This window comes from Spongiibacter sp. IMCC21906 (genome assembly GCF_001010805.1).
GTDB lineage: Bacteria > Pseudomonadota > Gammaproteobacteria > Pseudomonadales > Spongiibacteraceae > Spongiibacter.
Genome location: NZ_CP011477.1, coordinates 2,149,521 through 2,264,863 on the forward strand (window position 1 = coordinate 2,149,521; position 115,343 = coordinate 2,264,863).

The window sequence follows — 115,343 nt, forward strand, 5'->3', positions numbered from 1 at the left end:
GTAAAAGCAGGCATAACGGCTAGGGGACACATTGTCACAAAGAAATTGCTCAAACTGTTCCCGAGATGGCGGATACATATCGCCGTCTTTATGACGAACATTAATATAGCGTTCGTACAGGGCGTAGGCATCATCTGGCATTGCGGTTCTGACACTGACTGTTAAATCATTGTTGCGGTTTTGGCAGCGACGCTGGTTTCGACTGGGCTTAAAAAGACTGGCGGGGATTCGGCTGGCGACGCACGCTTGGCAATTTTCGCAATCTGGCCGATAAACATGGCTGCCACTACGACGAAAACCGCGCTTGGATAATTCGGTATACAGCCGATTGTTAAAAGGCAAGTGGGGATCGACAAACAGCGTGCGAGCTTCTCTATCCTTGAAGTAGCTGCAAGGGTGGGGGTGAGTAGCATAGAGCTTGATGGATTTCTCTTCACTCATACTGCCATTTTCGCAACCTTGTCTTGAGACTGCCAGTGGTAGTTCCAACTACCTGCCTTAGCATAATTCACAGTGGCACACTGAGAGAGAAGCTGCTGAAATTGCTGCCGGGAAATCTCCTCCGCGCCCATCTCGAAGAGATAGGGATTGCCAACCTGACAGTCGATTAACTTAAATTGCTTTTCAATCAGCCAGTCACAAAGGGCACAGAGTGCAATCTTTGATCCGCTAGGCCCTAAACTGAACATAGATTCGCCAAAAAATACCTCGCCCAAGGCAATACCGTATAAGCCGCCGACTAAACTCGAACCTTGCCAAACTTCTACCGAATGAGCCCAGCCAGCAATATTAAGCTGGGAGTACGCCTCACGCATCTCATCGGTTATCCAGGTACCGGGGCGTTTGCTGCTGGTTTTTGCACATTCATTAATAACACGCTGAAAAGATCGATCACTGCTACAGCGATAATCTTCTTTACGCATTTGTTTACGCAGACTGCGGCTAATATGTAGCTTTTCGGGAAAGAGCACTGCACGCGGGCTGGGTGACCACCAAAGAATCGGCTGGCCATCTTCAAACCAAGGAAATATGCCGTGTTGATACGCTTCTAAAAGACGCGGTGTAGACAAGTCACCTCCTGCCGCGAGCAGACCTTGAGGATCGTCCAAGGCTGTCTCAACGGCAGGGAAGGCGAGGTCGGCTGGATCAAGCCAAGGAATTTGCGGCATTAACCGACCTCCGTCATTCAGGATAAATCGTCTAAATAACGCTCAGCGTCCAGTGCCGCCATGCAACCAAAACCTGCAGACGTCACTGCTTGACGATAAATATGGTCGGCCACATCACCCGCGGCAAAAACCCCTTCGATGCTAGTGGCTGTAGCATTACCCTCAATACCGCTGTTGATTTGAATGTAACCATCTTTCATATCCAGCTGATCAGCAAAAATATCGGTATTGGGCTTATGGCCAATGGCGATAAACACCCCGGCAAGCTCAATATCTTGTTTGCTGTCGTCTTTGGTGCTGGCAATACGGATACCGGTAACACCGCTGTCGTCACCTAGCACTTCTTCCAGAGTGTGGTTCCAGCAGAGTGTGACGTTGCCGTTTTTGGCACGGTCAAACAGTTTGTCTTGCAGAATTTTCTCGGCGCGCAATTCATCTCTGCGATGTACTAAAACCACCTCAGAGGCGATATTAGACAAATACAGCGCTTCTTCTACCGCCGTATTGCCGCCACCGATAACGGCAACTTTTTTGCCTTTATAGAAAAAACCATCACAGGTAGCACAGGCCGAAACGCCTTTACCCATAAAGGCTTCTTCAGACTCAAGGCCAAGGTATTGGGCCGATGCGCCAGTTGCAATAATGAGGGAATCACAAGTATAGGTTTTGCTGCCGACCAAGGTAAAAGGGCGCTGCTTCAGATCCACTGAGTCAATATGATCAAACAGAACCTCGGTTTCGAAGCGTTCGGCATGGGCCTGCATCCGCATCATTAGCTCAGGGCCTTGTACGCCGTCTTGATCGCCGGGCCAATTATCGACATCGGTAGTCGTGGTGAGCTGACCACCTTGCTGCATGCCCGTAATGACAACCGGTTTTAAATTAGCCCGTGCTGCGTAAACTGCCGCTGTATAACCGGCAGGGCCGGAGCCTAAAATAATCAGGGGGTGGTGTTGGCTATCGCTCATAATTGTGCAGAATTCCCAGTTGAAGGGATCGAACCTTACTCGATCCTAAGTGACTGAATAACGACGCTGCAATTGGTAATTGACGTCAGTAAGGGGCTTGTATTCAAAGGCGGTTATCATAGGCTAAAAGCCTTGGCGCAGCAAAAAACTCAGCGGCGACAAGCCGCCCGTCATGATGCTAACATTGCGGGGTTTTAACTCAACCTCATTCTTATTTACGGATCTTTAAGGGAGCCGGTTTTTTCTTGGCAAAACAAACGATTGCATCTAAGCCGGAACGCCACGAAACCCTGCAGCTAAGGCTGCGGGAAGGTTTGCTTATCGCCTTGTCGGCGGTGTGTATTCTCATTGTTATGGCGCTGGCCACCTATAGCAGTGGTGATCCAGGCTGGTCTCGAACCGGTAATGGCGAAGCCGTCGCCAATGCGGTGGGGCCGGTTGGCGCATGGCTGGCTGACATTTTCTTTGCCCTGTTTGGCTATATGGCCTATTTATTTCCCTGTATGTTCGCCTTTAGAGCATGGCGCTTATTTAAAGACAGGCTTGCGCCTCCGGCTTTTGATTCTCTGATTTTATTTCTACGAGTCATTGGTTTTGTGCTGGTAATGATCGCCAGTACCGGCTTGGCCAGCGGTCAAGATAGTGGTCAAAGCGGCTTACCTTTTGGTCCCGGCGGGGTATTAGGCGATGCCATTTCTCACGCAACAGTAGAATCCTTTAGCGAATTTGGCAGTCGCCTGATGTTAGTTGCCATTTTGCTATTTGGTATCACCATTTTTACCGATTTGTCCTGGATAAGACTCATGGATTATCTGGGCGCTAGAGCCTTGCGCTTCTTTCAGATAGCCGCAGATCGTTATTATCAATTCCGGATTACCCAGGCCGAACGTAAAACGGCAAAAGCGGCCAGCCAAAAACGTCACGAATCTGTTGCCAAAAAAACCGAGGCACAAAAAACCCGAATTACGCCCCAAATAGCGCCGCCTCCTGCACCTGTTGCAAAATCTCAACGGGTTGAAAAAGAGCGGCAGAAGGGATTGTTTGATGGGCCAATAACGGGGACCTTGCCGTCGTTAACGCTGCTGGACGAGGCAGAGCATCACAGCCGAGGCTATTCTCCCGACACGCTCGAGGCCATGTCACGACTACTGGAAATCAAACTTCTTGATTTTGGGGTGTCTGCCAAAGTGGTTGCGGTATTCCCTGGGCCGGTCATTACCCGTTTTGAGCTTGAACCTGACGCAGGCGTAAAAGTAAGTAAGATCAGCAACTTAGTCAAAGACCTTGCCAGATCACTTGCAGTAATAAGCGTCAGGGTTGTCGAAGTTATTCCGGGTAAGCCTTACGTTGGTATTGAAATTCCCAATGAAGACAGAGAAATCGTTAACTTTCGAGAAGTCTTATCTTCTGAAGCCTTTGATGCCGCCAAGTCCCACCTCACTCTGGCGCTAGGGCATGATATATCTGGCGAACCGGTATGCGCCGATTTGGCAAAAATGCCACATTTGCTGGTAGCCGGTACCACCGGCTCCGGTAAGTCAGTTGGCGTTAATGCAATGTTGATTAGTCTCTTGTACAAGGCAACCCCAGAGGATGTGCGCTTGTTACTTGTAGACCCCAAAATGCTAGAGCTGTCAGTATACGATGGCATTCCTCATTTGCTGACGCCGGTTATTACCGATATGAAGGATGCAGCCAACGGTCTGCGCTGGTGCGTTGCCGAAATGGAGCGTCGCTACAAGCTGATGTCGGCCATGGGTGTGCGAAATGTGGCGGGCTATAACCGCAAATTGAGGGAGGCAATCCAGGCAGGCGAGCCCATTAAAGACCCGCTTTGGGTACCCGACGAAAACTTTGAAGCCGGTGCTGAAGAGGCTGAAGCTCCCGATTTGGAAATACTGCCTGCCATTGTTGTCGTGATTGACGAATTTGCCGACATGATGATGATTGTGGGTAAAAAGGTAGAAGAGCTTATTGCCCGGATAGCTCAAAAAGCCCGGGCCGCCGGCATCCACCTGATTTTGGCCACCCAGCGACCTTCAGTAGACGTGATTACCGGTTTGATAAAAGCCAACGTTCCCACCCGAATTGGTTTTCAGGTGTCTTCAAAAATAGATTCTAGAACCATTTTGGATCAGGGCGGGGCAGAGCAGCTGCTGGGCCACGGTGATATGCTTTATTTACCACCCGGCTCAGGTTTACCAGTGCGGGTTCACGGCGCCTTTGTCTCAGACGAAGAGGTTCACCGAGTGGTGGCTGACTGGAAGCGTCGGGGCGAGCCTCGCTACATCGATTCTTTACTAGAAGAGGGCAGCACCACGGATGCCATGCCGGGTATGGCCCCCGGTGGTGATAGCGGCAACGATGAGTCTGATGCGCTATACGATGAGGCGGTGTATTTTGTTACCCAGTCCCGTCGCGCATCTATTTCGTCTGTTCAACGCAAACTCCGTATCGGCTATAACCGGGCGGCCCGCCTCATTGAAACCATGGAAGCGGCTGGCGTGGTATCTGAAATGGCCAGCAATGGCAGTAGAGAGGTGTTAGCACCTCCCCCAGCAGAGTGATCATTATGCGTCGTTTACTATGTGCTTTTTTCTTAATATTGGCTGCATCTCATAGCTTTGCTAATGGTGATGTTGCCCAGCTGCACTTAATGTTATCTAGCGCCAACAGTCTCAAGGCGGGATTCAGCCAAACCGTTTACGACAGCGATGGTGCCGTATTGCAAAAAAGCAGCGGCGATATTGCCCTGCAACGTCCCAACAAAGTCAGGTGGCACAGCAAAGAACCGTTTCAGTATCTGTTGGTGAGCGACGGTAAAACCCTGTGGCGCTACGATGCCGATTTAGAGCAACTTAATGTTGAGCCCTTCGACCCCAATTTGGCCCAGGCACCAACCATGATTTTGGGAGCCTCGATAGAACAGCTACAAAAAAACTTTGCCGTCGAGCTGAATAAACAGGGGATTGAACGCAGTTTTATACTCACCCCCAAAAATGATGCGAGCAACTTCTCTGAGCTGGTTTTGCATTTTAAGCAAGGTAAGCTTATTGGAATGGCATTAACCGATGCCCTTGAGCAACGCACCGAAATTCAGTTTATCAACGCCAATTACAAACCCACCTTTTCGCCGGACGAATTTGTCTTTAAAGAAGGCGCACCGAGCCGGTTTTGATGTCTTCACCCATAAATGCACCACTGGCAGCTCGAATGCGCCCCCAGGCTATTGGCGACTACCTGGGCCAAGAGGCTTTGTTGTCTCCGGGAATGCCCTTGCGCGAGTCGCTGGACTCGGGGCAACTGCATTCAATGATTTTTTGGGGACCGCCGGGGGTAGGTAAAACGACCCTGGCGCAACTGGTAGCCAATTGCTGCGAGGCGCGATTTATTAGCATTTCGGCAGTATTGGCCGGGGTCAAAGATATTCGCTTGGCGGTGGAAGAAGCCAAAACCGAGCAACGTTATGGTCGCCAAACAGTATTGTTTATTGACGAAGTGCATCGCTTTAATAAAGCCCAGCAAGATGCATTTTTACCTTATGTGGAAGATGGCACCTTAATTTTTATTGGCGCGACTACCGAAAACCCTTCTTTTGAACTTAACAATGCGTTGTTATCACGAGCACGCGTGTATCGACTCGCCGCGCTGGGCAACGATGCCTTGCTGGAAATTCTGCAACGGGCACTGGCAGCAGAACAGTGGTCAGCCAATATAGATCAACTGCAACGCTTAGTTGGCTTTGCCGACGGGGATGCGAGAAGGGCGTTAAACTTACTGGAAATCGCCATTGATACCGCTCCACCAGCGACCCAAGACAGCAAACAACTTAGCGATGACGTTTTAGACAAGGTACTTCAAGGACAAACTCGACGCTTTGATAAAGGCGGCGATCTATTTTACGAACAAATTTCTGCTCTCCACAAATCTGTGCGGGGCAGTTCTCCTGACGGTGCCCTGTATTGGTTTGCTCGCATGTTGGATGGCGGTTGTGAGCCTCAATATATTGCCCGGCGCTTACTGCGTATGGCCTCAGAGGACATTGGCAATGCTGACCCTAGAGCACTGCGAATTTGCTTGGATGCATGGGATGTACAAGATCGCTTGGGCAGTCCTGAAGGGGAGTTAGCCCTGGCCCAAGCTGTTTGTTATCTGGCCGCTGCGCCTAAAAGCAATGCAGTCTACAGCGCATATAATCAAGTGCGGCGAGAAGTCGCCACCGGTGGTTCTCACGATGTGCCTATGCATTTGCGCAACGCTCCTACCAAAATGATGAAGGGCCAAGGATTTGGTGATGAATACCGTTATGCCCATGATGAGCCCGATGCGTATGCGGCAGGAGAAAACTATTTACCAGAACCACTTAAAGATCAGGTCTTTTACCAACCTGTAAATCGTGGATTGGAAAAAAAGATCTCTGAAAAACTCACTTACCTTAAAAACCAGGACAAACGCAGCCCTCGTCAGCGTTATCCCTGAGCCAGATACTGGTAGAATACTTTCACTAGAATGGGGGCACGGATGTTACTGCAATATATTCTCGTAGCACTGGGTGGCGCTACTGGCGCATTGGGACGCTTTGGCGTGTCTCGCTTAGTGGCGCATTTTGCGCCAGCCCATAGCTGGCCAACGGCAACCTTTGCCGTCAACCTCATTGGTTCTACGTTGATCGGCATTCTTTACGTGGTGATTACCGAAAAGTCGTCACTGCATGCTGATTCCCGCCAAATTTTAATGGTGGGTTTTTTGGGTGCGTTTACGACCTTTGCCACATTTTCTCTAGAAACAGTAGCAATGCTTGAGGCTGGCAAAGCCTTATTAGCACTCAGCTATATATTAATAACCTTGGCCAGCTGCATTCTCGGTTGCTGGTTGGGGATACAGCTAGCCCGCTAGGGCACGATGGTTACGGAGTTGTTTTAGATGTTGGATATCAAACTGGTTCGGCAAAATCCTCAAGCGATAGCCGAAGCACTGAAAAAAAAGCGTTTTGAGTTTAATGCCGAGCAATTTTTAACACTGGACGAAACGCGTAAATCTGCTGATGTTGCCAGCCAGCAACTCTTGGCCGAACGCAAGCAAGCGTCTAAAAAAGTCGGCGTGCTGATTAAAGAGGGCCTGAGTGTTGATGAGGCCAAAGCCCAGGTCAACGACACGCTGGCGAAAATTGAAGCCCAGTTAGAGGCGCTTAAAGAGCGCGCAAAGTCAGCCAATGACGCCTTGGAATCAATGTTGCTGGGCGTACCCAATCTGCCAGCTGAAGACGTTCCAGAAGGAAATGACGAAGACGCTAACGTTGAAGTATTAAAATGGGGCGAACCCGGCAGTTTTAACTTTGATGTGAAGGATCATGTCGACGTTGGTAACAACATTGGCGGCTTGGATTTTGACACTGCGTCAAAAATTACCGGTAGCCGCTTTGCGGTTATGCGTGGCGGCATCGCTCGAATGCATCGGGCGCTGATTCAGCTAATGCTGAATACCCACTGTAACGAGCACGGCTATGAAGAAGTCTATGTTCCTTTCATCGTCAATGCGGATTCACTGAGAGGTACCGGCCAATTACCCAAATTTGAAGAAGACCTCTTTAAGCTGGAAGGTGAACAGGGTTTTTACCTGATTCCCACCGCCGAGGTGCCGGTCACCAATATGTTAAGAGATAGCATTATTGAAGATGCAGCCTTGGGTGACGGCTTGCACTTTGTTTGCCATACCCCCTGTTTTCGCAGTGAAGCCGGGAGCTACGGCCGCGACACCCGGGGCATGATCCGCCAGCATCAATTTGAGAAAGTCGAACTGGTTAAATTTGTTCGCCCCAATCAATCTGCACAGGCCTTAGAAACCCTCACCGGTCATGCTGAAGCCATTCTGCAAAAACTAGAACTGCCTTATCGCAAGGTGATTCTTTGTGGCGGCGATTTAGGTTTCTCCGCCTTAAAAACCTATGACCTTGAAGTTTGGCTGCCCGGCCAAAGTGCCTACCGGGAAATTTCCTCTTGCAGTAACTTTGGTGATTTTCAGGCTCGGCGAATGATGGCACGCTGGCGCAACCCCGAAACCAACAAACCCGAATTGCTGCATACCATTAACGGCTCAGGGCTGGCAGTAGGGCGTACCTTGGTGGCTATTTTAGAAAACTACCAACAAGCCGATGGCAGTGTGGTGGTGCCAGAAGCCTTAAAACCCTATATGGGCGGCCTCGAACGACTCCCAGCGGGAGACTAAGCATGGAATTTTTGCCACTGTTTACCCAGCTTCATGGCAAGCCCTGCTTGCTATTGGGTGGCGGCCAGGTCGCACTTCGCAAGGCGCGCTTGCTAAGCCGAGCCGGAGCGGTTATTCAGCTAGTCGCCAAAGAGATTCTTCCGGAATTGGCCGCGCTGGTGAAAGAAAATGGCGGCAATAGTCAGTTGGGGGAGTTTGATGAATCACAGCTTGAGCATGTCTTTTTAGTCATTGCTGCAACCGATGATGAGCCCCTTAATAAACGTGTTTCCGAGGCTTGTCATCAACGCTTGATTCCAGTCAATGTGGTTGATAGCCCGGACTTATGCAGTGTGATTTTACCTGCTATTGTCGACCGCTCGCCGCTGATTATCGCGATTAGTAGCGGTGGCAGAAGTCCGGTATTGGCAAGAATGATGCGCTCGCGGCTGGAGTCGAGCATTCCTGCGTCGTTTGGCCGGCTCGGTAATTTAGCCAGTAAATTTCGAGACGCGGTAAAGGCCAAGTTTGCCGACATTGAAGACCGTCGTCATTTTTGGGAGCGCACCTTGCAAGGTCCCATTGCTGAGATGGTCTTTGCGGGTAAAGACACGGTGGCAGAGCAAATGCTGAGCAAGGAGATTGCTGAGGCAAGCCCCGAGACTGGTGGTGAAGTCTATCTTATCGGTGCGGGTCCCGGTGACCCAGATCTGATGACCTTTAAAGCGCTGCGTTTACTGCAGAAAGCCGATATTGTGTTATATGACCGATTGGTCGCGCCAGAAATCGTGGAAATGTGTCGCAAAGACGCCGAACGGGTCTTTGTCGGTAAACAGCGATCTAATCATGCGGTCCCTCAAGAAGGAATCAATCAGTTACTTATCGACTACGCCAAGCAGGGTAAAAAAGTCGCACGCTTAAAAGGCGGTGACCCCTTTATTTTTGGCCGTGGCGGCGAAGAAATAGAACAGCTGGCCCAAGAACATATTCCGTTCCAGGTTGTACCGGGTATTACCGCGGCAGCAGGCTGTGCCAGCTACGCGGGTATTCCTTTAACCCACCGCGATTACGCCCAGTCGGTGCGCTTTGTCACCGGCCACCTAAAAGACAACAGCATCAACCTGCCTTGGTCAGAGTTGATTCACGACCATCAAACCACCGTATTTTATATGGGTTTGGTAGGCTTGCCCGTAATCTGCGAGCAATTAATTGCCCATGGTCGCAGCCCCGACACCCCCATTGCGCTTATTCAACAAGGCACCACGGTTAACCAAAAGGTGGTGGTGGGTACATTGGCAACCATGGTGGAGCGTATTGCTAATGATCCTGTCCAAGCACCTACGCTAATTATTGTGGGCGATGTGGTAAAACTACGCGAAACCCTCGCTTGGTACGAAGTCAGAGATCTGGCAGAGCCAGACCTCTAAATTGGCCACCCACACTGCCTTATCAGAAGGAAATTCCATGTCTGAAAATGTATACGATTTATTTGTGATTGGCGCGGGTTCTGGCGGTGTTCGCGCTGGCCGTATGGCTGCCGGTTTTGGCGCCAAAGTGGCAGTGGCCGAGTCACGTTATTTGGGTGGCACCTGCGTGAATGTCGGCTGCGTGCCTAAAAAGTTGTTTAGTTATGCAGCCCACTATGGCGAAGGCTTTCACGATGCCCAAGGTTTTGGTTGGCGCAGCGAGGCGCCACACTTCGATTGGCCAACGCTGCGAGACAACAAGACCAAAGAAATTGAACGACTCAACGGCATTTATCAACGCTTGTTAGAAAACGCCGGCGCCGAGATTATTCACGGGCATGCCTCCATTAAAGGCCCTGGCGAGGTACAGGTTGGCGAGACAACATACCGTGCCAAAAAAATCCTACTCGCGGTAGGTGGCTGGCCGTTTGTGCCGGATATTCCTGGCAAGGAACACGCTATTACCTCCAATGAGGTTTTTTATCTGGATACATTACCAAGCCATATGACCATTGTCGGTGGCGGCTATATTGCCACTGAATTTGCCAGCATCCTGCAGGGCTTGGGCGTGAAGATCACCCAAATATATCGCCGAGATTTATTCTTGCGAGGGTTTGATAGCGAACTTCGTCAGCAATTGGCAGACGAAATGACACAACGGGGTATTGAGTTACTGTTCAACGAAAACGTCACCGCCATCGAACCTTCAGATGACGGTTATCGCTTAACATTAGAGAACGGCGGCAGCATGGAAACCGGCCTGGTGCTTTATGCAACTGGCCGTAAACCCGCCATAGATGGACTCGGCCTTAACAACACCAAGGTGAAGGTTGATAAAGGCGGATATATCGTCGCTGACCGTTTATTCCAAACTGACGAACCCAATGTCTACGCTCTTGGCGATGCGACCGGTGGGGCAGAATTAACGCCAGTGGCCTTAGCCGAGGGCATGAGCCTGGCTCGGCGGCTGTTTGATAATGACAACCGGCCCCTGGATTATCATCTGATTCCCACGGCTATATTTTCCCAGCCGAATCTTGCCACTGTCGGTTTATCCGAAGATGCCTCAAAAGAGCAGGGGATAGATATCGCCGTTTATACGTCAAAATTCTCTCACCTGAAACACACTTTGAGTGGCAACCCCAGCAAAACCCTGCTGAAACTCATTGTGGACAAACAGAGCGATAAAGTGATTGGCGCCCATATGCTGGGAGACGAGGCCGGAGAAATTATTCAGGGCTTGGCCGTTGCTATTAAGGCGGGTGCAACGAAAGCGGATTTTGACAGCACCATTGGCATTCATCCCACGGTGGCAGAAGAATTTGTCACTATGCGTGAACCTAGCCGCTAAACCCTATCCCGGCAGAAACGCATAATACGGAAACCAAAAAGGCCTCGATGTTTTCGACATCGAGGCCTTTTTGGTTAACAACAGAGTTCTTTTTAACTTCCTTTAGCTAAGCGCTCGGGCTTAAAAAAGGGAATGGCATCAACCAAGATATGGCTGGCTTCTACCGCCATGGGGTCAGGGTCTTTGTCCTCTTTATCTTCATCGGCAGTTTCGTCGTTGTTGACTTCTTGCTCGACACCATCTTCTGCCATTGCCAACTCGTCAGATTTCTCCTCGTCTTCTTCAAGCTTTTCCAAGGGCTCTTCACCCTTGGCAATGCGGCGACGGTTTTCCATTGCCAAGCGTAAAGCTTTTTGCTCTTCCCGTTCTGTCTTACGGGTTTCCATATTCAAAGATAAGGTTTTGCGATTACGCAGCTCTTCAATCAAGGATATCTGCTCTTGCAAGAAGATAAACTCTGGGTCTTTGGCAATGCGCTTATCGTGCTTAGATTGCAGTTTTGGCAACGCGCTTTTTAAGTCAAAGTAATAGTTATGCCGGGCCGAGGCAATTCTGTCCCACGTCATAGCGTTATCTAAAATGCTTTCGCCAATTTCGTCTTTGTCATAAATAGGCGGAAAGGCAATATCTGGGATAACGCCGCGATTTTGAGTGCTGTCACCAGAAACCCGATAGAACTTTGATTCGGTCAGCTTAAGTTGACCATGGCTCAAGGGGTTTACTGACTGTACCGTTCCCTTACCAAAAGATTGGGTGCCCAGTACGATACCGCGCTGATAGTCTTGAATTGCACCGGCAAAAATTTCAGAAGCAGAGGCGCTCATTCGGTTAATCAACACCCCTAACGGCCCTGAATAATATGGCGAACTACGGCGTTTTCCTTCACGGATAACCCGCGCACTGGAGTGACGGATTTGTACCGTTGGACCTGATTCGATAAACAAACCTACTAATGCGTTAGCTTCAGCCAGAGACCCGCCACCATTATTGCGCAGATCAATGACGATGCCTTCAGCACCTTTATTCAGCAAATCCTCAAGAATTTCGCTGACGTCACGAGTCGTGCTGCGGTAGTTAAGATCACCCATGCGAAAAGCTTCAAAGTCTAAGTAAAACGCGGGGACATCAATGACACCGATCTTCCGGGTTTCTTTATTTTCATCCGTAAGCTCAATAATCTCGCCTTTGGCGCTTTGCTCTTCGAGTTTGACCTCATTGCGCTCAATAACGATCTCAGTGCGCTCTTCTTCACTTTGGGCAACAGCCGGAATCACTTCCAATCTGACAATAGAGCCCGCAGGGCCGCGGATCAGATCGACAACGTCATCTAGACGCCAACCAATAACATCCTGCATTTCACCTTTTTCACCCTCGGCGACACCTACAATGCGATCAGAGGGGTGCAATTCGCCCTGCTTATCGGCGGGGCCTGCGGCAACCAGACGAACGATTTTGGTATAGTCGTCCTCCATTTGCAGCACAGCGCCGATGCCTTCGAGCTTAAGGCTCATATTGATTTGAAAGTTTTCAGACCCGCGAGGAGAGAAGTAGTCTGTGTGCGGGTCATAAAGCGAACCAACCGCATTGGCATAGCTTTGGAAGACGTCTTCGGCTTCAATTTGATTTAAACGCTTAAGCTGGTTTTTAAAACGCTTAGTCAAAAGCTCAATGATTTCATCGTCATCTTTATCAGCCAGTTTTAAACTTAAAACGCGATTCTTTACCTGTTTGTGCCAAATTTCATCGGCGGCTTTCCTGGATTTGGGCCAGGGGCTTTCTGACCGTTCCAGTACGATGACTTCGTCCTTTTTAAAATCGAAGCCTTTCACTAACTTGGGCATTTCAGCGATCGTTTTTTCTAACTGCGTGGTAATCCGCTCTAAATAGCGATCAAAAATGATAAAACCAGCGCTCAATTTGCCGTCTTTTAACTGATTATCCAGCTGGTCCCGGTATTTTTGAAAGTCATCAATATCGCTTTGCAAAAAATGCTGACGATTGGGGTCAAGGTCCGTCAGGTAGGCATCCAGTAGTTTTTCAGAAAAGTCATCATTTACATCTAATTTGACGTAGTGACGGCTTTCTAGCTGCTTAATGATCTCAGAAATGGCTTTTTCGTGGGAAGACTCAGCAGTGAGCGCCTGTACATTGATGGCAACACAGGCACTTGCAAAAATCAGTGCTAAGGTCGCAAAGCGGAGAGGCAATTTAGACAAAAGAAGACAAAACACAGAGTGATGATCCTATAATTTTAATTTAACAGGCTAATACTACACTGCAGCCCTAACAAGTACACTGACCACAAAGGCAATTATGCGGTTCCCTAACGGTGTGAATAAAGCAACATTTTCACAGAATAGGGTAGAGCGTTACACTGACCTATATTACACCTCACTTCAGGAAGCCGAATATGAGTAAAAACCCCAAAATTCAGCTTGTTGAGCAATTTATACAAGCGCTATGCGACCACAATCTGGACGCTATAGATGAGTTATACGCAGAAAACGCCACGTTGTGCGATCCCACTGCACAATCAACGATTGAAGGCAAAGCAGATATTCTCAAATTTTATAAAACGGGCTTTGATGCAGGCTTATCAGCACGTTTAACAGGCCCTGTACGGGTTAGTGGCGATAGTGCTGCGTTTCCGGCTACCATTGAGTTAAACCCCGGCAACGGTGAGATGCGCATTGAACTGATTGATGTCCTTCGTTTTGATGAAAAGCAAAAAATCAACTCACTGATCGCGTATTGGGGCCCAGAAAACACCAGTACGCCCTAAGATCGCTTCATAGCATATTATTGCCCGTTTATCTCACGGTTTATTGATGGTTCGGTAAAATTGGATAAACGCCGTGTGAAATACGGTTCAGTTATCGCTTGGCAACTGGACCTGTACAGCAGTGCCTCCACTAATTTACTTTTCGCGTTTTACCACTTTCGGCCCGAATACGATTCTCTGTTTGCACATAAATCGTGTCGGTTGTTGCCATGCTGGAGTGACCCAAGTCTTCCGACAAGTCCTTTAATGCCCGGCCGCGTTCGATTTCCATGCTGGCGCCGGTGTGGCGCAACCAATGTGTTGATGCCTCTTTGAGCTTACGCGCTTTGTCTTCGCCTTCTGCGTCGCGCATTTTTTCGTAAGCTCTATCAAATACCTCTTGCACAATGCGAGTTAATTGCCGGGCTGTCATGCCGCCTTGACCACGAATTTTTTCGACAATAGGAGCGTTTTCGCCAGGCGAGGGGAGAGGACTTAAACCCCGATAACTGCGATAACGTTTGAGATAAGGAATAAAACTGTTGGGAACGGTAATATCCCGCAATTTGCGGCCTTTCCCATATATCTTTAACCACCAGTTACTGTCTGAATCTTCCCAAAAATGCCCCATAACCGGCGACCAATTGCTGCGCTCAGACAATTCAGATATGCGTAAAAACAGCGTTTTTAAAGCACAAATAATAAATAAACTACGCTCAAAAAGATGATCTTCTTCGGTCAAGGCAACAGTCACGTTATAGACATACTGCCACTGGGATTCGGTCAGACGACGAACTTCCTTAACCTGAGAATCTTTAATAAAGTGTCGGCAATCTGTTTTTGCGATCTGGGCTGGATTGCCATACAGATATTCTTCATTCATCAAATACTTATAAAAAGCGATAAGTGCGGTGAACGTGGCGGTTAATGTTTGCTGAGACGGTTTGTATTTTTTCTTATCGGGTGGCGTGTCGCTTTTGACTGTATTTTTGGCTAGTTTCAGCTTGAATGGCGCCCAATCTTTATTTTGCACATAGCTGCCATTGATGTACTGAAATTTTTCATGGTTTGCCAAGCAAATCCACGTTACCGGTGGCTGCCAGCAGAAATCCGCATAATCCAAAATATCCGACTTGCGAAGTTGATCCATAGGTTTTTGCTTAAAAAGATAAAGCCACAATAGAAAACGCTCGGTTTCGTTACGAAAACGCGAGAAAGTATGTACCGACTTATTGCGACCAATGTAATGCAGAAACTCCTGACCCCAGTGCCAATGCTGTAGCCACCACGTTTCGCCGGACGTCAGAAACGAATGTAATTCTGAATAAGCATCAAAGCGAAAATCTTTAAGCTGGGTGATTGACTGTATTGGGGTGAATCGACCGATGCTTCTAAGTTAAGGTATTGATTATATTGGTAATTCATGAAACTTTTGTATAAGTATGAGGTGCAAGTTGCACAAAACTTGGTTGTAGAAATATAGGTTATCTTTTTTATAAGCTTGGGTTGCTGATGATTGAAGAGTGAAACTCTTGATAGATTGGATAACTAACTGAAATTAAAAAACAAATAATTTCGTTTTGTACATGTGATAACTCCAAGCGGTAGTAAGAGCGGTACCTTAGGGTCACCCTCCAGCAGGCCCATAGAGGAGCTCACTGTAGTTATGTAACGTGGCAATAAACATATTCTTCCAAAGCGCTGCTCATGGCAATCACTGCCAACGCTCAATTATTTCCAGGTTGGGACTAAGTAGGGCACTAAGGACTCGGCCGCAACTAAGAGATGGACTGCGATATTCAACTTGTTTTCACATTAATTAAAAGAGCCGGATTTGCACCATTAATACCTATTTCGGTGCACCTGACTGCAGCGCGTTTTTCCTCGACTATTGCGGCTTGCAACGCCCAAAACCTGAGCGTATAAAGGTAACTAATATGCACCAGGGATTTAGGTGAAATGGTACGGATTCAGGACAGCAGCGGGGCATTTCCCGCATCCCGGCCAAAACGACTCTTCTACCCGAACGAGCCGCGACTCGATACGTTCCCAATTCAGCATGTGCAAATCGACTGGCAGCGGCTCATGGCCAAGCGCGAACTCGTGTTGGATACCGTCGACGCGATCCGCCTACTTGCTTAAGCCCGAAGTCCTAGGCCTGCTCGACGCCGAAAAGCACCCAACTTACCGCCTGATCCTTGGCCTCATGTGGACAACCGGCGCTCGGATCTCAGAGGTCCTAGCGATCACTCCCAGTCACTTCATCGATGACGGCTACGATTTTATGGTGGTGCTGCGCACACTTAAACAGCGGTCGGGGAGACCGACTAATGTACAACTCGCCCGTAGCCCAAAGCGGGCCGTGCCCATCATTGACCCGATGCTTCAAGATCGCATACAAAGCTACCTGTACGCGGGACATTTTAGGAAGGACGAGTGGATCTTCACCATGGCGCGCCAGACGGTGAACCGGCATATCCACAATTTGGTGGAAAGAGTAGGGGGCGCGCCGACCCCTATTAGCTGCCATACCTTTCGGCACAGCTTCGCGATTCACCTGCTGCTACACGGACGGCCGCTGAAGATCGTCAGCCAGCTCCTCGGGCACAAATCGATCGAAAGCACGGAAATCTTCACCAATGTGCTCACCGCCGATGGAGGGCATTTTTTGGACGGGATAGATTTTCATTGATGGACGACTTTCGCCCCGTTGCTGACCTCCAAGGGTGGGGCGATAAACGTCTGCTATTGAGCGAACGGCAGAAAGGTCGCGAAAGCGGACTTTTCTATAGGAAAAAAGCAAGACTTGATATTGGAGGCTGATATATTTTCGTAAATGTATTTGCCTCACTATGTTACCGAAAAAGCGGGGCGTACAGTATCGAGCTTGGCCACGAACTGAATCAAATGGAATGAATCGCCAGTAATGCTAGATCAAATGTTCACAGCAGAGAACTTTCGTCACATCTATGATGCCGAGAATCGTAAAGGGCTCGATTTGGCGAGCCGTTACTTTCCGTCGCTTAAATCGCACACTCTCGCGGTTCGCGATAAGATGAAGGACATTCGCGAACACCGCGCGGCCGAACCGACCATGGCGGCCGAGGTGTTCGAGGCGAGACTACTTGAGCTGAAGGCTGAACTTACCGAGTTGAAGGCGGCCAAATCTGCCGCTGTCGATGACCTCATGGATGACATCAGTCAAAAGGTTCTTAAACCGAACTTCAAGATCGATCTTTCCCAAAAAACCGGACCAAAGGGGAAGCCTGTTTTCTGCATAGATGCAGAGCCTGAAACCTTCTTCGTTATCAAGCAGCTCCAGCGTAATATCCATCGCATTTACGGTGTCAAACAGGCTAACCGTCACGACTTGGTCTGCCAGCTTCGCGACATACTCGGCAGCAAGTTTCCTTTCGAACTTGTTCGCACCGATATATCGTCATTTTATGAGAGTATCGACCGCAAGCGCTTGATCGAAAAGCTGGATCGTGACCAGTTGTTGAGCCCCGCTTCAAAAAAATACATCAAGCAGGTGCTGGATTCATATGGTGTTATCTCCGGCACCACGACTGGCATTCCTCGGGGTGTTGGTATAAGCGCATATCTGGCGGAGCTGTATCTAAGAGCTGTAGACAAAAAAATCCGGGCGATCCCCGGCTTGGTCCTATATTGCCGGTTTGTCGATGATATCGTAGCTGTATTTGCTCGACCACCAATAGGCAAAGACCTTGGCTCGTTCAAGGACATGATCATTGCGATCTTCGGCGATAGTGGGCTTACGCATAACGCCGTCAAAACCCTGGAGTTCAAGTTAGACGACACCGATACGAAGAAGTTTGAATATCTGGGATATCGCTTCCTCCTCAGCCCGGGGAAATTTGAAATCAGCCCCAGTGCAGCCAAGGTGGCTAAATACCGTGCACGGATGGATGCCGCGTTCGTGGACTATTGGCGAGAGAGGCCGGTTAACCCAAAGAAGGCATTCAGAAAGCTAATAGGCCGTATAAAGTTTCTGACGGGCAACACCCGTCTTTCTAACAGCAAGTCATGCGCGGTTACTGGAATCTACTTCAACAATTCGATCGTGACAAACTTGTCTAGCTTGGAACTGCTCGATAAGCGGCTCAAGACCCGTATCAATGAACTGAAGCGGCCCAGCCTGCAAAAGCAGTTGAAAAAACTCAAGTTCACCACGGGCTTTGAGCAACGCCGGTATCATAATTTCAGTACGAGAGAGTTGCAGGTGATCGTGAGGGTCTGGAAACATGTCTAAGCGGCGAGCCTCTCTCACCCACAGGAAACAGCGGTCCATCCTCACGGATATGCTACCGTTCGAGGTACCTCCGACCTTTTCCAATAGGGGCTATTATCGCTTCCTGAGAAACAACAATATCGAGATAGAACAAGGAAATTTACGCTGGATTTGCGAAAGTGACGATCTTGATCGAACAATGAGGTTGCTATTTGGAATCGCCCCCGAAGTACCGATCACTACTGAGAAGCTTATCGAATGGGGCGTGAAGGAAAGAACACGTCGCTCCGTGCCTTTAAAAAAATGCCAGATGACGACCATTCCGTTTAATTTCCGCGTTGCGCACAATCTTGACGGGCGCACGCTGAGCGTCGTTCATCCGCGCAATCAAGTTGCCGTGGCTAGCTTCTACGCAAAGCACAGCGCTTTGATCATATACCACACTTCTGTCAGCGAGATTTCGATTCGCCGTCCGGTTTCAGTCTCGCGCTACGCTTACTTCAAGGACAAGCTCCATGAAGAGCGCAAAGACACAGTTGCAGGGGTGGAGGAGGATGATAGGGAGTACGAACAGCTTGGCTCCTACTTTGTGTACCAAAAATACCGGAACATCCATCGCTTTTTTGAATCGTACCAATACCACCGCAGCGAAAAGAAATACAACGCGATGGTACAGCTCGATGTGAGCAAATGCTTTGATCGCATCTATACTCACTCATTGCCCTGGGCCGTACTGGGTAAAGATCAGACAAAGTTTAGTCTACGGGAATCGAAGGTCACCTTTGGGGGGCGGTTCGATAGCCTTATGCAGAACCTCAATCATAACGAGACCAATGGGATCGTAATAGGTCCGGAGTTCTCTCGGATTTTCGCTGAGATCATTTTGCAGTCGATTGACGTTGAATTGATCCAGCAATTGGACGAAGTAAATCTGACTCACAAGGTCGATTATGAAATTTTCAGGTATGTTGATGACTTCTTCGTTTTTTACAATGAGGAGTCCACGCAGTTAAAGATATTCGAGACGCTTCAGGAGGTTCTTAAGTCCAAAAAGCTAAGTCTCAACACTGCGAAGATCAAGTCTTATCAAAAACCGATCATCACCGAAATTACTATGGCAAAAGAGCGCATCTCGACACTTCTGAACAACGAGGTCGACCCGATGTGTGAGGAGAAGTCGTTGGACGATCCCTCAAAGCCACCAAAGCAGAACCTAGTCTGTGCCATAAACGCGAACCGTCTGATCATCCGATACAAATCCGCCATTAAGGAGACAGGAGTCACCTATGGTGAACTACTCAATTACACTTTCGCCATAGCCGAGAATAAGATCGAGAAGCTCTTCAAAGCCTATATTGAGAGTGACAAATCAGATCGCGACCGTAAGCGCCTCTCCAAGGCCCTGCTCGGGATTATGGAGTTTGTGTTTTTCGCGTACTCGGCAAGCCCGAAGGTCAATCATACAATCCGCCTCTGCCGGATGATTGCGACCTCCGTGAATTTCTTGCATGTGCAGGGCCTGCCGTACGAGCTGAAACACCTGCTATTTAAGTACGTCCACGATAACGTGATGCAGCAACTCGAAAAGAATACAATGAGCGTTCATCGCGAGGTTGAGGGCCTTTATCTACTAATTTCCCTATTGCAGATCGGCCGGGAATATTGGCTACCTGTTTCCGTCCTTCTTCGTCATTTTTTGATTGAGGAGGACAAGGACACAGGTGATTATATTCGCCTTGCGGGCTTCATGAGCCACTTTTCGATTACGATTCTTCTGTCCTATATAAAAGACAAGGTTCGCTATACGAAATTAAAGGCCTTCGTGGAAGCACACATCATCGAAAAACTCGAATATATGAAGTCCCACTGTCCCAATGACGCCGAAACACTGATCTTGTTTCTCGATCTTGTGGTTTGTCCTTACATCAGCTCCGCCACAAAGGACAGCATAGGGGAGGTTTTTGGTCTGGATGCAGCTGGCCTCTCGTCTGTTCAGTCTTCCAACGATCAGTGGTTTACTGCGTGGGGCGATAAATTTGATCTCTGGAAAGAGCTAGATGCGAAGCGCAGTCGTGAGGTATATTAACCTTGGCGCTCCGCTTTACCCTTAATGGCTGTTGGCAGCCCACACACAAGCGCCTTCTCTTCCTCTATATCAATTGGGGGTTGGGTAACCAGACGGTAGGAGCGGGCCGTCTTTTCACTCTTTTTTGTAGTGGTCTAACGTAAACGTACGTCTAGAGAGTGCGTTCCATTTCGAAGAAGCTTGCAATTCCCCCTTTGTCTATTTGGCTGTCTTCTACCCCCCCCCCCGGGACAAAAGGGGATCCAAAGTATGGTAGATTCAAACACTTAAAGTTAAAGCGGACATTGGAAGGCTTTGCCGAAACCTTTCGCTCCTGGCCGAAAGAAGACTAATTAAGGTTATTCAACGCATCCTCAATAATTTCTTCCGGAGGCTCCTCGTAGATCAATGTCGTAGAAGGATTAACATGTCCCGCGATTTTTTGCGCAACCTTTACTGATTTTTTCTGCTTATGAATGACGTTCGTTATCAGCGATCGTCGACCGCTATGAGAACTCGCTTTTTCGACGCCGGTCCAGTTTCGGAGGATTACAGCCATATGTTCCTGCAAAGTATTCGGTGAATAGGCTCCGCCTTTCTGAGTGATAAAAAGAGGGGAGGAGGGCTTCAATGTCCCAGCTTTTTCAATCCGGAGGCGCAAATAGTCCGTGAGAGCGGCACGAAGCGCCGCATCTACCATGGGGAGATCACGTGATTTGCCACGATGCTTCCTAACAGGTGGGTAGAAATCTTCAGGATTTAGCTCAGCACCAGCTTTGGCTAGCGCTTCAACCTGGCGAACCACCTGGTCAAAACTCGCTACATCGAAACTGACCGTTCTGCGCCGATACTGGCTTTGGGAGCGGCCCATGGCATCTGCACCTTTGGTGTAGGCTGCTGGCAGACTCATGACTTCGAGCAACTTGAAGTCGGTGCCTGACGGGCTGAGCTTCGCAACCTCCTTGATCTGAAGCAGGGCGATTTCCTGGGCCCGCAGTCCGAGTTTGAAACTGATCTGCATGATGGCCGTATTCTTTTCAGGATGCCGGTGATGCTGGATCACGTCGAAGACAGGGTGATTGACTGTATTGGGGTGAATCGACCGATGCTTCTAAGTTAAATGGTTTTAGGTTCATTAGTATTTACGAGTTCTTTATATCCGATACCGTTACGTATTGGACATAAGAGATTGGGGCGACTATAGTATCTGAACATCGATATTCTCTGTGAGATCCTAGCACATGGCCATTTCGCGTCCTGTCGCGCTGTACCCGACATATCCAGAACTGAAAGACTTCCAAGCTCGCTGTTACCCTGAGATAAGCGACTTCCTCGATTCGGGAGAATCTTGGTGGCACGTTCACTGGCGCTGGGGCCAGGAATTTCTCTTGTACACTGGTCGCAATAAGTCAGAACATACATACACACGGTTTCGGAATGAAACCGAGCGTTTCCTGCTGTGGATTTTTCTATTTAAGGAAAAGCCCATGGAGCAACTTCGTAAGTCTGACATCTTGGACTACGCCGATTTTTGTTGGCAGCCACCAGTGTCGTGGATTTGCTTCGCGAACCGCGAAAAATTTCTCTATATCAACGGTTGCCATACACAGAACCCGGAATGGGCGCCATTTAAACTCAAAGTGCCAAAGAACGTGGAAAGTAACAGAACCCCAGATAAAAAGAAGTACAAACCCTCTCAGGAAACCTTAGCAGCTACCTTCACAGGAATAATCGCATTTTATAAATACCTGATGAATGAGGAATATCTGTACGGCAATCCCGCCCAAATCGCTAAAGGCGACTGCCGACATTTCATCAAAGATGCCCAAGTTAAGGAAGTCCGTCGTTTGACCGAATCGCAATGGCAATATGTGGTTGATGTGACACATGAGCTGGCTGAAGAAGACCATATCTTTGAACGCAGTCTATTTGTGATATGTGCCCTAAAAACCCTGTTTTTGCGTATATCGGAGCTTTCTGAACGGCCTAACTGGTCGCCGGAAATGCGTCATTTCTGGCAGGACTCTGACGGAAATTGGTGGCTTAAAATATATGGCAAGGGCCGAAAATTGCGGGATATCACCGTTCCTAACAGCTTTATCCCTTTCCTGAAGCGATACAGGGCCTTTCGCGGTTTAAGTCCACTGCCAGGGCCTGGTGAAAGCTATCCCATCGTGGAAAAAATACGTGGGCAAGGTGGTATGAGGTCCCGGCAGCTCACTCGGATCGTGCAAGAGGTGTTTGATAAGGCCTACGAGAGAATGCGCGACGAAAAAGGCGAAGACAATGCACGAAAATTGAAGGAAGCGTCATCTCACTGGTTAAGGCACACCGGGGCCAGTATGGAAATCGAGCGTGGTCGCGCTCTAAAAGACCTATCTGAAGATCTCGGTCATGCCAGTATGGCTACTACAGACACAGTGTATGTGCATACTGAGAACCGGTTGCGGGCAGAAAGCGGTAAAAACCGCAAAGTTAATTAATACACTGGTCGCAATAAGTCAGAACACACATTCACGCGATTTTACTCTGAAATAGAGAAATTTTGCTCTGGGCATTTCTCACCAAGGATAAGCCAGTGCCCAATACCGAAAAGCCGATATTTTGGAATATGCAGATTTCTGCTGGCGACCGCCATTAACGTGGATATGTTTATCGAATGTTGAGAAATTTCTTATTCAAGGCGGCCTGTACATAGGTAACACTGAATTGGCACTATTACTGCTGAAAGAACGCTTTTTCTACACATTTTTGAGTATTCAGATCGCGCTGAATGGTCACCCACTATGAGTCATTTTTGGAAGGATAATGACAATAAATTGGTGGCTGAAGATCTATGGTAAGGGCAGAAAAGTCCTAGATATTACGGTTCCACCGAGCTTTCTAAGCTACTTAACGCACTACCGGCTCTACCGAGGCTTAAATAAGCTACCTGTACCTGGTGCCCCCCCCTATTATTGAAAAACTTCGAGGTCGTGGCGGGATGACGCGGCACGGCAGTTATCAAATTTAGTGCAGGAATTATTTGATCAAGCTTACGAGCAAATGAAAACACGCTACGGTGAAGATAATGCAAGTAATTTCAAAGAAGCAACTTCACATTGGTTACGGCATACCGGTGCAAGTTTAGAAGTTTAGAGATCGAACGCGGCCGCTCACTTAAAGATATATCTGGGGATTTGGGGCCTGCAAGCATGTCTACCACTGATACTGTCTAGCTGGTACATGGCTATTGGACAACGCAAGAGCTACCTGGCAATACTTTATTGATCTACAGCGTAGAAAGAACGGCTACAATCGTCACAACTAATGTTCAACTTCGTCTTTCCATAAACCTTGGTGCCACAACCCTCGCAAATATATTTTATTCGAGTCGGCTTCTTTGGCGCTTCGCGGATGACAAACGCATCTGGCGCCATTCCTGCGAGAGTCTCTCGGTCTTGACAGCCTTCATAGTAGTTGGCCAAAGTTCGAACCTCGCCATTATCGATCAACCCTTGGGGTAGATCTGAGGGAAGCGTACTTTCAGGTTTCAATTCACCTGCCACAGGTTGATGTTCATCTTTGCGGGGAAAGGCAGCTATAACGGGGTTATATAACCTCGGTAAAGCCTTTCTATCAAACCAAGGGAAGTCGAACTTTATACTCCCAGTCAACGTTTCAAAGGCTTTAATGAATTGCCCATCTTCAATAATGTAGTCACCCATCGACTGTCCTAGAATTTCGCCCCCAGGCTCACCCGTTGACGATGGCATTAGACCAATGCTTATCATTTTCTTTGCCCACTCAAGGTTGTGATAGCCCTTTCGACTGGGTTTTCCATATTGATGTTGCCAGCAATGAGCCATTTCATGGACTAGCGTTTGACAGATTTCAATGAGGCGAGAGCTGGCCAAAAACGAGGGGTTAATAGCGATTTCATTACGTGTATCACCGGTTGCATTTCCCCACCGCTCAGGTGAAAAGTACCCCATTATTCCGCTTTTACGTTGAAACGTGAAAATCACTTCGGGTAGAGCCCTATCGAACAATTCGCTATTGAAATGTCCGTAAGCTTTTCCTAAGGCTTGATAAAGGTCTGTTGTTGGATTCATTGACTGTGCATTTAATAGAAATGACACACATTACATCTTTCAATTAGCTGAAGAAAGGAAAAAGCTTGTAAAACCCATTTTTAGTTATAACGGATCTTGTTTTTATAACCAAAAACGAATTAATTTGTTTTGTACAAAACATTTTTGAGGTTTGGTTATATAAAAAAGCGGTAATATAAAATTTAATAACTAGGGAAAGGAAACAATCTTGTCAGATTTAATCATATTAAGCCGACATCGTCGAAGAATATTCGATAGTATCCCAAGACTAACTGTCGATGAGCGCATGGTTTACATTAATCTTGATGAGGTTACCCGCAAATATCTACGTAATAAGAAATCTCACCGTAAAGTTGGCTACTTACTACATAAAGCTTATTTTCAGGCAAAAGGCAGGTTCTTCGATTTATCAACCGCACATAAACGAGATATAAATTCCGCTGGAAAACGGTTGAACTTGGGCTCTAGCTACTCTTTTGAGCCTAGTGAGTACTCTACGACGCTACAAAATGAAGACAAACAACACATTCTGCAGGCACATGGTTGGCATGCTTATAAACCGTCTTTCGCAATTGAACTGATGGGGGTAGCTCGGTTACTTGTTGCACGGCGGTATGAGACCGAAAGAATCTTATTTTCGTTGTTGGATCACTGCTGGGCTAAGCGAGTAAGTATTCCTTCGTATGCAACGTTAACAAAGATTGTTACCGAGAGTATGCGGGAATATGAGTCATCCGTGCTGGATAAATGGCATCAGCACAGCACTAGCTCCGTTCGGACATTGCTTTTAAACCAAGTTCATTCAAACAAAACGACATTCTCGCTAAGTGATCTGAAAACAATCGATCAGGATGACTCCCTGCAAGCAATGAGTAGGAATGCAAACATACTCTCATACTGTCGCGATATGTTTTTTGCTGCTGAATCGAGCTTGACGTCTGTTGATCTAATGCCAGAAGGCATTCGTCATTTTTCAGACCAAATCAGTAAGAATGATATTGCTCAATTACGTCGCCAAAAGAACGAAGCAAATTTAAGTCTTAATCTAGCCTGCTTTATCCAAGACCAATTCTATCAACGGCAAGACGCCACCTTCATCGCATTCAAGAAGGTGATTCGAAGTGCCGTCAATATGGCAAAGAAGCAAGATCAGGCTGTTAAAGCGCAACGTGAGGAGGAACATTTAGAAACGAATCGGCAAGTTGTAGATACAGCCAAGCAATCGCGCGCCGTGATTCGGGAAATTTACACCATTTCAAAAGACGGAAAAAAGCCACTGTCGCAACGAAATGAGCAAGTGATTCATTTGATCGAAGCTTTCTTTGGAGAAGGTGATGAGGACGACATCAGCCGCGTGTTCGACACCTTCGAAAATGACTTGATCAATTTGCAAAAACGTAAAGGGTATTACCATTATCTGTTTGATCAACATACAAGCCTAATACGCAAGCTTTCTCCTGCACTTCGAGCATTAACCTTTGATAGTGAGAGTTCTAACCCTGATCTCATTGAGGCTATCGAATATTTTCGTTCTAAAGACAGCGAGTTCAATGAAAAAGCTCCCACCGAGTTTTTGAATGAATCAGAAAAAGAACTCGTCATGGAGGAGTCTAATTTACCCGCCATTTCACGCTGGAAAATACTTCTATTTTGCGCGGTTATTATAGGGATTCGAGACAAGAAATTAATTTTAAAATATTCGTATAAATACAGAGAGGACCAAAGCTACTTAATCCCACTGCAGGAATGGCTGGCAGATCGGGACACATTGATTCGCCGAGCAAATCTTGAGTCGTTTGTCGACGGACCACAGGTCTTAGAGAAAATCGGCCGTCACCTGAATCAACAGTACTACCGCGTGAACGACATGATTGATCGGAATGAGATCGAGGGATTTCAAAAGAGGCCATCCGGTTGGATGCTGAAGAAATTAGACGCCGATTACGATAATTCGAAATTCATACCATCACTGCTGAGTAACCATAAAGCGGTGACACTTTATGAGCTGTTGGCCGAGATAGATAAATACGCGGAGTTTTCTAAGGTATTGCAAACTGATAAATCGGGAAAAGAATTGTCTAGCATCAAACTAAAACAAGTTTATGCCACTATCATGAGTTTGGGCACTAACCTTGGACACCACAATATGGCCAGAGCCGCTCGGAATATATCTGAAAAGCAACTGCGTGACACTGAGAAACAGTGGTTATCCCCCTCTTCGCTCTCGAAAGCCAATGAAGCTATGGTGTCGTTTATTCAGTCACTGTCTCTGCCAAAGGTGTTTCACAACAATGAAGGTGAATTACATACTAGTAGCGACGGCAAAAAAATTACAGTTGCTGTTAATTCACTTCTAGCAAATTTCTCTTATAAATATTATGGCAAAGAGCAAGGTATCACTGCGAACTCTTATACAGATGAATTCCAAGCGTTCTTTAACATCAATGTCCATACTTCATCTGATCGTGAAGCCGCATCAATGCTCGACGGTATGGTTGAATCAACGCGGGCGCTTTATCCAGAGGGCGAAATGATACACTGGCATTCGACAGACCAGCACGGCTTTACCGAAGCAGTGTTTGCAGGAATGCATTTTATAAATGTGTCATTTGCACCCCGATTTGCCAAAATCCATAAACAAGCCTTGTGTACCTATGACGATAAAACTAAACAGGCCATGAAAGGACGGGTATTGAAGCCAGGGAGCACCATTAATAGAAAAAGCATCTTAAGCCAATGGGATAAAGCTCTACATCTCATGGCATCAATCAAACTTGGTTATTGCTCTGCAGCTCATATATTCCGGATGATGTCAGCTCAATCACCAAAATCAGACGTTTATAAAGCCCTTCAGGGCTTTGGGCAATTACTGAAGTCATCGTACATTCTAAGTTATTTAGAGCACCCAGAAATACGCCGTAATGTTCAAAAACAATTAAACCGGGTCGAGCATGGCCAGAAACTTTCTGAAGCGGTTTTTTTTGCACGTCAAGGAAAGCTAAGGGTGGGTACTGAAAGTGATATACAGAAAGCGATGTTGTGTAAGACTCTACTAAAGAACGCCATTATTATCTGGAATTACCTGTTCCTGTCTGACTATTGTTGTCAGCTAGACGATAGTCAGCGCCAAGAGGTAATTAATTCAATTTCTAATGGCTCAGTCATAGCATGGGCACACGTCAATATGCACGGAGTATACGACTTTGACAGATTGCCGAGTAAATCGTTTAAATCAACGATTACTCAAATGAGAGCTTTGAAAGTAGCATGAACTTTGCTGGCATATTAATTCTATCAAAACAATGAGTTAACGGGAGGTTACCGGTCAACCTCCCTGAAAACAGTCAAACACCCTAAGCTCTATGTGTGTTGGATACAATGGAGTTGGCTTGGGTATAGCCATGATTCGTGGCCTCACAATTAAGTAATACCTGAGACTGCTATAATAACCTCTCTGAAATCCTATGTCGAATACTAAACAGTATACGACATAAAAGAAGACCTAGAATAACTTAGACAATTTGGATGTGCTGTTCATCCCTCTGCTCCACTCAAAATCAAAGTTACGGCTTTACAGTGGCTTTGTGCTGGATAGCGTTAAATCCTCATTAGATTCACTCAAGGAGCAGTTACTGCTTTTAAATTTTATTCCGGGCTGCGGCCCCGGTCGTCCTAGGGTAAAAAAGTTTGATCTCTTTCTTTCAAACCGAGCTTCGCAATCATTACCAAAAAAGATGGTAAGGGAGATTAAATCGATGCTCTTCAATTTCTGCGCTACAAGCGGATGCGTATGTATAAATTGAACCATTGCCTCTAAGTCCCGAACATTTACTGCAGAAGGCGACATAGCGGCCTGAACACCTGCCCCCCAGCTTATTAACGTCATTAGAAAAATATGTCTTATAATTTTCATGTTTATACATACCGTTTAAAATTTGGCTTTCTAGCGTGAAATTTCTAAGCGAATAGACTCAGGCAGCCATTACGGCTCGCTCACAACTAGCTTTATTTTCTTACCCTGCGAATCCGCACCATTCATATTGATGGTGTGTACATTCCCATATTCTAACCATGTTTCTCCGACACTATTGGCGGTTAAATAACACACTTCACCACCCAGTATGACTCCTGGTGACCGAAATGGAGTTAAGCTGCGTTCTTGATTGCACGTCACATTCGCGATTTCAGGCGAGTGCGAGACTATGGCTGGATAAAATCCCCACCAGCCAGGAAAACCATTACTTATGGACAATATCTCTTTGGTTTCGCCTACAGTTAAGTAAACAGCAGAACTGCCCCCTTTATCTTCGATTAAGGACTCATAACTGTTTTTGGTGCCAGCGCAAGCTTGCAGCATTACAAGCACGAACGCAGAAACGACAATGTTACATTTCATTCTATTAAGCCTATCTTCTTGATGAAATCCCATCGACTAACATCCATTTTAAATTACTAGAATATTCTGCATTAAAATAGCGCCGATAGGTGTAAGCCATCGGCATAGTGGGTTTGATTCGAACATTAACTTAGTACCAGGCTCTGACCCCCACCACGATTTGGGCGTCTTCGGTATCTTCATTATTTGATTTGGCGAAAGCTGCTGTCGCGCCGTATTTCTTCTGCCAATTTAAACCAATGTACGGCGCGAATTCACGTCGTATCTCGTAACGCAGGCGCAGTCCTAGTTCAATATCGCCTAAGCCAGAGCCCACGCCGGTAGCTTGGTCGTTGTGACCATAAACGTTGGCTTCAATTTCGGGAGTCAAGATGAGTCGCTGGGTGAAAAGAAATTCATATTCAGCCTCTAGCCGCACAGCACTGCGTCCGGAGCCACCAATAAATAACGACGTTTCGACTTCAAAGTTATAGGGTGCCAGGCCTTGTAGGGCGATAACGCCCCACTCTCGATTTGGAGTGGGGTTGATATCTTTTCGTGCTCCAAGCTGAATATCCCAAAATGCAGATACGGCTTGGCTGTAGAGTGCCTGCAGTTCTAGTTTTTCGGTGTTATTGGCAACGTTTTCTAGTTCTGCTTTTAGCCACAGTTTTTTAAGATCGTAGCCTGCCCATAATTGTCCATCCATGACCAAAGGATCACTCCCGTCTGTGTCCCGCACTTCAAACTGGTCGAGTTTGGCCATTGTTAACAATGGGTTGTCGTTGCCGCCAGCATTGACTGTCGTTATAACGGTAGCATAGAGAAAAATGAGGCTGATCAGCTGTTTTGGATAAGTATCCATTAGCCCCGCCCTCCTTTCTCGACACGAACTTCTCGCATCATGCCGGGCATGTGATACATCAAATGACAATGATAAGCCCAGCGACCAATTGCATCTGCACTGACCAAATAGCTTATTTGCGATCCCGGTTGAACAAGAATGGTGTGTTTGCGAGGGATATAGTCGGGGTCGCCGGTTTCCAATTCACTCCATAGCCCGTGAAGATGAATCGGGTGGGTCATCATCGTGTCGTTAACGAGAGTAATACGCACTCTTTCGCCATACGTCAGCTCCAAGGGCTCGGCGTCGGCAAACTTAATACCGTTCATCGACCACATATAACGGCTCATATTGCCGGTTAAATGCAGCTGAATTTCTCGGCTGGGATCACGCTTATCTTGCGTGGAGGTGAGATTGCGAAGATCCGCATAGCGTAAAACCTTTCGGTTATAGCGTTGCCGGTGCTCTCGCAAGCCTAAGCCCGGGTCGTGCAATCCGTTTTGTGGTGCCTCTGCCAACATGTCGGTATGAGGGCCAAATTCGGTTGTGTGATGATTGGCAGTCACACTTTTACGGTTGCCATACCCCGCGGCGACAATAGTCGGGGGCGTTCCATGCTGACGGTGATTCATAGCAGACATGCCATTCATTTTGTGACCAGAATGGTCCATGCCCGCCCTATTCATTGCCATGCCCATGTCACCATGACCCAGCGTGGGACGGTGATCCATTTTGGGTGTATCGGCGCGCCATGCTACATCGGGCGTTAAGTTACCCAAGGCATAGCCGCTGCGATCAATGGTCTGGGCAAAAATGGCGTAGGCGCTGTCGGCGTTCGGTTCAACAACCACGTCATAAGTTTCCGCTGTACCGATACGAAATTCGTCGATGGTCACTGGCTCAATATTCTGGCCGTCGGCGGCAACCACGGTCATGGTTAAACCGGGTATCCTGATATCAAAAATGCTCATTGCTGAGCCGTTAATAAATCGAAGGCGGACTTTCTCTCCCTGTTTAAACAGACCTGTCCAGCGAGTATCTGGGGTGGCGCCGTTCATTAAATAGGTATAGGCGTAGCCGGTTACATCAGAAATGTCTGTCTGTTTCATCCGCATGGTGTTCCACATCTCACGCTCTTTCCACGTCTGCACAACACCTTTGTTTTTAATGTCTTTCCATAAGTCTCCGGCGGTACGCTCTTGGAAATTATAGTAATGGCTCATTTTTTTCAGATTTGCATAAATCCTATCCGGCGACTCATCGGACCAATCCGAAAGTAAGACAACATAATCCCGGTCATAGGCCACGGGATCAGGGTCTTTTGGATCGATAACAATCGCGCCATACAGGCCAGTTTGTTCTTGCCAGCCAGAATGACTGTGATACCAATACGTGCCGCTTTGATTAATCTCAAACTGATACTCAAAGGTTTCGCCAGGTTTGATACCGTCAAAGCTCAAGCCCGGCACGCCATCCATTCCAGTGGGCAGAATCATGCCATGCCAGTGAATTGAACTGTCGTGGGCAAGATGATTGGTGACACGGAGAGTGACGGTTTCGCCCTCTTGCCAGCGCAAAGTTGGCGCAGGCACGGATCCATTTATCGCGGTAGCGGTTCGCTGAGCACCGGTGAAGTTAACCGGCTGATACCCCATTGCCAAATTGAAGCTATTACCACGCAATGTTTGAACTTGAGGGTTCTTGGCCGGGCTGCTTCCCACGGCGTAGCTGTCTAGCCCGAGTCCCAGTAAGATCCCACCCGCAGTGGCGCCAGTCACAAACTGACGCCGAGATAGATTTAATCGTGTTATATCACTCACAAAATTGTCCTTTTGCCTAATACCTATACCACCCCTCTGATAGATCAAGGATAAAAGAGGGAACATGCTCAGGTGTGCCGGTGTAATGCACCTTTGTTTTGCCATAACACGCAAAACCCAGACGCACTAATCCTGTGTCAGGCAAAGATGGGAGGACGTAGTAAGTTTTGAGGAAGGAAATGAGGCACCGAGGTGGCGTGCAAAAGTGGGAGACGGTACCGAGCAGCAAACACCGACATCGAAACGATGTTTGCAATGCCAGCTTGGCAATGACCTACACAACACTCGCAATTTAAATTACAGCAATCGTCTGTTTGTTGGTGATGTTGGTTAACTACCGATTTATTGTTGTCGCAATGCTCAGCTAAGTCACTACACCCGGTACTGATATGCATGCTTTTGTTATGAACCGCGCTATGATCGCCGTGAAGCACCGCCGCCATTAATACACCCGCCTGCTGGCACAGCAGGAGTAATAGCGTGGTCATGGCAATACGGCGAATATTCATTACGAATAATTGTAAGACATACAGGTCACGAATTGGCAGTTTTTTATGCGTCAGTCTATTGGAGTCTGAATATGCTTATGTTTTGAGCAAATAGTGAGCTAAAAAGCTAACCAGACTGTTCGCAAGCTGATAAAAATCATTCATTTTGGCATTTACCCCTCAAGCGCTATTTGGCGCGGCTTTCTGACTGTATTATTATTGCCGGATATTAATTCGCGTAGACGAAAGATGCTGCTCGCTTCCCACTAAAAGGATAATTAAGCATGGAACAATCCACGATGTCGCGGGCGTTTGCCGGGAATTTTCTCGGTAATGCCCCGCTCTGGTATAAAAAAACAATTATCGGCTTCCTGATCCTCAACCCGATTCTTTTACTCACAGTTGGCCCCTTTGTCACTGGCTGGGCGCTTATTGCTGAATTTATTTTCACACTCGCAATGGCCCTGAAATGCTACCCATTGCAACCAGGCGGCTTGTTAGCAATCGAAGCCATTGCGATTGGGATGGCCTCGGCAGAGACGGTGTACTTAGAAGCAAAAAACAATTTTGAAGTAATACTGCTATTGGTGTTTATGGTGGCGGGCATTTACTTCATGAAGAATCTGCTGTTGTTTATTTTCACCAAGCTCCTCTTAAATATCCGCTCTAAAATATGGCTGTCATTGGTCTTTTCGGCAATGGCCGCCTTTTTGAGTGCGTTTTTGGATGCGTTAACCGTAACCGCGGTACTTATCGCAGTGGGCGTGGGGTTTTATGCGGTGTATCACCGGGTAGCCTCGGGCGGGAGTCACTCTCATACCGACCACGATCACGGTGATGACAACAAGGTAGTTGAGCAATCTCGAGAAGACTTGGACCAGTTCCGTGCTTTTTTGCGTAGCTTGTTAATGCACGGCGCCGTCGGCACCGCGCTGGGTGGTGTTTGTACCTTGGTAGGCGAGCCTCAAAATCTGCTCATTGCAGAAAAAATGGGCTGGGACTTTATGCATTTTATTCAAATCATGTCCCCTGTCACCATGCCTACCTTAGTCGTCGGGCTGATGACCTGTGTTTTACTTGAGGTAACAGGCAAGTTTGGATACGGCGCAAAATTGCCGGATTCTGTGCGTAGCGTTTTGGAAGAATACGCTGCAGCTCAGGACCAAAGTCGTACGAAAGAAGATGTTGCCACCCTGTTTGTTCAAGGCATTGTCGCAATCTTTTTGGTCGTGGCGTTAGCGACGCACATTGCTCCAGTTGGCTTAATTGGCTTGACCATTATCGTACTGCAAACCGCGTTTAACGGTATTGTTGACGAGCACCGCATTGGCCACGCATTTGAAGAGGCCCTGCCCTTCACTGCGCTATTGGTCGTCTTTTTTGCCATTGTCGGCGTAATTCACGAGCAACACCTGTTTAAACCTATTATTGAGCATGTGCTATCATTGGAAGGTCAGTTCCGCACACTGATGTTTTTTATTGCCAATGGCTTACTCAGTGTTATCAGTGATAATGTTTTCGTCGCAACGGTATACATCAACGAAGTAAAAGCAGCCTACGATGCGGGTAATCTCACTCGTGAAGAGCTTGAGCATCTTGCTGTCGCAATCAACACAGGTACTAACATCCCCAGTGTTGCTACACCAAACGGCCAAGCGGCATTTCTGTTCTTGCTGACATCCGCTCTGGCACCGCTTATCCGCTTGTCTTACGGCCAAATGGTGTTAATGGCTCTGCCTTACACCATTACCATGAGCAGCGTTGCAATGATTGCGGTATGGTTCTTTGATTGACCCATGCTCGCGATAATACATAAGGGGCCAATTGGCCCCTTTTTTATGTCTGTTTGTTTTAATTTACCCATAGATTTACAGCCAGCATTTTTCTGCTGACGCTTTATTTGAGGCTTTCTAGGCGAGCGAGCTGATTGGCCCATTGTGGAAATGATGGAGATGAGGAGTTATTAATAGAATTTGATAAGCGCTATGCCCCGTTTATGGGGAGAGGCTTGAACTATAAGAAAATAATGGAGGCGCGGGTCGGAATCGAACCGGCGTACACGGAGTTGCAGTCCGCTGCATGACCACTCTGCCACCGCGCCTTTGATCGTTTTTGTTTTACACCGCGGGGTGTACGCCGGTTCGATATAACCGGCCCTTTTTTACCGCTGCAGGCGCTGAAGTTGCAGTTCTCTTCGTGACCACTCTGCCACCGCGCCTTTGATCGTTTTTGTTTTACACCGCGGGGTGTACGCCGGTTCGATATAACCGGCCCTTTTTTACCGCTGCAGGCGCTGAAGTTGCAGTTCTCTTCGTGACCACTCTGCCACCGCGCCTTTGATCGTTTTTGTTTTACACCGCGGGGTGTACGCCGGTTCGATATAACCGGCCCTTTTTTACCGCTGCAGGCGCTGAAGTTGCAGTTCTCTGCATGATCACTCTGCCACCGCGCCTTTGATCGTTTTTGTTTTACACCGCGAGGTGTACGCCGGTTCGATATAACCGGCTCTTTTATACCAGCTCATAACAATCGAGATTGTTATGCGGCAATAAAAGATATTGGAGCGGGATATCGGGCTCGAACCGACGACCTGTACCTTGGCAAGGTACCGCTCTACCAACTGAGCTAATCCCGCAAAAACGTCTCTTTAAAACAACGCGTGATCACGCTGCTCAAAGAAGGCGCCTATTCTAGTCAGTCGGCGCCGCCTGTCAAGGAAAGTCTATGATTTAAGGCAAGTTATTTAACTTTTGGCGCTGCTACGCAGGTCTGGCCAGGCTGCATGCAGATAGATCAACATCGACCACAGCGTTAAAACCGCTGCGCTATATAGGCACACCAGATTCACGAAATAGAAAGGGCCATCATGTTCCGGCGAGATCAGTAATAAACCAATAATGGCGACAATCTGCGCCGTCGTTTTTATTTTGCCAAGGTAAGACACAGCAACACTGGTGCGTTTGCCCAGCTCAGCCATCCATTCTCTCAGAGCAGAAATAACAATTTCCCTGCCAATAATAACGATGGCCGGAATAGTGAACCACCACGCATCGTAGCGCTCAATGAGCAAGGCTAAGGCCACAGCCACCATGAGTTTATCTGCCACCGGATCTAGAAAGGCACCCAGTGGGGTACTTTGTTCTAATTTGCGGGCCAAATAGCCATCTAGCCAATCGGTGATGCCTGCCAAACCAAATATTGCCGCAGTGGCCACGTAGCTCAGCGAAAACGGAAGATAAAATACGACGACGAAGACCGGTATCAGCATAATACGAAACAGCGTCAGGGCATTGGGGATATTCATACAGGTCTCATTAACTCACAATCGGATTATTTTACGTGCTTTATACTGGCTGTGTTAATACTAATTTCCGCTGTTTGTGGGTCAGAAAGAAGGTGTTTTTAAACAGCTAGCCGCAAATTTCAATAAAGCGGTCAGGCGCTGCGTAAGCCTTCGTAGATTTCTTTGGCAATGTTGTGACTAATCCCCGGCACACGCTGTAAGTCTCCCACACTGGCATTACGAACACCTTGCAGGCCACCAAAATACTTCAGTAATTCACGGCGGCGTTTGGTCCCTACTCCAGGAATCGCTTCAAGCGTCGATTGGCGCCGGGTTTTATCCCGCCGCGCTTTGTGGCCGGTAATCGCAAAGCGGTGGGACTCATCGCGAATATGCTGAATAAGATGCAATGCAGGGCTGTTATCCGGCAGGCTGATCTCTTTGCCATTATCACTGCGAATCAGTACTTCTAGCCCCGCGCGCCGATCGCTGCCCTTGGCGACGCCAACCATTAGTAAATTTTCAACCCCCAATTCTGCCATCACCTCTTTGGCTTGGCTTAACTGGCCTTTACCACCGTCGATAAACAGCAAGTCAGGCAACGCCACGTCGCCAGACTTAATGCGCTTGTAACGCCGAGTCAGCGCCTGACGCATCGCGGCGTAGTCATCACCGGGTTCAATGCCATCGATATTCATTTTTCGGTAATCTGATTTTAGCGGCCCGTCTTTATCAAATACCACGCAAGACGCGACCGTGGCCTCTCCGCTGCTATGGCTGATATCAAAGCATTCCATCCGTTCTGGCACGGCATCTAGCTCCAGCACGCTTTGCAGTGCCGCAAAACGTTTTGCCGTGCCGCTGGATGATGCCAAGCGATTACGTAGATTTTGCTCCGCCGCGGTCACCGCCAACGATTGCCATTTGGCCCGATTGCCCCTGACTTTGTAACTAATCAGCACCTGCCGCCCCGCCTCTTCGCTCAGGCTATCGGCCAGTAGCTGGGCGTCTGTCGGGGGGATGTTGCAGATGATTTCTTTCGGGATATCCATGGTCGATAGTTGAGTAAGATAGTGCTGGGCCAAAAATGCCTCGATATGCTCTGCCAAGCCTTCGCCCAAATGGCTTTTGGGAAAATAACTACGGCTGCCCAACACGCGGCCGCCTCTCACATACAGCAGCTGCAAACACACGGTGCCCGCCTCTTCTACTGCGGCGATAATATCTAAATCGCCCCGCTCGCCTTCAATATACTGGCTAGCCTGTACTTGCTGTAAATAACCAATTCGGTCTCGTAGTTCGGCGGCTTTTTCAAATTCTAGCTGCTGGGCCTGATAATCCATTTCGTCACCCAGTTCGGTGAGTAGCACATCGCTTTTACCCGTCAGAAACAGCTCGGTTTGATGGACATCTTTGCTGTACTCGTTCTCGCTAATTTTTTCTACGCAGGGGCCAGAGCAGCGGCCAATTTGATATTGAAGACAGGGGCGGCTTCTCGCCCGGTAATAACTGTCTTCACACTGGCGAACCTTAAACACTTTTTGTAACCAGCTCAGGCTCTCTTTTACCGCTGCAGCACTGGGATAGGGGCCAAAGTATTGGCCTTTTTTGCGTTTGCTACCCCGATGCAGGCTCAAACGAGGATGACGATGATCGCTGAGAAAAATATACGGGTAAGACTTATCGTCCCTCAGCAGGATGTTATAGGGGGGCTTGTACTGCTTGATCAGGTTTTGTTCCAGCAGCAACGCTTCCCGCTCGGTGCCGGTAACCGTAACCTCTATTTGGTCAATTTTGCTGACCAACGCCATGGTTTTGGTGGTGAGCCCACTCGCGCGAAAATAACTGCCAAGTCGATTGCGGAGGTTTTTGGCTTTGCCCACGTACAGCACTTTGGCGGCAGCATCGAGCATAACGTACACCCCGGGTTTGCGGGTGACGTTTTTTAAAAATCGAGAGGAATCAAATCCGCTGCCACTATCTTTATCGCTCATAAACTCGATTATCTAGCGACCCGGTGCATCAATCAAACCATGGCGAATGGCCATATGGGTTAATTCGACATCGCCATTGATATTGAGTTTTTCAAACATGCGGTAACGATAGCTGTTGACCGTTTTGGAGGAGATGTGCAAATTATCTGCGATTTCTGACACCTTGTGACAGTTGGCGATCATCAGGCAAATTTGCATTTCTCGATCCGATAAACAATCAAAAGGCGTTGCGCCATCGGCGTCAAAACCCTTTAAGGCCATCGCTTGGGCAACAACCGGGCTGAGATAACGTCGGCCATTGGCAACTTGGCGAATCGCCGCCAGTATTTCGTCTTCAGATGCTTCTTTACTCACATAAGCCGAAGCGCCCGCTTTCATTAAACGGCTGGGCATGGGTTCTTGATCGTAGGCGCTTACCGCGACGATGCGAGAGTTTGGTGCAACCTGACAAAGTTTTCGTGTCGCTTCAAGACCGCCAATACCGGGCATACGCACGTCCATTAACACCACTGTTGGTTGGAGTTTACGGCATAGCTGGATGGCCTCTTCGCCATTGCAGGCTTGACCCAGTACGGAAATATCAGCTGCATCGTCTAGCATTCTCACAATGCCAGTGCGGACCATAGCGTGATCATCTGCAACAACAACGGTGATCATGTTAACGGGGGACCTCAATTATCCAGCGAGCCTTCGCTGAAGTGATGATGAAGCGACTGCAACAATAACATTCGCAGCAAGCCTCAGCCAATAGTCGTCAATATTTGCCGGAATGTAAGATTGATCCTGGGGCGATCCTGGCGTTTACGCTTGGGTAATGCGTGTTGCCAAAATCGCTGTGTGGGCGGCAACATCAACAATAAAGAGCCGCTCTCCAGCATTATTTTTTGGGGATCACGTTGCTCAGTATTTTTGCTGCGCAGCAGAAAATCCCTTGCGCCACCCAAACTAATCGACGCAACAACAGGGGCCGAGCCTAACTCGGCTTCATCGTCGCTATGATAGCCCATACTATCGTCACCATTGCGATAGTAATTCAGCAAGGCACAATTAAACTCAAAACCATAATCTCGCCCTAACTGATCGCGTAAGTTGTCTAGCGACTTAGGCCAAGGCGCTGCGGTGTGTAAATGCCCGGTGTATTGGTAAGCTACGCCGCTGTCTCCAACAAAAGCCACCAATCGTGGCGTTTTATGACGACGCCCAAACAACTGTAACTCAGGCTGTTGCCAATTCAGCTGGGACTGAAGTTGCTGAAAAAGGTGTTCATCATCAGAAACGTAATTGGGTCGGTAGATTAACTCGCCACCGTTTAGCTTAATGCGCTGCTCGGCAAACATGTGAGCCTCTAATAAATTCGCGGTTCAATCTCTAGCGCGACGCCAAACCGTTGGCTAACAGCTTCTTGAATCGCCGCCGCAAGGGCAAGCACATTGCCGCCGCTGCAATGTTCATAGTTAACCAGCACAATCGCCTGTCGAGGATGAACGCCCACGCCATCAACTCGTTGCCCCTTCCAGCCGCACTGATCTACCAGCCATGCCGCAGCCAGCTTTACTCGACCGTCAGGCATAGGCCATGAAACCAGTTGCGGATGCTCAGCCTGTAGCTCTGCCGCATTACTCGCCTCTATAATGGGGTTTTTAAAGAAGCTGCCCGCATTTGGCTCCAACCTAAAGTCTGGGAGCTTACTGGCGCGCAATCTTGCAACCGTTTCAGCCACCAGTTCAGGGGTGACATCCACCCCGCTTGGCAGTGCGTCGGCCAAGGCTTGGTAGCGAATATTCGGGCTTGGCGAATGGCTCAGTTTCAGCTCAACTTCGGTGACAATAAACTGATCCAATAGATGGGTTTTAAAGATGCTTGAACGATAGCTCAGTTCGCAGTCGCTGGCGCTTAAACGCCGCAGGCAATTTTCTCGCAGATCCCAGCCAGAAACCGCAACCAGCACATCAGACAGCTCGACACCGTAGGCACCGATATTTTGGATTGGCGCCGCGCCAACAGAGCCGGGGATGGAGATTAAGTTTTCAAGGCCATACCAGCCTTGTTGCAAACAGCTCTTTACCAATGCGTCCCAATTTTCGCCAGCCGCTACCCGCAGCAACCGGGACTCACCCAGCGCTTCGCACTGCACGCCGCGCAATGCGATTTTAACCACCAATCCAGCAAAATCTTGTTGGAGAACAATATTGCTACCGCCGCCTAAAACCAAGCGCGGAAGACTGGCTAGTTTGGTGTCAGCGAGCAAGGTCGCTAAGGCATCCAGACTGGTAACTTCAGCAAAGTAGCTTGCCTTGGCGGCAATCCCCAGCGTGTTCAGATTGGTAAGAGCCATGTTGCGCTGCACGATCACAAGCTTATCCCGCCGTCGTTGATTGCAATGCCGCCAACAGCCCTCTGGAACCGTCTTCAACCAGGTCCAGCACGTCCTCAAAGCCCTCTGGGCCACCGTAGTAAGGGTCTGGAACTTCCTCTACTGCCGCGTCGGCATAGTCTAAAAACAAGGCCAGTGACGCTTTGCCATCGCTGGGCTGCATAGCGAGTAAGTCGCTCAGATTACTATTATCCATGGCCAGGATCAGGTCGAATTCGTAAAAATCAGCAACCGACACCTGCCGGGCCCGCAAGCTTGATAAATTATAGCCCCGCTCTTTCGCTGATGTCGTCATTCTGCGATCGGGTGGATGACCGATATGCCAATCGCCGGTACCCGCCGAATCCACCGTGATACACGTCGTCAAGCTCGCTTGCTCAACTAAACCCTGAAAAACGCCGTGGGCAGTTGGCGATCGACAAATATTACCCAGACAAACAAATAAAACCTTTACCGGTTTTTGTTTAACACTCAAGCTGCGCCTCCTTGGATAGCATTGCGCACCCGGCTTAAATCCGCCTCGGTATCAACCCCGGCGGGCATGTCCACAGCAGCCACATCCACATGAATTCGCACACCGTTCTCCATGGCTCGAAGTTGCTCCAGTTTTTCCAATTGCTCCAACTGTCCCATCGACCAATTAACAAACTGGTGTAAAAATCCCACCCGATACGCGTAAATGCCAATATGGCGCAAGAAAGGTGCCTGCTGAACCATCACTTGGGCGTTTTGAGTCCATTCGTCTCGGCACCAAGGCATCGGCGCCCGGCTAAAATACAAGGCATAGCCCTGACGGTCTCTGACCACTTTTACCGCATTGGGATTAAACACGGTTTCGGCGTCTTTAATCGGTTCGGCAAGGGTCGCAATGCCGGCATCAGGGTGGGCGGCCAAGTTGGCAGCCACCTGTTCAATTAACGCGGGCGGAATAAGCGGCTCATCGCCTTGCACATTGACCACAATCGCCTCATCGGTCAGTCCCAGCTTGGCGACCACTTCTTGCAGCCGGTCGGTGCCAGACTCATGGTCGGCCCGGGTCATACAAACATTGGCACCCATCTGCTGACAGGCCGCTTCGACGCCGGTGTGGTCAGTAGCAACCACCACGCCCGAGGCAGTGCTCTGGCCCGCTTGCTCCCACACCCGTTGTATCATCGGCTTGCCGACGATATCTAACAATGGCTTACCCGGCAGTCGAGTTGAGGCAAAACGGGCTGGGATAATGACGGTGTAGCTCATAGAAAATTCCAGTTTTTATAGCGAGGCTAATGTCGCAGAGAGTTGTTGATAAAACAGTGGTGGAAGAATGCCATCAACGGGAAGATACCACGCGTCTTGTAATGCCAGCCCCCGGCATTTAACGGCATCTTTTTCGGTCATGACAATGGGCAACGGCTCCTTAAAGGCAAAATCGCCCGTTTGAAAGCGATGATGATCGTCAAAGCTGTGTTCAACCGGCTCAAAACCCAAGGATCTCAGGGTAGTAAAAAAACGCGCAGGATGACCTATTCCCGCAACAGCATGTACCCGGCGCCGATGTTGCGGCCAGTCTTTGTACTCAAGGCTGGGCTGTTGATTTAAGCTGATCAGTTGTGACGGCGCCAGCTGCATAACATGGCCGGAATTTTCCGTTGATTGGTCGCCATTCATAACGACGCTATCGACACCCTTCAGACGGGCTTTGCTTTCGCGTAACGGGCCGACAGGCAAGCAATGACCATTGCCTAAGCCTCTTACGGCATCCACAACGACTATTTCTATATCACGGGCCATGCGGTAATGCTGGAGACCATCATCACTAATCAGCAAATTGCAATGCTTGTGGTCAACCAGATATTGCGCAGCAGCAGGACGATTTGGATCAACCACCACCGGCAAGCCACTGCGCCGGGCCATTAACAGTGGTTCATCGCCGCTTTGCGCGGGGTCAGTTTGGGGGCCCACTTCAAAGGGATAATGCGGCGCTTTGCCGCCGTAACCTCTGCTGACAATACCGACCCGATAACCCTGCTCGCTATAAAATTTAGCCAGGGCTAATACCAATGGGGTTTTACCGCTGCCACCTACCGCGAGGTTGCCGACCACAATGACCGGAACGCCACAGTGTTTAGCCTTGCTCACCTTTCGGCGGGCCTTCGCCACTAAGCGAAACACGCCCTCCAGTGGCAACAGCAAATACAAACACCCTGGCGAGTTGCTATACCAGCGTTTTTCGATTGCCTGTGTTAGTCCCACCCGGCGTTATTCCTCAAAGTTTTTGTTGTACAGCTGGGCATAGTTTTGGTTCAACGCGAGCAATTCTGAATGGCTGCCCTGCTCTACAATCTCGCCGCCTTTCATTACCGCGATACAGTCGGCATTTTCAATTGTCGACAGCCGGTGGGCAATAACAATGGTGGTGCGGCCCTTCATGATTTCTTCCATGGCCTGCTGAATATGGGTTTCTGCCCGGTTATCCAATGCGGAGGTGGCCTCGTCCAAAATCAAAATCGGCGCATTTTTCAAAAAAGCCCGCGCAATTGCCAAACGCTGACGCTGACCGCCAGACAACATCACCCCGTCTTCGCCAATCATGGTATTTAAACCATCGGGTAGGTCATTAATAAAATCAATCGCGTGGGCGGCTGTAGCAGCGGCCACCACCGCGTCTTTGCTAGCTCCCGCCATGCCGCCGTAGGCAATATTATTAAACACCGTATCGTTAAACAGTGTGACTTGCTGGGTGACTAAGGCCATATTGTTTCGCAACCCTGCCAAGTCGTAATCCCGCACATCAACACCATCAAGCAACAAGTCGCCAGTGTCGTGTTGATAAAAGCGCGAAATCAAACTCACCAGTGTTGATTTACCTGAGCCAGACAGCCCCACCAAGGCCATTGAGGTACCCGCTGGAATGCGCAAATTGATATTTTTTAGCACCTCGGCGCCGTCATCGGTATAGGCAAAGCTTAGATTTTTAAACTCAATATCACCTGCCACCGTATCGGGTTTATGACTGCCTTTGTCGTGCTCAACGTCACTATCTACAAATTCAAAAATATCTTGCGCGGCTGCCAAGCCTTTCTGAATCGTCGAACTCACATCCGCCAGCTGGCGGATGGGCTTGGGCAAAAACAAAGCCGCAGATAAATAAGCTACAAATTCGCCAGCCGACATTTCGCCACTCAGCCCCAAGGCAATCCATACCAAACCGCCGGTGGCCAAGATCACCGGAAATTGAATCACCGATGGACTGATAGCGCTGTAAAAAGCCATCTTGAGGTTTTGACTACGATTGCGGTCACTGGCCTCATGAAATCGTTGGGTTTCGTATTCGGTGCCGTCGTACAGACGAATTTCCCGGTAAGCACTGATGGTTTCGTTGGTTACTTGGTTGACATCGCCCATCGCATTTTGAATTGAGCGGCTCAGCTTGCGAAAGCGCTTGCCCACCCAATAAACCGTGACGCCAATAAGGGGCAGCGCCAGAAAAAAGATCATGGTCAGCTTCCAATTGGTGTACAACAAAAAGCCAATTAAGCCGATGGCAAACGTACCTTCTCGCAACACCACTTTCATGGCATTAACGGCGGCGCCGGTGACCTGCTCCACATTAAAGGTAATTTTGGAAATCAGTGAGCCGGTGGTGTTGTGGTCGTAATACGCGCTGGGCATATACAAAAGGTGGTTATACAGCTGGCAGCGCAGAGTATGAACCAAACGATGGGAGACGTTTGCCAGAAAATAATTACCGGCAAAAAAACCAAAGCCCCGAATTATACCCAGCACAATCATCACTATCACAATTGCCGTGCGCGCATTACTCAGGTCAAAATTGTCACCGCCTACTGCCCACATGAGCTTGGCAATCATGCCGCCCTCGCCTTTAACGAGATTACCGCCAATAAAATCAACGATAAGCTGCATCAAATCCGCGAGGAGTACCTGGCTGGCGGAGTACAATGAAAAGCCCAATACACTGAATAAAAAGAAGTGCCAAGAGGGGATAATGTACTTTAAGAGGCGACCGTAAATTAATAAATCTGATTGATTTTTTTTCATAAGAAGTGCTCCCAGAAAAGGGAGGTTACTGCGCTCCTTCCGCCCCTTGGGGCTTCTGTGTGGTAAGACTTAGTCGAGCAAATCCCAGTCGTCCTGCCGCATCCATGGCGGTAACAACGGCTTGATGAGGACTGGTGGCATCTGCGGTGATGATCACCGGTAAATCGTCACCGCCCTCAGCAAGCCGGGTCATGGCCGCCATCAAGGCATCAACACTGGTGCCGCTCACGGCTCTTTCATTAATTCGGTACTGCCCTTTGCCATCAACAACAATTTCTAGGGCTGCCCGCTCATCAGATGGCGGCTCCCCGGTAGCCGTTGGCAACTCAATCTGTAAGCGGCTTTCTTTGGTAAAGCTGGTTGATACCATAAAAAATATCAGCAACAGAAAAACCACATCAATTAAAGGGGTCAGGTTGATACCACCCTCATCAATGCGTTGTCGTCTAAACTTCACGAGGCCTTGCTCACCGCAGCCGTGCCAGCCTCTTTAATGGGGGCATCGCCATACATAGCATTGAGCAATTTGATAGATTCTTGCTCTAGCGTCACCACCAAGGCATCGATACGGCGCAGAAAATAGCGGTGCATAATCATTGCCGGAATCGCAACACAAAGACCTGAGGCCGTCGTGATTAGCGCTTCAGAAATCCCCCCCGCCAACACGGCGGTATTACCGGAGCCCTGGATCATAATATCGGTAAAGACCCGGATCATCCCCAGCACCGTGCCGAGCAAACCCAACAGCGGTGCCACGGCGGCAATGGTTCCCAATGCATTTAGATAGCGCTCCAGGCCATGAATAACATGTGAAGCCGCGTCTTCAATGCTCTCTTTCATCACCTCACGGCCATACTTGGCATTACTTAAGCCCGCAGCCAGAATTTGCCCCAGTGCCGAACCCCGGCGCAATTCTCGCATTTTTTCGGCATCAAGCTTTTTGTTGGACAGCCACTTCCAAACCTGATTCAAGAGGTTTTTTGGCGCTACTTTCTCTGGATTCAATTCGAGAAACCGTTCAACGCAGATCGCAACCGCAATGATTGAGGAGAGAATGATTGGCAACATTAGCCATCCCCCCGCTTTCACCAACTCCAGCACGGATATACCCCGGTGTTATTATCAAAGCGAGCATTATACGTAGTGACGCCCCCACTAAGAAGCGAAAAGCCCTCAAGGTTCTAAATTACACAAACAGCTAGCTAATTTTTGCATTTGGCTTGCTCTTCGGGCTGCTCCCAAAAGTAACTTCCCCGCCGCCAAGGCTGCAGCAAAACAATGCCTTGTGGCGCCAACTCAACCGCGATACTGCCCTCTGAGCCAGTATGCCAACAGCTTGCGGCGCCGGCACGTCGATAGCGCTCCATCACTGCCGCCGCCGGGTGGCCATAAGCATGCTTATACCCAGAAGAATAAACCACTAGGGACGGTGACACGGCAGCAATAAATACCTGACTGGAAGAGGTTTTGCTACCGTGGTGAGGCGCAACAATCACTGCACTTTTCAGTTCCTGCTGCCACATTTGACCCAATACCGCCTCTTCCAGAGACGAGATATCGCCGGGAATAAGACTGCGGCCACTGCCCTGCCCGACCGACAATACACACGAGGCAGCATTGCCAGTTTTGGAGGTGCTGGCAGGCGGAGACAGAAAACGAAAATCGACCCCATCCCACTGCCACGACTGTTGTAAATGACAGTGGCTACTGTCAGCACTACTGAAAGGCAGCGCGGTCTCCGCTGCCTCGCCTCTATAGACCTTAGCCACCGTGATGTGCCTCAATAAAGGCGTCACCGCACCAGCATGATCCCGATCATTGTGACTGATCACCAGTGCGTCTATCTCGGTGACGCCAAGTTGCCGAAGTGCCGGTATTACAACCGCATCGGCAGTGTTAAAGCCGCCATCGAAATCAGGCCCCGCATCAAACAACAAATGATGATTGCGAGTGCTGATCAACACCGCAAGACCTTGACCGACATCCAACACTCTCAGCACGTAATGGCCAGCAGGCGGAGTGTTAACGGGACGCAGAAACAAGACTGACATCAACACCAGTGCCACGCCTTTTCCGGGCAGCCCCCGCCTCAGCAAAATCACCGCGCCGATCAACGCCGCCAATACTGCAACCGACGATGTGGCAATGGTGACCGGGGCCACCGTGCGTTGTAATAAGTCCAGGCAAAGAAACAAGCCCTGCAATACATAATCGGCAAGCTGCCAGCCATATTCAGCTGCAGTAAATTGGAACACACTTAATACATAACTCAGCAATAACAGCGGTAACACCAACAAGGCAATAATCGGGATTGCAATTAAATTAGCGGGCATGGATAACGGGGCAACGGGAAACTGCCACGCCAGCAGCAATGGCAATAAGCCCAGCCCCAACAACCATTGGGCCTCAAAAAGGCCAGCGGAAAAACGAAGGTAGGAATTCTCTCGTCGGTATGAATAAAAACCCTGAAACCGCCAAAACAGAAAACATACCGCCGCAAAAGACAGGTAAAACCCCGGCTTATGCGCCGCCAATGGATCAATAATAGCCACCGCCAACAGCGCAAGACTTAAACCATGCCAGGGGGTAATTTTTCTAAGGCTTAACTGCGCCAGACAAATGACTGCAAGCATCATCAGGGCCCGCTGGGTCGGCAATGCAAACCCAGCCATAGCACCATAAATCAGAGCGAAGCACATGGCCGTAATTGTCGGCAAGCGAATCGCCACCGCACTGTTAATACTGATTCCAGCAAATAGTCTGCCGAGTAAATATCCCCAAAAAGCCACCAGCCCGATATGCATACCCGAAATGGCCAATAAATGACTGGTGCCAGTAGCGCTTAATTGCTGCCAACGCTCAGAAGACATGCTACTGCGATCACCAAAGGTTAACGCCAGCATCACATCGCCGTTTTGATAGTCGCTCAGCCTCTCTTTTAAGCTGCCGATCTCTAAATCGCGCCACGACAATGTGGAGCCCCCGCCCGATTTTATGTGCTGATTTATTTGCCGAACATATCCCGATGCAGAATAACCGCTCACAAACAACCAGCGGCCATAATCAAAGGCCCCTTTTGATAGATAGCCTTTTGGACGCTTTAAGCGAACTATGGCATCAACCGTATCGCCATTGTTCAGGGCTTGTTCGCCGTAATAATTCAGCCGCAATTTACCGAGATAAGATGGGCAAGGCGTAGCCTCACAATCGAACAAACTGACAACACGGGCATCAAAACGGTATGCTGGTCGCCCACCAGCCCGCTGTTGAGGTTGGCTGGTGATGTCGATTTTTACCTGTAGATCCTGCCCTTCTAGATTGTAGGGCAGCAGATGGAGGAGACGGTATTCGGCATAAAAGCTGGCATAGGTCAATCCCATTAAGGCCGCCAACAACAGGCCAACAAGCTGGCTGCGGCCCCGGATAACGCGGTACAGTAACAATAGGCAGCAAGCCGCCAAACACAGCGGTAGAGGCAAAGGTCGGGCAAGATATCCGCTGATCAGGATAGCCGCCGCTGTCGTCATCCATGACAACATGCTGGAGTCCCTTGAAGGATATGTGCATAATAGCGCCGCCTTTTACTGGCGCAGGCAGTTTGCCATTACTTCTCTCACCATGTAGCGAGTACCTCAGGGCACATGGCTCGTAAATTCTTAAAACGCATGTTACCCGCGCCAGAAAAAATGCGCGAGCATCCCTCTCTGCGAGTCTTTGGTAGCCTCCTGCACGACCCCAACTTGTGGCATTTAAATCGTCGTTCAGTAACCATGGCGGTTTTTATTGGCCTGTTTGTCGCTTTTATTCCGTTTCCGTCGCAAATGCTGCTGGCGGGTCTCGCCGCCATTATTTTTAGAGCCAATTTGCCGTTATCGGTTATGTTGGTGTGGATTACCAACCCGGTAACCATTCCCGCCATTTTCTACTTTACCTACAAAATTGGCGCACTGGTGCTTGGCATCGACACCCACCCCGTTCAGTTTGAACTGTCCTTTCAGTGGTTTGAAGAAGAATTAGTACAGCTGTGGAAACCTTTGCTGCTGGGCTCTGTGGTCACTGGCCTGTTCTTTGGTCTACTGGGCGCCGCTATCGTCCATACCTTGTGGCGGGTGCATGTAATTCATCGTTGGCGCAAGCGCCGCCAACTTCGCAGTCGGCAGCGGCGTTAATTATTATTTGAATTTATAAGACCTTATCCATGCCGTAAAGCTTCTGCGGGAGGCATTCGTGAGGCTCGCCAAGCGGGATACAAGGTTGCTACCAAACTCATTACATAGGCTGTGCCACAGACACTGGCAATATCACCCCAACGGAGCGCTGAGGGCAAATAATTAATCGGATACACATCGCTTTGTAGCAATTTCATATCCAGCGCATTCTCAATGGCGGCAACAATATCGCCTATCCCCAGCGCTAAAAGCACCCCGAGCACGCCCCCCGCCAACGCGCCGACGCCAGCGATCACAGCACCGTACACCAGGAAAATGCGCAAAATATCCCCTTGGCTCGCCCCCTGACTGCGCAAAATAGCAATGTCAGCTGACTTGTCATTCACCACCATTACCAGGGTTGAGACGACATTGAAGATAGCGACGGCCACCACCGCTAGGAGCATAATCACCACCAGCTTTCGAGACATTTGAATGGCGTGATACATATTGCCAAACTGCTGACTCCAATCACGGATGATATAATCTTGGCCATGCACCGAGGCCAATTCCCACGCTACCCGGGGCGCATTAAACACATCATCGATACTGACCCGCAGCGATAAGGTTTGACCGCTGGGCAGCAAACGAGCAGCCGTTTCAAGACTGGATAACAGTAATTGCTGATCTAGCTCGGTGCCCGTGGCCACCGTCGCTAATACTGGCAGTTTGGCAAAGCGAACATCGTTGCTGTCACTGGATTGAGGGATCCCCAAGCTGATATTTTCACCCACCTCCACGCCCAGCTTTTTCGCCAGCGCATCACCTAATACCAGCCCTTCTCTATTGCCTTCTAGCAAGCCCAGGTCGACAAAATCGCCAACCCGAGACACCTTGCGCTCGGCAGCAGCATCAATACCCAATAACAATGACGGTTCAACGGCATTGCCTTTTATCAGCATTACGTTGCCTTGTAAAAACGGCGCTGCAGCCGTCACGCTGGGGTGCTGTTCAACCTCCGCTTTTAAAGTCTGCCAATCCCCCCTGTCTTGCTGCCAAGGTTGAAAGGTAATATGCGGCACCAACGACAGAATGCGACTGCGCATTTCCTGATCAAAGCCATTCATGACCGACAACACCACAACCAATAGTGCCACGCCTAAAATCAAACCCAGCATCGACAACCGGGATAGAAACGACACCAGTTGATTGCCACTGCGATCCATGGAATAACGCAGACCAATTTGCCAGGACAAGCCCCGCATTAGCTGGCGTCCTCTTCACTCAAATGACCATCGCGCAGGTGCAAAATCCTATCCATGCGCCCGGCAAGATCCATGTCGTGGGTGACAATCACCAAGCTAATTGCCAGCTCTCGGTTTAATTCTAGCAACAGCTCCTGAACTGACATGGCGGTATCACCATCTAAGTTACCTGTGGGTTCATCCAGCAGCACACAGGACGGCGTATTCACCAGTGCCCGCGCAATCGCGACCCGTTGACGTTCACCACCCGAAAGTGCAGAGGGCCGATGGCTGAGGCGATGGCCTAAACCAACTCGTTTCAACAGATCCCCTGCTTGTAGCAGTGCCTGTTTACGAGACATGCCACCAATTAACAGTGGCATTGCCGCGTTTTCGACCGCAGAAAACTCGGCCAGCAAATGATGAAACTGATAGACAAAGCCCAGCTCTTTATTGCGCAACAGACTGCGGCTGCGATCATCCATCGTCGCCATATTCTGGTTTGCCACCTCCACTCGCCCTTCTGAGGGGGTATCCAAGCCACCCAGCATATGCAGCAGTGTTGTTTTACCCGCGCCAGAGGGGCCGACAATAGCCAAACGCTCGCCCCGGCAGATTTCCAAATGAATATGATCAAGAATCTGGAGTTTTTCCGGGCCTTGTTGATAGTGCTTACACAGCGCCTCGCAACGCAACACTAAAGTGCTAGGGTCAGTAATCATCTCACTCATATCGTAAGGCCTCAGCCGGTTGCACTTTTGACGCCTGCCATGCCGGGTAAAGCGTCGCTAAAAAGCTTAATGACAAGCCAGCGATGCTCACACCCAGGGCATCTTGCCAGTGCAACTCTGACGGCAAATGGGTAATAAAATAAACTTGGGGGTCGAAGACCTGGAGGCCAGAAACCTGCTCTAACCACGCCACTATATCGCCAACATTGGCAGCCACCGGCAAGCCAATGAGCAAGCCTAGCAATACGCCAATACAGCCGCTGGCCATGCCGTACACCATAAACACCTGCAGGATAGTTATCGGGGTCGCCCCCATGGTTCGCAGCACCGCTATCGCACCACGCTTATCCGACACGGCCATGGTTAAAATAGAAATAATATTGAACGCGGCGATAAGAATAATAAAAAGTAGCAGCAGCCGAACCATGGTTTTTTCCATTTTGACCGCTTGAAAAAGACTGCCCTGGCTTTGGCTCCAATCCTGACTGCGGCTACCCGCTGGAAAACCCGCAGCCAATTCTGGCAAACGCAGGGGGGCGGCAAACATATCCGTCAGTTCCAGCCGCAAGCCCTCAACATCATTGCCATACTGATACAACTTTTGAGCATCGCCAATATGAATAAACGCCGTGGTGGCATCCAGCTGTGCCCCCGCACTAAACACCCCTAAGACATGGAAATCTCGCTGCCGGGGGAACAATCCCATAATCGTGACCGTTACCTTTGGCAAGGTCACCGTAATTTTATCGCCAATACTCACGCCGAGTTGTCGGGCGAGAATATCCCCCATTACGATGCCATAATCACCGGCCTCAGCAGGCAAACCTCTACCTGCCAGAATACGATCAAACACCGCCGACACATCTTTCTCAAGCTGAGGATCAACACCGTAGAGTGCCACGCCTCGCAATCCCGCGGGACCGGTGAGCAAGGCTTTGCCCCCGATATAGGGCGCCACGCCAACGACATCGTCTTCTTGAGCCAACGCTGACTGATATTGCTGCCAGTTCTCGAGTCTGCCCCTTGGACCTTCGATGTAGCCATGGGGCACCACCGACAACACCCTCTCCCGCAGTTCGCCTTCAAAGCCATTCATCACCGAGATAACAATAATCAGGGCGCAAACCCCCAAGGTCATCCCCAGCAGTGAAAACCAGGAGATCAGGGAAAAAAAACGGTCGTTACTGGAAGCGCGCCGAAAATAACGAATGCCGATGGCAAGGGGAAGAGGTAAAGACATGATTCTGAGTTTTAGGCATCCGGGTAGTTATTCTGGCACTATACTATCACTGTAAAGATACGCACTGTAGAGATAAGAGTTTGTCGTTATTTATCGATTGCCTGTTTGTTATGACCGCTGACGTTATATCGATAGTAACGTACCTACACCACCGCAAAAACATTAGGGAATTTTATGTTACTGATACTTCGTCCCGACATTTCCCCCGGCGATGCCGCTTACCAAGAAACCCTTAAATATCTGGACGCATTGCCAAACGTAGAAGTGCGCCAACATGAGGTTCAGGGCCAACTCCAGGCGTTAACTGAAATCTATCTATTAGGCGACACACTGGCACTGGACAAAGACGACATCGAAAGCCTGCCGGCGGTTGAACGCGTTATCCGTATCTCAGAAGAATATCGCATTCTTGGCCGCCACAGCGATCAGGAACGCGTTACCGGCTTTCAATATCAGGGGCTTAATTTTGACCAAAAAACCTTGCACGTTTTTGCCGGCCTGTGCGCCGTCGACAATAAAAAACATGTAGAGGAAATGATGCGTGCCCTGCAAGCCAACGGCCAGCAAACCACTCGTATGGGGGCTTATAAGCCCCGCACCAACCCCTACGCGTTTCAGGGCCACGGTAAAGAATGTCTTCCATGGGTATTTGAGCTTGCGGGCAAATACGGCATTAAAGTCATCGCCATGGAAGTCACCAAAGAACAACATGTCGACGAAATTAACGAAGCCCTGGATGCCACCGGCAATCCCTGTGGCGTCATTCTGCAAATTGGGACCCGTAACACCCAAAACTTTGAGCTATTGAAAACCATTGGCAAGCAGCAACGCCACCCAGCCCTGTTAAAACGCGGCTTTGGCATTACCCTGAACGAATCCCTGAACGCCGCAGAATATCTAGCCAGTGAAGGTAACTCTCAAGTCATCTTCTGCCTGCGCGGCATGAAAAGCGACTTCGGCGCGCCCCATCGTAACTTAGTGGACTTTGCCCAAGTTCCCACCATTAAACGCCTAACCCGGATGCCAGTTTGTATCGACCCCTCCCACTCAGTCGGCAGCCGCGAACGCGCCCCCGATGGCGTGCTTGAACTCTGTCACGCCACGTCACAGGGCATTGCTGCCGGGGCTAATATGGTATTGGTAGATTTTCATCCTGCGCCGGAGAAAGCATTGGTAGATGGCCCTCAAGCCATGCTGATGAGTGAACTGGAGCCTTTTCTCAAAGATGTTGAGATTGCCCGAGAAGCGTATTTAAAACGCTGCGCAGTGTGGCAGTAAGGCGCGTTGCGCCTTAGCAAACTAAGCGAGATTAGCTAATGCCTGATTTCTTCAGGTGGGAGCTTGTGTCTTATTCTCGGTCGTTGGCTTTTTTATTTGTGTTGTGGGTAGAGATAGCTGGTTTCGCCCAGCTGGGCGAGTAACGTTTCTTTGAATGGCCAAAGAAACGTTAGCAAAAGAAAGGCCACCCCATTTCGCGGTCTGCGGCGATAAAGCTGCCATAGATTCCCTGCGCGCCTCCGTTATCACGGCGCGGAAAAAACGTGCCTGCGGCTCAAACCGTTTTCCGCTTATACCCGCGATAACTTGCGGTGCTCGGCAGCTTCATAAGGAGACGAGCCCCCCTTTGAACTCGGCGAGCATCACAGAAACACTGTGGGAGTTTTTTAGCGAGGACTGCTTGAGCCGCAGGCGAGTTCCACAGCGATCCCATTGTGTTTTGAGAAGCACAGTGAAGCCGTAGGCCGAGTGATCGGGGTGTGCTTTTCTTACTTACTTCTTTTTCACATAAAAAGAAGTAAGTCGCCCACTTGGGCGAAACCCCGCTAATAACTCATACGTCGCGATTAAAACAAAACGTCAAAAATACAAAAACCCGGCATTGCCGGGTTCAAAGCCTGTAATTAGCTTAATCAGCGGCATGCCAAGCACGCCAAAAACTTACTTACTCGCGTCGTAAAACGACGCTCCCCCCTGTTTGGCAGAAACAGCGGCATCGCTACTCTGCTCTTCACACTTGTTGGGATCATTACCACAAAGATCACACACATACTCAGGGTCGGCCAACGCCGCGCCGACGCCCCCACAGGAACCGGCAATGGGTTTGCGCCCCATGAGGACACCAATGGACATCGCGCCCACCACCAGCATCATAAAAATCATTGCCGCAATTATGGTAGCCATATTACTGCTCCTTCAAATAAGGTTCGAATGCCTTGCTGTGACGACTGGCAAAACCCTCGTCGGTTTTCTCGATGATATACACCGGAATGCCCTGACGATTCGCCACTTCTAAAGTGTGCTCTACACCCATAACTGAAAACGCCGTCGCCATGGCATCTGCATAGGCACATGATGGATCCAGAACGGTAACAGATGCAAGTCGGTGTGTTATCGGGCGACCTGTACGCGGGTCGATGGTGTGAGAATAGCGCACGCCATCTTCTTCAAAATAGTTGCGGTAATCGCCCGAGGTGGCAACTGCTATTTCGGCTAAACGAATAGGCAAGGTCTCGGTAGCGTTGGGATCTGGGTTTTCTACCCCTACCCGCCAGGCATCACCGCGAGGGCTTTTGCCCGCCACACGCATCTCACCACCGATTTCCACCAAATAGTTTGTCACGCCGAGGGATTCCAGCCAAACGGCTGCAGCATCGACCCCATAGCCCTTGGCAACGGCCGATAAATCCAGTTGCACAGCTGCGCGACGAAGAACCTTTGGCTCCAGCATATCCATTTCTAGCTGGGTATAGCCCACATTTTTCAACGCTGCCGCAATCGCATCGTCAGCCGGGACGCCATGCGCTTTATCCGGGCCAAAGCCCCACAAATTCACCAGCGGACCCACGGTAATATCAAAGGCGCCACCGCTAAGCCAACTCACTTCTGTCGCGATATTGAGCATGGCATAAAGGGGCGGACTGACCTTTTGCCACTCCCCCACCTTGCTACGATTAAGCTTGTTCAGCTCAGAATCTTCGATATAGGTTGAGGCAATGCTATTAAAGTGTTCGAGCTGAAAATCCAGATCTTTTTTAAGCTCATCACTACGCAATTCACCGGGGTTCACCAAGGTAATGTGGTAAGTCGTACCCATGGTATTCCCACTGAGCAGAATCACCGCTTCAGGGTCGGGATTACAGCCCACCAGAAACAACAAAAGCAGCACCAAGGCTGCTTTTGGGATGCGAAGCATCAGCTTATCCACCGAAATCATCCAGCATGATATTCTCGGGCTCAACGCCCAAGTCTTCCAGCATTTTGATCACTGCAGCATTCATCATTGGCGGCCCACACATATAGTACTCACAATCTTCTGGAGCTTCGTGATCCTTCAGATATTGCTCATACAACACAGTGTGGATAAAACCGGTCAACCCCTCCCAGTTATCTTCTGGTTGTGGGTCTGAAAGGGCCAAATGCCATTCAAAATTATCGTTCTCTTCGGCAAGTTTGTCGTACTCATCCATATAGAAGGCCTCGCGCAGAGAACGCGCGCCGTACCAGAATGAGATTTTACGCTTGCTACCGAGGCGCTTGAGCTGATCAAAGATGTGAGAACGCATAGGCGCCATACCGGCACCACCACCGATAAACACCATCTCGGCATCCGTTTCTTTGGCAAAAAATTCACCAAAGGGACCGGAAACCTTCACTTTGTCACCCTCTTTGAGATTAAACACCCAAGAAGACATTTTGCCGGCCGTTAAGGACAGGTTATTCGGCGGCGGCGTAGCGGCACGAATATTAAACTTAACAATGCCCCGCTCTTCTGGGTAGTTGGCCATGGAATAGGCACGAATTACCGTTTCTTCCACTTTAGACTCTACATTGAAGAAACCAAAGCGCTCCCAATCACCCCGAAATTCCTCAGGAATATCAAAGTCTGAGTATTTTAAATGGTGCGGAGGACATTCCAGCTGCACATAACCGCCAGCACGGAAATCCACGTTTTCGCCTTCGGGCAGTTTTAGCGTTAGCTCCTTAATAAAGGTAGCAACATTGGGGTTGGACTGAACCGTACATTCCCATTGTTTAACGCCAAACACATCTTCAGGCACTTCAATCTTCATATCCTGCTTAACCGGGGTCTGGCAGGACAAACGCCAGCCTTCTTTGGCTTCGCGAGGACTAAAGTGGGCTTCTTCCGTGGCCAGCATTGAGCCGCCACCCTCTTCCACAATGCACTTACACTGGGCGCAACTACCGCCGCCGCCACAGGCAGATGCGAGAAAAACACCCTGGTTGGATAATGTTCCCAACAGCTTATCGCCAGATGGGACTGTAATGGTTTTCTCGCCATTGATTTCAATGGTTACATTGCCACTGCTCACCATACGCGAGCGGGCAACCAAAATAATGAACACCAACGACAATACAATCGCGGTAAACATTACGACACCGAGAACAACTACCGTATTCATTCAAACGCCTCCAGTATCTTCTCGGTTATAGGTCAATGCCGCCGAAGGACATAAAGCCCAACGACATCAAACCAACGGTGATAAAAGTAATGCCAAGGCCACGCAGCCCTTCTGGCACATCGCTGTACTTGAGTTTTTCGCGGATACCAGCCAAGGCCATAATCGCCAATGCCCAACCGGTACCAGCGCCAGCACCGTAGACGACTGAATCAGCAAAGCCATAGTCCCGCTCAACCATAAACAAGGAGCCGCCCATGATGGCGCAGTTAACCGTGATCAGTGGTAGAAACACGCCCAAGGCGCTGTAGAGTGCAGGTACAAATTTATCCAGAAACATTTCCATGATCTGAACGATTGCCGCAATAACACCGATATAACTCAACAGGCCCAAGAAACTCAGATCAACATCTGGGTAACCTGCCCATGCCAATGCGCCTTCACGCAGCAAATAGTTATAGATCAGATTGTTTACTGGAACGGTGATGGTCAGCACCACGATAACCGCAATACCCAAACCGATAGCGGCTTGAATTTTTTTAGAAATCGCCAGGAACGTACACATACCCAGGAAAAACGCCAGGGCCATGTTTTCGATAAAGACCGACCTCACGAAGAGGCTAATATAATATTCCATCAGAAAGCCTCCTTCACGCTGCGGGTATTTTTGGTGATTTTAAATTCTTCTTTTTCTACTTGCTCAGACTTCCAGGACCGCAATGCCCAAATGAACATGCCGATCAGGAAGAACGCGCTCGGTGGCAACAATAACAAGCCGTTGGGTACATACCAGCCGCCATCAGTTACCAATGGAAGAATTTCAATACCAAAAAGCTTGCCGGAACCAAACAGCTCACGAATCACAGCAACTGACAGCAGTACAACGCTATAACCCAAGCCGTTACCAATACCATCGACAAAGCTGGCAATGGGTGGATTCTTCATCGCAAAGCCTTCAGCGCGGCCCATAACGATACAGTTGGTGATAATCAAACCCACAAACACCGACAGCTGCTTGCTGATGGCAAACGCGTAGGCTTTCAATAGCTGATCTACCACGATTACCAGCGAGGCAATAATCACCATTTGCACGATGATCCGTATTGCACCGGGAATATGATTACGAATCAATGACACGGTGAAACTGGAAAAGGCCGTGACTAAAATGACCGAAATACACATTACCACGGTAACTTTAAGACTTGAGGTCACCGCCAATGCCGAACAAATACCCAATATCTGTAGGGCAATCGGGTTATTTTTAAAAACGGGACTGGTAAGGGCTTCTTTCAACGTCGCCATAGCTTAGGCCTCCCCTGACCGAAGATTTTCAAGAAAAGTTTTATAACCCATTTCGCCCATCCAGAAGCGAAGCAGGTTGGCAACACCACGGCTGGTCAAGGTTGCCCCCGAAAGCGCATCCACCTTGTTTTCAGCATTAGGCGTACTGCTACTAACATTGCCTTTTACCAAGTCGATGGCTACTTCTCCATCGTCATATATTTCTTTACCGGGCCATAGGCCTTTCCATTTGGGATTATCGACTTCACCACCCAAGCCTGGCGTTTCACCGTGTTCGTAAAAACCCAGACCGGCAACCGTATTGAAGTCACCTTCCAATGCCAAAAAGCCGTAAAGCGTCGACCAGAGACCATAGCCACGAACGGGCAAAATCAAGCGTTCATAATTGCCTGGCTCACCAACGAGGTACACCTCGGCAAAATTTTCGCGACGCTTAATTTTTGCCAGATCTTCACTACCGCTAAGATTGATCGAGGTGTCAGGATTTTTCGCGACTTTCATCTGCTCAAACTTTTCCCCTGACATTTCCTCGGTGAACTTACCAGTGCGCAAGTCCACAATGCGGGTCGTGATCTGCTTGAATTGCTCATCAATACTGCTGCCCGCTTCCAACATGCCCGCCGCTGCGAGGATATTGGCCTTACGGTCCTGTGCCTTATTGGCAACTTGTGCCGGTTTTAACAGTACCGCCGCACTGGCTACTACCAAAGAGCAGACAATACAGAGGGTAAACGCAACCAGTAGCGTTTTTTTAATGCTGTCGTTACTAGCCACGTGCCAACCTCCGCTTAATATTCGCTTGAACTACAAAGTGGTCAATAAGAGGAGCAAACAGGTTAGCAAACAGAATCGCTAACATAATACCCTCTGGAAATGCCGGGTTAACCACCCGAATTAATACTGTCATTACCCCAATCAGCGCGCCGAATATCCACTTACCGGTATTAGTCATCGACGAAGAAACGGGGTCAGTCGCCATAAACATCATCCCGAACGCAAAACCACCTATCACCATATGCCAATACCATGGTGTGGCCATCATCGGGTTACTGCTTTCGAGGCTATTAAACAGCATGCTCAGGCCAACCATACCGATCATGACACCGGCCACAATTCGCCATGAGGCAATACCTGTCCACAACAGCACTGCACCACCGATGAAAATGGCTAATGTAGAGGTTTCACCCATAGAACCGTGGATATTGCCCAAGAAGGCATCCATCCAAGTGATTTTTTCTTGCACCATGGCAATGCCATCACTGGCGGCTACTGACAATGCCGTCGCGCCGGTATAGCCATCCACTGCCGTCCATACTGCGTCGCCAGATAATTGCGCAGGGTAAGCAAAGTACAAAAACGCGCGGCCGGTCAAGGCAGGGTTCAGGAAGTTTTTACCGGTACCGCCGAACACTTCTTTGCCAATTACCACACCAAAACTGATACCCAGCGCTACCTGCCAAAGCGGAATGCTTGGCGGGCAGATCAGTGCAAACAGAATAGATGTTACGAAAAAGCCTTCGTTGACCTCGTGACCACGTTTCATGGCAAACAGCACTTCCCAGAAACCGCCAACAAGAAAGGTGACCGCATAAACTGGAATAAAGTACCAAAAGCCGTGCCAGATATTGTCCCAAATGCTACTGGGATCATAGCCGGCAAACATGGAGATCATCACATGGCGCCAGCCCTCACCCGCAGCCAAACCGCCGTCGAGCATAATGCTGTTGGCCTGAAAACCAATATTCCACATGCCGTAGAACATGGCCGGAAAGGTACAAAACCACACCGTGATCATAATCCGCTTCAGGTCCACACCATCGCGAACATGCGCCGTGGTTTTGGTCACCGAAGAAGGTGAATAAAAAATAGTGTCTACCGCTTCATAGAGGGCATACCATTTTTCATAGCGACCGCCTTTTTCAAAATGCGGCTCAATATCGTCTAAATATTTTCTCAGTCCCATGGCTTAACCCTCTTTCTCAATACGAGTCAGATTGTCCCGAAGGATCGGGCCGTACTCGTATTTGCCCGGACAGACGTAGGTACACAATGCCAAATCTTCTTCATCTAGCTCCAAACAACCCAGCTGTTGAGCAACAGCGGTGTCACCCACAATCAAAGACCGTAATAACTGCGTAGGTAGAATATCCAGCGGCATCACTTTTTCGTAGGCACCCACCGGCACCATGGCGCGTTCACTACCATTTGTGTTGGTGTTGTAAGCCAGTTTTGGCGAGAAAAACTGACTTAAGTAGATACGCAATGAGGAGTGCTTTTTCGCGCCGGGCGATAGCCAGCCCATAAAATCTCGCTGATGGCCTTCGGCAAGTACGCTCAGTTGGTTGTGATAACGCCCCAGATAGCACAGCGCGCCTCTGGCCGTACGCCCACCTAACACCGAGCCAGAAATCAGTCGATTGTCACCCGCTTTTAGTTCACCAGCACTCAGCTCTTCCAGGTTTGCACCGAGACGGGTGCGCAGAAGTCGTGGCGACTCAACCTGCGGACCTGCCAAAGAGACAACCCGCTCTGGATTCAATTTACCAGTGGTAAACAAGCGACCTACAGCAATGACGTCTTGGTAGGAAATATGCCACATCACTCGACTGAGGCTAGCGCCTTCTAAGTGATGAATATGGGTGCCCGGCAAGCCTGCAGGATGCACACCGCCAAACTCCGCAACATGAAGCTGATCATTGTCCAGGCTGGGAATGTCTTTACCCGGTGCAGTACATAAATACACCTTGCCCTTGGTCAACCTGCATAGAACTTCTAAGCCATTGCTAAAATCTTCAGCGGCTTCAGCAATCACTAAAGCGGGATCAGCCGCTAAAGGATGGGTATCAATCGCAGTGACAAAAATAGCGGTGGGATCAGATGTTGGCGATGGCACTTTGCTAAAAGGCCGAGTACGAAACGCCGTCCACAAACCAGAATTTACAAGATTTTCTTTTACTAATTCGTTACTTAGCGTCGGTATCTCAGATGCTTTATAACTTGAAAAGGTCTCAAATTCGTCTTCTTCAACATCGATAACCACCGACTGAAGAACCCGCTTCTCGCCGCGATTAATGGCAGACACCACCCCGGTTGCAGGCGCGGTATAGCCCACACCCTCGGTTTTCTTGTCTGTAAAAAGCAGTTGTCCGGTCTTAACCCGGTCCCCCACTTTCACCGCCATCGTTGGCTTCATACCAACATAATCAAAGCCGAGTACGGCGACGGATCGCACTTTGGGACCTGCCTCGATGCGCTGTTCTGGCGCACCGGCGATAGGCAGGTCTAGCCCCCTGGTAATTTTGGTCATAAGGTTGCCTAACACTCTTACGGTTAAACGCGACATTGCAATTTTGCACGATCTTGAGCACCGAAAGATGCTCGGGGAGGGTCTGTATCTCTGCCGCAGTACACTGCTTATTAAAAACAGCGCGCAAATGAGTCTCCGCTGCGCGCCGTTAATAACAGATGACCATGCGGTCTTAAAAAATATTGCCTTGTGAGACCCGCTGCCCCCTCCAGTTCAGCGGGGCCTCGGCTTACTCTTCTGGGTATATTGAGTAGGTAACGCCTGCCATTTGTTCCAGTACACGGTGTACCTGGCAGCTATAGCCAAACTCATTGTCATACCAACAATACAAAATAGCTGACTTGCCATTAACAATAGTGGCTTCACTATCGAATACGCAAGCGTGTCGAGACCCCACAAAATCACTGGACACCACTTCTGGCGAGTTGGAGTAATCGATTTGTTTACGTAAGGGCGAATGCAGCGCCACTTTGCGCATAAATTCGTTTAGCTCATCCTTATTGGTCTCAGTTTTGAGATTCAATTTTAAAATGGCCAAGGACACATTAGGCGTCGGCACCCGAATCGCATTTCCGCTCAACTTGCCAAGCAACTGTGGCAATACCTTACCGACTGCTTTCGCAGCGCCCGTTTCGGAAATAACCATATTCAATGGTGCACTACGACCCCGACGATCACCTTTGTGGTAGTTGTCAATCAGGTTTTGGTCGTTGGTATAGGAGTGAACGGTCTCAACGTGACCGCCTTCAACACCAAAGCGATCATCCAAAACTTTAAGCGGTGGCGCAATGGCATTAGTCGTACAGCTGGCAGCGGAGATAATGGTGTCATCATCGCTGATCAAGTCACTGTTAACACCGTGGACGATATTCTTCATATCGCCTTTGCCTGGTGCGGTTAAAATAACTTTAGAAACACCGGGGCAGGTCAAATGTACCGCTAGACCTTCTGCATCCCGCCATTTACCCGTGTTATCAACCACAATAGCGTCATTGATACCGTATTGGGTATAGTCAACTTCGGTAGGTGACGCCGCATAAATCACTTTGACTTCAACGCCATTGGCGACAAAAGACTGTCTTTCTTCATCGACACGGATAGTGCCTTGGAAAGGACCGTGTACCGAGTCGCGGCGCAACAAGCTGGCACGTTTAACCAGATCGTTCTCTGCACCACCAGGGCGAACGACCACGGCGCGCAAGCGTAGATTTTCACCACCGCCCGACTTCTCTATAAGGAGGCGCGCCATTAATCGACCAATACGACCAAAACCGTATAACACCACATCTCGAGGTGGACGCACGGGTTCCACAGTACCGCCAATTAAATCGGAAACCTGGCTACGCACAAACTCTTCAACTGACTTACCCGCCGGCTTCCCTTGCTCTTCATAAGCAACAGCAATACGACCCGCGTCAATATGCGCTGTACCTAGTTCTAAAGTGGCAAGTGCTTGAATAACGGGGAAGGTTTCAAATTCAGAAAGCTCGTTTTGCTCAACTTGGCGAACAAAGCGATGAGCTTGCATGATGTCAAGAACTGAAAGGTTTACCAGGTTCTTTCCGTAGATGTAGGTTTTTACATTGTTGTTGCGGTAGAGCTTACCAATAAGAGGGATCATACCCTCTGCGAGGGCTTCGCGTTCTTTCCAATCGGCGAAGTAATCATCAGGACGCTCACGTCTTCTTTCAGTCACGACTTAACCCTTGTACTTAATTAGCGGCAGAAATTGTGCGCGTATTATCTTTGTTACCGGCCTTTAGTTCAACTGCCACTCAACAGCAATCCTGCACTTGAGGGCACAGAGGGGGAAAATTTCCCTAAAAAACACCGCTTTGACACCACAATCAGGCTTGAGTGGCGTGCAACAACGACGTGGAAGCACCTTTAAAAAAAAGCTCACACCGGCTCGGTGTTACAGCGGACTGGCAGTCGGGTTACAATGCCCGCCGATTTAGGCAGCCAAAGACAAAACCCCATTGTGATCAAACTTCCAGACATGCCCACGCCTTGGCAAAGTAAACACCAGCACTGGGGGCGCCTTCCCGCCGCCGCCAGGGGCTTGATTATTGCCGAGCTTGTTGAGCACTCCTCAGACCCGGTTCTCGTCATCTGCCGCGACACGTCGTCGGCGTATCAACTTGAACAAGCCTTGGCTTTTTTTACCAAAGCCGATGTGCACTTGTTACCTGACTGGGAAACCCTGCCCTACGACACCTTTTCGCCCCACGAAGATATTATCTCGGATCGGCTCAGAACCTTAAGCAAGTTACCGGAGCTGAAACAAGGGGTGCTGATTGTACCCATCACTACCTTAATGCAGCGATTGGCGCCCCCCGCCTATGTTCAACAGCGGGCATTGCGGTTTAAAGTCGGCCATATTCTCGACTTGGCCGAAATTCGGCTACAGCTAGAGCGCAGTGGTTACCGCCACACAGCCACGGTCTATCAACACGGTGAGTACGCGTTTCGCGGTGCCATTCTCGATATATTCCCTATGGGTTGCGAGCAGCCACTGCGTATTGAATTACTAGATGACGAAATAGACAGCATTCGTGAGTTCGACCCAGAAACCCAGCGCGGCACTGAAAAAGTCGACGACATTGATCTACTCCCCGCCAAGGAATTCCCCCTTGATGAAGACGGCATTGCCCTTTTTCGCCGCCAATGGCATCACCGTTTCGACGTTGATCATCGCAAATGTAATCTTTACCAGGATGTCAGCGATGGTATCGCCCCCCCTGGAGTTGAATATTATTTAAGCCTGTTCTTTGAAGAAACCGCCTCGCTGTTTGATTACCTGCCCAGCAGCATTCACCTGATTACCGAAGCCGGTATTGAAGACGCCGCCCAGCATTATTGGCAAGATATTCAGCAACGCTACGAACAGCGCCAAGGTGATGTACAAAGGCCGATATTGCCACCGAATGCGATCTTCCAGGCGGTGCCCGAGCTGTTTGCGACCCTCAAACACTACCCGCGCATCAGTCTTTCTGCCAGCAGCCAGGCGGATCAAGCTGGTGGCCATGACTTTCCTATTCACGATGGCCCAGAGCTTAATGTTGAGCCCAAGTCAGACGATCCGCTGGCAAAATTACGTGCTTACGCCCTCAATCGGCAGGTTTTATTGTGCGCGGAATCGGCGGGTCGCCGCGAAGCCTTACAGGATTTATTAAAACGGCATAAGCTTGAAGCCCGTGAATTTTCCAGCTGGGAAGCCTTTCACGACAGCCAAAGCCCATTGGGCATTACCGTCGCCCCGCTGGAAGGCGGTTTTAGCAGCGACCACGCCAAGGCGTTTGCCCTCGTCTCTGAATCCCAGCTGTTTGGCCGCCGGGTAGCACAAAATCGACGCCGCAAAAAATCCACCAGCAACCCCGATCTCGTGGTACGCAATTTAGCCGAACTCAGACCGGGCGCGCCGGTAGTGCACGCCGATCACGGTGTCGGTCGTTATCTGGGCCTGCAAACTTTAGATGTCGATGATGATGCCAACGAATTTCTCACCCTGGAATATGCCGAAGGCTCATTGCTCTATGTCCCCGTTAGCGCCTTATTTTTAATCAGCCGCTACACCGGCAGCGATGAAGACAATGCCCCGCTACACCGGCTGGGCTCAGACCAATGGTCTAAGGCCAAGCGTAAAGCCGCAGAAAAAATTCGTGATGTCGCCGCCGAGCTGCTGGATATCTACGCCCGCCGAAGCGCCCGCAGCGGCCGCGCCTTTGATCTGGATGAAGCGGACTATCAAATGTTTGCCGAGGGTTTTCCCTTTGAGGAAACCCCCGACCAACAAACTGCCATCGACGCCGTCATCGGCGACATGAAAGCCACCCAGCCGATGGACAGGCTGGTTTGCGGTGACGTGGGCTTTGGTAAAACCGAAGTGGCCGTTCGAGCGGCCTTTATCGCCGTACAAAATAGCAGCCAAGTCGTCGTTTTGGTGCCTACCACCCTGCTCGCCCAGCAACATTTTGAGTCATTCAGAGATCGCTTTGCCGACTGGCCTGTTACCGTAGAAGTGCTATCGCGCTTCCGCAGTGCCAGTGAACAAAAAGCGATTCTGGAAAACATGGCCGATGGTAAAGTGGATATTTTAATCGGCACCCACAAGCTGCTTAATGGCGGCATTAAATATCGGGAGCTCGGCCTAGTCATTATCGACGAAGAACACCGCTTTGGTGTGCGCCAAAAAGAAGCCCTGAAAAATCTCCGTGCGGAAGTGGATATTCTGACCCTGACGGCTACGCCGATTCCACGCACCCTGAACATGTCTATGTCGGGGATCAGGGATCTATCTATTATCGCAACGCCCCCCGCGCGTCGACTGTCGGTAAAAACCTTTGTTCGCGAGCGTGACGATGCGCTGATAAAAGAAGCTATTCTCCGAGAAGTGCTGCGGGGTGGTCAGGTTTATTACCTCCACAATGAGGTAAAAACGATAGAAAAAGCCGCCCGCGATTTGCAAGAAGTCTTACCCGACATTCGTATCGGCATCGGTCATGGTCAAATGCGGGAGCGGGAGCTGGAGCAGGTGATGAGTGATTTCTATCACCGCCGTCACAATGTATTGCTGTGCTCCACCATTATTGAAACCGGTATCGACGTACCCAATGCCAACACCATTATTATTGAGCGGGCCGATAAATTTGGCCTGGCTCAGTTGCATCAACTGCGGGGCCGGGTGGGTCGCTCCCATCACCAAGCCTATGCCTACTTACTCACCCCGCCAATTAAACAGCTTACCGGAGATGCCCAAAAACGCTTAACCGCCATCAGTGAAGCCGATGACTTGGGCGCAGGCTTTACCCTCGCGACACACGATATGGAGATTCGCGGCGCAGGTGAGCTGCTGGGCGATGAACAAAGCGGACAGATTCATTCCATTGGCTTTACCATGTATATGGATATGCTGGATCGGGCGGTTAACGCCATTAAGTCCGGCAAAACCATCGATCTTGAAAACAGCAGCGAAGACAATGTCGACATTAATTTGCGGCTACCCGCACTGATCCCCGACGACTACCTGCCCGACGTACAAAGCCGCTTAATGATGTATAAACGTATTGCCAGCGCCGCCAACGCTGACGAGCTTAGAGAGTTGCAGATAGAAATGATTGATCGCTTTGGCCTGCTGCCCGATCAAATCAAAAATCTGTTCCGGGCTTCCGAACTCCGCCAACGAGCTGGCGCACTGGGGATCAGTAAACTGGAGTTTTCTGCTCGCGGCGGGCGAATCGAGTTTTCGGCTCATACCGAGGTGGACCCGCTAAAACTGGTACAGCTGGTTCAATCGGCGCCCGGCGCCTATCAATTTGATGGTGCCACGGCATTAAAATGCAAAGCTGAGCTTGAAGAAGCAGCGCAACGCTTTGAATACATAGAACAATTATTGGAGATGCTGGAACCGTAGGGTGATACCTGCGATAGTAATGCCAGCCAAAATGCCGGGGTTCCGATCACTATGCGCAAACCATCTTTAAAATACCTGCTGGGTGCCCTGCTGCTCTCAAGCATTTCGCTATCAAGCTTGGCGGCGGATCGAGAATTCCAGATAGACCTGATCGTGTTTGCCAACAACAACTCAAACGCCGCCTTTTCTGAAAGCTGGCCTGATAACCTGCGCCTGCGCTATCCCAATAACTGGGTGCAACTGCCTGGCAGTGGTGGCAAAAATAACACATTGACCCGAGTTGACGCGCCCTCACCAGAGTTTGCCGACGTCCTCAAGTCCATGCGTTTGTCATCCCGTTATCGCACCCTGTTTCAAGGTAGCTGGCGGCAAACACTGAAGAATCGACGTAGTGCCCCTGCTATTTTAATTGAAGGCGGTGACCGTCAAGGCGAGCACTACGAGCTGGAAGGTTACGTCAAAGTGGCGGTAGAACGTTATTTATACCTGGACACCAATCTCTGGTTTAGCCGTTTTGGCGATGGTAAAGGCGACTTCTACCTGCCCAGACAACCCTACCGTTTCAGCGGCCAAGAAGAGACCGAGCCAGATTTTGATACCCTAACCGCTCGCCCCGAAGACAGCAGCGAGTATCAAGACGATTACCAGCAGTTTGTAGAACAAAATCCGCAACTTCAGGAAAAGCAGCGTTACGGCGCCAGTAATACGCCCATCGCCCGAATTGTGGTAATGGATCAGCTTCGCCGGCTCCGCAGCAATGAAGTGCATTTTCTGGATCACCCACTGTTTGGCGTATTGGTTATGATCACCAACGTCGATGACCTCCCCCCAGTGGATGCGCAAACCCAAATCAGTCCGTAAACCTTAAAATAAACGTATTAATCAATCCATTTTGGCCAGTGCACAGATCGCACCGGCCAAAATCGTTTTCACTTTTTCCATACCCGTATTCAGCACCAAAGTAATATCGTCCATGGTAATCAGCTCGTCGCTCTCACCTGCCGCGGGATTCACCACCAAACACAAAGATGCGTAATCCATCGCCAGCTCTCTAGCCAACGCTGCTTCTGGCATGCCAGTCATGCCTACCAGGTCATTACCGTCTTTAGCGAGCCGCCTAATCTCCGCTGCAGTTTCTAAACGCGGGCCCTGGGTCGCCGCATACACGCCACCATCAACCATGGGTATCTCAGCTGTTAGCCCTGCCGCCAGCAAACGCTCTCGCAAAGGCTGCGAATAGGGATAGCTGAAATCGATATGTTCAACCTGACCATCCTCACCATCAAAATAGGTATGCTCCCTGCCCCAGGTGTAGTCATTGATCTGATCGGGAACGGCAATCACCTCTGCCCCATAACGCGTGCCTATTCCGCCCACTGCATTGACTGCCAACACCTGTTTGACGCCCAGTGAATGAAGGGCATACAGGTTGGCGCGATAATTTATTTTGTGGGGCGGAATAGAATGCTTGCCGCCATGACGAGGCAGAAATAAAAACTCCACCCCTTGATACCTCAGCGCTTGCAGTTCAGCACTGGGAGAACCATAAGGGGTGTTAATCTTACGGGCCTTGCCAAACTCTAGCCCCGGCCAATCACATAAGCCTGTACCACCAACAACTGCCACTTTATGCCGCATTACTTTTCCTCATTATCTAACTGACTGACTAGCTGTCTCATTGTCCAGTCGTCGGCTGCGTTGCAGTCTCGGCCATGTCTCGCTCAATTTGCACCGGGTCGAGTTTCACCGTCGTTGTTGGGAACGCGACGTCCGCACCCTGTTCATGAATAATATCCATTATCCTCAGTAGAATTTCTTGCTTGATCGCGTGATATTCCACCCAATCCCGGGTCTTGGTAAAGGTATAGATAAAAAAGTCCAAGGATGAGGCGTTGTATTTATTAAAATTCACGATCAGGGTTCGGCCTAAATCAATTTCACTATGATTTTCTAACATAGACCTGACCCGAGAAATAATATCAGGCATCAATGCGGCATCTTGATAGCGAAGGCCAATGGTTTCATAGATCCGCCGGTTTAACATTCGCGAAGGGTTTTCTACTGCAATTTGCGCAAATATGGCGTTGGGCACATACAAAGGCCGCATATCAAAGGTTCTTATCCGGGTCAGGCGCCAACCAATATTTTCTACGGTCCCTTCAATTTCCTTATCGGGCGAACGCACCCATTCCCCCACGGAAAAAGGCCGGTCCAGATAAATCATCAAGCCACCAAAGAAGTTAGATAACAAATCTTTGGCGGCAAACCCCACCGCTATACCGCCAATACCGCCAAAAGCCAGCACCCCAGAAATGCTGTAACCCAGGTTTTGCAGCACCATTAATCCCGCAACAATAATCACCGCAGTACGCACCAATTTGCCAAGCGCCATCACCGTCGTCTGATCTACAGGTTCATCGGATTTACGATAATCCTCAGACAACAATCGCTTTTCTATTTGCCGTACTAGTGACACCAAAAACCAGGAGAGAATGAGCACCACGCCAACGCCGCGAACCGAACCAAAGATCGAAAAAATCTCCGCCTCGCTGGAACGCTCAAGCAACGCCAATACATAGCTTGCACCCACTGCCCAGATCATCAATATGATTGGACGCCGACTTGCCTCAAGCAAGGCATCGTCCCAAAGGTTGTGGGTTGCCTCAAACTTCACCGCCAACCGGCGTAAAAGAATCGTCACCAACAAATTAATAGTGAGTACTGCCAACACCGCTAAAATTGCCTCGCCCAACCACGGGTACTCCTCGGGCTGGGACTCTGACCACCACTGCAAAAGCATGTCGACTTACCTCTTTATCTCGCTGGGAAGCATAGAATAGCGCCCCCGAATAGACGGAATCATTTCTAAAGCCCGCCAATATATAAAAAACTGGCCTAAAAAACCTCATTCAATTGAGCAAGCAAGCTATAACTTCTATTTTTATAACATGCACTTAGCTAAACAAAACCAAAACTCTCTTGGCAAGCAAGATAGCGGCGGCTCCACAGCTCGGAAAAATACATACTAGACAGGGGAGCTTGAAATGTTAGCTTTGTGGAAGGCTTATCGGAGGTGACAGCATGGCAACAATAAGACCCCAAGTCGGTAATTGGTATAAAGAATTGGATATGGGACAGACGTTCGAAGTCGTTGCTATCGACGACGATTCCGCAACAATAGAAGCCCAGCTTATTGATGGCGAACTCTGCGAATACGATTTAGACAGTTGGCGCCAACTCAACCTGGAAAATATCGAAGAGCCTGAAGATTGGCGGAACGCCTTTGAACTCAGTGACGACGATTATCGGCACCTTGATGACACGATCATCCCCGAGAGTTGGAACAGCCCCATAAACGAAATTGAAACAGACGTGATAAACGGCATTCTCGACGATTATTAAATTGCGTCGGCTCCGCGTCGTCCATGCTGCCCGCGCAACTGGCGGGCAGCAGCTTGCATAATCGATGTTTCAAGCCTTTGACAGGCATAGAACATTCCTTTTTTACCAGTCGGTTGTCCCCGCCTTAACGCCCTTTTGTTGATCTGCATTGACCATGATCGCTAAGACATCAGCAAATGCAGCTGTTGTCGTTATATTCACAACATCACTTCATATATTCCCAAGCCTTTATCCCATCCCTGTGAGCTATTTCGCTTAGATTATCTTTTAACTCACAAAACTTGCACAGCACAAAATACTGTATATACTCACAGTTACTGTATAGATAACCAGACATGGAAAATATGGAAAAGTTAACTGCAAGACAAGCTCAAGTATTGCAACTGATCCGGGACCATATTGATGAAACCGGCTACCCCCCTACTCGGGCCGATATCGCCAAGGAGCTGGGATTTCGCTCACCCAATGCAGCGGAAGAACATTTAAAAGCCCTCGCCAGAAAAGGCGCAATTGAAATTATTGCGGGCGCCTCCAGAGGCATACGGCTACCAGAATCACAGGGTATCCCGGTGGTTGGCCGGGTCGCGGCGGGCAACCCGATATTAGCCGAGCAAAACATTGAAGATTACTGCGATATGCCTGCCTCGATATTTTCGCCAAGCGCTGACTACTTTCTTCGGGTTCAGGGCGACAGCATGATCAATGTCGGTATATTCGATAATGATCTTCTTGCAGTACATAGCTGCAATACCGCATTAAACGGTCAAATTGTTGTGGCACGTATTGACGATGAAGTGACCGTTAAACGTTTCAAACAGCACAAGAGCAAATATCAAATCAGTCTCTTTGCCGAAAACGACGATTATGCGCCCATTGAAGTTGATTTGCGGGAACAGGATTTTGCCATCGAAGGTTTAAGTGTTGGCGTATTGCGCCGGGGGAATTAAGCATGCAACAAGTCGAGCAATTATCGCTTTATCAAGATATCCAACCTGCCAACACCATAGCAACCGAGAATGGCAGCCTTAACGAAATTCGTTTATCAGGTAACGGCCACTTAGCCCGATCACTCCTTGCCGGCATGCTGTTGGAGCTCAGTGGACGTTCCAATGATCGCTGGCTGTGCTGGGTAGCTCAACGCCCCCTCAAGCCGCTTTTAGATGCGGGTGCCAGTCTTCGCGGCCAACGAATTTTGCAGGTTACGGCCAATACGGACACGCTTTGCAAGATCACCTGCAGAGCCCTAGAAAGCGGACGTAGCCACACTGTCGCCGTGTTAATCGAGAATGAGTTAAGTGATGAGCAGCGTCAGAAATTAAGTGCAGCAGCCAAAGCGGGCAGCGCCGAGTGCTTAATAATCAGGATGCAGAAATGACGCTAAGATTTTGATTAATGAAGGGTTTTTGACTCGGAATCCAAACTTGCCAGCTCTTCCTCTTCGTCATTATCTTCCAGCGCAGTTTCATCATCCATCACTGCGGCAGCCTCTAAACCAGCCTGAACCATTGCCCTAGCGACTTCTAAACAAGAACCAGGAATATTGCGACGCGTTTCATCAGAAAATTGGATAACCAACAAAGGTTTATCATCACCCTCTGCCTTTTGCAGAACGATGTCGCCGTTTGCTAATTCCACCAATTCTAAATATGAAAGCACAAAAAAATTCCTTGCTCGCAGAGGCCCCTCAATCAGGCGCGGTAATGGCTAGTGTAACAAATGCAGGGCCGGGGCTGCCAACGTCAATTAAAATCGTATGCCGTTTTTTATAACGACAGCCTGTTAGCAACTGGCAGACGACGAAAAACAATGGTCTTGCTAAAAGCCAGCATCCTCCATATCAGTATTCCATTAGTGTCGCCCGGTGGCGGGCAATCAAGCTGTTGAGTTCTTCTAGCCATTCCTCTAACTCCCCTGCGCCCTGCGAATGGGTTGCCAGAGAGTCTTTCGCAATCAACCCAGATACTTCGACGGTCACTGCGGCGCCAGGATGATTTATAAATCGTTCGCTGACCATAGCCCGAAGCCACGGCGTGTGACGCTCTCTGTCAGCAAGCTCAAGTAATTCCGGTGGTAGCTCACTGGCCTTAAAGTCACAAGCAAAATAATCCCCTTTGGGCAGCTGCTGAGGAAATTTAGGTTGCTGCGTTAGCATATCAGCAAGGTGGGCGCGGTAACTTAGTTGTAACTGCCACACCACGGCATCGGCCATCGCTCTCGCATAATGGCCGCCCCAGCGTGCTTCTGGCTCTTGATCCAGAGACGTGAGAAATTGCTTGGCAAAATGTAGGTGCAGATTACACTGCCCCCGATAAGACTCTCTCATTGACGTTTCCCAGCCATTTTTAGCGCAATGATTTTGGTTAGCACCAGGTGATTTGGGTAAGCGCTATGATTTCGCTGACTTCTTAGCTTTGGCTTTTGTCGCCTTTTCTTTCACCACCCATTTGCCACCAGTATAAAATGCCGACCAGCCAGATGGCTTGCCATCTACCTCAGACTGAACATATTGCTCTTTGGTCTTGCGGCTGTAGCGGATCACCGTATCGCGGCCTTCATTGTCTTGAGCCGGAGCAGAAAACAAAAAAGTATACTTTGGATCGATTTCGTTTTTGTGGGGCAGAATTTCTTTCACCCTTGGCGCGCGGGTTTCCCGATTACGCGGAAAGCCACTGGCGGCAAGAAACAATCCAGACGCCCCATCTCTCAGCACATAATGATCGTCTACCTTGTCACATTGCAGCTCGGGCATATCCACCGGATCCATCTTTGGTGGTGCTGCTTCGCCACTTCTCAACAGTTTTCGCGTATTTTTACAGCTTTCGCTGGTACAACCAAAATACTTGCCAAACCGGCCTGTCTTAAGCTGCATTTCTGCACCACATTTGTCGCATTCAAGGGTTGGCCCCTCATAACCCTTGATTTTGAAACTGCCTTTTTCTATTTCGTAGCCCGAACAATCCGGGTTGTTGCCACAAATATGCAGTTTGCGACTTTCATCAATTAAATAGCTTTCCATTGCCGTGTTACAGATCTTACAGCGCTGCTTGCTCCGTAATACCTTGGACTCCGCTTCTTCGTCTTCACTATCAATGCTGACAAAGTCGTCGCCAGTTACCAGGTTGATCGTTTTTTTACAGCGCTCTTTGGGCGGCAGCGCGTAACCCGAACAGCCAAGAAAAACGCCCGTGCTTGCGGTACGAATCTGCATGGGCCGACCACAGGTAGGACACTCAATATCCGTGCCGGTAGGCTGATTATTGCGCATGCCTTCGCTATCATCTTGCTCGGCTTTTTCTAGCGCTTTTTGAAACTCGCTGTAAAACTCATCCAAGAGCTTTTTCCAGTCTTTGCCGCCCGAGGCGACAATATCCAGCGACTCTTCCATACGGGCAGTAAAGCTGAAGTCCAGCAGATTACTGAAGCTCTCTACGAGGCGATCGGTGACAATATCGCCCATTTTTTCTGCATAAAACCGGCGGTTTTCAACTTTGACGTAACCCCGGTCCTGGATCGTGGAGATAATGGAGGCGTAAGTAGACGGCCGACCAATACCGCGTTTCTCAAGTTCTTTAACCAATGCCGCTTCAGAGTAGCGCGGTGCAGGCTTGGTGAAATGCTGGCTGGGGTCAAGCTTGACCAGAGCCAGCTGGTCGCCAATTTTTACATCGGGTAGCACTTGGTCTTCGTCTTTCTTGCTTTGCATAGGCGGCTGTACCGCCATAAAGCCATCAAAACGCACTACCCGGCCCCGGGTCCGCAATTCAAAGTCACCCGCGGTTACCACAATAGAGGTGCTGGTAAATTCAGCTTGCGCCATCTGGCAGGCTACAAACTGCCGCCAGATTAAGGTGTACAAACGCTCAGCATCTCGCTCCATTCCCGAAAGCTGGGTTGGCTCCACATTCACATCAGAAGGACGAATAGCTTCGTGAGCTTCCTGAGCCCCCTCTTTACTACTGTAAGACAGTGGCGATTCAGGCAAATAAGGTTTGCTAAAGTGCTCCGAAATATAATCTCGGCACGCCGCGACAGCGTCCTGACTCAAGTTTGTCGAGTCGGTACGCATATAAGTAATGTAACCCGCCTCATAAAGCCGCTGAGCCATCATCATGGTCTTTTTGACACCAAAGCCCAGCCTGGTGCTGGCGGCCTGCTGTAGCGTCGAGGTGATGTACGGCGCAGAAGGTTTGGATTTGGTTGGTTTATCTTCTCGACCCGATACAACAAAGTCATTGGCTTGCAGCGCACTCACTGCAGCCATGGTGTCAGCTTCATTACTGGGGCGGAAGTTGTCTTTACCCTGCTTTTTAACTTCTAAGCGCAATTCGCCAGCACTGGCTTTTGTATCAGCAAAGACCTGCCAATACTCATCGGGGACAAAGGCGCGGATTTCTTTTTCCCGCTCAACAATCAACCGCACCGCAACGGATTGGACCCGCCCTGCGGATAAACCCCGGGCAATTTTTGCCCATAGTAGCGGTGACACCATATAACCCACTACCCGGTCTAAAAAGCGGCGTGCTTGCTGGGCGTTAACGCGATCTATATCAAGTTCTGTGGGGTGCTCAAAGGCTTCTTTAATGGCCTTTTTGGTGATTTCGTTGAAAACAACCCGCCGATAACGATTATTGTCGCCGCCAATGGCTTCACGTAAATGCCATGCGATGGCCTCTCCTTCTCTATCCAAATCCGTTGCCAGATAGATGTGGTCAGCATTTTCGGCGAGCTTTTTCAGCTCATTCACGACTTTTTCTTTACCGGGCAGAATTTCGTAATGGGCGCTCCAGTCGCGTTCTGGGTCAACGCCCATTCTAGCCACCAACTGCTGCTTGGCCTTTTTCTTTTTATGAATCACTTTTTGCTCAGGCGACAGTTTGCGGGTTTCCGCCGCAGCCTTTGCTCGCGCCTTGGGGTCCACAGCTTTGCTGCTGGCGCTGCCACTGGTCGGCAAATCCCGAATGTGCCCAATGCTGGACTTCACAATAAAGTCTGCACCGAGGTATTTGTTTATTGTCTTCGCCTTGGCTGGCGACTCCACAATAACAAGAGATTTCCCCATATTGTCCTTCTAAAATCTGTAAAACGGATGAAAGCCAGAAGCTGGCGAGGCGACATATATAAGTGTTCAAAATCCGGGGGTCAAGGATAATTACGCAATTTAGCGCTTACAACAAAGTTACAAAGCACCTTCTAAGTCGCTATTAACATACTTAAATCTATCAATTTTTTCCCCATCAAACTCAACAGATTCTAAAAACATATTCAACGGCCGCACCCACAGCTCTCTGCTACCATACAAGGGCCGGTAGACCGCTAGCAGCTCATCGGTTTCGCTATGCCGAGACACACCATAAACCTCATAAAAGCCACCCTTATAATGCTGATATTTACCGCGCTTTAACTCTTTAGTCATTGCGACTCCCCAGCTTAAGCATATTTAAAGAACCTCTGTACAATCTAGCCACTTTCCAACTTACCTTCTCTTACAATCATTTCCAGCAGGTCAGCAAGGTCTTCGACAGTGTCTTTGTTAGCACTGCGTTCTCGCCAATAAAGGCTTAGACCTACACCGGTATATTCCAACAGCTCCGCGTCGGCTGGGAACTTGTTTTGCAAAGAACTGAGGAGTGGCTGCAGCGGCGACGATTCGGCCAAGGCATCGGCCTCAACTTCATCACAAGGCTTTAACCAGTACTTCCATCCCTGACCTGGTTTGCGATTATGAATAGGCCGGGTGTAGCTCACCACCCGCTCCTGGGCCTCCCGCCGAACCCGTTGCCGCCGTGTTTGTGGCAGCGTGGTGACACGTACCTGAATACCTCGCAGGCGTGCTGCTTCGCGAATTCGCGTTTGACGCTGTTGTCTTGGGCTGGGCAGTATCCAAATTATCGGCGCTAGCATAAAAGCAATAACAGCAATGCCAATCAACCAAGCCATGTCGTATTTCTCCCTAGCATATCTAATTTCCTTTTTACTCGGTGGACAAAAAGCTGGGGCGGTATCCTAAACGCTGATGTAGAATTTCTGTAAGTATTTAGTCGTAAACTTGAGGGCTAGAACGCATCTTTTTTTGAAAACGGCTAAGAATGTATTTAACGTGGAATTTGCTGACCCTTACTGCGGTCATAGCTAAAGGCGTGATTATTGACCCGGAGCCACCCGCAACGGTAGACCCATATTACCTAGCAACGTTTTACCTACCAACGTTGCATAACGACTTAATTGCAGACTTATAAATAAGGGGGACACATTATGCCCAACTACAAAAAAATTATTGTTGCTGTCGATTTGTCTGAAGAAGCAGAGCCGGTCATGCGCCGCGCGGCAGGTATGGCAAAACATCACGGTGCCGAACTCCACCTTCTGCACGTTGTAGAGCACCTCAGCATGGCCTATGGCGGCGATATCCCCATGGACTTCGCCAGTATTCAAGAACAGTTACAAGAGCAAGCCAGTGATCACATGGCCACTTTAGGCGACCGATATGGCGTCGCCGCTGACTACCGTCACTTGTTAACTGGCCAAGCCGATCGACAAATCCATGACCTCAGTGAAGAACTCGGCGCAGACTTAATCATTCTGGGCAGTCATGGCAGAAAAGGCTTTGCCCTGCTGCTGGGGTCGACAGCCAACAGTGTTCTTCACGGTGCCACCTGCGACGTGCTGGCCGTGCGAGTCGGTAAATCAGAAGAGTAGCTTGCCTCGAAGGCTATCGAGGCAAGTGGCCAACCACACTATTGGCTCAACTCGATTTATTCAGACAACTCCATCCAGCGCTCTAGGCACGCATCCAACTCAGCTTGCTTATCGCTCATCTCTGCCATGGCTGCGGCAATCACATCAGCCGCTTGCTGATAAAATTCGGCTTGCCCAGACTGATCTGCCAATATCGCCAGCTCTTTTTCGAGCTGATCGATACGGGCAGGCAAGCTGTCCAATTCCCGCTGATCTTTGTAGCTCAGTTTCTTCGCTTTGGGCGCTGCCACAGGGGCGCTGGCTTTTGCTTTTGTTTCGGGTTTTGCCTCCACAGCAGCCTTGTCGCTTCGTGCGGCAAGACGCGCTTGATACGCAGCAACATCACTATATCCGCCAACATGTTCACTAATGCGGCTATTGCCTTCAAACAGCAAGCAACTGCTGGCAACACTATCGACAAAGGCTCGATCGTGGCTTACCAACAACACGGTGCCGGTAAATTCCACCAACAGGCTTTCAAGTAAATCCAGCGTATCCATGTCCAGGTCGTTGGTCGGTTCATCCATCACCAATACGTTTGCAGGCTGACTGAACAAACATGCGAGCTGCACTCTAGCTCGCTCACCGCCAGACAACACCCCAAAATGGCTACGGGCCCGCTCTGGGGTAAAGAGAAAGTCGCTCAAATAACTCATGATATGGCGATCTTTACCATTGATAGTGACGCTATCACTACCCTGGCCAACAATATCCACAACCCGCTTATCTTCATCAAGGCGATCACGAAGCTGGTCAAAATACGCCACATTTAACTTGCTGCCACTGCGAATACTGCCGCTGTCGGCCTCAAGCTCGCCAAGAATCAGCTTCAGCAATGTGGTTTTACCCACCCCATTGGGACCAAGCAGCGCCAACTTATCGCCACGACAAACCAGTAACGACAAATTCTTAACCAGCTGTTTGCCGCCTATTTTAAAGCTCACGTCTTTAAGTTCTGCGACAATTTTTCCGGTTTGATCGGCCTGGTTTACCGTTACTTTCGCACTGCCACCCAGCTCGCGACGCTGGGAGCGCTCACGGCGCATTTGCTCCAGCGCCCTGACACGACCCTCATTGCGGGTTCGTCTGGCTTTAATGCCTTGGCGTATCCACACTTCTTCTTCGGCCAAGCGTTTATCAAACAGCGCGTTGTGCTCAGCCTCAATTTTTAAATTTTGCTCACGCAGTTCTAAATAACGCGGATAGTTACACTGGTAGCTGATTAAATGCCCCCTATCCAACTCGATAATCCGAGTCGCCAGTTTTTCGATTAACGCCCGGTCATGGCTCACAAACAGTACACAGCCACTAAAATTCAACACACTTTGCTCAAGCCAAAGTATGCCTTCGATATCTAAATGGTTCGTGGGCTCGTCTAATAGCAAAATATCAGGCTCAGACACCAGCGCCCGTGCTAATGAGACCCGTCTTCGCCAGCCACCGGACAGCTCATTAAGCTTGGCATCTGCCTGCAAGTCCAATTTGGTGAGAATGCTGTCGATGCGTTGTTGAAACAACCAGCCATCGGCATTTTCAATATCCCGTTGCAGCCGCTCCATTTCCTTCAGGTCCGCCTCAGAAGGATTACTGGCGGCAAGCTCATGGTAACGGCTCAATACCGCGCCCAATTCTGACAAGCCCCCGGCAACAACCTCAAAAACACTGTCATTTTCGCCCGCAAAATCCAGTGTTTGCTCCATGCGGCTCACAACCAGTCCCGGCTGTCGCCAAAGATCACTCGCATCGGCCTGCATACTGCCATCCACAACTTTCAGTAAAGTCGATTTGCCAGAGCCGTTTCGGCCTAGCAAACAAACCCGCTCACCGGGGTCTAACTGCAGCTCTGCGTTATCAAAAATAATTTGCTGGCCAATACTGTGCTGCAACTGTGTTGCGCGTAGCAAAGTCATAAAAAATAGTCCACTGTGACACTGTGAGTGCGCTTGTTTGCGCAATGACTTTCGATAAACTGTGTTTTTACCGAGTTGATGAGGGGCGTTATTAAATGAATTTTATGAGGCTGAATTTTCTAGTCCTCTTCATGTCACTGCAAGTTTTGCCAGCGCAAGCCGCCCTCCCTTTGGATGAAGCGCGCAAATTATACAGTGACGCCATTGAGCATATAAGACGTGGCAGGATCAGTGCCGCAGAAAATCTTGCGCCTCAGCTCAAAGATTACGCACTTTACCCTTATTTAGAGCTAGAACTGATCAAATCCCAACTCAATCAGCTCTCTAGCCAAACTATCGACACGTATTTACAAGAATACGGCAATACCATTGTCGGCCAACGTATCCGCATTGCCTGGGTTAACTTGATGGTGCGCCGCCAGGATTGGCCAGGATTTTTACGCTACTACACCGGTCACGGTGGTGATGACATGCAATGCGTGGCAATACGCGCACTTCGCGACACCGGTCAGACCCAGGCCGCATTGGCAAAAGCGGGCGAGCTATGGAAAACCGGCCACTCACTGCCCGATATTTGTGATGCCAGCCTGTATTTTTGGAATAACTCCTTATCAGCAACAGAAAAAACCCAACAGTATTGGCTGCGCGCAGAACTGGCCTTAGAAGAACGGCAGTATTCCCTTGCTAAGTACCTATTAGGCAAAGTTTCTGCAGACCCCGTTTATATTGAGCTGATTAGCCGGCCGTCACTGCTATACCACCGTCACTCTTCGCTACCCGTCAATGATCACAGCAGAATCATCGCAACGCACAGTTTAATGCGCTTGGCCCGGATCGATTTTGATCGCGCCAATGATCTTTGGCATCAAATTGATCGCCGTCTGCAACTCAATCCCGCTCAAAATTACGTGCTAAGAGATGCTATGGCCCGGCAAATTATTGCCGGTGATGCTGACTATGCCCGCGATTGGCTTAAAGCCAATGACCCTGACTATGAAGATCCCTACCTCACCGAGTGGCGTATTCGCCTAGCGTTAAAAGATGGTGATTGGGTGGCCATACAGAGATTGATTAGCTTTTTGCCCCCAGAACTCGAAAACAAAGCCGATTGGCGGTATTGGTGGGCCCGCGCCGATATTATTCTGCAGGGCGAAATCACCGCCACAACCCGGGAAATTTTAAAAAATCTAGCGGCCGAACGTGGCTATTACAGCTTTATGGCGGCAGACCTTTTAGACAAGCCCTATCAATTAGCGGGTCAACGAACCTTGATTCCTGCGCTGGTTTCAGAGGTGACCCAACGCAGCGCCATTCAACGGGCCCGGGAACTGCACTGGCATGAGCAACGCTACACAGCCAGGCTGGAGTGGGCCAATGCCATGCTCACCCTAAATCGTAACGAACAAGTCGCCGCAGCGCAGCTGGCTCAAGACTGGGGCTGGAATCATCAAGCAATTATGACTGCCATTCACGCCAAAGAATGGGATGATTTGGAACTGCGCTTTCCGGCACCATTTAGCGATGAATTCAAGAAAGCCGCCAAGAAGCGCGACCTGGATTTAAAGTGGATTTACGCCATAGCTCGACAAGAAAGCGCCTTTGCAGAAGATGCCCGCTCTCCCGTAGGGGCCAGAGGACTTATGCAGCTCATGCCCGGCACCGCCAGAATTATCGCCCGAAAAATGGGCACCACCGCCAGGGAAGCAGACTTGATTGTAGCGGAGAAAAATATCGCCATGGGCAGCTATTATCTAGAGCAATTAATGGCGCAATTCGGCAATAACCGAATATTGGCAACGGCAGCCTATAACGCCGGACCAAACCGAGTAGAACGGGTACTGCTCCGACAAGAACAGGACTATCCCGCCGATATATGGATTGAGAATCTACCTTATGGCGAAACTCGGGAATACATCAAAAACGTTCTCGCGTTCAGTATCATTTACGGTAAAAAGCTTGATATGGACGGCCCGCTGCTTGCCAAGCACGAGCGTCAAATTGGCCCCAATGTGCTAAAAACCGCCGCAAAAAACTAGCACTTTACGCCACATCCATCACCTCCACCACGGCACCGGTTTTTAAGATTCCGGTGCTTCGGTGGATCGCGTTTTGCCCAAACAACACCTGACCACTCGCGCCACACTGACGTTTAAGCAGCTCAAACACCTTGCGTTCACGCTCGCCTGTGTCCGGATCGATAGTGGGAATAGCACAGCGCGCACAAGGTTTGACCAGGTCGATCTCCACCCCATTTATTTTCAAGCGCCGCCAGCGATCCTCTTCAAAGGCTTGCGCACCTGAAATAATAATATTGGCTCTAAAACGACGTGGATCCAAGTCTTGGCCATAGGCCTGACTCAATGCTGCGATAGATGCTTCAGTACAGATCAACAGAGGAAATCCATCGGCCAGGCCGACTTCATCACCCGGCTCGGCATAATTCTGATCGACCTGCCGCACCACTCCATCGGGGATGTAACACAGCCGCAATGTCTTAGCAAACTGCTCCCTCAGCCATGATGCTGCCGCATCGCCCATATCCACCACCTCACACTCATCCCCCCATATCGAAGCAGTAAACCTAAACCCTGCCGGCATTAACGGTAGCGTGAGTGTTTGACCTGGCGTGTCTAAATTCTCTATCAACAGCTCCGACGCCAATAAACTGGCTTTAAAGCGGCTCATCTTAGGTAACTGCCGCTGGGTGACAAACCGGCCCCGCTCGTCCACCACCATCCAGCGCCGGTCGTTTTCAAAACCTCTGGCGGTTAACGCCAGGCTATTGTGACTCGCACCCTGAAATGACTTTAGTGGATAGCGCCACAACGCCGATACCAATAAGCTCACCCTTCGCAAGCTCCAATAAAGCTTAAAACGCTAGCTTCATCAAAGGGCCAATTCAGCTCCTTGCCCGACACCGTATCCCGCAATACCGGAATTTTCTCACCATACTGATCTAACAAATGATCATTATCAGCAATGTCTATCAACTCGACTTCCCACTCGTAACCTTGGGCTAACTGATTAGCCAACACCGCCTCTGCTAATTCACAGAGGTGACACGCCGAGGTTCCCAATAATTGCAGCAGTCTCACTCTACCTCCCATAAAAAAACCGGTGCAGGCTTGAAGCCTGACACCGGTTTTATTTTATCCTGAAAATAGCTTACAAGTCGTAACCCACTTCGTTGTGGCCCACCAAATCCAGACCTTCGCTTTCTTCGTCTGGCGTCACTCGTAAACCGACTAAAGCATCAATCACTTTAAACAACAGGTAGCTCACCACCGCGGTATAGGCAAAGGTGGCTCCAATACCAATAAGCTGAACCTTTAGCTGCTGAACAATGCTCACGCCCTCGGCCAAGCCTTGGCCTGAAAACACGCCCAGTTCAGAGCTGGCAAAGATGCCCGCCAAAAAGGTGCCCAAAATACCGCCCACACCATGCACCGGGAAAACATCGAGAGAATCATCGATTTTCCAAACCTGCTTCATTGCCAGCGTGCAGTAAAAGCACACAAAGCCAGCAGACAAACCAATCACGATGGCGCCACCAGGACCAACATAACCCGATGCAGGGGTAATGGTGCCCAAGCCAGCCACCATACCTGTTACGGCGCCAAGCGCACTCGGTTTGCCAAATTTCACCCACTCAATAAACGACCAGGTCAGGCAACCTGTTGCTGCGGACAAATGTGTAACCAGCATCGCCATGCCGGCATCGCCATTGGCGGCAAGCGCACTACCCGCGTTAAAACCAAACCAGCCTACCCACAACAAACCCGCACCGGTAAAGGTCATAGTCAAATTGTGCGGCGGCAACGCCATTTGTCCAAACCCTTGCCGTTTGCCCAACACCAGCGCAGCAACCAAGGCGGCCACACCTGCCGTAATGTGCACCACCGTGCCACCAGCAAAGTCCAACAAGCCTAACTCGGCCAACCAGCCACCGCCCCACACCCAATGGGTAATTGGCGCATAGACCAAAATCAACCACAATGCAGAAAACAGCATGACGGCAGAAAAGCGAATCCGCTCAGCAAAGCCACCTATAATGAGCGCCGGGGTAATAATGGCAAAGGTCATTTGAAACATAATAAAAACCGTTTCAGGAATATCGCCACTCAGAGAATCTTCGCCAACGCCGTACAAAAACGCTTTATCCAAAGAGCCCATAAACCCATTGCCATCAGCAAAGGCAATACTGTAACCGACCATAACCCACAGTAAAGATGCAAGACAGGTAATGCTGAAACACTGCATTAAAATGCTGAGAATATTTTTGCTGCGAACCAAGCCACCATAAAACAGCGCCAGCCCCGGCAAGGTCATCAGCAACACTAACGCCGTCGACGTTAACATCCATGCCGTATTAGCTTCACTCAAGCCTTGGGAAAATCCCCATTGCGGTGCAGCCATCAACACTAGAAAACCGGCAACAACACGAACCGGCGAGTGAGTAAGGTTTTTAATCACAAATAGTCTCCACTCAAATTTTATACGCACTACCAACGAGCAAACGCCCAGCAATTGCACCAATATGCAGCGTCATGAATACTGCAGCATTATTGGAGCAAAGTCCCCAATGGCCGTTATTACATTGGAAATTCAATTACTTACAAGTAAAAAGCATTATTAGTACAAACTGAATAACATTCTATTCAGTTCACATATTCCATTCCAAATAGAATCGCACCAGATTAAAGCAAAATACATGCCTACTTTTGGAACACATGCACTACTTGTGGTCGTAGCGACAAGGTTGCTCGCTTCAAAAATCCAGATAAATCTTGGTAGAACGAATCTTTTACTTATCTCAAGGGTGATACCTTGTTCTGCACACTAATGACGTACTTAAAGCCTGACGTTTGTGAGCAGCCCCCTTGATAGTGAATTGTTGTTCAAGGGTTGAGCGAAAATTTAAGGAGCCCGGTATACTTCCGCCCTCACCTCACTCCCTTATTAATAGCGACAATGACAGGACACCATGAGCGACTCGGAAAACTACCAGCAGCGCAAAGCCTTCTTCGCACAGATGCTGACAATATACGGCCGCAAGCCTGTATTAGAAGCACTTCAAGATGACGCAATTGCGGTCTATAAGCTCCATCTGGCTTCCAGTAATCGTGAAGATGGTCAAATCCGGAAAATGCGCGAGCTGGCAGAAAAGCGTGGGGTTATTATTGAAATGCACGATCGGCAAGCCCTGTCGCGCATTTCAAAAAATGGTAAACAGGATCAGGGCGCCGCTGCAGATTTGCAGTTATCCGGTCTTAAAGACGCGAGTGAATTAAGTCAACAAACCGCTACCGGGCAGCGGCAGTTTATTGCCCTTGACCGGATCACCAATCCTCAAAACCTTGGCATGATAATCCGCTCTGTTGCCGCCAGCGGCATTGATGGATTGATTCTGCCCCGTAAAGGCTGTGCAGCGCTGTCACCCTTGGTGATAAAAAGCAGCGCGGGTACCTTGTTTCGAGCCCCCATTTTTCTTTGTGACGATTTAAGCAGTTGCCTGAGCAAACTTAAAAACGACGGCACCCGGCTCTGTGCACTTTCTTCCCACGCCAAGCAATCGCTGCTCACCGATAACTATCAGGGAAGCAGCGTGTATGTGCTGGGAAACGAAACAGATGGAGTCAGTCCAGCAATTAGCAAGCTCTGCCAACAACAGCTCAGCATTCCTATGCACAACGGTGTGGAATCCCTCAATGTCGCCATTACCGCTGCATTGATTGCATTTTCGTCGGCCGGAAATTAATACTTGGACTATCTACCGAGGAGGGTCGTTAAAAATGAGCGCCCCTGTAATGAGCGCTGTCGGGACAATTTTTGAAAGAAATGGCATGAGCTGCTGACAAGCAGCTTATTGCTCACACCAATAAGTCATCATTACTTAGCAAGATACGTCATTGCCGCCTCTAACCCTGCCAACGTCATGGGGTACATGTGGCCGTCCATGACCTCTTCAACCATATGAATACTGTGGGTCCAGCGCCACTCTTCTGGTGGTGTCGGGTTTATCCATACGACTTTATGGTAAGTGTCTTTCAGACGCTTCATCCACACGGCGCCAGATTCTTCGTTCCAATGCTCGACACTGCCGCCCGGCTGGGCAATTTCATAGGGCGACATTGCCGCGTCGCCCACAAAAATAATTTTGTAGTCAGAGCTGTATTTATGCATTACATCCAGTAAGGAGATACGCTCCATATGACGGCGAACATTGTTATCCCATACCGACTCATAGATAAAGTTATGGAAGTAAAAATACTCCATATGCTTAAACTCGGTGCGAGCGGCTGAAAATAACTCTTCGCAGACCTTGATGAAGGGGTCCATCGAACCGCCCACATCAAAGAACAACAAAACCTTAACGGCGTTGTGGCGCTCAGGCACCATTTTCAGATCTAACAAACCGGCATTTTTTGCGGTGGACGAAATTGTGTCACCAATATCCAACTCTTCAGTCGCACCAGTGCGAGCAAATTTTCGCAATCTACGCAACGCCACTTTAATATTGCGGGTGCCCAGCTCGACGCTGTCATCCAAATTTTTAAAGTCTCGGCGCTCCCACACCTTGGTGGCTTTTTTGTTCATGCTTTCGCCACCAATGCGAATTCCTTCAGGGTTATATCCGCTATGGCCGTAAGGCGACGTGCCGCCGGTACCTATCCATTTGTTGCCACCAGCGTGACGGCCTTTTTGCTCTTCAAGACGCTTTTTAAATTCTTCTATCAGCTTGTCCAGCCCGCCCATAGACTTTATTTGCGCTTTTTCTTCGTCGCTGAGCTGCTTCATAAATTCACGACGCAGCCAGTCATCGGGAATCATCGCTTCGATAATATCGTCTAAATCCGACAATTCGCTAAAATAACGCGCAAAGGCCAAGTCAAAGCGATCGTAGTATTTCTCGTCCTTGACCATGCATAGGCGAGCGAGTTGATAAAACTCGTCCACATCCATAAAAGCCAAACGTTGCTGCAGGCCTTCTAGCACGTCCAGCAGCTCCCGAGTGGTGACGGGAATGCCGCTATTTTTAAGCCCAAGAAAAAACTGAACCAGCATATTAAACTCGTGTTTCCCGGCGATGCATAAAGGCCAGACGCTCTAACAGCTGCACGTCTTGCTCATTTTTTAACAACGCACCGTACAGTGGTGGAATCGCTTTACTGCCATCGCGGTTTTTAAGAACTTCTTCAGGGATATCGTCAGCCATCAGCAGCTTCAACCAGTCGATAAGCTCTGAGGTAGACGGTTTCTTTTTCAAACCGGGTATGCCCCGCACCTCAAAGAACACTTCCAGCGCTTCCTGCACCAATTTCTGGGCAATGCCGGGATAGTGTACTTCGACAATTTTTTCCATTGTCGCCCGGTCGGGAAACGTAATGAAGTGAAAGAAGCAGCGGCGCAAAAACGCATCTGGCAGTTCTTTTTCATTATTACTGGTGATAATAATAATGGGGCGGTGCTTGGCTTTTATCGTCTCACCGGTTTCGTAGACAAAAAACTCCATCCGATCCAGTTCTACCAGCAAGTCGTTGGGAAACTCGATATCGGCCTTGTCGATTTCATCAATCAGCAACACTACCTGCTCGTCGGCGTTAAAAGCCTCCCAGAGCTTGCCCTTTTTGATGTAGTTGGCAATATCGTGAACCTTGTCGTTACCCAGCTGGGAATCTCGCAAGCGAGATACCGCATCGTATTCATACAAGCCCTGCTGGGCCTTGGTAGTTGATTTGATATGCCACTGTATGAGACGTTTTCCCAGTGACTCTGCAACCTGCTCTGCCAGCAGGGTTTTGCCGGTGCCGGGCTCACCTTTGATCAACAACGGCCGCTGCAGTGTTACTGCCGCATTAACAGCCATACTGAGGTCATCGGTGGATACATAAGAGTCGGTTCCGGTAAATTTCATGCATTTTTCCTACGCTAAGTCGCTACTTTCAAACAAAGCAGCACTAAAATTGAATCGATTAGCCTAACAGGCGAGCCAGATAAGGCAATGCCGTTTACGAGGCGCTATATTACTCATGGTAACAAACAAATTAAATCATCGAGTCCACAACCACGAATTTGCGAACCAAATAGCCTCTACACTGGAGGCAAAATAAGGAGCTATTTTTATGACCGCCCCCTACGACGACCTCAGCCTGAGTATTGGCAAAACACCACTGATCAAACTAAAACGCATTACCCAACACAATATTTTAATCAAAATGGAAAGTCGTAACCCCGCCAATAGTGTTAAATGTCGCATTGGCGCCAGTATGATTTGGCAGGCGGAGAAAGACGGTAAACTCAAAGCGGGTATGGAAATTGTGGAGCCCACCAGTGGCAACACTGGCATTGCTCTAGCCTTTGTTGCGGCCGCCCGCGGCTACCCTATTACGCTAACCATGCCCAATACCATGAGCGTGGAACGCCGCAAAGTACTGGTGGCCTTGGGTGCCAAGCTCGTATTAAGTGACGGTGCCAAAGGTATGAACGGTGCCATTGCCGCCGCCGAAGCTTTGGTTGCCAAAGACCCGGCAAAATACTTTATGCCCCAGCAGTTTAAAAACCCGGCCAATCCGGCCATTCACGAGCAAACCACCGGACCGGAAATCTGGCAGGATACAAATGGTGCCATCGATATTTTGGTCAGTGGTGTTGGCACCGGTGGCACCATTTCTGGAATTTCACGCTATATCAAAAATGAATGCGGTAAAGCCATCACCTCGGTAGCTATCGAGCCCGACTCTTCCACGGTGATTCGCGCGGCAATGAAAGGCGAAGAACCCACCCACGGACCTCATAAAATTCAAGGGATTGGCGCTGGCTTCTTACCTGATACTTTAGATTTATCTATGGTCGATATATGCGAAGCCGTGAGCAACGAAGAAGCCATGCAGTGGGCTCACCGCTTGATGAAAGAAGAAGGTATTTTAGCGGGAATCTCCAGCGGCGCAGCCGTTGCAGTAGCCGAAAGAATGGCTGCCCGCCCAGAGAACGCTGGCAAACTGGTGGTTGCCATATTACCTGATTCCGCAGAACGCTATTTAAGTTCTGCGCTGTTTGAAGGGGCGTTTACCGAAATCGAATAATGGCTTTTTGCAGCGTATCAACATCGGCTCAACTGCGATGTTGATACGCAAATAGCGGGTTTTAAACCTTATCGGTTTCAACCTTCAAACTGGGTTCCTGGCGAACCACAGCGGCTTTTCTGCGGTTCTTTTTTGGCGCATTGGCTTTGTTTGACTCAGCGGGCTTATCATTCGAACCGCCTTTACCAAACCACAGCAATAGCGATACCGCCAATATTAAGGCTAAAACCTGTCCCGCGGCCATGGTCAAAATAATCGGCATAGCCGACTCCAAGCCTTCGGTCATGAGACTTAACACTGCCGCCACATTACCGGGCACCCAAATTGCGGGATTCAGTGGATGGGGCACGGGCGTAAATAAAAATATCACCCCAGCCAACATCAGCCAGTAACGCAAAAATGCAGCCGGAATACGACGTACAATAAACAGCCACAACACCGCAGCCAACAATCCACAACCGAGGTAGGCCTGCCATGCTATTTGGTAATCGCCCTGATCAATCATCTTTAATCTATCCAGTGAATAATATGTTCTATCAATTCAACGTCGTCTCGCTCAGAGACGCAGCGGCCACGTATGGATATGCCTGCCCGATGAACACTGTCGGCATTTCCTGATATTAAAGGATGCCAGTCCGCAAGACCTCGGCCGTCCGCAATGCGTCGATAGGCGCAGCTACTGGGAAGCCATTCTAAACTCTGCGTATCCTCAGCGGCCAAACTTATGCAATCGCTGACTATTTCGCGGCGATGGCTATAATTGCTGCAACGACAGGCATCAGTATCAAGCAGGTGGCATGCCACATTGGTGTAATACAGATCACCATTGTCTTCGTCTTCCAGCTTGTGCAGGCAGCATCTGCCGCAACCATCGCACAACGCTTCCCACTCCTGGCGGTCAAGCTGGTCTAATTTTTTATAGCGCCAGAACTCATCCATCGTTATTCCGGTGAACGCACTTCGTTACTAAATGGCTCTGGCGGCAACTGCAGATAAAAACCATTGTCAGTAATCGCGGCCATAACTTTACTCACGTCGGCACGCGCTAAACGTCGCTCAGGATGCAACAACAAGGTCATGCTAAATTCCGCCTGGCCAAATCGGCGCAGCAGCTCTTCTGGCACCCGACCAAGGGCTTCTTGCTTATCGACATAGAGATACATGCCGTCGTGCCGTTTACTGCGGTATATCGCACAGACCCGCTTCATTGTTCGCTCTCTTTTTTAAGATATCGACTCAAGCCCTCGCCCACTAAAGACATTCGCCAATCAGGTAATGAATCTGGCCATGCAGCCTCTCTTACAATGTATTCGATATCGCGTTTTTTCATCAGCAACTCAGCAGGGAGATTCGCCTGTTCAGCACAGTCCTGCACCACGCTGCGCAGGCTTTTAAACTTTCGCATATCATCGCCGCCCAACGGGGGCGCCAAGTTAGCAGGCAGCACACTGCGGTCATCTTCAGCCAAGGCTTCTGACACCATATTTAAAATCAGCTCGCCATGGTGCCGTACGATCTTTGACGACACATCTTTAATGGCATTGAGCTGGATGCTATTGGCGGGTTGTTGGCGAGCAATTTCAAAGCAGCTATTGTCTTTCAGAATACGGCCGCGGGGAATATTTTGTTGCTGGGCTTCGCCCTCACGCCATTCACACAAACGCTGTAAAAGCAGCAGGTTTTTACCCCGTAACTTCCAAGCCGTTTTAATGCGTTGATAATATTGTGCGGAGCCTGGTGCATTGCGCACATTGTCTAACATTTGCTGACATTCATCATGCCACCATTGCAACCGCCCCACTTCTTTTAAGGCTTCAACAAGCGATACATATACCGACTGCAAATACTCAACATCCAGCGCGGCATAACTGCATTGCCGCTCGGTTAATGGTCTCTGTAGCCAGTCGGAGCGGGTTTCGCCCTTTTCTACATGCTCACCGAGACAGGCTTCCACTAAACGCTGGTAGCTAATACCAGAACCGTAACCAGCCAAGCCTGCGCCAATTTGAGTATCTAATATCGGCGTGGGAATACAGCCCAACAGGCGCTGAAACACTTCTAAATCTTCGCTGCAGGAGTGCAGCACTTTAGGGATGCTAACGTCTTCAAACAACGCGACCAAGCCAGACCATTCATCGATGGTCAGGGGGTCTATCAAAAATAACTTTCCGGCCACGCCAATTTGGATCAAACCGGCAATCGGGAAAAAAGTATCGGTGCGGATAAACTCGGTATCTACTGCGAGAAAACTTGCAGAAGTCCACTCCTGACAATACCGAGCCAGTTCACTGTTGCTGCGAATGTAGTGGTAATCAATCAATGCGTCGCCGCCCTTTCATTGCGTGGGCCAACGTGCCGCTGTCCACGTATTCTAATTCGCCGCCCAACGGCACACCGTGGGCAATACGGCTCACCGTAATGCCCAATTTGCGCATTTGTTCAGTAATATAATAAGCCGTCGCTTCGCCCTCGACAGTAGGGTTGGTGGCCAGAATAAGCTCCTCAACACCTTGCTCTTTAACCCGCTGCACCAACAGGTCAATGCCGATCTCTTCCGGACCGATGCCGTCAATGGGCGATAAATGGCCCATCAACACAAAGTAATGACCCCGGTAATCGCCACTGGCTTCAAATGCAGCCACATCAGCTGGTGACTCCACCACGCAAATCAAACTGCTGTCGCGCCGGGCGTCACTGCAAATTTTACAGAACTCATCTTCTGTCAGTGTACGGCAGCGCTGGCAATGGCCGACTTTTTCTACCGCTTCTTGCAGAGCTTCAGCCAAACGTAGACCACCGTTGCGGTTACGCTCTAGCAACTGAAAGCTCATGCGCTGGGCGGTTTTTTGACCAACCCCCGGCAAACACCGCAACGCATCGATCAGCTCGTCGATTATCGGGCTATAACTCATTTCAAAATGGCATCTTGAAGCCGGGGGGCATATTCATGCCAGAAAACATGCCGCTGAGCTTATCTTGATTAGTCACTTCTACCCTTTTAACGGCGTCATTAACGGCGGCAGCTACCAGGTCTTCCAGCATTTCTTTATCTTCACTGAGTAGCGTTGGGTCGATTTGTACCCGGCGCACATCGTGGCGCCCGGTCATCGTCACCTTAACCAAGCCCGCGCCAGCCTCGCCCTGTACTTCGATATTGGCGGCTTCTTCTTGGGCTTTTTGCATCTGCTCCTGCATTTCAGATGCTTTTTTCATTAATTCGTTGAGGTCTTTCATCGTCCTCTCTTCTCCTGATATTCACCGAGTTTTACTGAGCCATCTTCCAGCTCGGCGTTAAAATCTGTCATTAATTGTTGGACAACCGGATCACCCAGTATTGCCTGCGTGGTTTCATGCAAACGTTGTTCAAGCTGCCGCTGCCGGTAGGCCGCAGGCGTTTCTTCAGCAACCTCACCAATATCAATTTTAACCTGTATTTGGCGTTCAAAATACGTACTTAATGACTCAGCCAGTCGCTCGATATGACGTGAATTCAACAAGGCGGCGTTAGATTGATGGATACAAAAATTGATATGCCCTTCACCGAGACTTTGAATCTGGCAGTGCGAGGCGACACTGCCCAGCATGCCCGGCAGTTTAAAGCGGCTAAACTGCTCACGCCAACTGGTAGTGTTTAATTCATCCCAAGACAAGGGTGACGTATATACCTCATCGCTTGATGAAGACGGAGCCACAGCCTCCATCGGTGCAGCTGGCGGCGCTTTCATGGACTCAGCTAAAGATTCTGTTTGAGGAGGCGCAGCTGATGGCCGAGCTATGCTGTCAGGCTTTGACGCAGAATGCTGCTGATGCAATTCACCCAACGGGGGAACATCCGGCTCAAAGGCGCCCTGCTCTTCTTCTTTGGTCTCTGTTGTGATGGTCGCTGACAAAGCCTGTCGAGCGGCATCAGCCCCAGACAATGGCGGTGTTGCGACATGATGAGACGAAGAATTGTATTCTTCCCAAGGCGGCAGTTCGTCGGAAGATGAACCCAGCTCGACCGAGGGCTCAGAAGTCGACGCAAGTGACACCGGTGACGCAGAGGTTTGCGCAGGCGATGCGGGGCTTGGCGTCGACGCTTGGGGGGCTGGAGCAGTTTGTTCTGGCGCTGCGGTCTGGGCTGGAGAAGCAACCTGAGAAACAGCCGCTGGCTCATCAGAACCCTGATCCGATATGTCTTGGTTCGATATACTTTGGCTCGACATGCCTTGATTTGGGCTTTGGGACACCATCGCCTCCCGGCGATTAGGCTCCGGCTTTTTTGCCGATGCAGCAGCCTCCGCTGCAAGCTGATCGCCGGGTAATGCCCGCTGTGGCGGGTGAGCAACGCCAGCTGGCATAAAGGCCAACATCCGTAGCAACAGCATCTCTAATGCCGCCCTAGGATCTGGCGACAAACCAAAATCTCGCCGACCTGCCAGCGCCATTTGATAAAAAAACTGCACATCTTCAGCGGGCAAACTACCAGCAAGGTCCAGCAATCGTTGTTTATCACCCAAGCTGTTATCAATGCCATCGGGGACAAGCTGTGCCAATGCAAGACGATGAAGAACGCTAAGCAGTTCATCAACCACCCCTGCCGGGTCCACGCCCAGCTCCAAGGTGTCGGCAATGGTTTGCAAAACCAATGATGCGCTCCGCTCATTAAGGGCCGCAATTAAGCGATAAACCGCATCGTGGTCTATTGTGCCCAGCATCTGCCGAATTTCTGGCTCAGATAACTTGCCCGAACCAAAGGCGATACCTTGATCCGTCAAGCTCAAAGCATCCCGCATACTGCCATCTGCAGCTCGTCCCAACAGCCAAAGCGCACCGTCATCGTACTGAATCATTTCCTTTTCGAGTACGATTTTGAGGTATTCGACCACTTTTTCTGGACTCAAGTTTTTCAGCGAAAACTGAAGACAACGAGATAAAATAGTCGGCGGAATTTTTTGCGGATCGGTAGTAGCTAATAAAAATTTAACGTGTGGCGGTGGCTCTTCCAAGGTCTTCAACAAGGCATTAAAACTGCTGCTACTCAGCATGTGCACTTCGTCTATAAGGTAGACCTTATAGCGGCCTTGGCTTGGGGTGTATTGGACGTTATCTAACAGCTCGCGGGTATCTTCTACCTTGGTACGAGATGCTGCATCCACTTCAATCAGGTCGACAAAGCGGCCTTCGTTAATCGCTACACACGACTGACACTGGCCACAGGGTTCTGAACTAACGCCGGTTTCGCAATTCAGGCACTTGGCCAAGATCCGTGCGATGGTGGTTTTGCCCACGCCGCGAGTACCCGTAAAAAGGTAGGCGTGATGCAGGCGGTCATGATCCAGCGCGTTGATCAATGCCTTCAAGACATGATTTTGGCCCGCCATTTCACGAAAACTTTTCGGGCGCCACTTTCGCGCCAATACCTGATAGCTCATCAATCGCATCCTAATTCTGAAGCCGCAAGAATACACTAGGGCTCTCAGCACATAAACAAAGACGGTGGAATAGCTTGCTAAGGATTACTCAGGCCAACAAATAAGCGCGGGGATGAACGTACAGAGGATGTAAAACGGAGGGAGTTTTGGGTGGCAGTCCAACCAGCCACACCCCGGCACACGAGTCGATAACTACCGTTGCTCCCTTCCGGGCCTGGCGGGGTTTGCTATCTATCGTTGCGAGGGGACCGGAAGGACCACCGTCGAACACCTTGAAAAGACTCGCTTTTCAACGCGGGCGCTATTGTCGTAGAAAGCCTACTTACATGCAAGCTACTACGACGACTAAAGCATCAAATATACGACTCCCTAAGGCTGGGTAGCTGAATATCCAGGTGGAAACTCAGCCAAAATAGCCGACACTGTCTCCAAAACATACAACCTGCGCTCTTCAGGGGTAGATAAACGAGGCTGGGAACGCTTAGCAATACCGCGCCAAATCAAAGACCGGCTCTCAGGGTCGATAATATCAATAATTAAGCGGTTCTCGGTGTAGTTACGTACCCACGTTTGATTTTGGTGAAAAAAGTACGGGTCGCCATAATAACCAAAACCGGGGCGACGGAAACAGTGATAACAAGGATAGTAACCAAAATGGTTATTCCAGGCACCAACGTTGTCGACCGCTATCTTGTCTTCAAGCCCATTGTGGTAGGTCACCAGCATAGACGCTTTTTGCGGATCAGCGACTTTTTTAAAACCTCTTGCAGCCAACTGAGAATCCACAGCCCCCTGAATACGTTGACGCACCAGATCATTATTGGCTTCCGGGTCATCTGGCTTCAACTTGTTATCTTCCTTGGGGGGCAGCCACGCGTAGCTATTCAACCCCGAAAAATCATAACCCGGGGCATAATCGGTACTGACTGGCAGCCCCGAGCAGGCCGCCAGCATAACTGCTACAAAAATTGCTAATAACGCTTTCATCGCCTTACTCCTCGGTGCCGCCAACATTAGCTGATCACCCTACTTATTTGTTTAGCACTACCCACAATGCCGCTCGACCACGCACAATTCTGAGCAATAAACGGTCATTAGACCGGGCTGCTGCCTTTGCAAAAGCTTCTACGTTGCTCACCCGCTGACGGTTTACCGACACAATCAAATCGCCCGGCCGCAGGCCAGAACTCGCTGCGGGCGAACCAGGCTCTATTTTCTCTATTAATACCGCATTTCCGTCATCCGCGTTGCGAAGAGTCGCACCTTTCAGCAATTCTCCTGCGGCCCCACTGTCTTTCGCCACCGAGAATTTTTCTGGCTCAGCCAGTGTCGCTTTAATGGTTTTCTCTTTGCCTTCACGCAGTACTTTCAGTTTGATTTTATCGCCAATTTTGCGAACCCCTACGGCATTGCGCAATTGTGCGGAGCTAAGTACCGGTTTGCCATCAATCTCGATCACCACATCACCGGTTTCTAGTCCGGCTTTATCCGCAGCGCTGTCTTCTTGAATTTCGGCAATCATGGCACCACGCTGAAAACGGTCGATATCGAAAGCCTCTGCCAACTCAGGGGTCAAATCTTGAATCACCACCCCAAGCTGGCCACGCCGAACTTCACCATACTCCAAAATTTGGCCAATGCTGGCACGGGCCATATTAACTGGAATCGCAAAACCAATACCGACATTGCCTCCAGAGGGCGCCAGAATTGCCGTGTTAATTCCCACCAGCTCACCGCGAAGGTTTACTAGTGCGCCACCCGAATTACCCGGATTGATAGAGGCGTCGGTTTGAATAAAATTCTCGTAACCTTCAATGCCCAAGCCTGTACGACCAAGGGCGCTGACAATACCTGTTGTCACTGTTTGCCCAAGACCAAAGGGGTTACCAATGGCAGCGACAAAATCACCAACCTGTAATTGATCAGAATCAGCCACCTTCACCTCAACCAGATCCTCGCCCTCTATTTTCAACACGGCGATATCCAGCTCAGGATCAGAGCCAATTAACTTAGCGGTAAAGCTACGGCCATCCTCCATTGCCACGGTAATCTCGTCTGCACCATCAATAACGTGATGATTGGTTAATACCGTGCCCTCTTCCGCATCAATAATCACCCCGGAACCCGCACTTTGCGTGCGCCGTTGTTGGGGCTGCTGCATTTGCTGCTCGGGAATATTAAAAAAGCGACGAAAGAAGGGATCATTAAGCAAAGGGTTTTGCTGCATTTTGCGGGTGGTATAGGTGGAAATATTTACAACCGCCGGATTCACCTTTTTCAGCATAGGCGCCAAACTGGGCAATGGCTCGCCCTGAGAGTCGGCAAATGGAAATAACGCATATGCAGAATGGCTACTCGCCATCGCCAGCATAAAACACAGGGACATGATGATTTGGCTAGGCCACTTTGCAACAGAAAATAAACGGTAAGTCATTTTGGCAACAAACTCCGGTTCACTACGACAAGCTGTTAGAGCCTTGCAGACGGCAAAAAATTCCGGCTCTGGCGACACTTTTTTAAGCAAGTTTCTCCCGTAATGCGCGCTCCACTTCGGTGCTAATTACAGATTTAAACGCAGACATCATTAAGCCAAGCTTAATATTCACATTGACTGCATGCTCATCAAACTCAAGCAAGCCCGTCACCCCCTGCCGAGTTAACTCAACAGCATTATCAGAAACCCAATTGGGGGTTAATTGATAACGATCTTCTAGTTTTTTAGCGAGAGAGTCGGCCAGCTCCCGAACTTCTCCCAACGTTTTGTTATGTGATTGCTTAATCGAAATTGTCGACACAAATACCACTCCAGTACCAAGGCCCGTCTGATAGATTCCAAAATATCTCAGCGGTACCGTAAATTATATCAATGCACTATTTAATCGCGTAAGTGGATTCAGGTCCACATTTGCTAGCGGCAAAGACAGTGAGAAAAAACGGCAACCATCTTCAAAGAAGATTCAAGAAAAACAGGCAACTCAGCAAAAGCAATCACCAAGGGCTTATAGGAACGACCATTGTCCTACAGCCCTATCAACTCTAAAGTGAGTCGATAGATTGCCACATTGATTGCCAGCATATTTCAGAATGATACACTGTATGCATATACAGTATTAATAAGGTATGACCATGATTGTATCTCGGTTTGGCCGAAGTGCTCGATTCAAACGTCTTCGCATCCCCTTTTTCCTTGAGCGCGTATCGGCAGGGTTCCCATCGCCCGCGCAAGACTATATTGAACAAACACTCGACCTCAATGAGCTTTGCATCAAGCATCCCGCAGCTACATTTTTCGTGCGTGTTGAGGGTGACTCTATGGTGGACGCCGGTATCTTTGTCAATGATGTATTGACTGTCGATCGCTCCCTTAAAGCCGAGCATGGCGATATTGTCATCGCCTGCCTGGAGGGAGAAATGACAGTCAAAGAACTGTGTCTGCGCCCCTCCCCTAAATTGTTGCCGCGTAATTCAGCATATCAGCCTATTGAATTGAGCGATGAGCGCCATCTGGAGGTCTTTGGCGTCGTCACCAGTGTCATTCGGGCCCTTGGTCGCCGATGAGCGAACTTTTTGCGCTGGTGGACTGCAATAACTTCTACGCATCTTGCGAAACCCTGTTCCAACCCAAACTAAGACGCTGCCCTATCGTGGTTCTGTCCAATAACGATGGTTGTGTTGTCGCGCGTTCAAAGAGTGCCAAGCAACTCGGGATAAAAATGGGCGTGCCGGTACACCAAATAAACAGCCTGATTCGCCAGCACGGTATTGCCGTGTTCTCCTCGAACTACGAGCTTTATGGTGATATGAGTCAGCGTGTGATGAGCGTTTTAGAGCAGATGGCTCCCGCAGTAGAAATCTACTCTATTGACGAGGCATTCCTCTCGCTCACCGGCTTGAAGAGGCACCTGTCTCTAGCAGAATTCGGTCTCTCTGTTCGCGAGCGCGTCCAGAGGTGGACAGGTATTACCGTTTGCGTCGGTATCGCGCCAAGTAAAACACTAGCAAAGTTGGCCAATCATGCGGCAAAGACCTACCCTGCGACTGGCGGTGTCGTTGACCTGAGCGAACGAACCCGACAGCAACGTCTCATGGAAATTACTCCTATCGAGGAGGTCTGGGGCGTGGGGCGACAGCTGTCAACAAAACTGCGTGAGCTAGGCATACAAACCGCTCTAGATTTGGCAGAGTACGACCTCAAATCACTTCGGCAGCGATTCTCCGTGGTTCTTGAGCGTACAGCTCGAGAACTGCGTGGTGAGTCGTGTCTGGCTTTGAATGACGTGACAGAAGCTAAACAGCAAATCGTCTGCTCCCGCAGTTTTAGTCAGCGTATCGACTCGTTGACCGAACTGCGCGAACCCGTTGCGTTTTATACTGCTAGAGCTTGCGAAAAGCTTCGAACCGAAAAGCAAGTCTGCCGCACACTCTCTGTCAGCATACGAACTGGCCAGTTCAATCCAAGCGAACCTACATATAGCAATAGTATAACGACTTCCCTCGCGATGGCCTCAAACGATAGCAATCAACTTATTACAGAATCCACGCGTTTGCTGGAAGCCATCTGGCGACCAGGGTATCGCTATGCCAAAGCAAGCATAATGTTGAGTGAATTATCACCACAAAACCAAGAACAGGCAGCTCTGTTCGTCCCACCGCAACAGGCTCGACGACAGCAACTAATGGAAACCATAGATAAGATCAACGGCAGCAAACACGGCAAAGTGTTCGTGGCCGCCCAGGGGATAAAGCAAGAGTGGTCAATGAAGCGACGATTCCTCTCACCGGCTTATACGACTCGATGGAGTGAGCTCCCCTACGTGTAAGGTTTCAAGAGCGTTAAGAAGCTTCTGCGGGAATAAAAACTCGACAGCGCGGATAAGTAAAAGTGCTAGGATAAATAACATTGGTAATAGGCCCAGAAACCACTATGCAGACTTGCTAGCAATACCGACACGGCAGTCTTAACAGCCACCACATAAAAATGAAGCCACAGGTGTGCAGTGAAAATCATGACATGGAATTGTAACGGCGCACTCAGAAAAAAGTGCCATTCACTAGATTGCTTTGATGCTGACATATTGGTCATTCAGGAGTGTGAAGACCCTGCCCAATCGACTCAGGCTTATCGGAGCTGGGCTGGCGATTTTATCTGGATTGGGGAGTCGAAAAACAAGGGAATCGGTGTTTTTCCACGAAAAGCCCAAAGATCAAGTTGCTGCAGGAGTTATTGGCTAAAGCCATCGAGGACTTCAAGAAAATCAACAAAGTGCAAGATATGGACTTCTCAAAGAAGTTTCGGGCGTTGGTCGATAACTACAATGAACGCAGCGAAGACGACATATTGGTCAGTGGCGTGTTGGAAGACTTCTCCGTTGAAATCATGGACATGATCCAAGACCTCAAACGGGAGATTGGTTCCTTCGAAGATATGGGCATAGACCTCGAAGAAAAAGCCTTCTACCACATACTGGCGCGTCTCGCTGTTAAGTACGACTTCACCTACCCAGAAGACAAGTTGCTCGACCTAGCCAAAGCCGTCAAAGAAGTAGCGCAGGACAAAGTAAAGTGAAGTACACCGACTGGAGTCAGCGGGATGACATTAAGGCGGGATTAAAGGTTGGTTTAATATTGGTGCTGGCCAAGTTTGGCTATCCACCGGTAGACCGGGGGTAAGGTCAAAGTCTACAAAGAGATCTTTGAGCAGGCTGAGAATTTCAAGAAGTATCAAGCAGTGTGACTATTGGCTAGCCTTACAAGATCAAATTTGACCAGTGAATTATGCTTATATCCGTGACTGGTTATGGATTAGTATTTCCCCGACGCATCACTGAATATTTCTATGACTGCAGATTTTCATCTGAGGGAATGGTTTGGTTCGGTCAGAAGTATTTTGATGGCAGTGTTGCTTACCCTAGAACACCTAACCCAAAGTAGTCGACTAGGAAAATAGGGAATGCGCTTAGTACTGCGACTTCACCGTTAGGTACGTGGTATTTAAGCTGCGATAGGGCTAGGGGTTGCTGACTATAAATCGGTTGGAGTGTAGGCTCGCAATTGATTAGTTTGTTGGCTTTTTTTAAGTTGGCGTCAATGAGCTGCTGCCATCTCGGTCTGTCAATCTTACTGGCTTGTTGGAACGCAGGATCACCTCGTGCAGCAGAGAGACACTTGTATAGGCGGCCGGTGCATTCCTCTATTTTAACCGTTCTTGTGAGGTAATCGACTGGATCATAGATGTCACGTATTGCTTCTACCATTGGATAGCTGATAAACAGCTTGCCGTTTTCTGTCTCGTTGTCAAAACGATTTAACATGTCTAGCAATTTTTCACCGCTAAAATTGTCATCCTGGAGTTCGAAGTCAAAAAACAGGTATATCTGGCCGATTTGATCGCGTCGAAAATTCGCAAGTTTTTTATCCTGTTCAAGGCTGGGGTTTAACTCTTTAACAAGGGCAAAAAGATCTAAGTCTTCATCATTGGCGATTTGTTCATATAATTCGTAGATGTCATTTTGATAACTAGCCAGCAGCCGACTTTCTTCACCTTTAAAAAATGCATTTTCTAAGCTTTTAAAATAAAGCTTTTCAGTTTTTTCACCTTCAAAAATAAATAGCGTTCGCTCCATTAACTGGACAGTCCTTTGTAAATTTTTTCAAGATTATGCGCTTTGCGTAGCTCCTTGCCAGTTAACGCGGTAATCGGTGAAATAGTCTTGTCTAATATGAAATAGCAGTCAGGGCGCAACAAATCGTTGCTCATAATGCCTGTGTTGTGCGTCGTCATAATCGTTTGACAGCTCGTATTAGTAACTCTCTCAACAATTTTTGACGCTAAAGCATGGTGATAAAAAGCATCAAACTCATCAATATAGGCGAAGGTGATCTCTTTTTTGGAAAGCCGTAACCACCAGAAATAAAATATTCCTAGTGATAAGGTGCCCGTCGAGGCCGCTAGGCCAAATTCGAGGCTTGTGCTGCCATAATCGAAATAAATACCCTCATCTCCATTGCTGTTAGTATCGATTGTCAGGGAGCATTTGATGCCTGCATCGTTTAGAAACGTTTCGAAGTCGCTAACTGAATTAGCACTGATAATGGCTTGTGAAAGGCGTTTCACACCAATATCTTTGCCGACGTATTCCCCTTTTTTTGTGGAGTCGAGCGAGCGGAAGAACACCATGCCCTCTATAAAATTTAAGAGCTTAGTAAATAGTTGATTCGTTACTGTTCCCCCTCTGTCAGGATAGTTGTCGTGTCCAATTTTCAATTAATACTCGGGGGGCGCTCAGGAATGAGCAATGAAACAATACCCAGAAGAACGCAAGCAGGCGGTGCTTAGAAGAATGATGCCGCCAGAAAACACCCCGGTACGCGTGCTATCAGAAGAGACGGGAATCTCCGACGTGACCCTGTATCATTGGCGCAAACAAGCCCGATCAGGAGGGATGGTAGTGCCAGGGGATGGAAGGAATCCGGAAGGTTGGTCGCCCGAAGACAAGTTTGCAGTCGTGCTGGAGACCGCCGCTCTGAACGAGGCGGAGGTGGCCGAGTACTGCCGCAAGAAGGGGCTGTATGCGGAGCAGATACTGGCGTGGAAAGAGGTTTGCATGCACGCCAATGCCACGGCAGTAGAACAGGCCAGGTCAGCGCGGGATCAGGCTCGATCGGCGAAGAAAGAGATCAAGGAGCTGAAGCGCGATCTGCGTCATAAAGAGAAGGCGCTGGCGGAAACCGCTGCGTTACTGGTGCTTCGAAAAAAGATGCATGCGATCTGGGGCGAGGGAGAGGACGAATGATTAGCACCCCAGATCGCGAGCGAGCCGTCAGGCTGATCAAGGAAACAACCGATGCTGGTGCCCGGACCTTCAGGGCGTGCGCAGAAATGGGCATAGCCATGCGCACCTATCAGCGCTGGACCCGGGAGGGGGATGTTAAGGCAGATGGTCGCCCTGGTGCGACCCGTCCGCCACCGGTTCACAAACTGACACAGCAAGAGCGCGAGGCCGTGCTGGTCGCCGTGAATAGCCCAGTACACAGAAGCCTGCCACCCAGCCAGATTGTACCGGCCCTGGCGGATGAAGGGTGCTTTATCGCCTCTGAGTCCACGTTCTATCGTGTGCTTCGTGAACAGAGCCAACAGCAGCACCGGGGCCGCAGTAAGGCACCGACCGCCAAGCCACTCAACACGCACTGTGCCACCGGCCCGAATCAGGTGTGGTGTTGGGACGTGACCTGGTTGCCCGGTCCTGCCAAAGGAATCTTCTTCTACCTGTACCTCATCCTCGACCTGTACAGCCGCAAGATTGTGGGCTGGGAAATCCATGAGGGAGAGTCCAGTGAACTGGCGTCAGAACTGGTAACCAAGGCGTATTTACGTGAGGGTATTGCCGGTGTACACCTGGTTCTGCACTCGGACAACGGCAGCCCGATGAAAGGCGCGTCACTGATGGAAACCCTGTACCGACTGGGTATCATGTCGTCCTATAGCCGCCCTCGGGTCAGTAACGATAATGCCTATGCTGAGTCGATCTTCCGAACGTGCAAGTACCGCCCTGATTACCCTTACAAAGGCTTTGCAACACTGGGCGATGCCCGGGCCTGGGTACTCCAATTTGCGACCTGGTATAACCAGGAACACAAGCACAGCGGGTTGAAGTTCATCACTCCGGCGCAACGGCATAGTGGCCAGACGACAGAAGTCATACAACAGCGAAAGGCCGTTTACGAGGCCGCGAAAGCAGCCAATCCGAAGCGCTGGTCGGGGAGAACTCGGAATTGGGATTTGCCAGAAGAGGTCTGGTTGAATCCTGAGAAGGAGAGTCGCAGCTTAGAGGCCGCTGCGTAAAAAACACGACAACTATGCTGACAAACAGCGTGTTTCGTCTAAAATAGTATTGCTGCGCACGTATTTGAGTAATGAAATTTCGGATGTACCTACATCACTTTTTAGATTCTCTGCGCCCTTCAAACGAATACTAGCATGGCTCGATTGACGACGGTCTACGTGTAGTATTTGCTCGCCATCTATTGAGAGAGTCTCGTATACCATTGATTCTCGGGATTTTTTTCCGTATTTATAGTTGATCCCCACCCCATCAATACGGTACTCAAAGTCGAATTCAGCGATCAATACCCCCGCACCCCCATTGAGATAGTTTGTGTCGAGGCTGTTTAGATAACTAGGTGAGTCGATCAGATGGAGGACAGGGTCTACCATAGCTAAGCCTAAATTAGACTTTCCGCCTCCGTTAGGGCCATAAATCATGGCGTGTTGTATGACACCGTTATTTACTGCATTAGCGTTAAACTCGTACTGTTGACTTGATAGGTCAAAGATTAAACGGTCCGAGAAGTTCCGGAAATTTTTAACGGAAAATTTGTGTAGCATCTGGCGTTCCCCAGCAGTTGACAAACTTAGCATAGCAGCTTTAATTCTTGCCGTAAAAAAACTACGGCAAACTCTTAGTCTTTTAGTGTTTGATCGAAAGTACAATAATGGAATAGGTAAGTTTGATAGGGGTTTAAAAGTAACCCTCAGAGATAATTTATAGTAGTGCGCGAAACAAAGGAGGCTGCCGAGTTAATCGCTAAAAGCAGCCTATTTAGCGGGTTTCAAGGACTTACTGGGAAGAGTGAAAACGATCTATGGTGCCCGGGGCCGGACTTGAACCGGCACGACATTGCTGTCGGGAGATTTTAAGTCTCCTGTGTCTACCGATTTCACCACCCGGGCTAAGGGGGAAGTCGATTAAATGCCTCGACTTACTCAGGGTATTGTAATACTTCAACACCTGAGCCTACGTTGCGGTAGTTGCTGTAAAAAGCGAATCGCAGTCTACTCAGCCGCGGCGCAGAAATCAACGCCGAAGCGGCATCCAATTCGATTTTCTCTGGGCAATTGCCATCAGGGCCAGTAAAACAAGCATTATTGCGATAAGTGGGTATTTTACGCTGTAGACAATTGGTGTTAGAAACAACCTTGTTGTTGATCGTAAAAACTCTGACTCTGCAATGGTATTGGCGATGGCTGGGGAGTAGCGGTAGTAATATTTTACAAATGCTGTGCCCCAATCGGAGCGCAGCAAAACCTTATCTCTAAAGTCTCTTAACACTTGGACGTCAGCATCCATATAACTGCCATAGGCGGCCGTGGCGATAAAACATGCTCCGCCACCGCCACCACCGGATGAGCCACTGCCTTCGTTACCTGCACCATCTCCGCTGCCGCTCATAGGATCGATTGGCGGATTATCGCTTGAATCGTTGGCTAATTTTACTGCGGCAGCTTCAGCGTCAATCAAACCAGCACCACTAACATCATCATCACCAACGGCTGCTCTTCTGCCGTCAACATCAATTGCGGTATCTTTTAAGGCCTGAAAAATGCCTTCTGGGCTGACATCTGGGAAGGCGTGTTTCAGCAATGTATACACTGCGGCGGCATTGGGCGCAGCAGCAGAGGTGCCAAAAAAGTTGGGGTAGCCATCTGGTTCCCCATCTTCATTTGGCGTTGCATTGGCGTCACTACCTAAAAATGTATTATTGTTGCCGTCGATAGAGGCGAAGCTTGGGGCTTGTCTTGTTGAAAGCGCAAAGTTGCCACTGCTATCAAACTGAAATTGGACACTGCCGCCTCTAGAAGAGAAAGCCTCAGGGTCAATTCCGGCTGTGGTATAAAACTGGGGCACATATTGCGGCGACTCCCACCAAGGCACAGCGGCGACAGCAATCGATGCAGACGACAACGAGTGTCCCCAAATACTAGGGGCATTAAAGGCATATTCTGCGTTTTCGATCTCGCCATCACCCGAGATTAACAAGCGAAATTCAAGAGGCGTTGCAGCATTTTGGGGAATGCTATCTTGGCTGCCATCAAAATGCTCTATGGCGACATAAAAGGTTTGGGACTGACTTCCTGTTTGAAGCTCCAGAAATTCGACAGCATCCCCCTTTGCCGTTCCGTTCCCCCCCTGCTGATTAACACTGCTGGCATAAAAACCCAGCGCATTGGCATTTAAGGCAGAAACAAGCGGTATAGTAGTGGCATACAGATCTAGATCGATTGTCGAGCCGCCATTGGGGTTAACCGATTGATTGGGTTGATTCCAATTAAGCACCAAGAATAATTTTGAATTGGGCGCAACCGTCAAACTAAGAAAACGATCTGAACCATCACTAGACCAGTTATGTAGGTCATTGCCTGTGGGAGTCGCTTGGGTGCCCTGCTCATCCACTGCGGGGTTGGCGTCACGGTACTCAAATCGGTAAGCCAAATCACCGTCGTTTCCTGCCGCCGTTAAATAGGGAATGCCTTTAGCGACACAATTTTGTATGGCAATGGCTGGCAGGTCATCTTGGTAAACGGACTCCGTTAAAAACAGAATATCATCAACCACCACAGTCGCATTGCCATCGCATAATGCATCGATGGCTTCGGCCATTGAGGCTCGACTTTGGCCCGCGGTGTAAAAGGCCAAGGCCGCTCCCGGTGCGACATCATGAATAAGTTCAGCCATAGCAGCACCTTCATCGATGCCGTCTGGCGTGTCGTCCTTAAGTAAGCTGACCCTGCTTGGCAGGTCACCGCTGTCCTGCGGGCGACTATCTTGCAATATGCCGGCCTGACCTTTTGCTGGAAACGTATTGCTATCTCTAACGTCATCCGTTTGGGCAAAACTATCTGAGACAATGCCAACAATTTGACCACTGCCGTCTACATCAAGGCGATTACTTAAGGTATCTGAGCGCATGGCTTTAGGCGCACGGCTATTTGCCAAACCTTTGCGCGTTAACGGTGGTGGCGCGTAATTAACCCGTACCACACCCGGCCATTGGGCCAAGGCGTCGATCTGATCTACGTTCTTTATCAACACCGTTGCCCAACGGCCATCTTTGGAAAGAAACCTTAATGGAATATCTTTCTCGTTAAGATAGCGAACCAGACCTTCGCTCTCGGTAATTTGTAGCTCTACAGGAATCGCTTGTCCGGCATGGACTTGATCAAAAAGACGGCGCTGCATGGGCCCATCTGTCAGGGGAAGTGTTTTCTCTACTGCCGTTGATACACCAGGAAACATGTCCCGAAGGTTAGCCGCTATCTTCGCAGAAGATGGATTATTGAGGGCAAATGTTTGTTTGATGTTTTCTGCTTGAGCAGCAGTAAAAGTAGCGCCGATCAACAAAACCGAACAAGCCATAAGCTTTACGTTCATGTGCTTTCCCGCATTAATTATTGGTTTCTAAGCCGCCATGCATGGACAGTAAGTCGACACTAGACGCAAATTTTACGATGCTCACACCCTCAATGTAGGCCAATGCCTGAATCGCATCAACATTATCTACCCACAGCGTTAATCTCTCGTAATTTTGCTTGATACTCTGAATGTTATAGCCCGAATCACGAAGACTTTTAGTAACATGATCAAGCGTACCCGAGACATACCAAAGCTCAAGTAATACTCTGCCATGTTGATCGAGGGGTACAGCCGAGCCTTTAATAATCTCATTCCAAGCACGCTGATCATTACTTGCCAGCAGGTGTGCAACCGCACCATGGAACACTCTGGAATTCACCGTATCTGACAATTGATGGCTTTCTTTGCAGGCAGACAATAGATAGCAAATCAATCCGACGCTTATCAGTATTCGGTAGCTTTTGCGATACCGCATTTCGCAGCCCCTACGATTTAAGGTAAAACAGGGAGCTACCATATCGCTGCAATTGTTTAGAGACTGTAAGGGATTTCCCCGTTGTGCGAGCGACAAGCCACTATATTCAAGCGATAAAAACGTAGAGGCTTACTGGCTAATTAACGGAATTTGCTGAGTAGAAGTAAGCTCGTTAGACGTGTTGGATTTGACGATCAATTGGTTTAACCGGCACTTTTATAGCGCAAAACAATATCAGCTCCGTGCGCTTCACCCCCTTCTTTTCTGTCAGACCCTAAGGATTTGAGGGTAAATGACGGCGGCGCGACGGTACTGGAATATTGATAAGGTAGACCCCAAGGGTCTTCAAGCAGGTTCGAACGGCTGATGTAAGGGCCATCCCACCGTGGCGCCTTGGGCCCCGCTTTCGGAGCCACTAATAAGGCGTTGAGGCCCTGCCCAACTGTTGGATATCGTTTATTATCAAGCTTGTATTGGTGAAGGCCTGCGGCGATCCGTTCTAGATCGTTATTGACGCGATCTTTACCCGCTGCATTCATGCGTTGACCAATTTGCTCAGCTACAATCAAGCCTAGAATGCAGAGGATAATAACCATTATGACCACTTCCAGCCGGGTCATTCCTCTGTTTTTACCTGAATCAATATGCTGACAAGGCTTGGTTAACATACCTTAAGCGATCTTTACCCGATACCGTCCCACGACAGACGATTTTAAAAAATTACCCAGTATTGGCGCTGCATCCGACAGTGAAATATCGGTGGTAATGCGACTTATCACCTCTTCTGACAAGGCCCATTCGTGACTAAATCGCTGCCAAATCTTCAGTTTTTCTTCACGGTCAATATCAACAGAATCAACCCCTAACAGGTTGATGCCCCGCAATATAAATGGAAAAACACTGGATTCAAACCGGTTACCACCCGCCATGCCACAGCAAGCTACCACGCCGCCGGGATGAATAACTTTTAATATGTTCCCCAACAGCTCACCACCCACCGAGTCCACAGCGGCATCATATAGAGACTTACTAATAGGCTTGGTATCTAATACACGTTTTTCTGCCGTGGCCATGGCCGTTGTGGCACCAATAGACTCCAACCACTCAAACCGGGATTTTTTACCCGTAACGGCAGTAACATTTGCGCCCATTTTGTTTAATAACGCGACCGCAATACTCCCCACGCCCCCGGTACTGCCACTCACCAAAACCGATTTCCCAGCCAGCGACCCCATCATTTTTTCAAGCTTTGCCACGCACAGACCGGCAGTTAAGCCTGCAGTACCTAAAAACATGGCGGTCTGAGCAGCTAAATTGTCAGGACGTGCTAGTAACCAGTCGCCGGGGCAAACCAGTTGTTCAGCCAGGCCACCATCACTATTCATACCTAAGTCATATCCGGTCACAAGTACTTGGTCGCCTGCTTGCCACTGGGGGTCATTCGACTCCAAGACCTCACCACAGGCATCTATACCAAGCGTATGCGGGTATTCTTTCGTAATGCCCTTGCTCCCCGTTGCCGACATGGCGTCTTTGTAATTTAGCGAGGAGTACGTCACGGCTATTCGTACTTGGCCAGCCAACAGAGGGCTGGGCTCAAGGTCTACTAGCTCTGTGAGAAAGCGCCCATCGCAAGCACGAGTTTGCAGGGCTTTATAGCGGTTACTCATTGCCAAAACTTACCTTCTTGAAAACGAGACAACACCGACCAAACGCTTTTTTCTACTGCCGCCTCGGTGGCAACACCGACCCGTTCAGCTAAGGATTTTTTCTGCCGATAGCGGACACTGAAGATATCAGTATCGCCACGCTTACTTAATAAGTAATCATCGCTAGTTTGAATGTCGTCGATAAGTGCTTTATCGATTGCACGACGACCGTACCACACCTCGCCCGTGGCAATATCTTCAATATCCAGCTGGGGACGATGTTCTTTTACAAATTCTTTAAATAAGTTGTGAGTGTCTTCTAACTCTTCTACAAACTTCTTGCGGCCCTCGTCGGTATTTTCTCCGATCATCGTCAGGGTGCGCTTAAAGTCCCCCGCCGTATGCAGCTCTACATCTACATCGTGCTTTTTTAGCAAACGATGAAAATTAGGTAACTGGGCAACAACGCCAATAGAACCAATCACAGCAAATGGCGCAGCAAGCAAGCGGTTACCGATACAGGCCATCATATAGCCGCCACTGGCCGCGACCCGGTCAATGGCGATGGTTAGCGGTATCTGTTTATCGGTAATTCTTTGCAGTTGCGAGGCAGCCAAACCATAGCTATGCACCATGCCACCAGGGCTTTCTAATCTGAGCAATACTTCGTCACCCGGTTTGGCGATGGTTAATATTGCGGAAATCTCATGACGCAGTAGCTCTACTTCAGAGGCTTTGATATCGCCATCAAAATCAAGTACATAAAGACGCTTGCGGGGCTCTTTTTTCTCGCCCTTGCCTTTCTTCTCTAGCTTCAGGGCTTTCTTTTTGTCTTTGTGCATTTTTTTGTAAGAGGCTTCATCTTGAGTGTGAAACTTTAACAAGTCCTCCCAATCTTCAAAACGCTCGTGAAGTGGCTCAACTTCAATATGCCCTTCTCCCTGTTTCTTATTTCGTTGGCTAATGCTGGCAATAACCGTCACCAATAAAACAAATGAAACGAGTACGGTGGCGCTTTTAGCCAGAAATAGGCCGTATTCTGATAAAAATTCCAAAAATAACTCCTAGGGGTAGTACTTTAAGAAAAGGTAATCTGAGTTTTGGCTTTAAAGATCAAGGTGCCCACTGCCTTAATGCGGCTTCCGCAATCGGGTTTTCGGCACGCAAGCTTAATCCATTGTAGGTCATGTAAACAGCATATTGAGCGCCGTCCACCATTGGCGCAAATACGGCACTGCCATAATCAGCGTCAACCCAGCGCCACAAATAGTCAATCTCACGGACCCAGTACCATGCATCTACCGGGTCAGAAGAATTAACAAGATAGGCGGTATGAACTTGATTATTTTCTGCTGAGACGTCCTCGTAACGCCCAGAAATACGCTCCAGCCGGAAGATATTTGAAAACCCGAGCCTAGCCAAGTCTTTCTTCCATTTTAAAACACGGCTATCAAGTTGCCATTGGTCTCCGGCGATCATAAAAGACTGCAATGCGTCTTCATCCCGTTGGTCTACACTCACCACAAAACGTTGTTTGTCGCGTTTACCTACAAAAACTTTAGCCACTAATTCTTCGTCACCCAAGCGGCGATAACTGAGCAAATCTCTGCTCAAAAATGTTAAACCGGTGGTGGCAGACAGCGTCAAAACCAAAGCAATAACCCCCGCCATTGGCCGCCTACGCACTAACATCAAACTTAATAGACAAAGCAGAAACCCGGCACCACAAGCCGCATATAAAAATTGCTCAAGACTCATAAGTAGACTCCCCAGCTAACCGCAAGATCATACTTTCATGACCTTTTCTCGCAACTCTGCCAGCGAGTCTTCTGCAAGGCGAAGTATTTGATCATCGGCTACATAATGGCGGCCTAACTCGTTCAGGTAATACTCGATGCTGATCATGGTGTCGGCCAGTGTTTCTAAGGTTTTATTATCTTCACTGATTTCAATATTACTGCGGTGAACAAATCGGTCCATAAACACCGCAGCCGCCCGCATAACTTCCGTTATTTTGGGCATGTTCATTAGCTTAAACGCCCCTCTGACTGAGTGCAGTAAATCTGGCAACGTGCCAATATGAGTTGCATCATAGCCGGAGTCTGCGTAGGCAGAAATCGATCGTTTGACCAAGCTGATGATGTCTTTAGACTCTTGAATAACAATATCTCGTGCTATCGCCAGTTGATTATCAGTGTTAATTCGATCTATTTTTACGCTGTCAAGATCGGCCAGGTCGCTGTAGTTAAGCTGGCGGCGATCAATTTGCGCCAGGCTGCTCTCAATAAAAAGCAGGGACTCGGCTAATAACGCCAAATCGGCCTGTTTATTATCTAGCGGTTGGCCAATTAAGCGGGCAAGGCTGCCATTGTGCTCGACCAGCATGGTCGCCAAACTTGGCAGATTAAGCAGTTTCAAGACATCGCTACTTTGCTTCAGAAGCTGCATCAGGGGTTCAATTTCGTCTGTGTCCGAACGGCCATGCTGGGCTAACAGCTCAAGAATATCTCGCGCATGGCGTAACTCACCCCGAAGTTCATTCAGCACTGACGAAACCGTATCGTAGCTTAGCCCCAGCATTTGTTGGCGCATCTGTTGAAGCTCGGCGTCAGAAAGCGCCTCTGGCTGGAGGCCCGCCGCAGCCATAACTCGATGACAAAGCCCTTCTTTAACGGAGGACAGCTGCAACAAGTAGCACAACTCCCGCTCTAACAGCTCGTTACCAACACGCCGGCCTTTTAACTTTCCGCGCATTTGACCTTCTAATGCACCCAATACCCGTTTCCGCTGGGCGGAAAGCTCTAATCCCCCCTGGGCAAAGGCATCCATTAAGGCATTTGCCAGCAACCAAAACCGCTGCTCGGGGCCGGGCTCTATCACGGCACAGAGTCGGCGCAGCGCCCTGGACATTAATTCAACATGCGGCTGAAGCTTGTTGTCACGCAAGACCCCAAGCAAGCCAGTCTGATAAATTTGTCGTTGTCGAGCAAAATGCTTGATCAATAACTCAGGGGCAAGCGCTTGGCTTTTTACCCTGAGCTTAGAATCTCGGCTAAACAAGCTGGACTCTTGGGTATTAAAATAGTTGTCTGGCAGCAAAAATTGACCGTGGGCACTGCGCAGCTCATTCGCATGGGGTAAGGCCATGATGGGTATATCGGCCTTGTTGCTTTGAACATATTCCAAGTATCGGGGCAGCACAAAAAATGCCGTAGACAGTGCGTTGAGTTGGGCCTCTGGCACCGCTTCTGTTTTGTCGAGTATGCTCCGACAAAGAAACCGCATTTCGTCAGCAATCAGTGCCGCGCCGGGCACCTCCAGTAGGCGAAGTGTGCCGCCTATCTGGCGCAGATCAGTTTCACATTGGTTTAGCAGCTCAAGGCTATGGCGCTCAGCAAGAAAAGTCTCAAAGACATTGGTTGCTTTTTGTAGAGTATTACTTAGCTCTTCATAAACTAATGCTATGGAACTGGGATTGATCTCGATTCGAAGCGTCACCCGCTAACCTCACCGCCGTTCATTTTCATGTGGCGCTTTTAAATATGCATTTAAACTGCCGTTATATAAGACTATTTACCACCATTTTACTGTCTTTCACAGCGCCCTGATTTTGCCTCTCGTTATTATGAGCGTGTTTCACCTCGCCAAAGACAGTTGCCACCACTGGCTTTATCCACCGTTTCCAGCAACTTTTCATGCTCGGCCATTTCCGTTGCGCTGGCCCGAACCACTTTTAAAAGCGGTCGATTTGTCTCTAAACGACGAATGCCATCACTTTTCTCATTACTGCCCTCTTCCGACTCCTCTGCTGAGAGTGCCAACTTGGTTTGCCCCCCAGTCATTGCGAGGTAAACGTCAGCTAAAATTTCCGAGTCAAGCAAAGCACCGTGAAGATCACGCTGGGAATTGTCCACCATATAGCGCTTGCAGAGCGCATCCAGGCTATTGCGTTGACCGGGATGTTTTTGCCGGGCCATAACCAAGGTATCAACCACTGAGCAAAGCCCGGTGACGCTTTCTGGCCGCTGTATATGTTTAAGCTCTGCGTCGATAAAGCCAACGTCAAAGGGCGCATTATGAATAACCAGCTCAGCGCCGCGGATAAAATCTAAAAACTCGTCAACAATGGCAGAAAAAACCGGCTTATCTGCCAACATCTCATTGGTAATGCCGTGAACTTCAATCGCGCCCGCTTCGACCTCTCGGCCAGGATTAATATATTGATGATAATGACGGCCGGTGAGCCGTCGCCCAATCAGCTCCACACAACCTATCTCGATAATTCGATGTCCCTGAGAGGGATCGAGGCCTGTGGTTTCAGTGTCCAGGACAATTTGACGCATCAAACGTGCTCCGCTTCATCTATGCCTTTATTCGCCAAAGCATCAGCCAATTCATTCTCGGGATGACCACTGTGGCCTTTTACCCATTGCCAATCAATTTGGTGACGCTGAGATTGCTCATCAAGCAGTCGCCATAAATCAGCATTTTTGACCGGCTGTTTAGCTGCGGTTTTCCAGTTACGTTTTTTCCAGTTTTCGATCCACTCAGTGATGCCTTTGCGAACGTACTGGGAATCGGTGGTTAACACCACCTGACAGGATTGCTTTAACGCAGTGAGCGCCTGAATTGCGGCCATTAATTCCATGCGGTTATTGGTGGTTTGTTTTTCACCACCAAACAATTGCTTCTCTTTCCCATCCCAACGCAGCAAAGCGCCCCAACCTCCCGGCCCAGGGTTGCCACGGCAAGCCCCATCGGTAAATATTTCAACAACTTTGGGGGTCTGGGTCATTCTGGCCTCATGATTTGATATTGCGGGTGGCCCCAGCCATGGCGGGGTGCCGTAAAATTTGTGCCCGTTCTCGAAGTGAATCCACAGAGGGCGTTAATGGCGCCCGGTATTTTGTCGCGCTCAGCACAAAAACACCACCCATAAACGTCTTTGACGATAAGGCACTATGGTTCATACAAAAATCAGGCTTGTTTACCGGAATACGGTGAAAAGCGTAAGAGACATCATTCACCTCAAAACCCAGCAGCGACAACCAGTCAGAAATGCGATGAATACTAAGCCGGTGATTTTGCCACATGGCGCTACGCTTAACTCTGCCCAGTAGCCCCCGCAGCGCTAACAACGAATAGGGATTGATACCACAGACAACCACCTTGCCGTGGGGAACAATCACCCGCTCTATTTCTCTGAGCACCCAATGGGGGTTTTCAACAAACTCTAAAAGATGGTGGAGCACAACAACGTCTTGGGACTCGTTAGCAATGGGGAGCTGCTGAAAATCGCAAATAGCATCCAACACTTGGCTGAATCCATATTGAGCTGGACTCCCAAGATGATATTGTCGACGAAAATCTTCCGTCTCCAGTGGGCAGCCCTCCGGAATCACCGACAGCTTCAACAAGTTGTAATGGGCCACACTTGTTTCATGCACTGCCTGACAAATCAATGGCTGCTCTTCGTTCAGAATTGTGCGGCCCATTGGGGACTTAAACCACTGCCTCAGCGCAGGAAGCAAGACATCTGGAGAGTGTTGAGTACGCCATCTAGCCATTTATTGCCCTCCCTTCACGAAACATGAACTAGCACACAAGTTACTGGCCCTGATATTGCAAGATACAACGACCTTCTTTAACCTTGACGGTTATGATGAAAAACCTGATCTCGATTACGGCGATACCAGCGTTCAATGATAACTATATCTGGTGCTTAAGCCGGGACAAGCAAGCAGTCTTAGTCGACCCCGGCGAAGCCAAACCGGCGCTGGCAGCCCTTGAACGCCTGGGACTTAAGCTTACCGCAGTTTTGATTACCCATCACCACCCTGATCATGTGGGTGGATTGGCCGAGTTGCGTCAGCATTACCCCAGCATGGACGTGTTGGGGCCAAACAATGATATTGACGAAATTGAAACTCGGGTTGAAGAAGGCGCGACGGTCGAGGTGCTCAATAGTGTATTTTCGGTGATAGCGGTGCCCGGCCACACCCTTGATCACATAGCTTATTTTTGCCAAGACAACGTAGAGACCCCTAGCCTTTTTTGTGGCGACACACTTTTTGCTGGTGGCTGCGGTCGTTTGTTTGAGGGCAGCCCGGAACAAATGCTTGAATCGCTGTCCAAGCTCGCGGCGTTGCCAGCAGAGACACTAGTCTATTGCGCCCACGAATATACGCTCAACAATTTACGTTTTGCCCTAGCCGTTGAACCGGGCAACACAGAACTACAGCAACGCTTCAAAACAACACAACAACTTAGAGATCAAAACGTGGCCACCGTGCCATCAAAATTAGATCTTGAGTATAAAACCAATCCGTTTCTTAGGGTGCAGAGTCCAGAGCTACAACGTAATGTTGCCCATTGGGCAAATCTAAAAAACTGGACTAACACTGAAATTTTTGCGAACTTGCGGTCATGGAAAGACAGCTTTTAAGTCGCTACTAAGGATGGGATAGCGCTGATACGACAAATTATGAAAAACAATAACAGTTTAATCACAGTGACAATTCTCATGCTGGCTGCGCTTGCAAGCGCCTGCGCGCCGGTGCAGCAAAATCGTCGCAGTGAAGCCGCACCATCCCATAAGATCAAAGCACACTGCAGTAACACAGGCAGTATTCGCAACGGAAGTTGCGAATTAGTAGGTATTTCTGAAGAAAGAGTGCTTCGTAATAAATCCGCCAAAAACTACCGATACGACGGTAAAGCCGTATCTAAATCGGCTGTTGTCAAAAAAGAAACGCCGCCCCCATCCGCTACGGCGCCCCAAGAATACGACTCTCTTTGGTTAAGACTCGGGGATTTAATGGAGCTCGAAGCGCTAGCCAAGCGTGCCGAGGTAGAAGATAAAGAAGAGTGGTATGCCAAACATCCATACTACTTAGGCAAAGTCAGCAAGCGCAGCTCTCGCTACATCCACTACATTATGTACCGGTTGGAAAAGCGCGGCTTGCCCTTAGATCTTGCGCTGCTCCCTATTGTAGAAAGTGCCTATGATCCACTGGCTTACTCCCACGGCCGCGCAGCCGGTTTGTGGCAGTTTATTCCCAGCACCGCAAAACATGTTGGGATAAAGCAGGATTGGTGGTTCGATGGTCGACGCGATGTCATTGATGCCACAGAGGCGGCATTAGACTACCTTGAAGCGCTAAACAAACGCTTTGATGGCGACTGGTTATTAACTCTTGCGGCCTATAATGCGGGTGGCGGCACCGTCAACAAAGCCATTCGTCGCAACAAAGGTTTAGGGCGAGACACCGACTTCTGGTCTTTAAAATTACCTAAAGAAACAAGAGATTACGTGCCAAAGTTCTTGGCACTTATCAAGATATACAAGAATCCTGCAAGCTATAACGTCAACCTGCCTACCCTCGCTGACGCGCCACATTTTGCGGTTGTTAACACCGGTAGCCAAATCGACTTAGCGCAAGCCGCTAAATTAGCCGATATCAGTGTTGATGAATTGTACCGATTAAACCCCGGCTTTAACCGGTGGATGACCTCTCCCGAGGGGCCTCACCGCCTGTTGATACCCAACAATAAAGCCGACATTTTTCGACAGCGACTCGCACAACTCCCCCCCGAAGACAGAATCAACTGGCAACAATACGCCGTTAAACGCGGGGACAATCTGACCAAAATTGCCCGCGCCAATCACGTTGATGTGGCAACCATCAAAGCCAATAACAAACTTAAATCCAATAATCTTCAAGTTGGCCAATTACTGCTGATTCCAGACTCCCTCAACGCCAGCGGCCCCTTAAGCGGCAATGACAGTACCGAACTCGTTAAACAGTTTTATACCGTCCGCCCCGGCGACACGCTCGGCCACATCGCTGAGCAACATAATGTATCCGTTAAAGAAATTACCAGCTGGAATAAATTGAAACGGAACGGTGTCATTCGTCCCGGTCAAAAACTTGCGGTCTGGGTCGAGAACGAAATCGATTCGCGAATGATCCGCAAAGTGGGATACAAAGTTCGTAAGGGCGACTCTCTCGCCCGCATTGCCAGTCGTTTTAAAGTAGAAATCAGCGACATTGTCTCTTGGAATAAAATCAATCCCAGCAAATATCTTCGCCCTGGCCAGTCACTGACCCTTTATGTAGACATCACTCGCGACGGACTTTGAGTTACTATGGCTGTTTTCTCATACACTGACTAAGCGAGACCTATGGCGGCTTACTTTCTTCGCCGATTTCTTCTGATCATCCCCACCTTTATTGGCATCACCTTACTGGTGTTTGCCATCACGCGGGTCGTACCCGGTGGCCCCATCGAAAGAATGATGACACAGGCGCAATTGGGCGGTGAAGCGGGCTCCCTCAGTCGTGGGCAAAACAGTGGTGGCAGCCTTTCTGAAGACCAGCTAAAGGAGTTAGAACGCTATTACGGCTTTGATAAACCCGTGCTGGCCAGCTACGTGGGGTGGCTAAAGAATGTCGTGCAGCTGGATTTGGGCTTATCCACTCGCTACCAAGACCCGGTCTGGGACATCATTAAAGAACGTTTTCCGGTGTCACTGTTTTACGGTATTACCACCCTCATTCTCACCTATGCGGTCTGTATTCCCCTTGGCCTATTAAAGGGAATGCACCATGGTGGCCAATTTGATGCCTGGTCCTCAGCGGTGGTGTTTTTTGGCTACGCCCTGCCCAGCTACGTCATTGCTATCGCCCTTATCTCCTTATTTTCCGGCTACTGGGATATTTTCCCTCTGGGCGGTTTTGTCAGCGATGATTTTGATGAAATGACGCTTTGGCAGCGCAGCCAGGATATATTTCATCATGCCGTACTACCCCTTATTGCCTATACCGCAGGCAGTTTTGCCGTTACCACCTTTATGATGAAAAACGCGCTGATGGACAACCTATCGGCAGACTATATGCGAACCGCCAGCGCAAAGGGGCTGGGGCGCGGCCAAGCGGTAAAACGTCATGCCATGCGCAACAGCTTGATTCCCATCGCCACCTCCTTTGGCAACAATATTTCGCTGTTAATCGGCGGCTCGTTTCTGATCGAAACCATTTTTAATATTGATGGTATTGGCTTGCTCGGTTACGAGGCGATATTAGAGCGGGACTACCCCATCGTAATGGGCATTTTGGTAATTTCATCGCT

The 115,343-nt window shown here is 49.3% G+C and carries 104 protein-coding genes, 3 tRNA genes and 1 other RNA gene (2 of these 108 cut by a window edge); 33 read left to right on the top strand and 75 right to left on the bottom strand.

Translation table 11 applies throughout. From position 1 onward, the window contains the following. The 3 genes in view from IMCC21906_RS09875 to trxB are tightly spaced (at most 17 nt apart) and all read right to left on the bottom strand, a layout consistent with a single transcriptional unit that may run on beyond the window. Positions 1–441: the 5' portion of an arginyltransferase gene (locus IMCC21906_RS09875; protein ID WP_047012028.1), read on the bottom strand. 264 nt of this gene lie to the left of the window's left edge; only the first 441 of its 705 coding nucleotides appear in the window; the start codon lies at positions 439–441; its stop codon lies off the left edge, out of view. Then, a complete protein-coding gene (gene aat / locus IMCC21906_RS09880) occupies positions 438–1,169 on the bottom strand; it encodes a leucyl/phenylalanyl-tRNA--protein transferase (RefSeq protein WP_047012029.1) in 732 nt (243 codons plus the stop codon). Before aat ends, IMCC21906_RS09875 begins: the two co-directional genes overlap by 4 nt. 17 nt (positions 1,170–1,186) lie before the next feature. Continuing rightward, complete coding sequence (trxB, locus tag IMCC21906_RS09885; RefSeq protein WP_047012030.1) at positions 1,187–2,137, bottom strand: thioredoxin-disulfide reductase; 951 nt, start codon at positions 2,135–2,137, stop codon at positions 1,187–1,189. Positions 2,138–2,397: 260 nt separating this feature from the next. Here trxB and IMCC21906_RS09890 point away from each other — a divergent pair, with 260 nt between their 5' ends. The 7 genes from IMCC21906_RS09890 to gorA are packed head-to-tail and all read left to right on the top strand — an operon-like array spanning position 2,398 to position 11,158. Then, complete coding sequence (locus IMCC21906_RS09890) at positions 2,398–4,704, top strand: DNA translocase FtsK (protein WP_369795840.1); 2,307 nt, start codon at positions 2,398–2,400, stop codon at positions 4,702–4,704. 5 nt (positions 4,705–4,709) lie between these two features. After that, positions 4,710–5,315 (top strand): outer membrane lipoprotein chaperone LolA, encoded by a 606-nt coding sequence (gene lolA, locus IMCC21906_RS09895; protein WP_052763480.1) that lies wholly within the window; start codon positions 4,710–4,712, stop codon positions 5,313–5,315. After that, positions 5,315–6,616: a replication-associated recombination protein A gene (locus IMCC21906_RS09900; protein WP_047012032.1), complete on the top strand. Its 1,302-nt coding sequence runs from the start codon at positions 5,315–5,317 to the stop codon at positions 6,614–6,616. Before lolA ends, IMCC21906_RS09900 begins: the two co-directional genes overlap by 1 nt. Positions 6,617–6,658: 42 nt before the next feature. Beyond that, positions 6,659–7,033, top strand: a complete 375-nt coding sequence (gene crcB, locus IMCC21906_RS09905) for a fluoride efflux transporter CrcB (RefSeq protein ID WP_052763481.1) — start codon at positions 6,659–6,661, stop codon at positions 7,031–7,033. Positions 7,034–7,060: 27 nt separating this feature from the next. Beyond that, complete coding sequence (serS, locus tag IMCC21906_RS09910) at positions 7,061–8,362, top strand: serine--tRNA ligase (RefSeq protein ID WP_047012033.1); 1,302 nt, start codon at positions 7,061–7,063, stop codon at positions 8,360–8,362. Positions 8,363–8,364: 2 nt separating this feature from the next. Continuing rightward, positions 8,365–9,768: a siroheme synthase CysG gene (gene cysG, locus IMCC21906_RS09915; RefSeq protein WP_047012034.1), complete on the top strand. Its 1,404-nt coding sequence runs from the start codon at positions 8,365–8,367 to the stop codon at positions 9,766–9,768. A 37-nt stretch (positions 9,769–9,805) separates the two neighbouring features. Beyond that, positions 9,806–11,158, top strand: coding sequence for a glutathione-disulfide reductase (gene gorA / locus IMCC21906_RS09920; protein ID WP_047012035.1), 1,353 nt, complete (start codon positions 9,806–9,808; stop codon positions 11,156–11,158). 92 nt (positions 11,159–11,250) lie between these two features. Here gorA and IMCC21906_RS09925 read toward each other — a convergent pair whose 3' ends face one another. Further along, positions 11,251–13,389 (bottom strand): carboxy terminal-processing peptidase, encoded by a 2,139-nt coding sequence (locus IMCC21906_RS09925; protein WP_047012036.1) that lies wholly within the window; start codon positions 13,387–13,389, stop codon positions 11,251–11,253. A 179-nt stretch (positions 13,390–13,568) separates the two neighbouring features. Here IMCC21906_RS09925 and IMCC21906_RS09930 point away from each other — a divergent pair, with 179 nt between their 5' ends. Next, complete coding sequence (locus tag IMCC21906_RS09930; RefSeq protein WP_052763482.1) at positions 13,569–13,940, top strand: nuclear transport factor 2 family protein; 372 nt, start codon at positions 13,569–13,571, stop codon at positions 13,938–13,940. A gap of 130 nt (positions 13,941–14,070) precedes the next feature. On the opposite strand, the gene IMCC21906_RS09935 is transcribed toward IMCC21906_RS09930, so the two are convergent. Then, on the bottom strand, positions 14,071–15,069 hold the full coding sequence (locus IMCC21906_RS09935) for a site-specific integrase (protein ID WP_231580250.1): 999 nt from the start codon (positions 15,067–15,069) through the stop codon (positions 14,071–14,073). Between the two features lie 984 nt (positions 15,070–16,053). Between IMCC21906_RS09935 and IMCC21906_RS09940 the strand changes: the two genes are divergently transcribed. From IMCC21906_RS09940 to drt3b, 3 genes are all read left to right on the top strand, one after another. Further along, positions 16,054–16,611 carry a site-specific integrase gene (locus tag IMCC21906_RS09940; RefSeq protein ID WP_231580251.1) on the top strand — a complete coding sequence of 186 codons (558 nt, stop codon included), beginning with the start codon at positions 16,054–16,056 and terminating at the stop codon, positions 16,609–16,611. Between the two features lie 234 nt (positions 16,612–16,845). Beyond that, entirely contained in the window at positions 16,846–18,192 is a 1,347-nt protein-coding gene (drt3a, locus tag IMCC21906_RS09945; protein ID WP_047012038.1) for an antiviral reverse transcriptase Drt3a, read from the top strand. Next, on the top strand, positions 18,185–20,257 hold the full coding sequence (drt3b, locus tag IMCC21906_RS09950; RefSeq protein ID WP_047012039.1) for an antiviral reverse transcriptase Drt3b: 2,073 nt from the start codon (positions 18,185–18,187) through the stop codon (positions 20,255–20,257). Before drt3a ends, drt3b begins: the two co-directional genes overlap by 8 nt. A gap of 328 nt (positions 20,258–20,585) precedes the next feature. On the opposite strand, the gene IMCC21906_RS09955 is transcribed toward drt3b, so the two are convergent. Then, positions 20,586–21,257 (bottom strand): site-specific integrase, encoded by a 672-nt coding sequence (locus IMCC21906_RS09955; RefSeq protein WP_082117438.1) that lies wholly within the window; start codon positions 21,255–21,257, stop codon positions 20,586–20,588. Positions 21,258–21,477: 220 nt separating this feature from the next. Here IMCC21906_RS09955 and IMCC21906_RS09960 point away from each other — a divergent pair, with 220 nt between their 5' ends. Next, positions 21,478–22,719, top strand: a complete 1,242-nt coding sequence (locus tag IMCC21906_RS09960) for a site-specific integrase (protein WP_047012041.1) — start codon at positions 21,478–21,480, stop codon at positions 22,717–22,719. 780 nt (positions 22,720–23,499) lie between these two features. Here the strand turns inward: IMCC21906_RS09960 and IMCC21906_RS09970 are convergent. After that, positions 23,500–24,330, bottom strand: a complete 831-nt coding sequence (locus tag IMCC21906_RS09970) for a SprT-like domain-containing protein (protein WP_047012042.1) — start codon at positions 24,328–24,330, stop codon at positions 23,500–23,502. A 208-nt stretch (positions 24,331–24,538) separates the two neighbouring features. Here IMCC21906_RS09970 and IMCC21906_RS09975 point away from each other — a divergent pair, with 208 nt between their 5' ends. After that, on the top strand, positions 24,539–27,601 hold the full coding sequence (locus IMCC21906_RS09975; RefSeq protein WP_082117439.1) for a Tn3 family transposase: 3,063 nt from the start codon (positions 24,539–24,541) through the stop codon (positions 27,599–27,601). A 711-nt stretch (positions 27,602–28,312) separates the two neighbouring features. On the opposite strand, the gene IMCC21906_RS09985 is transcribed toward IMCC21906_RS09975, so the two are convergent. The 4 genes from IMCC21906_RS09985 to IMCC21906_RS10000 form a co-directional block, all read right to left on the bottom strand. Beyond that, a complete protein-coding gene (locus tag IMCC21906_RS09985; protein ID WP_231580252.1) occupies positions 28,313–28,759 on the bottom strand; it encodes a hypothetical protein in 447 nt (148 codons plus the stop codon). A 97-nt stretch (positions 28,760–28,856) separates the two neighbouring features. Then, complete coding sequence (locus IMCC21906_RS09990) at positions 28,857–29,570, bottom strand: copper resistance protein B (RefSeq protein ID WP_047012046.1); 714 nt, start codon at positions 29,568–29,570, stop codon at positions 28,857–28,859. Continuing rightward, complete coding sequence (locus tag IMCC21906_RS09995) at positions 29,570–31,369, bottom strand: copper resistance system multicopper oxidase (RefSeq protein ID WP_255353568.1); 1,800 nt, start codon at positions 31,367–31,369, stop codon at positions 29,570–29,572. The genes IMCC21906_RS09990 and IMCC21906_RS09995 overlap by 1 nt, the downstream gene beginning before the upstream one ends. 137 nt (positions 31,370–31,506) lie before the next feature. Beyond that, entirely contained in the window at positions 31,507–31,878 is a 372-nt protein-coding gene (locus IMCC21906_RS10000) for a hypothetical protein (protein WP_047012047.1), read from the bottom strand. Positions 31,879–32,141: 263 nt separating this feature from the next. Between IMCC21906_RS10000 and nhaB the strand changes: the two genes are divergently transcribed. Continuing rightward, on the top strand, positions 32,142–33,650 hold the full coding sequence (gene nhaB / locus IMCC21906_RS10005) for a sodium/proton antiporter NhaB (protein ID WP_047012048.1): 1,509 nt from the start codon (positions 32,142–32,144) through the stop codon (positions 33,648–33,650). A 234-nt stretch (positions 33,651–33,884) separates the two neighbouring features. On the opposite strand, the gene IMCC21906_RS10010 is transcribed toward nhaB, so the two are convergent. From IMCC21906_RS10010 to IMCC21906_RS10075, 14 genes are all read right to left on the bottom strand, one after another. Further along, positions 33,885–33,958 (bottom strand) — tRNA-Cys (locus IMCC21906_RS10010). Positions 33,959–34,416: 458 nt separating this feature from the next. Beyond that, positions 34,417–34,492, bottom strand: a tRNA-Gly gene (locus IMCC21906_RS10015). Between the two features lie 108 nt (positions 34,493–34,600). Next, entirely contained in the window at positions 34,601–35,161 is a 561-nt protein-coding gene (gene pgsA, locus IMCC21906_RS10020; protein WP_047012049.1) for a CDP-diacylglycerol--glycerol-3-phosphate 3-phosphatidyltransferase, read from the bottom strand. 131 nt (positions 35,162–35,292) lie between these two features. Continuing rightward, positions 35,293–37,134, bottom strand: coding sequence for an excinuclease ABC subunit UvrC (gene uvrC / locus IMCC21906_RS10025; RefSeq protein ID WP_047012050.1), 1,842 nt, complete (start codon positions 37,132–37,134; stop codon positions 35,293–35,295). A gap of 12 nt (positions 37,135–37,146) precedes the next feature. After that, positions 37,147–37,791, bottom strand: a complete 645-nt coding sequence (gene uvrY / locus IMCC21906_RS10030) for a UvrY/SirA/GacA family response regulator transcription factor (RefSeq protein ID WP_047012051.1) — start codon at positions 37,789–37,791, stop codon at positions 37,147–37,149. 83 nt (positions 37,792–37,874) lie between these two features. After that, entirely contained in the window at positions 37,875–38,471 is a 597-nt protein-coding gene (locus tag IMCC21906_RS10035; RefSeq protein WP_047012052.1) for an alpha-ketoglutarate-dependent dioxygenase AlkB, read from the bottom strand. A gap of 8 nt (positions 38,472–38,479) precedes the next feature. After that, a complete protein-coding gene (murB, locus tag IMCC21906_RS10040; RefSeq protein ID WP_369795753.1) occupies positions 38,480–39,583 on the bottom strand; it encodes a UDP-N-acetylmuramate dehydrogenase in 1,104 nt (367 codons plus the stop codon). Next, positions 39,492–39,983: a low molecular weight protein-tyrosine-phosphatase gene (locus IMCC21906_RS10045; RefSeq protein ID WP_047012054.1), complete on the bottom strand. Its 492-nt coding sequence runs from the start codon at positions 39,981–39,983 to the stop codon at positions 39,492–39,494. Before IMCC21906_RS10045 ends, murB begins: the two co-directional genes overlap by 92 nt. Then, a complete protein-coding gene (kdsB, locus tag IMCC21906_RS10050) occupies positions 39,980–40,747 on the bottom strand; it encodes a 3-deoxy-manno-octulosonate cytidylyltransferase (RefSeq protein WP_047012055.1) in 768 nt (255 codons plus the stop codon). Before kdsB ends, IMCC21906_RS10045 begins: the two co-directional genes overlap by 4 nt. A gap of 15 nt (positions 40,748–40,762) precedes the next feature. Further along, positions 40,763–41,743 (bottom strand): tetraacyldisaccharide 4'-kinase, encoded by a 981-nt coding sequence (lpxK, locus tag IMCC21906_RS10055; protein WP_047012056.1) that lies wholly within the window; start codon positions 41,741–41,743, stop codon positions 40,763–40,765. Between the two features lie 6 nt (positions 41,744–41,749). Continuing rightward, a complete protein-coding gene (gene msbA, locus IMCC21906_RS10060) occupies positions 41,750–43,549 on the bottom strand; it encodes a lipid A export permease/ATP-binding protein MsbA (protein WP_047012057.1) in 1,800 nt (599 codons plus the stop codon). A 25-nt stretch (positions 43,550–43,574) separates the two neighbouring features. Further along, the gene (locus tag IMCC21906_RS10065) at positions 43,575–44,006 is read right to left on the bottom strand and encodes a biopolymer transporter ExbD (RefSeq protein ID WP_047012058.1); all 432 of its coding nucleotides are present in this window, start codon (positions 44,004–44,006) and stop codon (positions 43,575–43,577) included. Then, complete coding sequence (locus IMCC21906_RS10070; RefSeq protein ID WP_047012059.1) at positions 44,003–44,650, bottom strand: MotA/TolQ/ExbB proton channel family protein; 648 nt, start codon at positions 44,648–44,650, stop codon at positions 44,003–44,005. Before IMCC21906_RS10070 ends, IMCC21906_RS10065 begins: the two co-directional genes overlap by 4 nt. Before the next feature lie 101 nt (positions 44,651–44,751). Then, a complete protein-coding gene (locus tag IMCC21906_RS10075; protein WP_052763483.1) occupies positions 44,752–47,088 on the bottom strand; it encodes a DNA internalization-related competence protein ComEC/Rec2 in 2,337 nt (778 codons plus the stop codon). Positions 47,089–47,190: 102 nt separating this feature from the next. Here IMCC21906_RS10075 and IMCC21906_RS10080 point away from each other — a divergent pair, with 102 nt between their 5' ends. After that, on the top strand, positions 47,191–47,718 hold the full coding sequence (locus IMCC21906_RS10080; protein WP_047012060.1) for a DUF2062 domain-containing protein: 528 nt from the start codon (positions 47,191–47,193) through the stop codon (positions 47,716–47,718). A gap of 23 nt (positions 47,719–47,741) precedes the next feature. On the opposite strand, the gene IMCC21906_RS10085 is transcribed toward IMCC21906_RS10080, so the two are convergent. The 3 genes from IMCC21906_RS10085 to IMCC21906_RS10095 are packed head-to-tail and all read right to left on the bottom strand — an operon-like array spanning position 47,742 to position 50,912. Continuing rightward, positions 47,742–48,962 carry a lipoprotein-releasing ABC transporter permease subunit gene (locus IMCC21906_RS10085; RefSeq protein WP_047012061.1) on the bottom strand — a complete coding sequence of 407 codons (1,221 nt, stop codon included), beginning with the start codon at positions 48,960–48,962 and terminating at the stop codon, positions 47,742–47,744. Next, positions 48,962–49,672 carry a lipoprotein-releasing ABC transporter ATP-binding protein LolD gene (gene lolD / locus IMCC21906_RS10090; protein WP_047012062.1) on the bottom strand — a complete coding sequence of 237 codons (711 nt, stop codon included), beginning with the start codon at positions 49,670–49,672 and terminating at the stop codon, positions 48,962–48,964. The genes IMCC21906_RS10085 and lolD overlap by 1 nt, the downstream gene beginning before the upstream one ends. After that, complete coding sequence (locus tag IMCC21906_RS10095; protein WP_047012063.1) at positions 49,665–50,912, bottom strand: lipoprotein-releasing ABC transporter permease subunit; 1,248 nt, start codon at positions 50,910–50,912, stop codon at positions 49,665–49,667. The genes lolD and IMCC21906_RS10095 overlap by 8 nt, the downstream gene beginning before the upstream one ends. A 174-nt stretch (positions 50,913–51,086) precedes the next feature. On the opposite strand from IMCC21906_RS10095, the gene IMCC21906_RS10100 reads away from it, so the two are divergent. Continuing rightward, positions 51,087–52,190, top strand: coding sequence for a 3-deoxy-7-phosphoheptulonate synthase (locus IMCC21906_RS10100; RefSeq protein WP_047012064.1), 1,104 nt, complete (start codon positions 51,087–51,089; stop codon positions 52,188–52,190). 660 nt (positions 52,191–52,850) lie between these two features. Here IMCC21906_RS10100 and nqrM read toward each other — a convergent pair. The 9 genes from nqrM to IMCC21906_RS10145 all read right to left on the bottom strand — a co-directional run bounded on the left by nqrM (position 52,851) and on the right by IMCC21906_RS10145 (position 61,635). Further along, complete coding sequence (nqrM, locus tag IMCC21906_RS10105; RefSeq protein ID WP_047012065.1) at positions 52,851–53,093, bottom strand: (Na+)-NQR maturation NqrM; 243 nt, start codon at positions 53,091–53,093, stop codon at positions 52,851–52,853. Position 53,094: 1 nt separating this feature from the next. Then, a complete protein-coding gene (locus IMCC21906_RS10110) occupies positions 53,095–54,105 on the bottom strand; it encodes an FAD:protein FMN transferase (protein ID WP_082117547.1) in 1,011 nt (336 codons plus the stop codon). A 4-nt stretch (positions 54,106–54,109) separates the two neighbouring features. Then, positions 54,110–55,333 (bottom strand): NADH:ubiquinone reductase (Na(+)-transporting) subunit F, encoded by a 1,224-nt coding sequence (gene nqrF / locus IMCC21906_RS10115; protein ID WP_047012067.1) that lies wholly within the window; start codon positions 55,331–55,333, stop codon positions 54,110–54,112. A 25-nt stretch (positions 55,334–55,358) separates the two neighbouring features. Then, positions 55,359–55,967 carry an NADH:ubiquinone reductase (Na(+)-transporting) subunit E gene (gene nqrE / locus IMCC21906_RS10120; protein WP_047012068.1) on the bottom strand — a complete coding sequence of 203 codons (609 nt, stop codon included), beginning with the start codon at positions 55,965–55,967 and terminating at the stop codon, positions 55,359–55,361. After that, positions 55,967–56,632 (bottom strand): NADH:ubiquinone reductase (Na(+)-transporting) subunit D, encoded by a 666-nt coding sequence (locus tag IMCC21906_RS10125; RefSeq protein WP_047012069.1) that lies wholly within the window; start codon positions 56,630–56,632, stop codon positions 55,967–55,969. Before IMCC21906_RS10125 ends, nqrE begins: the two co-directional genes overlap by 1 nt. Positions 56,633–56,635: 3 nt before the next feature. After that, positions 56,636–57,406 (bottom strand): Na(+)-translocating NADH-quinone reductase subunit C, encoded by a 771-nt coding sequence (locus IMCC21906_RS10130; RefSeq protein ID WP_047012070.1) that lies wholly within the window; start codon positions 57,404–57,406, stop codon positions 56,636–56,638. Next, entirely contained in the window at positions 57,399–58,595 is a 1,197-nt protein-coding gene (locus IMCC21906_RS10135) for an NADH:ubiquinone reductase (Na(+)-transporting) subunit B (RefSeq protein ID WP_047012071.1), read from the bottom strand. The genes IMCC21906_RS10130 and IMCC21906_RS10135 overlap by 8 nt, the downstream gene beginning before the upstream one ends. A 3-nt stretch (positions 58,596–58,598) precedes the next feature. After that, positions 58,599–59,939, bottom strand: a complete 1,341-nt coding sequence (locus IMCC21906_RS10140) for a Na(+)-translocating NADH-quinone reductase subunit A (protein ID WP_047012072.1) — start codon at positions 59,937–59,939, stop codon at positions 58,599–58,601. Positions 59,940–60,168: 229 nt separating this feature from the next. Then, positions 60,169–61,635: a glyceraldehyde-3-phosphate dehydrogenase gene (locus IMCC21906_RS10145; RefSeq protein WP_047012073.1), complete on the bottom strand. Its 1,467-nt coding sequence runs from the start codon at positions 61,633–61,635 to the stop codon at positions 60,169–60,171. A 246-nt stretch (positions 61,636–61,881) separates the two neighbouring features. Here IMCC21906_RS10145 and mfd point away from each other — a divergent pair, with 246 nt between their 5' ends. After that, complete coding sequence (mfd, locus tag IMCC21906_RS10150; RefSeq protein WP_047012074.1) at positions 61,882–65,352, top strand: transcription-repair coupling factor; 3,471 nt, start codon at positions 61,882–61,884, stop codon at positions 65,350–65,352. 51 nt (positions 65,353–65,403) lie between these two features. Next, positions 65,404–66,213, top strand: a complete 810-nt coding sequence (locus IMCC21906_RS10155; RefSeq protein ID WP_047012075.1) for a CsiV family protein — start codon at positions 65,404–65,406, stop codon at positions 66,211–66,213. Between the two features lie 21 nt (positions 66,214–66,234). Here IMCC21906_RS10155 and IMCC21906_RS10160 read toward each other — a convergent pair whose 3' ends face one another. Both IMCC21906_RS10160 and IMCC21906_RS10165 read right to left on the bottom strand, forming a co-directional pair. After that, positions 66,235–66,990 (bottom strand): S-methyl-5'-thioinosine phosphorylase, encoded by a 756-nt coding sequence (locus tag IMCC21906_RS10160; RefSeq protein WP_047012076.1) that lies wholly within the window; start codon positions 66,988–66,990, stop codon positions 66,235–66,237. Between the two features lie 37 nt (positions 66,991–67,027). Next, positions 67,028–68,152 (bottom strand): mechanosensitive ion channel family protein, encoded by a 1,125-nt coding sequence (locus tag IMCC21906_RS10165; RefSeq protein ID WP_047012077.1) that lies wholly within the window; start codon positions 68,150–68,152, stop codon positions 67,028–67,030. A gap of 281 nt (positions 68,153–68,433) precedes the next feature. Here IMCC21906_RS10165 and IMCC21906_RS10170 point away from each other — a divergent pair, with 281 nt between their 5' ends. The 3 genes from IMCC21906_RS10170 (at position 68,434) to IMCC21906_RS10180 (ending at position 70,129) form a co-directional block, all read left to right on the top strand. After that, positions 68,434–68,754, top strand: a complete 321-nt coding sequence (locus tag IMCC21906_RS10170; protein WP_047012078.1) for a DUF6763 family protein — start codon at positions 68,434–68,436, stop codon at positions 68,752–68,754. Positions 68,755–69,098: 344 nt separating this feature from the next. Further along, the gene (gene lexA, locus IMCC21906_RS10175) at positions 69,099–69,701 is read left to right on the top strand and encodes a transcriptional repressor LexA (RefSeq protein ID WP_047013330.1); all 603 of its coding nucleotides are present in this window, start codon (positions 69,099–69,101) and stop codon (positions 69,699–69,701) included. Between the two features lie 2 nt (positions 69,702–69,703). Next, positions 69,704–70,129, top strand: a complete 426-nt coding sequence (locus tag IMCC21906_RS10180) for a hypothetical protein (protein ID WP_052763484.1) — start codon at positions 69,704–69,706, stop codon at positions 70,127–70,129. Positions 70,130–70,143: 14 nt separating this feature from the next. Here the strand turns inward: IMCC21906_RS10180 and IMCC21906_RS10185 are convergent, their stop codons facing one another. The 5 genes from IMCC21906_RS10185 to IMCC21906_RS10205 all read right to left on the bottom strand — a co-directional run bounded on the left by IMCC21906_RS10185 (position 70,144) and on the right by IMCC21906_RS10205 (position 74,691). Continuing rightward, a complete protein-coding gene (locus IMCC21906_RS10185) occupies positions 70,144–70,410 on the bottom strand; it encodes a hypothetical protein (protein ID WP_047012079.1) in 267 nt (88 codons plus the stop codon). Between the two features lie 181 nt (positions 70,411–70,591). Continuing rightward, positions 70,592–71,077 carry a DUF6586 family protein gene (locus IMCC21906_RS10190; protein ID WP_047012080.1) on the bottom strand — a complete coding sequence of 162 codons (486 nt, stop codon included), beginning with the start codon at positions 71,075–71,077 and terminating at the stop codon, positions 70,592–70,594. A 63-nt stretch (positions 71,078–71,140) separates the two neighbouring features. Next, positions 71,141–73,813 (bottom strand): type I DNA topoisomerase, encoded by a 2,673-nt coding sequence (topA, locus tag IMCC21906_RS10195; RefSeq protein WP_047012081.1) that lies wholly within the window; start codon positions 73,811–73,813, stop codon positions 71,141–71,143. Positions 73,814–73,930: 117 nt separating this feature from the next. After that, the gene (locus IMCC21906_RS10200) at positions 73,931–74,167 is read right to left on the bottom strand and encodes a DUF1653 domain-containing protein (protein WP_047012082.1); all 237 of its coding nucleotides are present in this window, start codon (positions 74,165–74,167) and stop codon (positions 73,931–73,933) included. A gap of 44 nt (positions 74,168–74,211) precedes the next feature. Further along, entirely contained in the window at positions 74,212–74,691 is a 480-nt protein-coding gene (locus IMCC21906_RS10205) for a hypothetical protein (RefSeq protein ID WP_047012083.1), read from the bottom strand. Between the two features lie 315 nt (positions 74,692–75,006). Here IMCC21906_RS10205 and IMCC21906_RS10210 point away from each other — a divergent pair, with 315 nt between their 5' ends. After that, a complete protein-coding gene (locus tag IMCC21906_RS10210) occupies positions 75,007–75,450 on the top strand; it encodes a universal stress protein (protein ID WP_047012084.1) in 444 nt (147 codons plus the stop codon). 56 nt (positions 75,451–75,506) lie between these two features. Here IMCC21906_RS10210 and IMCC21906_RS10215 read toward each other — a convergent pair whose 3' ends face one another. Beyond that, the gene (locus IMCC21906_RS10215) at positions 75,507–77,399 is read right to left on the bottom strand and encodes an ATP-binding cassette domain-containing protein (RefSeq protein ID WP_047012085.1); all 1,893 of its coding nucleotides are present in this window, start codon (positions 77,397–77,399) and stop codon (positions 75,507–75,509) included. A 131-nt stretch (positions 77,400–77,530) separates the two neighbouring features. Between IMCC21906_RS10215 and IMCC21906_RS10220 the strand changes: the two genes are divergently transcribed. Further along, positions 77,531–79,435 (top strand): transglycosylase SLT domain-containing protein, encoded by a 1,905-nt coding sequence (locus tag IMCC21906_RS10220; protein ID WP_197085888.1) that lies wholly within the window; start codon positions 77,531–77,533, stop codon positions 79,433–79,435. Between the two features lie 4 nt (positions 79,436–79,439). On the opposite strand, the gene IMCC21906_RS10225 is transcribed toward IMCC21906_RS10220, so the two are convergent. The 3 genes from IMCC21906_RS10225 to IMCC21906_RS10235 form a co-directional block, all read right to left on the bottom strand. Further along, positions 79,440–80,246 (bottom strand): MOSC domain-containing protein, encoded by an 807-nt coding sequence (locus IMCC21906_RS10225; RefSeq protein ID WP_047012087.1) that lies wholly within the window; start codon positions 80,244–80,246, stop codon positions 79,440–79,442. Continuing rightward, positions 80,243–80,494, bottom strand: a complete 252-nt coding sequence (locus IMCC21906_RS10230) for a glutaredoxin family protein (protein ID WP_231580253.1) — start codon at positions 80,492–80,494, stop codon at positions 80,243–80,245. The genes IMCC21906_RS10225 and IMCC21906_RS10230 overlap by 4 nt, the downstream gene beginning before the upstream one ends. 70 nt (positions 80,495–80,564) lie before the next feature. Further along, entirely contained in the window at positions 80,565–81,815 is a 1,251-nt protein-coding gene (locus tag IMCC21906_RS10235; protein WP_047013332.1) for an ammonium transporter, read from the bottom strand. A 568-nt stretch (positions 81,816–82,383) separates the two neighbouring features. Between IMCC21906_RS10235 and IMCC21906_RS10240 the strand changes: the two genes are divergently transcribed. Next, positions 82,384–83,157, top strand: a complete 774-nt coding sequence (locus tag IMCC21906_RS10240) for an RNA methyltransferase (protein ID WP_047012089.1) — start codon at positions 82,384–82,386, stop codon at positions 83,155–83,157. Positions 83,158–83,288: 131 nt separating this feature from the next. Here the strand turns inward: IMCC21906_RS10240 and IMCC21906_RS10245 are convergent, their stop codons facing one another. Continuing rightward, positions 83,289–84,464, bottom strand: a complete 1,176-nt coding sequence (locus tag IMCC21906_RS10245; RefSeq protein WP_047012090.1) for a VWA domain-containing protein — start codon at positions 84,462–84,464, stop codon at positions 83,289–83,291. A 1-nt stretch (position 84,465) separates the two neighbouring features. Further along, positions 84,466–85,314 carry a MoxR family ATPase gene (locus IMCC21906_RS10250; protein ID WP_047012091.1) on the bottom strand — a complete coding sequence of 283 codons (849 nt, stop codon included), beginning with the start codon at positions 85,312–85,314 and terminating at the stop codon, positions 84,466–84,468. A gap of 208 nt (positions 85,315–85,522) precedes the next feature. Here IMCC21906_RS10250 and cysK point away from each other — a divergent pair, with 208 nt between their 5' ends. Continuing rightward, complete coding sequence (gene cysK / locus IMCC21906_RS10255; protein WP_047012092.1) at positions 85,523–86,482, top strand: cysteine synthase A; 960 nt, start codon at positions 85,523–85,525, stop codon at positions 86,480–86,482. A gap of 61 nt (positions 86,483–86,543) precedes the next feature. On the opposite strand, the gene IMCC21906_RS10260 is transcribed toward cysK, so the two are convergent. The 11 genes from IMCC21906_RS10260 to IMCC21906_RS10305 all read right to left on the bottom strand — a co-directional run bounded on the left by IMCC21906_RS10260 (position 86,544) and on the right by IMCC21906_RS10305 (position 94,691). Next, a complete protein-coding gene (locus IMCC21906_RS10260) occupies positions 86,544–86,987 on the bottom strand; it encodes a hypothetical protein (RefSeq protein ID WP_047012093.1) in 444 nt (147 codons plus the stop codon). 2 nt (positions 86,988–86,989) lie between these two features. Continuing rightward, a complete protein-coding gene (locus tag IMCC21906_RS10265) occupies positions 86,990–87,421 on the bottom strand; it encodes a YcgN family cysteine cluster protein (protein WP_197085889.1) in 432 nt (143 codons plus the stop codon). Positions 87,422–87,423: 2 nt separating this feature from the next. Continuing rightward, on the bottom strand, positions 87,424–87,690 hold the full coding sequence (locus IMCC21906_RS10270; protein ID WP_047012095.1) for a YcgL domain-containing protein: 267 nt from the start codon (positions 87,688–87,690) through the stop codon (positions 87,424–87,426). Then, positions 87,687–88,802 (bottom strand): ribonuclease D, encoded by a 1,116-nt coding sequence (rnd, locus tag IMCC21906_RS10275; RefSeq protein ID WP_047012096.1) that lies wholly within the window; start codon positions 88,800–88,802, stop codon positions 87,687–87,689. The genes IMCC21906_RS10270 and rnd overlap by 4 nt, the downstream gene beginning before the upstream one ends. Next, a complete protein-coding gene (gene recR / locus IMCC21906_RS10280) occupies positions 88,795–89,394 on the bottom strand; it encodes a recombination mediator RecR (protein ID WP_047012097.1) in 600 nt (199 codons plus the stop codon). The genes rnd and recR overlap by 8 nt, the downstream gene beginning before the upstream one ends. A 1-nt stretch (position 89,395) precedes the next feature. Continuing rightward, entirely contained in the window at positions 89,396–89,716 is a 321-nt protein-coding gene (locus tag IMCC21906_RS10285) for a YbaB/EbfC family nucleoid-associated protein (RefSeq protein ID WP_047012098.1), read from the bottom strand. Beyond that, positions 89,713–91,896, bottom strand: coding sequence for a DNA polymerase III subunit gamma/tau (gene dnaX / locus IMCC21906_RS10290; protein WP_047012099.1), 2,184 nt, complete (start codon positions 91,894–91,896; stop codon positions 89,713–89,715). Before dnaX ends, IMCC21906_RS10285 begins: the two co-directional genes overlap by 4 nt. Before the next feature lie 157 nt (positions 91,897–92,053). Further along, an RNA gene (ffs, locus tag IMCC21906_RS16670) (signal recognition particle sRNA small type) lies at positions 92,054–92,150 on the bottom strand. Between the two features lie 115 nt (positions 92,151–92,265). Continuing rightward, positions 92,266–92,883 carry a DUF4136 domain-containing protein gene (locus tag IMCC21906_RS16355; protein WP_052763485.1) on the bottom strand — a complete coding sequence of 206 codons (618 nt, stop codon included), beginning with the start codon at positions 92,881–92,883 and terminating at the stop codon, positions 92,266–92,268. A gap of 43 nt (positions 92,884–92,926) precedes the next feature. Further along, a complete protein-coding gene (locus tag IMCC21906_RS10300) occupies positions 92,927–94,330 on the bottom strand; it encodes a DegQ family serine endoprotease (RefSeq protein WP_047013334.1) in 1,404 nt (467 codons plus the stop codon). An 82-nt stretch (positions 94,331–94,412) separates the two neighbouring features. Further along, positions 94,413–94,691, bottom strand: coding sequence for a polyhydroxyalkanoic acid system family protein (locus tag IMCC21906_RS10305; protein WP_047012100.1), 279 nt, complete (start codon positions 94,689–94,691; stop codon positions 94,413–94,415). Positions 94,692–95,022: 331 nt separating this feature from the next. Here IMCC21906_RS10305 and umuD point away from each other — a divergent pair, with 331 nt between their 5' ends. The 4 genes from umuD to IMCC21906_RS17155 all read left to right on the top strand — a co-directional run bounded on the left by umuD (position 95,023) and on the right by IMCC21906_RS17155 (position 97,566). Further along, positions 95,023–95,454, top strand: coding sequence for a translesion error-prone DNA polymerase V autoproteolytic subunit (gene umuD / locus IMCC21906_RS10310; RefSeq protein ID WP_047012101.1), 432 nt, complete (start codon positions 95,023–95,025; stop codon positions 95,452–95,454). Further along, positions 95,451–96,716: a translesion error-prone DNA polymerase V subunit UmuC gene (umuC, locus tag IMCC21906_RS10315; protein ID WP_047012102.1), complete on the top strand. Its 1,266-nt coding sequence runs from the start codon at positions 95,451–95,453 to the stop codon at positions 96,714–96,716. Before umuD ends, umuC begins: the two co-directional genes overlap by 4 nt. Before the next feature lie 404 nt (positions 96,717–97,120). Then, the gene (locus IMCC21906_RS16675; RefSeq protein ID WP_047012103.1) at positions 97,121–97,462 is read left to right on the top strand and encodes a type I restriction enzyme endonuclease domain-containing protein; all 342 of its coding nucleotides are present in this window, start codon (positions 97,121–97,123) and stop codon (positions 97,460–97,462) included. Then, positions 97,459–97,566, top strand: a complete 108-nt coding sequence (locus tag IMCC21906_RS17155) for a type I restriction enzyme endonuclease domain-containing protein (RefSeq protein ID WP_255353569.1) — start codon at positions 97,459–97,461, stop codon at positions 97,564–97,566. Before IMCC21906_RS16675 ends, IMCC21906_RS17155 begins: the two co-directional genes overlap by 4 nt. A gap of 233 nt (positions 97,567–97,799) precedes the next feature. Here the strand turns inward: IMCC21906_RS17155 and IMCC21906_RS10325 are convergent, their stop codons facing one another. Together IMCC21906_RS10325 and IMCC21906_RS10330 are read right to left on the bottom strand one after the other, a co-directional pair. Then, a complete protein-coding gene (locus IMCC21906_RS10325) occupies positions 97,800–98,519 on the bottom strand; it encodes a hypothetical protein (RefSeq protein WP_047012104.1) in 720 nt (239 codons plus the stop codon). After that, positions 98,519–99,160 (bottom strand): AAA family ATPase, encoded by a 642-nt coding sequence (locus IMCC21906_RS10330; protein ID WP_156166029.1) that lies wholly within the window; start codon positions 99,158–99,160, stop codon positions 98,519–98,521. Before IMCC21906_RS10330 ends, IMCC21906_RS10325 begins: the two co-directional genes overlap by 1 nt. 31 nt (positions 99,161–99,191) lie before the next feature. Here IMCC21906_RS10330 and IMCC21906_RS10340 point away from each other — a divergent pair. Next, a protein-coding gene (locus IMCC21906_RS10340; protein WP_369795754.1) for an IS3 family transposase occupies positions 99,192–100,738 on the top strand; the annotation gives its coding sequence in 2 pieces (ribosomal slippage) (positions 99,192–99,654 and positions 99,654–100,738; 1,548 coding nt in all). Between the two features lie 12 nt (positions 100,739–100,750). On the opposite strand, the gene IMCC21906_RS17245 is transcribed toward IMCC21906_RS10340, so the two are convergent. The 12 genes from IMCC21906_RS17245 to IMCC21906_RS16360 all read right to left on the bottom strand — a co-directional run bounded on the left by IMCC21906_RS17245 (position 100,751) and on the right by IMCC21906_RS16360 (position 111,778). After that, entirely contained in the window at positions 100,751–101,314 is a 564-nt protein-coding gene (locus IMCC21906_RS17245; RefSeq protein ID WP_369795755.1) for an AAA family ATPase, read from the bottom strand. Positions 101,315–101,539: 225 nt separating this feature from the next. Next, a tRNA-Leu gene (locus IMCC21906_RS10350) sits at positions 101,540–101,626 on the bottom strand. Between the two features lie 124 nt (positions 101,627–101,750). Then, positions 101,751–104,105, bottom strand: coding sequence for a CFI-box-CTERM domain-containing protein (locus IMCC21906_RS10355; protein ID WP_047012105.1), 2,355 nt, complete (start codon positions 104,103–104,105; stop codon positions 101,751–101,753). 13 nt (positions 104,106–104,118) lie between these two features. After that, positions 104,119–104,562 carry a hypothetical protein gene (locus IMCC21906_RS10360; protein ID WP_047012106.1) on the bottom strand — a complete coding sequence of 148 codons (444 nt, stop codon included), beginning with the start codon at positions 104,560–104,562 and terminating at the stop codon, positions 104,119–104,121. Between the two features lie 203 nt (positions 104,563–104,765). Then, positions 104,766–105,230, bottom strand: coding sequence for a type II secretion system major pseudopilin GspG (gene gspG, locus IMCC21906_RS10365; RefSeq protein WP_047012107.1), 465 nt, complete (start codon positions 105,228–105,230; stop codon positions 104,766–104,768). A gap of 3 nt (positions 105,231–105,233) precedes the next feature. Next, the gene (locus IMCC21906_RS10370) at positions 105,234–106,232 is read right to left on the bottom strand and encodes a YhdH/YhfP family quinone oxidoreductase (RefSeq protein WP_047012108.1); all 999 of its coding nucleotides are present in this window, start codon (positions 106,230–106,232) and stop codon (positions 105,234–105,236) included. Beyond that, complete coding sequence (gene sohB / locus IMCC21906_RS10375) at positions 106,229–107,266, bottom strand: protease SohB (protein WP_047012109.1); 1,038 nt, start codon at positions 107,264–107,266, stop codon at positions 106,229–106,231. Before sohB ends, IMCC21906_RS10370 begins: the two co-directional genes overlap by 4 nt. Before the next feature lie 58 nt (positions 107,267–107,324). Then, positions 107,325–107,969 carry a cation/multidrug efflux pump gene (locus tag IMCC21906_RS10380; protein ID WP_156166030.1) on the bottom strand — a complete coding sequence of 215 codons (645 nt, stop codon included), beginning with the start codon at positions 107,967–107,969 and terminating at the stop codon, positions 107,325–107,327. A gap of 27 nt (positions 107,970–107,996) precedes the next feature. Beyond that, on the bottom strand, positions 107,997–109,709 hold the full coding sequence (locus IMCC21906_RS10385; protein WP_047012110.1) for a hypothetical protein: 1,713 nt from the start codon (positions 109,707–109,709) through the stop codon (positions 107,997–107,999). Positions 109,710–109,834: 125 nt separating this feature from the next. Continuing rightward, a complete protein-coding gene (gene dnaQ / locus IMCC21906_RS10390) occupies positions 109,835–110,554 on the bottom strand; it encodes a DNA polymerase III subunit epsilon (protein WP_047012111.1) in 720 nt (239 codons plus the stop codon). Continuing rightward, a complete protein-coding gene (gene rnhA / locus IMCC21906_RS10395; RefSeq protein ID WP_047012112.1) occupies positions 110,554–111,006 on the bottom strand; it encodes a ribonuclease HI in 453 nt (150 codons plus the stop codon). The genes dnaQ and rnhA overlap by 1 nt, the downstream gene beginning before the upstream one ends. 7 nt (positions 111,007–111,013) lie before the next feature. Beyond that, entirely contained in the window at positions 111,014–111,778 is a 765-nt protein-coding gene (locus tag IMCC21906_RS16360; protein WP_082117445.1) for a class I SAM-dependent methyltransferase, read from the bottom strand. 95 nt (positions 111,779–111,873) lie between these two features. On the opposite strand from IMCC21906_RS16360, the gene gloB reads away from it, so the two are divergent. The 3 genes in view from gloB to IMCC21906_RS10415 are tightly spaced (at most 42 nt apart) and all read left to right on the top strand, a layout consistent with a single transcriptional unit that may run on beyond the window. Further along, a complete protein-coding gene (gene gloB / locus IMCC21906_RS10405) occupies positions 111,874–112,656 on the top strand; it encodes a hydroxyacylglutathione hydrolase (protein WP_197085891.1) in 783 nt (260 codons plus the stop codon). 39 nt (positions 112,657–112,695) lie between these two features. Further along, a complete protein-coding gene (locus IMCC21906_RS10410) occupies positions 112,696–114,354 on the top strand; it encodes a LysM peptidoglycan-binding domain-containing protein (protein ID WP_052763489.1) in 1,659 nt (552 codons plus the stop codon). A 42-nt stretch (positions 114,355–114,396) separates the two neighbouring features. Next, positions 114,397–115,343: the 5' portion of an ABC transporter permease subunit gene (locus IMCC21906_RS10415; RefSeq protein WP_047012113.1), read on the top strand. Its footprint extends 88 nt past the window's final position; the window shows 947 of its 1,035 coding nt (coding positions 1–947); its start codon is at positions 114,397–114,399; the stop codon falls past the right edge of the window.

Excerpts from the sequence above, each read along its gene's own strand:
- IMCC21906_RS10140 (WP_047012072.1), bottom strand. The coding sequence starts at position 59,939 with ATGACCAAAATTACCAGGGGGCTAGACCTGCCTATCGCCGGTGCGCCA.
- nqrF (WP_047012067.1), bottom strand. The coding sequence starts at position 55,333 with ATGAATACGGTAGTTGTTCTCGGTGTCGTAATGTTTACCGCGATTGTA.
- IMCC21906_RS10270 (WP_047012095.1), bottom strand. The coding sequence starts at position 87,690 with ATGAAGCGGGTCTGTGCGATATACCGCAGTAAACGGCACGACGGCATG.
- IMCC21906_RS10135 (WP_047012071.1), bottom strand. The coding sequence starts at position 58,595 with ATGGGACTGAGAAAATATTTAGACGATATTGAGCCGCATTTTGAAAAA.
- cysG (WP_047012034.1), top strand. The coding sequence starts at position 8,365 with ATGGAATTTTTGCCACTGTTTACCCAGCTTCATGGCAAGCCCTGCTTG.
- lolD (WP_047012062.1), bottom strand. The coding sequence starts at position 49,672 with ATGAGTGAGATGATTACTGACCCTAGCACTTTAGTGTTGCGTTGCGAG.
- gspG (WP_047012107.1), bottom strand. The coding sequence starts at position 105,230 with ATGTTAACCAAGCCTTGTCAGCATATTGATTCAGGTAAAAACAGAGGA.
- IMCC21906_RS09970 (WP_047012042.1), bottom strand. The coding sequence starts at position 24,330 with ATGAATCCAACAACAGACCTTTATCAAGCCTTAGGAAAAGCTTACGGA.
- IMCC21906_RS10360 (WP_047012106.1), bottom strand. The coding sequence starts at position 104,562 with ATGCGGTATCGCAAAAGCTACCGAATACTGATAAGCGTCGGATTGATT.
- IMCC21906_RS10075 (WP_052763483.1), bottom strand. The coding sequence starts at position 47,088 with ATGTTGTCATGGATGACGACAGCGGCGGCTATCCTGATCAGCGGATAT.
- aat (WP_047012029.1), bottom strand. The coding sequence starts at position 1,169 with ATGCCGCAAATTCCTTGGCTTGATCCAGCCGACCTCGCCTTCCCTGCC.
- uvrC (WP_047012050.1), bottom strand. The coding sequence starts at position 37,134 with ATGAGCGATAAAGATAGTGGCAGCGGATTTGATTCCTCTCGATTTTTA.
- IMCC21906_RS10085 (WP_047012061.1), bottom strand. The coding sequence starts at position 48,962 with ATGCGGGGCTTGTCCTGGCAAATTGGTCTGCGTTATTCCATGGATCGC.
- IMCC21906_RS10200 (WP_047012082.1), bottom strand. The coding sequence starts at position 74,167 with ATGACTAAAGAGTTAAAGCGCGGTAAATATCAGCATTATAAGGGTGGC.
- nhaB (WP_047012048.1), top strand. The coding sequence starts at position 32,142 with ATGGAACAATCCACGATGTCGCGGGCGTTTGCCGGGAATTTTCTCGGT.
- IMCC21906_RS10325 (WP_047012104.1), bottom strand. The coding sequence starts at position 98,519 with ATGGAGCGAACGCTATTTATTTTTGAAGGTGAAAAAACTGAAAAGCTT.
- IMCC21906_RS10260 (WP_047012093.1), bottom strand. The coding sequence starts at position 86,987 with ATGATTGATCAGGGCGATTACCAAATAGCATGGCAGGCCTACCTCGGT.
- IMCC21906_RS10285 (WP_047012098.1), bottom strand. The coding sequence starts at position 89,716 with ATGAAAGACCTCAACGAATTAATGAAAAAAGCATCTGAAATGCAGGAG.
- IMCC21906_RS09900 (WP_047012032.1), top strand. The coding sequence starts at position 5,315 with ATGTCTTCACCCATAAATGCACCACTGGCAGCTCGAATGCGCCCCCAG.
- drt3a (WP_047012038.1), top strand. The coding sequence starts at position 16,846 with ATGCTAGATCAAATGTTCACAGCAGAGAACTTTCGTCACATCTATGAT.
- mfd (WP_047012074.1), top strand. The coding sequence starts at position 61,882 with ATGCCCGCCGATTTAGGCAGCCAAAGACAAAACCCCATTGTGATCAAA.
- serS (WP_047012033.1), top strand. The coding sequence starts at position 7,061 with ATGTTGGATATCAAACTGGTTCGGCAAAATCCTCAAGCGATAGCCGAA.
- cysK (WP_047012092.1), top strand. The coding sequence starts at position 85,523 with ATGACCGCCCCCTACGACGACCTCAGCCTGAGTATTGGCAAAACACCA.
- IMCC21906_RS09935 (WP_231580250.1), bottom strand. The coding sequence starts at position 15,069 with ATGGATCAACTTCGCAAGTCGGATATTTTGGATTATGCGGATTTCTGC.
- IMCC21906_RS16355 (WP_052763485.1), bottom strand. The coding sequence starts at position 92,883 with ATGAAAGCGTTATTAGCAATTTTTGTAGCAGTTATGCTGGCGGCCTGC.
- IMCC21906_RS10205 (WP_047012083.1), bottom strand. The coding sequence starts at position 74,691 with ATGGCTTGGTTGATTGGCATTGCTGTTATTGCTTTTATGCTAGCGCCG.
- IMCC21906_RS10190 (WP_047012080.1), bottom strand. The coding sequence starts at position 71,077 with ATGAGAGAGTCTTATCGGGGGCAGTGTAATCTGCACCTACATTTTGCC.
- dnaX (WP_047012099.1), bottom strand. The coding sequence starts at position 91,896 with ATGAGCTATCAGGTATTGGCGCGAAAGTGGCGCCCGAAAAGTTTTCGT.
- msbA (WP_047012057.1), bottom strand. The coding sequence starts at position 43,549 with ATGAAAAAAAATCAATCAGATTTATTAATTTACGGTCGCCTCTTAAAG.
- IMCC21906_RS10250 (WP_047012091.1), bottom strand. The coding sequence starts at position 85,314 with ATGAAATTTACCGGAACCGACTCTTATGTATCCACCGATGACCTCAGT.
- nqrE (WP_047012068.1), bottom strand. The coding sequence starts at position 55,967 with ATGGAATATTATATTAGCCTCTTCGTGAGGTCGGTCTTTATCGAAAAC.
- dnaQ (WP_047012111.1), bottom strand. The coding sequence starts at position 110,554 with ATGCGTCAAATTGTCCTGGACACTGAAACCACAGGCCTCGATCCCTCT.
- lexA (WP_047013330.1), top strand. The coding sequence starts at position 69,099 with ATGGAAAAGTTAACTGCAAGACAAGCTCAAGTATTGCAACTGATCCGG.
- IMCC21906_RS16360 (WP_082117445.1), bottom strand. The coding sequence starts at position 111,778 with ATGGCTAGATGGCGTACTCAACACTCTCCAGATGTCTTGCTTCCTGCG.
- IMCC21906_RS10125 (WP_047012069.1), bottom strand. The coding sequence starts at position 56,632 with ATGGCGACGTTGAAAGAAGCCCTTACCAGTCCCGTTTTTAAAAATAAC.
- IMCC21906_RS10220 (WP_197085888.1), top strand. The coding sequence starts at position 77,531 with ATGTCACTGCAAGTTTTGCCAGCGCAAGCCGCCCTCCCTTTGGATGAA.
- gorA (WP_047012035.1), top strand. The coding sequence starts at position 9,806 with ATGTCTGAAAATGTATACGATTTATTTGTGATTGGCGCGGGTTCTGGC.
- umuC (WP_047012102.1), top strand. The coding sequence starts at position 95,451 with ATGAGCGAACTTTTTGCGCTGGTGGACTGCAATAACTTCTACGCATCT.
- IMCC21906_RS10155 (WP_047012075.1), top strand. The coding sequence starts at position 65,404 with ATGCGCAAACCATCTTTAAAATACCTGCTGGGTGCCCTGCTGCTCTCA.
- IMCC21906_RS10210 (WP_047012084.1), top strand. The coding sequence starts at position 75,007 with ATGCCCAACTACAAAAAAATTATTGTTGCTGTCGATTTGTCTGAAGAA.
- IMCC21906_RS10100 (WP_047012064.1), top strand. The coding sequence starts at position 51,087 with ATGTTACTGATACTTCGTCCCGACATTTCCCCCGGCGATGCCGCTTAC.
- IMCC21906_RS09985 (WP_231580252.1), bottom strand. The coding sequence starts at position 28,759 with ATGGGATTTCATCAAGAAGATAGGCTTAATAGAATGAAATGTAACATT.
- IMCC21906_RS10095 (WP_047012063.1), bottom strand. The coding sequence starts at position 50,912 with ATGTCTTTACCTCTTCCCCTTGCCATCGGCATTCGTTATTTTCGGCGC.
- IMCC21906_RS10000 (WP_047012047.1), bottom strand. The coding sequence starts at position 31,878 with ATGAATATTCGCCGTATTGCCATGACCACGCTATTACTCCTGCTGTGC.
- IMCC21906_RS10410 (WP_052763489.1), top strand. The coding sequence starts at position 112,696 with ATGAAAAACAATAACAGTTTAATCACAGTGACAATTCTCATGCTGGCT.
- pgsA (WP_047012049.1), bottom strand. The coding sequence starts at position 35,161 with ATGAATATCCCCAATGCCCTGACGCTGTTTCGTATTATGCTGATACCG.
- IMCC21906_RS10080 (WP_047012060.1), top strand. The coding sequence starts at position 47,191 with ATGGCTCGTAAATTCTTAAAACGCATGTTACCCGCGCCAGAAAAAATG.
- IMCC21906_RS10180 (WP_052763484.1), top strand. The coding sequence starts at position 69,704 with ATGCAACAAGTCGAGCAATTATCGCTTTATCAAGATATCCAACCTGCC.
- uvrY (WP_047012051.1), bottom strand. The coding sequence starts at position 37,791 with ATGATCACCGTTGTTGTTGCAGATGATCACGCTATGGTCCGCACTGGC.
- IMCC21906_RS09960 (WP_047012041.1), top strand. The coding sequence starts at position 21,478 with ATGGCCATTTCGCGTCCTGTCGCGCTGTACCCGACATATCCAGAACTG.
- IMCC21906_RS10035 (WP_047012052.1), bottom strand. The coding sequence starts at position 38,471 with ATGTTTGCCGAGCAGCGCATTAAGCTAAACGGTGGCGAGTTAATCTAC.
- IMCC21906_RS10160 (WP_047012076.1), bottom strand. The coding sequence starts at position 66,990 with ATGCGGCATAAAGTGGCAGTTGTTGGTGGTACAGGCTTATGTGATTGG.
- kdsB (WP_047012055.1), bottom strand. The coding sequence starts at position 40,747 with ATGAGCTACACCGTCATTATCCCAGCCCGTTTTGCCTCAACTCGACTG.
- IMCC21906_RS10240 (WP_047012089.1), top strand. The coding sequence starts at position 82,384 with ATGAGCGACTCGGAAAACTACCAGCAGCGCAAAGCCTTCTTCGCACAG.
- IMCC21906_RS10215 (WP_047012085.1), bottom strand. The coding sequence starts at position 77,399 with ATGACTTTGCTACGCGCAACACAGTTGCAGCACAGTATTGGCCAGCAA.
- lolA (WP_052763480.1), top strand. The coding sequence starts at position 4,710 with ATGCGTCGTTTACTATGTGCTTTTTTCTTAATATTGGCTGCATCTCAT.
- IMCC21906_RS10170 (WP_047012078.1), top strand. The coding sequence starts at position 68,434 with ATGGCAACAATAAGACCCCAAGTCGGTAATTGGTATAAAGAATTGGAT.
- IMCC21906_RS10265 (WP_197085889.1), bottom strand. The coding sequence starts at position 87,421 with ATGGATGAGTTCTGGCGCTATAAAAAATTAGACCAGCTTGACCGCCAG.
- IMCC21906_RS17245 (WP_369795755.1), bottom strand. The coding sequence starts at position 101,314 with ATGCTAAGTTTGTCAACTGCTGGGGAACGCCAGATGCTACACAAATTT.
- nqrM (WP_047012065.1), bottom strand. The coding sequence starts at position 53,093 with ATGGCTACCATAATTGCGGCAATGATTTTTATGATGCTGGTGGTGGGC.
- trxB (WP_047012030.1), bottom strand. The coding sequence starts at position 2,137 with ATGAGCGATAGCCAACACCACCCCCTGATTATTTTAGGCTCCGGCCCT.
- crcB (WP_052763481.1), top strand. The coding sequence starts at position 6,659 with ATGTTACTGCAATATATTCTCGTAGCACTGGGTGGCGCTACTGGCGCA.
- umuD (WP_047012101.1), top strand. The coding sequence starts at position 95,023 with ATGATTGTATCTCGGTTTGGCCGAAGTGCTCGATTCAAACGTCTTCGC.
- recR (WP_047012097.1), bottom strand. The coding sequence starts at position 89,394 with ATGAGTTATAGCCCGATAATCGACGAGCTGATCGATGCGTTGCGGTGT.
- gloB (WP_197085891.1), top strand. The coding sequence starts at position 111,874 with ATGAAAAACCTGATCTCGATTACGGCGATACCAGCGTTCAATGATAAC.
- IMCC21906_RS10370 (WP_047012108.1), bottom strand. The coding sequence starts at position 106,232 with ATGAGTAACCGCTATAAAGCCCTGCAAACTCGTGCTTGCGATGGGCGC.
- IMCC21906_RS09990 (WP_047012046.1), bottom strand. The coding sequence starts at position 29,570 with ATGGATACTTATCCAAAACAGCTGATCAGCCTCATTTTTCTCTATGCT.
- IMCC21906_RS10165 (WP_047012077.1), bottom strand. The coding sequence starts at position 68,152 with ATGCTTTTGCAGTGGTGGTCAGAGTCCCAGCCCGAGGAGTACCCGTGG.
- IMCC21906_RS10110 (WP_082117547.1), bottom strand. The coding sequence starts at position 54,105 with ATGCTTCGCATCCCAAAAGCAGCCTTGGTGCTGCTTTTGTTGTTTCTG.
- topA (WP_047012081.1), bottom strand. The coding sequence starts at position 73,813 with ATGGGGAAATCTCTTGTTATTGTGGAGTCGCCAGCCAAGGCGAAGACA.
- drt3b (WP_047012039.1), top strand. The coding sequence starts at position 18,185 with ATGTCTAAGCGGCGAGCCTCTCTCACCCACAGGAAACAGCGGTCCATC.
- rnhA (WP_047012112.1), bottom strand. The coding sequence starts at position 111,006 with ATGACCCAGACCCCCAAAGTTGTTGAAATATTTACCGATGGGGCTTGC.
- IMCC21906_RS09930 (WP_052763482.1), top strand. The coding sequence starts at position 13,569 with ATGAGTAAAAACCCCAAAATTCAGCTTGTTGAGCAATTTATACAAGCG.
- IMCC21906_RS10245 (WP_047012090.1), bottom strand. The coding sequence starts at position 84,464 with ATGCTGGTTCAGTTTTTTCTTGGGCTTAAAAATAGCGGCATTCCCGTC.
- IMCC21906_RS09955 (WP_082117438.1), bottom strand. The coding sequence starts at position 21,257 with ATGCAGATCAGTTTCAAACTCGGACTGCGGGCCCAGGAAATCGCCCTG.
- IMCC21906_RS10235 (WP_047013332.1), bottom strand. The coding sequence starts at position 81,815 with ATGGCTGCACCGCAATGGGGATTTTCCCAAGGCTTGAGTGAAGCTAAT.
- IMCC21906_RS10355 (WP_047012105.1), bottom strand. The coding sequence starts at position 104,105 with ATGAACGTAAAGCTTATGGCTTGTTCGGTTTTGTTGATCGGCGCTACT.
- IMCC21906_RS10300 (WP_047013334.1), bottom strand. The coding sequence starts at position 94,330 with ATGACTTACCGTTTATTTTCTGTTGCAAAGTGGCCTAGCCAAATCATC.
- IMCC21906_RS10380 (WP_156166030.1), bottom strand. The coding sequence starts at position 107,969 with ATGAGTCTTGAGCAATTTTTATATGCGGCTTGTGGTGCCGGGTTTCTG.